At 61.0% G+C, this 115,343-nt stretch carries 98 protein-coding genes, 2 pseudogenes and 1 riboswitch (1 of these 101 running past the window's edge); of the genes and pseudogenes, 43 read left to right on the top strand and 57 right to left on the bottom strand.

Features of this window, described 5'->3' with window-relative positions; genetic code table 11:
* The 4 genes from RCO31_RS08455 to RCO31_RS08440 form a co-directional block, all read right to left on the bottom strand.
* On the bottom strand, positions 1 to 2,317 hold the 5' portion of the coding sequence (locus tag RCO31_RS08455) for a molybdopterin guanine dinucleotide-containing S/N-oxide reductase (protein WP_308967865.1). 47 nt of this gene lie to the left of the window's left edge; 2,317 of the gene's 2,364 nt are visible here — the first part of the coding sequence; its start codon is at positions 2,315 to 2,317; its stop codon lies beyond the left edge, outside the window.
* A 107-nt stretch (positions 2,318 to 2,424) separates the two neighbouring features.
* A complete protein-coding gene (locus tag RCO31_RS08450) occupies positions 2,425 to 3,186 on the bottom strand; it encodes an ABC transporter permease (protein WP_308967864.1) in 762 nt (253 codons plus the stop codon).
* The gene (locus RCO31_RS08445; RefSeq protein WP_308967863.1) at positions 3,183 to 4,109 is read right to left on the bottom strand and encodes an ABC transporter ATP-binding protein; all 927 of its coding nucleotides are present in this window, start codon (positions 4,107 to 4,109) and stop codon (positions 3,183 to 3,185) included. The genes RCO31_RS08450 and RCO31_RS08445 overlap by 4 nt, the downstream gene beginning before the upstream one ends.
* 159 nt (positions 4,110 to 4,268) lie before the next feature.
* A complete protein-coding gene (locus RCO31_RS08440) occupies positions 4,269 to 5,396 on the bottom strand; it encodes a glycosyltransferase family 4 protein (protein WP_308967862.1) in 1,128 nt (375 codons plus the stop codon).
* Between the two features lie 130 nt (positions 5,397 to 5,526).
* Between RCO31_RS08440 and RCO31_RS08435 the strand changes: the two genes are divergently transcribed.
* Complete coding sequence (locus RCO31_RS08435) at positions 5,527 to 6,573, top strand: hypothetical protein (RefSeq protein WP_308967861.1); 1,047 nt, start codon at positions 5,527 to 5,529, stop codon at positions 6,571 to 6,573.
* Between the two features lie 29 nt (positions 6,574 to 6,602).
* On the opposite strand, the gene RCO31_RS08430 is transcribed toward RCO31_RS08435, so the two are convergent.
* The 13 genes from RCO31_RS08430 to RCO31_RS08370 form a co-directional block, all read right to left on the bottom strand.
* Entirely contained in the window at positions 6,603 to 7,427 is an 825-nt protein-coding gene (locus RCO31_RS08430) for an enoyl-CoA hydratase (protein ID WP_308967860.1), read from the bottom strand.
* Complete coding sequence (locus tag RCO31_RS08425; RefSeq protein ID WP_308967859.1) at positions 7,424 to 8,257, bottom strand: ABC transporter ATP-binding protein; 834 nt, start codon at positions 8,255 to 8,257, stop codon at positions 7,424 to 7,426. Before RCO31_RS08425 ends, RCO31_RS08430 begins: the two co-directional genes overlap by 4 nt.
* Entirely contained in the window at positions 8,257 to 9,288 is a 1,032-nt protein-coding gene (locus RCO31_RS08420) for an iron ABC transporter permease (RefSeq protein WP_308967858.1), read from the bottom strand. The genes RCO31_RS08425 and RCO31_RS08420 overlap by 1 nt, the downstream gene beginning before the upstream one ends.
* On the bottom strand, positions 9,285 to 10,133 hold the full coding sequence (locus RCO31_RS08415) for an ABC transporter substrate-binding protein (RefSeq protein WP_308967857.1): 849 nt from the start codon (positions 10,131 to 10,133) through the stop codon (positions 9,285 to 9,287). The genes RCO31_RS08420 and RCO31_RS08415 overlap by 4 nt, the downstream gene beginning before the upstream one ends.
* Before the next feature lie 121 nt (positions 10,134 to 10,254).
* The gene (locus tag RCO31_RS08410) at positions 10,255 to 12,165 is read right to left on the bottom strand and encodes a TonB-dependent receptor domain-containing protein (RefSeq protein WP_308967856.1); all 1,911 of its coding nucleotides are present in this window, start codon (positions 12,163 to 12,165) and stop codon (positions 10,255 to 10,257) included.
* A 168-nt stretch (positions 12,166 to 12,333) separates the two neighbouring features.
* A riboswitch (cobalamin riboswitch) is annotated at positions 12,334 to 12,548 on the bottom strand.
* Between the two features lie 91 nt (positions 12,549 to 12,639).
* A complete protein-coding gene (locus tag RCO31_RS08405) occupies positions 12,640 to 13,083 on the bottom strand; it encodes a PTS sugar transporter subunit IIA (RefSeq protein ID WP_308967855.1) in 444 nt (147 codons plus the stop codon).
* A gap of 18 nt (positions 13,084 to 13,101) precedes the next feature.
* Entirely contained in the window at positions 13,102 to 13,791 is a 690-nt protein-coding gene (locus RCO31_RS08400) for a response regulator transcription factor (protein ID WP_308967854.1), read from the bottom strand.
* A complete protein-coding gene (locus tag RCO31_RS08395) occupies positions 13,788 to 16,508 on the bottom strand; it encodes a sensor histidine kinase KdpD (protein WP_308967853.1) in 2,721 nt (906 codons plus the stop codon). The genes RCO31_RS08400 and RCO31_RS08395 overlap by 4 nt, the downstream gene beginning before the upstream one ends.
* A gap of 194 nt (positions 16,509 to 16,702) precedes the next feature.
* Entirely contained in the window at positions 16,703 to 17,305 is a 603-nt protein-coding gene (locus RCO31_RS08390; RefSeq protein WP_308967852.1) for a K(+)-transporting ATPase subunit C, read from the bottom strand.
* Positions 17,306 to 17,316: 11 nt separating this feature from the next.
* Positions 17,317 to 19,428, bottom strand: a complete 2,112-nt coding sequence (kdpB, locus tag RCO31_RS08385; RefSeq protein WP_308967851.1) for a potassium-transporting ATPase subunit KdpB — start codon at positions 19,426 to 19,428, stop codon at positions 17,317 to 17,319.
* A gap of 23 nt (positions 19,429 to 19,451) precedes the next feature.
* Positions 19,452 to 21,155, bottom strand: a complete 1,704-nt coding sequence (kdpA, locus tag RCO31_RS08380; RefSeq protein ID WP_308967850.1) for a potassium-transporting ATPase subunit KdpA — start codon at positions 21,153 to 21,155, stop codon at positions 19,452 to 19,454.
* Between the two features lie 12 nt (positions 21,156 to 21,167).
* Positions 21,168 to 21,257 (bottom strand): K(+)-transporting ATPase subunit F, encoded by a 90-nt coding sequence (locus tag RCO31_RS08375; protein ID WP_308967849.1) that lies wholly within the window; start codon positions 21,255 to 21,257, stop codon positions 21,168 to 21,170.
* A gap of 11 nt (positions 21,258 to 21,268) precedes the next feature.
* Positions 21,269 to 21,418: a hypothetical protein gene (locus RCO31_RS08370; RefSeq protein WP_308967848.1), complete on the bottom strand. Its 150-nt coding sequence runs from the start codon at positions 21,416 to 21,418 to the stop codon at positions 21,269 to 21,271.
* Between the two features lie 264 nt (positions 21,419 to 21,682).
* On the opposite strand from RCO31_RS08370, the gene RCO31_RS08365 reads away from it, so the two are divergent.
* The 5 genes from RCO31_RS08365 to dapA all read left to right on the top strand — a co-directional run bounded on the left by RCO31_RS08365 (position 21,683) and on the right by dapA (position 24,385).
* On the top strand, positions 21,683 to 22,078 hold the full coding sequence (locus tag RCO31_RS08365) for a hypothetical protein (RefSeq protein WP_308967847.1): 396 nt from the start codon (positions 21,683 to 21,685) through the stop codon (positions 22,076 to 22,078).
* 233 nt (positions 22,079 to 22,311) lie between these two features.
* On the top strand, positions 22,312 to 22,683 hold the full coding sequence (locus RCO31_RS08360; protein WP_308967846.1) for a hypothetical protein: 372 nt from the start codon (positions 22,312 to 22,314) through the stop codon (positions 22,681 to 22,683).
* Between the two features lie 54 nt (positions 22,684 to 22,737).
* Positions 22,738 to 23,004, top strand: a complete 267-nt coding sequence (locus tag RCO31_RS08355; protein WP_308967845.1) for a hypothetical protein — start codon at positions 22,738 to 22,740, stop codon at positions 23,002 to 23,004.
* Between the two features lie 117 nt (positions 23,005 to 23,121).
* Complete coding sequence (locus tag RCO31_RS08350; protein ID WP_308967844.1) at positions 23,122 to 23,406, top strand: hypothetical protein; 285 nt, start codon at positions 23,122 to 23,124, stop codon at positions 23,404 to 23,406.
* Positions 23,407 to 23,419: 13 nt separating this feature from the next.
* A complete protein-coding gene (gene dapA, locus RCO31_RS08345) occupies positions 23,420 to 24,385 on the top strand; it encodes a 4-hydroxy-tetrahydrodipicolinate synthase (RefSeq protein ID WP_308967843.1) in 966 nt (321 codons plus the stop codon).
* 257 nt (positions 24,386 to 24,642) lie between these two features.
* On the opposite strand, the gene RCO31_RS08340 is transcribed toward dapA, so the two are convergent.
* The 5 genes from RCO31_RS08340 to RCO31_RS08320 all read right to left on the bottom strand — a co-directional run bounded on the left by RCO31_RS08340 (position 24,643) and on the right by RCO31_RS08320 (position 26,574).
* Complete coding sequence (locus RCO31_RS08340) at positions 24,643 to 25,074, bottom strand: DUF1801 domain-containing protein (RefSeq protein WP_308967842.1); 432 nt, start codon at positions 25,072 to 25,074, stop codon at positions 24,643 to 24,645.
* Positions 25,075 to 25,081: 7 nt separating this feature from the next.
* Positions 25,082 to 25,549, bottom strand: a complete 468-nt coding sequence (locus RCO31_RS08335; RefSeq protein ID WP_308967841.1) for a DUF1801 domain-containing protein — start codon at positions 25,547 to 25,549, stop codon at positions 25,082 to 25,084.
* Positions 25,550 to 25,553: 4 nt separating this feature from the next.
* On the bottom strand, positions 25,554 to 25,781 hold the full coding sequence (locus RCO31_RS08330; RefSeq protein WP_308967840.1) for a hypothetical protein: 228 nt from the start codon (positions 25,779 to 25,781) through the stop codon (positions 25,554 to 25,556).
* 62 nt (positions 25,782 to 25,843) lie between these two features.
* Complete coding sequence (locus RCO31_RS08325; RefSeq protein WP_308967839.1) at positions 25,844 to 26,254, bottom strand: SRPBCC domain-containing protein; 411 nt, start codon at positions 26,252 to 26,254, stop codon at positions 25,844 to 25,846.
* Positions 26,251 to 26,574 (bottom strand): metalloregulator ArsR/SmtB family transcription factor, encoded by a 324-nt coding sequence (locus tag RCO31_RS08320; RefSeq protein ID WP_308967838.1) that lies wholly within the window; start codon positions 26,572 to 26,574, stop codon positions 26,251 to 26,253. Before RCO31_RS08320 ends, RCO31_RS08325 begins: the two co-directional genes overlap by 4 nt.
* Positions 26,575 to 26,813: 239 nt before the next feature.
* On the opposite strand from RCO31_RS08320, the gene RCO31_RS08315 reads away from it, so the two are divergent.
* Both RCO31_RS08315 and RCO31_RS08310 read left to right on the top strand, forming a co-directional pair.
* Positions 26,814 to 27,200 (top strand): hypothetical protein, encoded by a 387-nt coding sequence (locus RCO31_RS08315; protein WP_308967837.1) that lies wholly within the window; start codon positions 26,814 to 26,816, stop codon positions 27,198 to 27,200.
* 289 nt (positions 27,201 to 27,489) lie between these two features.
* Positions 27,490 to 27,867, top strand: a complete 378-nt coding sequence (locus RCO31_RS08310) for a response regulator (protein WP_308967834.1) — start codon at positions 27,490 to 27,492, stop codon at positions 27,865 to 27,867.
* 291 nt (positions 27,868 to 28,158) lie between these two features.
* Here RCO31_RS08310 and malQ read toward each other — a convergent pair whose 3' ends face one another.
* On the bottom strand, positions 28,159 to 30,099 hold the full coding sequence (gene malQ, locus RCO31_RS08305) for a 4-alpha-glucanotransferase (protein ID WP_308967832.1): 1,941 nt from the start codon (positions 30,097 to 30,099) through the stop codon (positions 28,159 to 28,161).
* A gap of 172 nt (positions 30,100 to 30,271) precedes the next feature.
* On the opposite strand from malQ, the gene RCO31_RS08300 reads away from it, so the two are divergent.
* From RCO31_RS08300 to RCO31_RS08270, 7 genes are all read left to right on the top strand, one after another.
* Positions 30,272 to 32,245 carry an alpha-1,4-glucan--maltose-1-phosphate maltosyltransferase gene (locus RCO31_RS08300; protein WP_308967830.1) on the top strand — a complete coding sequence of 658 codons (1,974 nt, stop codon included), beginning with the start codon at positions 30,272 to 30,274 and terminating at the stop codon, positions 32,243 to 32,245.
* Between the two features lie 9 nt (positions 32,246 to 32,254).
* On the top strand, positions 32,255 to 35,533 hold the full coding sequence (gene treS, locus RCO31_RS08295) for a maltose alpha-D-glucosyltransferase (protein ID WP_308967828.1): 3,279 nt from the start codon (positions 32,255 to 32,257) through the stop codon (positions 35,531 to 35,533).
* Positions 35,530 to 37,677, top strand: a complete 2,148-nt coding sequence (gene glgB / locus RCO31_RS08290; RefSeq protein ID WP_308967826.1) for a 1,4-alpha-glucan branching protein GlgB — start codon at positions 35,530 to 35,532, stop codon at positions 37,675 to 37,677. Before treS ends, glgB begins: the two co-directional genes overlap by 4 nt.
* A gap of 3 nt (positions 37,678 to 37,680) precedes the next feature.
* Complete coding sequence (glgX, locus tag RCO31_RS08285; RefSeq protein WP_308968035.1) at positions 37,681 to 39,753, top strand: glycogen debranching protein GlgX; 2,073 nt, start codon at positions 37,681 to 37,683, stop codon at positions 39,751 to 39,753.
* On the top strand, positions 39,750 to 41,531 hold the full coding sequence (gene treZ, locus RCO31_RS08280) for a malto-oligosyltrehalose trehalohydrolase (RefSeq protein WP_308967824.1): 1,782 nt from the start codon (positions 39,750 to 39,752) through the stop codon (positions 41,529 to 41,531). The genes glgX and treZ overlap by 4 nt, the downstream gene beginning before the upstream one ends.
* 151 nt (positions 41,532 to 41,682) lie before the next feature.
* Positions 41,683 to 44,433: a malto-oligosyltrehalose synthase gene (gene treY / locus RCO31_RS08275; RefSeq protein ID WP_308967822.1), complete on the top strand. Its 2,751-nt coding sequence runs from the start codon at positions 41,683 to 41,685 to the stop codon at positions 44,431 to 44,433.
* A gap of 26 nt (positions 44,434 to 44,459) precedes the next feature.
* Positions 44,460 to 46,943, top strand: coding sequence for a glycogen/starch/alpha-glucan phosphorylase (locus RCO31_RS08270; RefSeq protein WP_308967819.1), 2,484 nt, complete (start codon positions 44,460 to 44,462; stop codon positions 46,941 to 46,943).
* 180 nt (positions 46,944 to 47,123) lie between these two features.
* Here the strand turns inward: RCO31_RS08270 and lpxA are convergent, their stop codons facing one another.
* The 4 genes from lpxA to RCO31_RS08250 all read right to left on the bottom strand — a co-directional run bounded on the left by lpxA (position 47,124) and on the right by RCO31_RS08250 (position 50,232).
* Positions 47,124 to 47,900 (bottom strand): acyl-ACP--UDP-N-acetylglucosamine O-acyltransferase, encoded by a 777-nt coding sequence (gene lpxA, locus RCO31_RS08265; RefSeq protein WP_308967817.1) that lies wholly within the window; start codon positions 47,898 to 47,900, stop codon positions 47,124 to 47,126.
* 290 nt (positions 47,901 to 48,190) lie between these two features.
* A complete protein-coding gene (locus tag RCO31_RS08260; protein ID WP_308967815.1) occupies positions 48,191 to 48,643 on the bottom strand; it encodes a Rieske 2Fe-2S domain-containing protein in 453 nt (150 codons plus the stop codon).
* A 22-nt stretch (positions 48,644 to 48,665) separates the two neighbouring features.
* Positions 48,666 to 48,968, bottom strand: a complete 303-nt coding sequence (locus RCO31_RS08255; protein ID WP_308967813.1) for a hypothetical protein — start codon at positions 48,966 to 48,968, stop codon at positions 48,666 to 48,668.
* 4 nt (positions 48,969 to 48,972) lie between these two features.
* Entirely contained in the window at positions 48,973 to 50,232 is a 1,260-nt protein-coding gene (locus RCO31_RS08250) for an amidohydrolase family protein (protein WP_308967811.1), read from the bottom strand.
* 469 nt (positions 50,233 to 50,701) lie between these two features.
* Here RCO31_RS08250 and RCO31_RS08245 point away from each other — a divergent pair, with 469 nt between their 5' ends.
* Positions 50,702 to 50,992: a hypothetical protein gene (locus RCO31_RS08245; protein ID WP_308967809.1), complete on the top strand. Its 291-nt coding sequence runs from the start codon at positions 50,702 to 50,704 to the stop codon at positions 50,990 to 50,992.
* Positions 50,993 to 51,072: 80 nt separating this feature from the next.
* Here the strand turns inward: RCO31_RS08245 and RCO31_RS08240 are convergent, their stop codons facing one another.
* The 8 genes from RCO31_RS08240 to RCO31_RS08205 form a co-directional block, all read right to left on the bottom strand.
* Positions 51,073 to 52,323, bottom strand: coding sequence for an FAD-dependent oxidoreductase (locus RCO31_RS08240; RefSeq protein ID WP_308967808.1), 1,251 nt, complete (start codon positions 52,321 to 52,323; stop codon positions 51,073 to 51,075).
* A 5-nt stretch (positions 52,324 to 52,328) separates the two neighbouring features.
* The gene (locus tag RCO31_RS08235; protein ID WP_308967806.1) at positions 52,329 to 54,353 is read right to left on the bottom strand and encodes a CocE/NonD family hydrolase; all 2,025 of its coding nucleotides are present in this window, start codon (positions 54,351 to 54,353) and stop codon (positions 52,329 to 52,331) included.
* A 148-nt stretch (positions 54,354 to 54,501) separates the two neighbouring features.
* Positions 54,502 to 54,867, bottom strand: coding sequence for a monovalent cation/H(+) antiporter subunit G (gene mnhG, locus RCO31_RS08230; protein ID WP_308967804.1), 366 nt, complete (start codon positions 54,865 to 54,867; stop codon positions 54,502 to 54,504).
* Positions 54,864 to 55,145, bottom strand: a complete 282-nt coding sequence (locus RCO31_RS08225) for a K+/H+ antiporter subunit F (protein WP_308967802.1) — start codon at positions 55,143 to 55,145, stop codon at positions 54,864 to 54,866. Before RCO31_RS08225 ends, mnhG begins: the two co-directional genes overlap by 4 nt.
* On the bottom strand, positions 55,142 to 55,627 hold the full coding sequence (locus RCO31_RS08220) for a Na+/H+ antiporter subunit E (RefSeq protein WP_308967800.1): 486 nt from the start codon (positions 55,625 to 55,627) through the stop codon (positions 55,142 to 55,144). Before RCO31_RS08220 ends, RCO31_RS08225 begins: the two co-directional genes overlap by 4 nt.
* Positions 55,624 to 57,246: a monovalent cation/H+ antiporter subunit D gene (locus RCO31_RS08215; RefSeq protein WP_308967799.1), complete on the bottom strand. Its 1,623-nt coding sequence runs from the start codon at positions 57,244 to 57,246 to the stop codon at positions 55,624 to 55,626. Before RCO31_RS08215 ends, RCO31_RS08220 begins: the two co-directional genes overlap by 4 nt.
* Positions 57,243 to 57,581, bottom strand: a complete 339-nt coding sequence (locus tag RCO31_RS08210) for a Na+/H+ antiporter subunit C (protein ID WP_308967798.1) — start codon at positions 57,579 to 57,581, stop codon at positions 57,243 to 57,245. Before RCO31_RS08210 ends, RCO31_RS08215 begins: the two co-directional genes overlap by 4 nt.
* Positions 57,581 to 60,499: a monovalent cation/H+ antiporter subunit A gene (locus RCO31_RS08205; protein WP_374991449.1), complete on the bottom strand. Its 2,919-nt coding sequence runs from the start codon at positions 60,497 to 60,499 to the stop codon at positions 57,581 to 57,583. The genes RCO31_RS08210 and RCO31_RS08205 overlap by 1 nt, the downstream gene beginning before the upstream one ends.
* Before the next feature lie 399 nt (positions 60,500 to 60,898).
* On the opposite strand from RCO31_RS08205, the gene RCO31_RS08200 reads away from it, so the two are divergent.
* From RCO31_RS08200 to RCO31_RS08190, 3 genes are all read left to right on the top strand, one after another.
* Positions 60,899 to 61,114 carry a hypothetical protein gene (locus RCO31_RS08200; protein WP_308967795.1) on the top strand — a complete coding sequence of 72 codons (216 nt, stop codon included), beginning with the start codon at positions 60,899 to 60,901 and terminating at the stop codon, positions 61,112 to 61,114.
* 1 nt (position 61,115) lies between these two features.
* Positions 61,116 to 62,528 (top strand): amidase, encoded by a 1,413-nt coding sequence (locus tag RCO31_RS08195; protein WP_308967794.1) that lies wholly within the window; start codon positions 61,116 to 61,118, stop codon positions 62,526 to 62,528.
* Between the two features lie 348 nt (positions 62,529 to 62,876).
* Positions 62,877 to 63,824 carry an acetamidase/formamidase family protein gene (locus RCO31_RS08190; RefSeq protein ID WP_308967793.1) on the top strand — a complete coding sequence of 316 codons (948 nt, stop codon included), beginning with the start codon at positions 62,877 to 62,879 and terminating at the stop codon, positions 63,822 to 63,824.
* 280 nt (positions 63,825 to 64,104) lie between these two features.
* Here the strand turns inward: RCO31_RS08190 and RCO31_RS08185 are convergent.
* Positions 64,105 to 64,463: pseudogene (locus RCO31_RS08185) on the bottom strand (DUF559 domain-containing protein).
* 227 nt (positions 64,464 to 64,690) lie between these two features.
* On the opposite strand from RCO31_RS08185, the gene RCO31_RS08180 reads away from it, so the two are divergent.
* Complete coding sequence (locus tag RCO31_RS08180; RefSeq protein ID WP_374991448.1) at positions 64,691 to 65,494, top strand: MBL fold metallo-hydrolase; 804 nt, start codon at positions 64,691 to 64,693, stop codon at positions 65,492 to 65,494.
* A gap of 39 nt (positions 65,495 to 65,533) precedes the next feature.
* Here RCO31_RS08180 and RCO31_RS08175 read toward each other — a convergent pair whose 3' ends face one another.
* The 6 genes from RCO31_RS08175 to RCO31_RS08150 form a co-directional block, all read right to left on the bottom strand.
* Entirely contained in the window at positions 65,534 to 66,121 is a 588-nt protein-coding gene (locus tag RCO31_RS08175) for an SAM-dependent methyltransferase (protein WP_308967791.1), read from the bottom strand.
* 406 nt (positions 66,122 to 66,527) lie between these two features.
* Complete coding sequence (locus RCO31_RS08170; RefSeq protein ID WP_308967789.1) at positions 66,528 to 68,732, bottom strand: molybdopterin cofactor-binding domain-containing protein; 2,205 nt, start codon at positions 68,730 to 68,732, stop codon at positions 66,528 to 66,530.
* Positions 68,733 to 68,740: 8 nt separating this feature from the next.
* On the bottom strand, positions 68,741 to 69,208 hold the full coding sequence (locus RCO31_RS08165; protein ID WP_308967788.1) for a 2Fe-2S iron-sulfur cluster-binding protein: 468 nt from the start codon (positions 69,206 to 69,208) through the stop codon (positions 68,741 to 68,743).
* Positions 69,209 to 69,262: 54 nt separating this feature from the next.
* Entirely contained in the window at positions 69,263 to 70,105 is an 843-nt protein-coding gene (locus RCO31_RS08160; protein WP_308967787.1) for a TetR/AcrR family transcriptional regulator, read from the bottom strand.
* 660 nt (positions 70,106 to 70,765) lie between these two features.
* Entirely contained in the window at positions 70,766 to 72,262 is a 1,497-nt protein-coding gene (locus RCO31_RS08155; RefSeq protein ID WP_308967786.1) for a M81 family metallopeptidase, read from the bottom strand.
* The gene (locus tag RCO31_RS08150; protein ID WP_308968034.1) at positions 72,259 to 73,152 is read right to left on the bottom strand and encodes a PCC domain-containing protein; all 894 of its coding nucleotides are present in this window, start codon (positions 73,150 to 73,152) and stop codon (positions 72,259 to 72,261) included. Before RCO31_RS08150 ends, RCO31_RS08155 begins: the two co-directional genes overlap by 4 nt.
* A 22-nt stretch (positions 73,153 to 73,174) precedes the next feature.
* Here RCO31_RS08150 and RCO31_RS08145 point away from each other — a divergent pair, with 22 nt between their 5' ends.
* Positions 73,175 to 74,254 carry a 2-hydroxyacid dehydrogenase gene (locus tag RCO31_RS08145; RefSeq protein WP_308967785.1) on the top strand — a complete coding sequence of 360 codons (1,080 nt, stop codon included), beginning with the start codon at positions 73,175 to 73,177 and terminating at the stop codon, positions 74,252 to 74,254.
* Between the two features lie 27 nt (positions 74,255 to 74,281).
* On the opposite strand, the gene otnK is transcribed toward RCO31_RS08145, so the two are convergent.
* The 3 genes from otnK to ltnD are packed head-to-tail and all read right to left on the bottom strand — an operon-like array spanning position 74,282 to position 77,304.
* Positions 74,282 to 75,556, bottom strand: coding sequence for a 3-oxo-tetronate kinase (gene otnK, locus RCO31_RS08140; protein ID WP_308967784.1), 1,275 nt, complete (start codon positions 75,554 to 75,556; stop codon positions 74,282 to 74,284).
* On the bottom strand, positions 75,553 to 76,347 hold the full coding sequence (otnI, locus tag RCO31_RS08135; protein WP_308967783.1) for a 2-oxo-tetronate isomerase: 795 nt from the start codon (positions 76,345 to 76,347) through the stop codon (positions 75,553 to 75,555). Before otnI ends, otnK begins: the two co-directional genes overlap by 4 nt.
* 15 nt (positions 76,348 to 76,362) lie before the next feature.
* On the bottom strand, positions 76,363 to 77,304 hold the full coding sequence (ltnD, locus tag RCO31_RS08130; protein ID WP_374991447.1) for an L-threonate dehydrogenase: 942 nt from the start codon (positions 77,302 to 77,304) through the stop codon (positions 76,363 to 76,365).
* A 243-nt stretch (positions 77,305 to 77,547) separates the two neighbouring features.
* Here ltnD and otnC point away from each other — a divergent pair, with 243 nt between their 5' ends.
* The 3 genes from otnC (at position 77,548) to RCO31_RS08115 (ending at position 79,636) form a co-directional block, all read left to right on the top strand.
* Positions 77,548 to 78,210 carry a 3-oxo-tetronate 4-phosphate decarboxylase gene (gene otnC / locus RCO31_RS08125; protein WP_308967781.1) on the top strand — a complete coding sequence of 221 codons (663 nt, stop codon included), beginning with the start codon at positions 77,548 to 77,550 and terminating at the stop codon, positions 78,208 to 78,210.
* A 252-nt stretch (positions 78,211 to 78,462) separates the two neighbouring features.
* Entirely contained in the window at positions 78,463 to 78,825 is a 363-nt protein-coding gene (locus RCO31_RS08120; RefSeq protein WP_308967779.1) for an H-NS histone family protein, read from the top strand.
* Positions 78,826 to 79,279: 454 nt separating this feature from the next.
* The gene (locus tag RCO31_RS08115; RefSeq protein ID WP_308967777.1) at positions 79,280 to 79,636 is read left to right on the top strand and encodes an H-NS histone family protein; all 357 of its coding nucleotides are present in this window, start codon (positions 79,280 to 79,282) and stop codon (positions 79,634 to 79,636) included.
* An 885-nt stretch (positions 79,637 to 80,521) separates the two neighbouring features.
* Here the strand turns inward: RCO31_RS08115 and RCO31_RS08110 are convergent.
* Positions 80,522 to 80,794, bottom strand: coding sequence for a hypothetical protein (locus RCO31_RS08110; protein WP_308967776.1), 273 nt, complete (start codon positions 80,792 to 80,794; stop codon positions 80,522 to 80,524).
* A gap of 517 nt (positions 80,795 to 81,311) precedes the next feature.
* On the opposite strand from RCO31_RS08110, the gene RCO31_RS08105 reads away from it, so the two are divergent.
* The 4 genes from RCO31_RS08105 (at position 81,312) to RCO31_RS08090 (ending at position 85,986) form a co-directional block, all read left to right on the top strand.
* The gene (locus RCO31_RS08105; RefSeq protein WP_308967774.1) at positions 81,312 to 82,370 is read left to right on the top strand and encodes an SDR family oxidoreductase; all 1,059 of its coding nucleotides are present in this window, start codon (positions 81,312 to 81,314) and stop codon (positions 82,368 to 82,370) included.
* Positions 82,371 to 82,418: 48 nt separating this feature from the next.
* Positions 82,419 to 83,186 (top strand): glucose-1-phosphate cytidylyltransferase, encoded by a 768-nt coding sequence (gene rfbF, locus RCO31_RS08100; protein ID WP_308967773.1) that lies wholly within the window; start codon positions 82,419 to 82,421, stop codon positions 83,184 to 83,186.
* Between the two features lie 113 nt (positions 83,187 to 83,299).
* The gene (locus RCO31_RS08095; RefSeq protein WP_308967772.1) at positions 83,300 to 84,595 is read left to right on the top strand and encodes a DUF4910 domain-containing protein; all 1,296 of its coding nucleotides are present in this window, start codon (positions 83,300 to 83,302) and stop codon (positions 84,593 to 84,595) included.
* Between the two features lie 47 nt (positions 84,596 to 84,642).
* Complete coding sequence (locus RCO31_RS08090; protein ID WP_308967770.1) at positions 84,643 to 85,986, top strand: FAD-dependent oxidoreductase; 1,344 nt, start codon at positions 84,643 to 84,645, stop codon at positions 85,984 to 85,986.
* Positions 85,987 to 86,244: 258 nt separating this feature from the next.
* Here the strand turns inward: RCO31_RS08090 and RCO31_RS08085 are convergent, their stop codons facing one another.
* From RCO31_RS08085 to RCO31_RS08075, 3 genes are all read right to left on the bottom strand, one after another.
* The gene (locus tag RCO31_RS08085) at positions 86,245 to 86,994 is read right to left on the bottom strand and encodes a methyltransferase domain-containing protein (protein ID WP_308967768.1); all 750 of its coding nucleotides are present in this window, start codon (positions 86,992 to 86,994) and stop codon (positions 86,245 to 86,247) included.
* Between the two features lie 190 nt (positions 86,995 to 87,184).
* Positions 87,185 to 87,976 carry a hypothetical protein gene (locus tag RCO31_RS08080; protein WP_308967767.1) on the bottom strand — a complete coding sequence of 264 codons (792 nt, stop codon included), beginning with the start codon at positions 87,974 to 87,976 and terminating at the stop codon, positions 87,185 to 87,187.
* Positions 87,977 to 88,249: 273 nt separating this feature from the next.
* Complete coding sequence (locus RCO31_RS08075; RefSeq protein ID WP_308967766.1) at positions 88,250 to 89,755, bottom strand: lipopolysaccharide biosynthesis protein; 1,506 nt, start codon at positions 89,753 to 89,755, stop codon at positions 88,250 to 88,252.
* Between the two features lie 86 nt (positions 89,756 to 89,841).
* On the opposite strand from RCO31_RS08075, the gene RCO31_RS08070 reads away from it, so the two are divergent.
* Positions 89,842 to 90,069 (top strand): hypothetical protein, encoded by a 228-nt coding sequence (locus RCO31_RS08070; protein WP_308967764.1) that lies wholly within the window; start codon positions 89,842 to 89,844, stop codon positions 90,067 to 90,069.
* Positions 90,070 to 90,203: 134 nt separating this feature from the next.
* On the opposite strand, the gene RCO31_RS08065 is transcribed toward RCO31_RS08070, so the two are convergent.
* Positions 90,204 to 91,151 carry an SDR family oxidoreductase gene (locus tag RCO31_RS08065; protein WP_308967762.1) on the bottom strand — a complete coding sequence of 316 codons (948 nt, stop codon included), beginning with the start codon at positions 91,149 to 91,151 and terminating at the stop codon, positions 90,204 to 90,206.
* A gap of 548 nt (positions 91,152 to 91,699) precedes the next feature.
* Here RCO31_RS08065 and RCO31_RS08060 point away from each other — a divergent pair.
* The 4 genes from RCO31_RS08060 to RCO31_RS08045 all read left to right on the top strand — a co-directional run bounded on the left by RCO31_RS08060 (position 91,700) and on the right by RCO31_RS08045 (position 95,855).
* Positions 91,700 to 92,983 carry a glycosyltransferase family 4 protein gene (locus tag RCO31_RS08060; protein WP_308967761.1) on the top strand — a complete coding sequence of 428 codons (1,284 nt, stop codon included), beginning with the start codon at positions 91,700 to 91,702 and terminating at the stop codon, positions 92,981 to 92,983.
* Positions 92,913 to 93,893 carry an NAD-dependent epimerase/dehydratase family protein gene (locus RCO31_RS08055; protein ID WP_308967760.1) on the top strand — a complete coding sequence of 327 codons (981 nt, stop codon included), beginning with the start codon at positions 92,913 to 92,915 and terminating at the stop codon, positions 93,891 to 93,893. Before RCO31_RS08060 ends, RCO31_RS08055 begins: the two co-directional genes overlap by 71 nt.
* Positions 93,851 to 94,783, top strand: coding sequence for a glycosyltransferase family 25 protein (locus tag RCO31_RS08050; RefSeq protein ID WP_308967759.1), 933 nt, complete (start codon positions 93,851 to 93,853; stop codon positions 94,781 to 94,783). The genes RCO31_RS08055 and RCO31_RS08050 overlap by 43 nt, the downstream gene beginning before the upstream one ends.
* A gap of 73 nt (positions 94,784 to 94,856) precedes the next feature.
* Entirely contained in the window at positions 94,857 to 95,855 is a 999-nt protein-coding gene (locus RCO31_RS08045) for a phosphoribosyltransferase family protein (RefSeq protein WP_308967758.1), read from the top strand.
* Positions 95,856 to 95,876: 21 nt separating this feature from the next.
* Here RCO31_RS08045 and RCO31_RS08040 read toward each other — a convergent pair whose 3' ends face one another.
* Complete coding sequence (locus RCO31_RS08040) at positions 95,877 to 97,319, bottom strand: lipopolysaccharide biosynthesis protein (RefSeq protein ID WP_308967757.1); 1,443 nt, start codon at positions 97,317 to 97,319, stop codon at positions 95,877 to 95,879.
* A 268-nt stretch (positions 97,320 to 97,587) separates the two neighbouring features.
* Between RCO31_RS08040 and RCO31_RS08035 the strand changes: the two genes are divergently transcribed.
* The 4 genes from RCO31_RS08035 to RCO31_RS08020 all read left to right on the top strand — a co-directional run bounded on the left by RCO31_RS08035 (position 97,588) and on the right by RCO31_RS08020 (position 101,385).
* A complete protein-coding gene (locus RCO31_RS08035; protein ID WP_308967755.1) occupies positions 97,588 to 98,328 on the top strand; it encodes a class I SAM-dependent methyltransferase in 741 nt (246 codons plus the stop codon).
* Positions 98,329 to 98,693: 365 nt separating this feature from the next.
* A complete protein-coding gene (locus RCO31_RS08030) occupies positions 98,694 to 100,145 on the top strand; it encodes a GMC family oxidoreductase (RefSeq protein ID WP_308967754.1) in 1,452 nt (483 codons plus the stop codon).
* A 13-nt stretch (positions 100,146 to 100,158) separates the two neighbouring features.
* On the top strand, positions 100,159 to 100,587 hold the full coding sequence (locus tag RCO31_RS08025; RefSeq protein ID WP_308967753.1) for a hypothetical protein: 429 nt from the start codon (positions 100,159 to 100,161) through the stop codon (positions 100,585 to 100,587).
* Between the two features lie 66 nt (positions 100,588 to 100,653).
* Positions 100,654 to 101,385, top strand: a complete 732-nt coding sequence (locus RCO31_RS08020; protein WP_308967752.1) for a methyltransferase domain-containing protein — start codon at positions 100,654 to 100,656, stop codon at positions 101,383 to 101,385.
* Between the two features lie 85 nt (positions 101,386 to 101,470).
* Here the strand turns inward: RCO31_RS08020 and RCO31_RS08015 are convergent, their stop codons facing one another.
* Entirely contained in the window at positions 101,471 to 102,214 is a 744-nt protein-coding gene (locus RCO31_RS08015; protein WP_308967751.1) for a class I SAM-dependent methyltransferase, read from the bottom strand.
* A 376-nt stretch (positions 102,215 to 102,590) separates the two neighbouring features.
* Between RCO31_RS08015 and RCO31_RS08010 the strand changes: the two genes are divergently transcribed.
* A complete protein-coding gene (locus RCO31_RS08010) occupies positions 102,591 to 103,400 on the top strand; it encodes a hypothetical protein (protein ID WP_308967750.1) in 810 nt (269 codons plus the stop codon).
* A gap of 147 nt (positions 103,401 to 103,547) precedes the next feature.
* On the opposite strand, the gene RCO31_RS08005 is transcribed toward RCO31_RS08010, so the two are convergent.
* The gene (locus tag RCO31_RS08005; RefSeq protein WP_308967749.1) at positions 103,548 to 104,531 is read right to left on the bottom strand and encodes an NAD-dependent epimerase/dehydratase family protein; all 984 of its coding nucleotides are present in this window, start codon (positions 104,529 to 104,531) and stop codon (positions 103,548 to 103,550) included.
* A gap of 149 nt (positions 104,532 to 104,680) precedes the next feature.
* Between RCO31_RS08005 and RCO31_RS08000 the strand changes: the two genes are divergently transcribed.
* On the top strand, positions 104,681 to 105,805 hold the full coding sequence (locus RCO31_RS08000; RefSeq protein WP_308967748.1) for a glycosyltransferase: 1,125 nt from the start codon (positions 104,681 to 104,683) through the stop codon (positions 105,803 to 105,805).
* A gap of 10 nt (positions 105,806 to 105,815) precedes the next feature.
* Here RCO31_RS08000 and RCO31_RS07995 read toward each other — a convergent pair whose 3' ends face one another.
* Positions 105,816 to 107,165 (bottom strand): family 16 glycosylhydrolase, encoded by a 1,350-nt coding sequence (locus RCO31_RS07995; RefSeq protein WP_308967747.1) that lies wholly within the window; start codon positions 107,163 to 107,165, stop codon positions 105,816 to 105,818.
* 135 nt (positions 107,166 to 107,300) lie between these two features.
* Between RCO31_RS07995 and RCO31_RS07990 the strand changes: the two genes are divergently transcribed.
* Both RCO31_RS07990 and RCO31_RS07985 read left to right on the top strand, forming a co-directional pair.
* Complete coding sequence (locus tag RCO31_RS07990; RefSeq protein WP_308967746.1) at positions 107,301 to 108,506, top strand: glycosyltransferase; 1,206 nt, start codon at positions 107,301 to 107,303, stop codon at positions 108,504 to 108,506.
* Between the two features lie 18 nt (positions 108,507 to 108,524).
* Entirely contained in the window at positions 108,525 to 109,763 is a 1,239-nt protein-coding gene (locus tag RCO31_RS07985) for a hypothetical protein (RefSeq protein WP_308967745.1), read from the top strand.
* Positions 109,764 to 109,789: 26 nt separating this feature from the next.
* On the opposite strand, the gene RCO31_RS07980 is transcribed toward RCO31_RS07985, so the two are convergent.
* The 3 genes and pseudogenes from RCO31_RS07980 to RCO31_RS34705 form a co-directional block, all read right to left on the bottom strand.
* Entirely contained in the window at positions 109,790 to 111,082 is a 1,293-nt protein-coding gene (locus RCO31_RS07980) for a glycosyltransferase family 2 protein (RefSeq protein ID WP_308968033.1), read from the bottom strand.
* Positions 111,083 to 111,516: 434 nt separating this feature from the next.
* Positions 111,517 to 111,969 (bottom strand): annotated as a pseudogene (locus tag RCO31_RS34710) (glycosyltransferase family 2 protein); the annotation flags it as partial.
* Positions 111,970 to 112,036: 67 nt separating this feature from the next.
* The gene (locus RCO31_RS34705; protein ID WP_374991446.1) at positions 112,037 to 112,219 is read right to left on the bottom strand and encodes a hypothetical protein; all 183 of its coding nucleotides are present in this window, start codon (positions 112,217 to 112,219) and stop codon (positions 112,037 to 112,039) included.
* A 206-nt stretch (positions 112,220 to 112,425) separates the two neighbouring features.
* On the opposite strand from RCO31_RS34705, the gene RCO31_RS07970 reads away from it, so the two are divergent.
* Complete coding sequence (locus RCO31_RS07970) at positions 112,426 to 114,801, top strand: GNVR domain-containing protein (RefSeq protein WP_308967743.1); 2,376 nt, start codon at positions 112,426 to 112,428, stop codon at positions 114,799 to 114,801.
* Complete coding sequence (locus tag RCO31_RS07965; RefSeq protein ID WP_308967742.1) at positions 114,798 to 115,244, top strand: hypothetical protein; 447 nt, start codon at positions 114,798 to 114,800, stop codon at positions 115,242 to 115,244. Before RCO31_RS07970 ends, RCO31_RS07965 begins: the two co-directional genes overlap by 4 nt.
* Positions 115,245 to 115,343 lie beyond the last annotated feature (99 nt).

The raw sequence follows: 115,343 nt of genomic DNA, 5'->3' as shown, positions 1-115,343 counted from the left end.
GCGGATCGAATGTCCTGATCGGCGGAAGATTGCCGGTGAACCGTTCGACCTGCACGGTCGTGAGCTGTCCGCAACAGCCTTGCGCGAGCGACGACGTGCCGATATCGCGTGTCAACACGTTCGGATTGCCGTGCACGCAAAGCGGGTTGTCCTCTTCAGCGTCTTCCGGATCGTACCAGGCTCCGGTCGGCAACCGCACCACACCGACGCGAATGTCGTCGGTCACGCTCGCCGCAGCCAGGCAGGCTCCGCGAGCGTTGAAAAGACGGACAATATCACCGTCCTTGATGCCGCGTGCTGCAGCATCCAGGGAGTGAATGCTCATCACCTCGCGACCACGCAGCTTCTCCGCGTCGCTATGTCCGCCGAAATCGAACTGGCTGTGCAGCCGCGTCGCGGGCTGATTGGCGACGAGATGCAGCGGCGCTTTCTCGTCGGGTACGTCCGACGGTGCCAACCAGGCAGGGTGGCCGGGACAGTCGGCGTAGCCGAAGCCGGCAATGGTCTTTGAGAAGATCTCGATCTTGCCGCTCGGGGTCGGCAGTGGCTTGCCTTGCGGATCATCACGGAACGCACGCAGGATGCCGCCGTCGGCAGGCAAAGCAGGCAGCTCGAGTTCGCCCTCGCCCCAGAAATGATCGAAATCGGGCGCCGGCAAATCCTTGGTGGCCAGCGCCTTCTGGGTCGTCGCATAGATGTGGCGCAGCCAGTCGCGGGTGCTGCGACCTTCGGTGAAGGCCTCTCGCTGGCCCAGCCGCTCGGCGAGCGCGGCGAAAATATCGTAGTCATCACGCGCCTGGGCAAACGGCTTCGCGAGCCGGTGCATGGCGATCATCAGCTGATCTGTCGGCGTTGCGCCGATGTCTTCGCGCTCCAGTGTCATCGTGCACGGAAGGACGATGTCGGCATGTCGCGCCGTGGCGGTCCAGGCGATTTCGTGCACCACCAGCGTCTCGAGGCCGAAGAATGCGCGACGGAGGCGATTGATGTCCTGGTGATGATGGAACGGATTGCCGCCGGCCCAGTAGACCAGCTTGATATCCGGATAGGTCAGCCGCTGGCCGTTATAGTCGAACGGCTTTCCTGGATTGAGAAGCATGTCGGAGATGCGCGCGACGGGTATGAAATCCCGCACCGCGTTCTGTCCTTGCGGCAGGGCCGCGACCGGGACAGCATTCATCCGCTTGCCGTAGTTTGCGACGGCGCCGAGCGCATAGTTGTAGCCGCCGCCGGGCAAGCCCATCTGTCCCAGCATCGCCGCCAGCACCGCGCCCATCCACACCGGCTGCTCGCCGTGCTCGGAACGCTGCATCGAATGCGACACGACGATCAGCACGCGCTTGCCGGCGAGACGCCGTGCCAATGCCTCGATCTCGGACGCAGCGATACCGCAGATCGGCGCCGCCCAGGCGGCGGTCTTCGGCTCACCGTCGCTACGGCCCATCAGGTAATCCTCGAACACGCTCCAGCCGACGCAGTGACTGTCGAGAAAGGCCCGATCGTGCAGACCGGCTGCCACCAGCGTATGCGCGATGCCGAGCATCAGCGCGACGTCGGTTCCCGGAGCGGGCGCGATCCATTCTGCCTCCGCCTCACGCGGCAGGTCCGAGCGCTGGGGGCTGACGAGGACGAACTCTGTTCCGCGAGCGCGCGCCTGCCCCATCGCCTTGCGTTCGGTGTGCTCACTGATGCCGCCGGACGCCACGCGGGAGTTCTTTGCGGCCATGCCGCCGAAAGCCAGAACGATGTCGGTGTACTGCACGATATCGTCCCACGATACGTTGCGGCGCGTGACATCGTCATAACCGCCGAGAATATGCGGCAGCAGAACATTGGAGGCCCCGGCGCTGTAGCTGTTGACCGAACGGACATAGCCGCCGAGTGCCGTGTTCAGGAACCGATGGATCTGGCTCTGAGCGTGATGGAAGCGGCCGGCACTGGACCAGCCGTAGGAACCGCCGAAGATCGCGCCAGGACCGTGGGCATCGCGCACGCGCGCAAGCTCACTGGCAAGGAGATCGAGCACCTCGTCCCATTCCATGGCGACGAACTCGTCGCGGCCGCGGCGGTCGTCCTTGCCGGGTCCGCCTTCCAGCCAGCCGCGCCGCACGTAAGGCCGGTCGATGCGTGCCCGGTGCCGCAGCGCCGACGGGAAATTCTGAATAATCGGGTTCGGATCGGGATCGCGCGGATGCGGCGTGACGACCAGCGTATCGCCCTGCCACACACCCTTGAACGCCCCCCAATGCGAGCTGTGGGAGCCGCCAAGCGTACCATTTAGAGAGCCGTCAAGAGCCTCGTCGACCACGTCCGTCATCGTTTCCCGCCACTTTCACCTGCCGCGATGCGGGCGAAATCTATGCGGGAATGCGGCGCATGTCATGGGACAATCGGCGACGCAAGGCAACCATGCCGAACGGCAGATTACCGCTTGAGGCGATAGCCGGTGTGGAAAATCCACCATACGACGCCAAGGCAGGTGAACAGGAACAACAGCGTCATGCCGAGGCTGACGCCCACGCCGACATCCGCGATGCCGTAGAAACTCCAGCGAAAACCGCTGACGAGGTACACGATAGGGTTGAATAGCGCGATCGTCTGCCAGACCGGCGACAGCACGTTGACCGAGTAGAAGGTGCCACCGAGGAACGTCAGCGGGGTAATGATCAATAGCGGAATGAACTGCAACTGCTCGAACCCGTCCGCCCAGATGCCGATGATGAAGCCGAGCAGGCTGAAGGTTACCGCGGTCAGCACCAGGAATGCGATCATCCAGAACGGATGCAGAATCTGCAGCGGCACGAAGAATCCGGCGGTGGCGAGAATGATCAGGCCGAGGATGATCGATTTGCTCGCTGCGGCGCCCACGTAGCCCACCACGATTTCCATCGGCGAGATCGGCGCCGACAGGATTTCGTAGATGGTGCCGACAAATTTGGGGAAATAGATGCCGAACGACGCATTTGCGGTGCTCTGGGTGAGCAGCGTCAGCATGATCAATCCCGGCACGATGAACGCGCCGTAGTTGACGCCCTCGATTTCGGTGATGCGCGAGCCGATTGCGGCCCCGAACACGACGAAATAGAGCGAGGTGGAGATGACCGGAGAGACGATACTTTGCAGCAGCGTCCGCCCGGTGCGCGCCATCTCGAACTTGTAGATCGCTGCCGCTGCCCGCCAGTTCATGATCGCTGTCTCACCAGATCGACGAAGATGTCCTCGAGCGAGGATTGCGTCGTATGCAGGTCGTTGAAGCTGATGCCCGCGGCACCGAGATCATCGAGCAGAGCCGTGATGCCGGTGCGACCACTTTGAGTGTCGTAGGTGTAAATCAGCTCCCTGCCCTGATCAGCCAGCGTCAGATTGTGCGCAGCCAGTGCGGCGGGTATCATATCCAGCTTGGTCTTCAGATGCAGCGTCATCTGCTTCCTGCCAAGCTTGCGCATCAGCTCGGCCTTCTGTTCGACCAGTACGATCTCGCCCTTGTTGATGACGCCGATGCGGTCTGCCATCTCCTCGGCTTCTTCGATGTAGTGGGTGGTCAGCACGATCGTCACCCCGGATGCCCGCAATGCGCGCACCATCTCCCACATGTCCTTACGCAACTCGACATCGACCCCGGCGGTCGGCTCGTCGAGAAACAGCACGCTCGGCTCATGCGCCAGCGCCTTGGCGATCATCACCCGCCGCTTCATACCACCGGAAAGCGTTAGGATCTTGGAATCCTTCTTGTCCCACAGCGACAGATCCTTGAGCACCTTTTCGAGATGCGCGGGATCGGCCTTCTTGCCGAACAGGCCGCGGCTGAAGCTGACCGTCGCCCACACTGTTTCGAACGAATCGGTCGCAAGCTCCTGCGGCACGAGACCGATCAGCGATCGCGCCGCGCGGTAGTCGCGAATGATGTCGTGTCCGCCGACCGTGATCTTGCCCTGGCTTGGATTGACAATGCCGCAGATGATGCCGATCAGCGTCGTCTTGCCGGCGCCGTTCGGCCCCAGCAGCGCGAAAATCTCGCCGCGGTTGATCTCGAGGTTGATCGTGCGAAGCGCGTGGAAGTCAGAGCCGTAGGTCTTTGTGAGACCCGAGACGGAAATGATCGGGGACATGAGGAGGTCAGTAAGCTGGACGCGGGATCGGCCGGGCCTTGCGAATTGGTGACAGCATCCGGGCGGACACCGCGAAGAGATGTCCGTTACTTAGTCGATACAAACAAATGAGCAAGGGCGGCCAACGTTTATTGTCGAGACGATTGCTCTTCGCCACAATTATGCGGAGCCTGCCATGATGGATGCGGCCCGAGCAAGGCCGTGATAAAGGTCGACTGTTTCCCCGTAGCGGACGCCGTTCGCGCTCCATTGTTTGCGCAAGCTCGAGGGCTTCGCCTCGCGGAGGCCGGAGATATAGGCGGCCTGCGAGAACGGCTCGGGCAACACCAGCCCGGCATTCGCCCGCACGATATGCTCGGCATAGCCACAAGCAGCACTCGCGGCAACCGGCAAACCGTTGACGATGGCTTCGAGGATGACGGTCCCGGTCGTTTCCGTGCGCGCAGGGTGGACCAAGAGATCAGCCGCCGCCATCAGCTCCGGTATATCCTCGCGAATGCCGGCCGGCCGAACGCGATCGCGCACGCCATGCCTGCCGGCCAGCCGCAATAGCCTGCGGCCGGCTTTCGAGTCTGCGGTCACGCCCGCAATGACGAGCCGTGCATCAGGGAATGCTCCAAGAGCCTCGAGTGTGCGATCGATCCCTTTCACGCGAAGTTGGTGACCGATCGCAAGCCATACCGTGTCATTCGCGGCAACGGACATTTCCTCGCGCAGCCGCTTGCGCGTTCCGTCGGTGCGCAGCTCAGGGTTTCGCCGCTCCGCCTTGACCGTCGGCGGCAGCAGCGTGATACGTTCGGCCTGCGTCTGCCAGGCGCTGCGGTACGCATCGGCCTGCGGCTCGCTCAACAGCAGCAGCCTCGTCGTCGCCTCCCGCGAGAAGCAGGCGCGCTCGAGCAGCGTCAATGTTCGCTCGCGCGGCAGCACGCGCGACAAGCGCCGCCTGTAGCGCAGGGCGACGGGTGGATCGGCGCAGTAGAGAAGATCGAGGCCCTCGAGCTTGTCGAAACCGATGATCCGATCGAATTTTCCGGTGCAGCGCCGCGCAAGCGCTTTCGAGAAAGCAGCATTTCGTCCATGGTTGGTCCATGCCCGCACCGGCAGCGTTTCCACATCCAGATCGCCGCCGACATCACCTTCCAGCCGCGAGGTGAGGATCGTCACCTGATGCCCTTGCGCGCCGAGCAGCCGGGCAATGGCCATGCAATCGCGCTGCAGGCCGCCATGGGGAAACAGCCTCACGATGGCGAGCGCCAACTTCATCGCCAGCTGCATCCTCCTGTCCATCTCGGATTCCTCTATAGAATCGAGTTGCGCCCTGGAATCAAGGCGCCGGAGGCCGGCGATTGACGCGTGCGGCGTTTTCGGCCTTTGATCCTGCCCGCCGCAACCCACCGGTGAACTGCCAAAGAGCCGAATGTTCTTCAGGAAAAGCCCATACCTGCATCGCAGCGATGTCAGGCCTGCGAAAGTCCTCGCGCTCTATTCGAGCACGTTCATCGGTGAAATCCGCATCAAGCCCTACCTGAACGCGCTGCTCGGCCGGGGCGTGATCGCCGATTATCAGGTCGCCGACCGGGCGATGACGATGGAGGGACTTAAGACTTATTCGTTCACGCATATCTGGTGTCAGCGGAACGTCTCGACGGCGCAATTTGCCTTTCTCAAGGCAAACAGTCACGTGCCGATCATCTATGACATGGATGACCTTCTGACATCGATGCCGGATTTCGTGGCGTCCTCCAAGCGGACCATGCTCAACCGTGTGGCCTGGTGTCTGAAACACGCCGCTGCGATCACCGTCGCCAGCGACAGACTGAAGGCCTCCCTGCAGGAAGATGCGCCCGTTTCAGCCGACAGGATCATGGTTCTCAAGAACGGCTGTTCGCAATGTGCGCCCCCCGAGCGAGCCGACGGCCGGCGGCAACTGGTCTGGACCTCGAGTGACGTGCCGTTCTTCCTGCGCGAAAATCCGCAGTTCGCGACCAACCTCGCAACCTTGCTCAACCGTGAAGGCTATGAGGCCATTCTGATCGGGCAATTTGATCAGGATCTTCGCGGGCTGTTCGAACGGTCGCGACATATCGGCCATCTCGACTTCACGTCCTACCGCGGCTACCTGCGCACCCTTGCAGGCGGCGTCGCCATCGCGCCAATGCCCACACGCCTGCCGCAACAGGCGCAACGCTATTTCGACGCGAAGTCGGACGTGAAACTCGTGGACTATCTGTCGAGCGGATTGATCCCGATCGTCAGCGACGCCGCATCATACGCGACATCGGAGCTGTTCATGCCGCAGTTGGCGGCGTCGGACGCAGACGCGCTGCTGCAACGGCTGGCGACGTGCATCGCCAACCGAAAGGCCGCAACGCAGGCCGTCGACGCCGTGATCCATCAGCCGGGATTACTGAAGCACAGGGAATTCAGCGAGTTGTCGAAGTCGCTGGATTCGCTGTTCGTCTGAGCGGGCCGAGCCCGCAATAGTATCGCGCATTACGCTTTGTTGAACACCGGCTTACGCTTCTCCACGAAGGCGCGCACGGCCTCCTTGTGATTTTCGGACGCCGAGAGCTGGACGATCCGCTCGGCCTCGTGATCGATCGCGGTGAAGTAATCGAGCGAGACCACTTCGTTCAGGTTCTGCTTCATCATCCGGATCGCGTCAGCCGGACCGTCGGCGATCTGCTGGGCGAGCGCGCGCGATGCGGATGCAAGCTCAGCGTCGGGCACCACACGGTTGACGAGGCCCAGCTTCTCGGCGCGCGCCGCATCGATGCGGTCGGACGTGAACATCATCTCGCGCGCCATCGAGGTGCCGATCGTGCGCGTCAGCAGCCAGGCGATGCCATAGTCGCCGCTCAGGCCGATCTTGGCGTAACCGCCTGACAGGAACGCGGATTGCCCGGCAACACGGATGTCACAGGCGAGCGCGATGGCAAGGCCCGCGCCGACTGCCGCGCCCGGCAAGGCAGCAATCGTCGGTTTCGATGCCGAGGCGATGCCACCGCCGACACCGCGATGCCGCTGCTTCATCTCCTTGACGCGCTCTTCCGGCGTCAGCGTCTTCGGCCTGCGATCACCCATGTTCTTGACGTCGCCGCCGGCGCAGAAGGCATTGCCCGCCCCCGTCAGCAGGATGACACGGACCGCATGATCGCTCTCGCAGTTGGCGAGCGCCGCCTGCAGCCCTTGCGACATCGCCGGCGAGAGCGCGTTCTTCGCCTCGGGTCGGTTCAGCGTGATAGTGGCAACGCCGGACGAGATACTGCAAAGCAGGTCGCTGGTGCCGGTATCGATCGTGGTTTCACTGGCGCTCATGGGCGAGGCTCCTTGTTGTTGTCGTTGGTTGCTTGCTCATCCGCGAAGCCCGCCAACTTTTCTGACGGCGCCCAGGGTACCACGAAGGCTGCACCTTGGTGCTCACCCCGCACGACCTCGACACCGAATGCCGTGGCAAGATGGTCATCTGTCAGGACCGCCGCAGGGTCGCCCGCGGCGAGAACCCTGCCGCCGTCGAGCAAAACTAGCCGATCGCAGAATCGCGCTGCAAGTGCCAAATCATGCAACACTACGACCACCCCGCCCCCTGCCGCCGCTTTCTTCCGCAACAGGTCCATCACCTGCAACTGGTGCAGCGGATCGAGCGCCGCAACCGGCTCGTCGGCGAGCAGCATCGGCGCCTCCACCGCCAGCGCCCGCGCCAGCAGCACGCGCATCCGCTCGCCGCCCGAGATCTGGGTCATCGTCCGTTCGCGCAAGGAAACGATATCCGTCGCAAGCATGGCACGCTCGATCGCCGCGCGATCGGCGGCCGCTGACCGCTGAAACCGGCGGCGATGCGGCAGCCGGCCGAGCGCGACCAGCGCCTCGACCCGCATCGGCCAGTGCGCTTCGCCGCTTTGTGCAAGGTAGGCGATCTGCCGCGACAGCTCAGCGGCGCCGACCTCGGCAGCACTCCTGCCTTCGTAACGCACCCGGCCGCGGTCGGAGGGACGCAAGTTCGCGAGCGTCCGCAGCAGGGTCGTCTTGCCCGATCCGTTCGGTCCGATCAGCCCGACGATCTCACCGGCCTCCGCCACGAAATCGACCCCCTGCAGCGCATCGACGCTGCCGAGCCGGACGGAAATTCCTTGCGCCTCGATCCGCATCAGGCTTCGCTGCGCAGGCGCCAGATCAGGCTGAACAGAAATGGCGCGCCGATGATTGCCATCACCACGCCGAGCTTAAGCTCCGGCCTGATCGGCAGCGATCGCACCGCAACGTCTGCCATCAGCGTCAGCACCGCGCCGCCGAGGCCGCTGACCAGCAGCAGCTTGCCTGGCTGCTGCCGGACCCAGGGGCGCAACAGATGCGGCACCACGAGGCCGACGAACGCAATCGCACCGGTGACTGCGACCGCACTGCCGACGCATAGAGCGGTGCCTGCGATCAACTGCATGCGCAGCCGCGGGAGGTTGAAACCCATACTCGCGGCCGTATCCTCGCCGAGCGTCAGGCTGTCGAGCGCGGGGCCCGTCATGATCAGCATGATCCAGCCGATCACCATCAGCGGCAGGACGAGATAGACATACTGCAGGCTGCGATCAGCCAGCGAGCCCAGCAGCCAGTAGACGATCTCCGTTACTGCGTACGGATTTGGCGCCAGGTTGAGCGCGAGCGACGTCAGCGCGCCCGCGAAGCTGTTGATCGCAACGCCCGCCAGAATCAGCGTCATCGTGCCGGCGCCCTGGCCGGCAATGCCATAGAGCATGAAGGTCGCGACGGCTGCTCCGGCTATGCCGCCAAGCGGCAGCACCAGCGGCGCTGTCTCCGCGAAGCCGAAATAGAATACGATCACTGCGCCGAGCGCCGCCATCCCCGACACGCCGGTGATGCCCGGCTCCGCCAGCGGATTTCGCAGCAGCCCCTGCATGGCAGCGCCGGCCACGCCGAGGCTGAAACCGACCAGCGCGCCGAGGACCATTCGCGGAATGCGCAGCTCGACCAGCACCAGCGCGCCAAGGCTCGATTCTCCGTGCAGCACGTCGGACGCAGCCTGATGCAAATCGAGCGGCGCGTAGCCGACCGACAATGATCCCGCCGCCAACACGGCGAGCAGCAGCGCCAGATAAGTGACCAGCACGCCGTAGGAGACGCGCTCATGCAACGGAAGACGCGTGATGATTTCGCCGGCCATCATGATCGGCCGCGGACGACATCGGTGGCGACAGCATCCAGCCGCTCGACCGCCTCGGCCACCCCCGGGCCGCCGCAATTCCACAACCGCCCCGGCAGCACGACGATCCGCGTCCGCGCAAGCTTCGATAAAATCGGGTGGCGCAGCATCTCCGTCGCCTGCGAGGGCGGGCCGTCGCGGCTCGCGCTGACGATCAGCACATCCACCTGGTGCAGCGCGACCATCTCCAGTGGAATTTCGCCGTAGTTGTCGATGTTCAGCCTCGCAGCAATATTTTCCAGTCCCGCAGCCGTCATCACCTGATCCGCGAGCGTGCCCCGCGCGACCGTCGCGCCATTGGGATTCAGCACGACGGCGGTCGGCCGTACTGCGCGTGCTTTGCTCGCGACGGCATCGATGCGCCGGTTGATCTCGTCGATCAGCTGCTTGCCCTTGTCTTCAGCCTGAACGAGCGCCGCGACGTCTCGGATCTGCTGCCGGACCTCATCCAGACTGCGCGGCACGCCGAATTCGACGACCGGCACCGCTGTGCGCTTGAGCATGCTGACCGTGACCCGGGTTGTGAAGGTGCCGGCCAACACAAGATCAGGATTGGACACGACGACCTGCTCAGCGGAGCCGTAGTTGACGGGGACCCGCTCTGCAAGCGCTGCCACGTTCGAGGTGGCCGGATCGCGCGACAGCCAGGTCACCGAGGCGATCCGCGGCCGGTCGGCGAGCCGTAGCAGCAGTTCGTCGGTGCACAGATTGAGCGAGACGATCTTTTGCGCTGCGCCGGCCGATGTCGGCAGCAGCAGCGCAAGAACCGCTGCGCCGGCAATCCATGTTGCGAATGGCAGAAGCCGCATTCACTCCGTCTCGTGTGTTTGCCCCAGAGCATTTTCCGGAAAGATGGATACCGGCTTTCCGCAAGAAGATGCGACCACAAACAGGGAATCTAGAGCGTACTCAACGTGAACCGAATACGCTCTAGTTGGTCAGGCGCACCCCGCCGTAGACCGCAAATCCCGGACGCAGGAAGCCCGTCGGCTCTTCGTAGCGCTCATCGAACAGATTGTCGATCCGGGCAAACACCTTCGCGTAGTCGTTGATTTTGTAGTCCGCGGCGATGTTGACCACGGTGAAACCGGGTGCGACCAGCCGCGGGATCGAGAAATCGCGGTTGCCGTCGATGAACTCTCCGACGTACAGCAGCGTCGCCGACAGTGTCAGCGGATCGATCGGATTCCATCCCGCTGCAAGGCTTGCCTTGTGGCGCGGCCTGCGCAGCAGCCGCTCGTGCGTGATGGCGTCGAACGCGTCGGTGTAGGTGTAGTCCGCGCGGAACCAGAGCCGGTCGGTCGGATTGACCGCGATGAACGCCTCGACGCCCGAGGTCTCCGCCTTGCCGACATTGACGTTGGTGCGCACGGTGAACGGGACCGTCTGCACGATGCCGGTGCCGGAAATCAGGTTGGTGATGTCATTATGAAACCAGGTCGCGCCGAAACGAACACGATTGTTGAACAGCGGCTGTTCGAAGCCGACGTCGTAGCCGACGCTCTCCTCCGGCAACAGGTTGGGGTTGGCGACGAAGGTCGGCAGGAAATCGACGAACAGCTGGTTGAGGGTCGGCGCCTTGAACCCCGAGCCGACGCTCGCCTTCAGCTTGGTCTCGGTCACCGGCAATAGCAGCGCCGGCGCGACACGATACGTGGTCGCCTCGCCAAAGCGCTCGTTGGCGTCGTGGCGAACATTGCTGACGATGAAGAGGCGCTGCGCGAACTCCGACTGCAGTTCGATATAGCCGCCGCTGTTGGCATTGTCGGCATTGACGAACGCCGTGCCCATGCTTTCGATCTCGTGCTCAAGGCCGGTGACGAGGGTTTGCCCGGGCATCAGCAGCGAGACGCCGCGCCAGTCCACTTTCGTACGCTGACCCGTGTTGATCGTCGGGATCGAGGTCGGAGTCAGCAGATTCTCGGTGCGATGATCCGTGTAGTTCACGCCGAAATAGTTGGTGAAGCGACCATCGAAGCCCGTCCACACCGCCTCAGCGCGGGTGAAGAACTGCTTGAGATTCTGGGTGCTCTGCTCCGCGCGCGGCACGCCCGCGAATGTCGGTGGCAGAAACTCGTCCTGGGTGAACCTTAACTCGCTCTCGGTGTAGCGGCCGACATAGTTCAGGCGAAAGCTTTCACTGATGTCGAGGCCGAGCTTGGTGGACACCGTGGTGTTGTCGTAAAAATCGCCGATCGCTGCGCGCCCCGGCGGCAGCAGGTTCGGCGGCGTGACCGGCGTATCCGCGGCGCGGAAATGGATCACGTTGAATGCGTAGTCGAAGTTCTCCTTCGAGCCGCTCAGACTCGCCGCCTGATTGAACGTGCCGAAACTTCCGCCTTCCACCAGGCCCGTGACCTTCGCCGGGCCCTTGCCGCGCTTTGTGACGATGGAGATGACGCCGCCGATCGCGTCCGACCCATAAAGGCCGCTCTGCGGGCCGCGCAGCACCTCGATACGCTCGATATCGTTGGCGAGAAGATGCCCGAATTCGAATGTGCGCGCCGGATTGCTCGGGTCGCTGACGTCGATTCCGTCGATCAGAACCTTGACGTGGTTAGCGTTGGTGCCGCGCACAAACACGGATGTCTGCGATCCCGGCCCGCCGGCCTGCACGACATTGAGGCCCGGAACGTTCGCCAGGATGTCCGGAACGGTTCGCCGCTGCTCGCGCTCGATGTCTTCCGCGGTGACGACGGTGACGGAGTTGGCGATCTGAGCTTCCGGTGTCGGCAGGCTGGTCGGGCTGATGACGATGGTCGGCAGCACATCCGGCGGGGACGCCGATTGCTGGGCGCTGGCGATGGATGGCAGTCCCGCAGCGGCAAGGGCGGCAAGCAAAACAGACTGCAGCAGTGGCCGCAAACGGGTGCTGGTTGTAAAGGGCAATTTCCCCATAGCGAGAGGCCTCGGGTGACAGCATGTGGCACGTCACCGCGAACGAAGCCCCTCGCCGCTGCAACCGCAGCAGGTCAGGCACCTACCGATACACCCCGATCGATATGCTCGCGTGTGACCACGGCTGACGGCAGGTCTCCTGGCTCGCGGATCATCATCGGTCGTCGCCTTCCCGGAGCCGAGGACCCCAGTGGCATTTTTGACGACAGATTCACCGCTCACAGTTGCGGGGGCAGCCGCAGCTTGATCGGGCAAAACCAATTGGCGAAGCCGACATCTGCGTTCCCGTTTAATCCCCGAAGGGAACCGTCGATTCACTTTAAGAACGCGAAATCAATCCTGTCAATTGCTTGGCAACATCGGGGCGAGCGCCCACACGCCGTCGCCCTCATGTTGCCGCAGGGACAGCCACGCGCTTCAAGCGCGTAAGCTTGCATATAGCCTGGCCTGGGTGTCCGCGCTTCGAAGTCTTGCTTGCGTGTCAGCATTCCGTAGCTTGCGCGCAACTGCCGCGAGCACGCTGAGATATCGTCCCTCATTGCTCGCGGGCAGTAGCAGAAGGAAGAAGAGGTCGACGGGCTCGCCATCGATGGCTTGAAAGTCGATGGGCCTCTTGCTGCGGGCGAAAACCCCGATCGGTCGCGTGACCTTTCGCAAGCGTGCGTGAGGAATTGCGATTCCATCGCCCGTCCCGGTCGAGCCGAGCTTTTCCCGCTCTTGAAGTGCGGTTTCGACCTCCGCGGCCTTCAATTCCAACGCATCCGCCGCCTGCTTCGCAAGCCGGTTCAGAATCGCGGTCTTGTCCGTCACGTCGACGTCCATGAGCACGTCACGCTCGGCCAGAACCTCGGATATTTCCATTGCACTCACCTTCCGCGCTTAATCAGGCGATCGCAGACGGTAGCCGATACCGGTCTCGGTCTGGATATATTGCGGCCGCTCGGGATCGGTCTCGACCTTCTGCCTGAGCTGACGCACGTACACCCGCAGATACTGCGCATCCGTCAGGTCGTCCCAAAGCTCGCTGAGCAGAAATCTGTGTGTCAGCACCTTGCCGGCATGCTGTACCAGCAGCCGCAGCAGGTCATACTCCTTCGGCGAAAGCTTCACCTCCTTCTCGCCGACCTTGACGATACGGCGGACCAGATCGACGGAGAGATCGCCGACGCGAAAGATCGGTCGCTCGCCATGGACCTGGAGTTGGTGTCGCAGCGCTGCACGCAGGCGGGCGAGAAGCTCATCCATGCCGAACGGCTTCGTGACATAGTCGTCGGCTCCATAGTCAAGCGCGCGGACCTTCCCGGCTTCGTCACCGCGACTGGAGAGAACGACGATCGGCACGCTCTCGTTCCGTGACCTGATCGTTCGCAACAACTCGTGACCATCAATATCCGGCAGGCCCAGGTCGAGGATAACGAGATCGGGCTTTTCGGACAGCAACGTCAACGCCGTTTTGCCGTTCGGCGCTTCGAGGATCTGATAGTTTGCGGTTGCAAGCCCCATGCGCAACAGCTTGCGGATCGGCGGTTCGTCATCGACGACGAGCACCTTGAGCTGTGGTCCTGTCATGCGGCGGTTTCCAACGATCCAACATGGGCGCGAATCGGAAAGGTGATGATGAACGCGGCACCCGATCTGTCATAGCGATTGGCCGCCGTGATCGTCCCTTTCATCGCCTCGATGAAGCCTCGCGCAATGGCGAGTCCCAGGCCGGTTCCTGGCCGGACTTGATCACCCTTTCTTGCGCGATAGAACTTGTCGAAGATCTGGTCGACGTCGGCCGGCGGAATGCCTTCGCCTTCGTCAAGCACGCGCAGAGCAACAACCGGACCATCCTGTTCACCCTCGATCCGAATGGTGGAGCCCAGAGGTGCATACTTTGCTGCATTGTCCAGAACATTGAACAGCGCCTGCTCGAACAGGACCGCGTCGATCTCCACCATGGGAAGAACGGAAGCCAGTTTGAGCTCGACGTTGTGGTGCGAGAGGATCTTGCTCGCGCGCCGCAAGGCGGTGTCGACGATCTCACGCAAGTCGTACGGCGCGACGTTCGGCGTGATCGCTCCAGACTCCAGTTTCGTCATGTCGAGAAGATTGGCAATGAATCGATTGAGCCGCTCGGACTCCTCGATGACCGTCGTCAAGAGGTCGGTCTTCTCCGCCTCGCTGAGTTTGCTCGACAGGTCGCGCAGCGTGGTGGCGGAGCCCAGGACCGCCGCCAACGGCGTCTTCAGATCGTGCGAAATCGAGGTGAGCAGCGCGGATCTAAGCCGGTCCGTCTCGGCGTTTCGCTTCACCCGATCCATGTCCTCGACCAGAAAAACCCGTTCGATGGCGAGGGCGCTCTGATCGATCAGCGCATCGAGCAGCCGCCGATCATCGGGCGACAACAGCAGCCCCGGCTTATCGCTGTCGATCCCGACGATGCCGATCGGCCCGCGGCCGGTCTGCATCGGCAGAAACAAACGCTTTGCGCCCGGAAGCGTATCGGAGCCGCGACCAGCCGGGCGGTTGTTCTCCCACGCCCATTTCGCGGCCGCCAGGTCGGCATCATCGAGAATGTCTTCAGGCGGATAGGCGCCGCGAACGGCGATCGTTCCGTCCTCCGGCAACAGCAGCACGACGCGCACCTTGAGCATCAGTGCGGTCTGGTAGGCGGTGGCCCAAAGGACATCGTCCAGGCTGCCGACGCCGGCGAGCTTCCGGCTGAAGGAATAGAGCGATTCGGTGGTCCGCGCGCGAAGCGCTGCCGTCATGGCCTGGGTCCGCACACGCGCGGCGACGTTCGAGACCACGACCGCCACGATGATGAAGAAAAGAAAGGCGACGACGTTGGTCGGATCGGCGATCGTAAATGTGTAGGTCGGCGCCATGAAAAAGAAGTTGTAGCAAAGCGAGGCAGCGACGCTCGCAGCCAGCGAGGGCGCAAGGCCGAAGCGGACCGCAACCCCGAGCACAGCTGTCAGAAATACGAGATCAACGTTCTCGACGCCGAGAAGAGGATGAATGAGCAGGCTGATCGCGAGCGCGCTCGCCACCGCCAGCAACGCGAAGCCGTAGGGCACGGGCTGCAAGGCCGCATTGTCCGATGCGGTTCGGACGACCTTCTTCGGCATCGGTTCACCGGTGATGTCGGCACCGGCGATGACATGAACGCTGATATGTCCCGCCTTGCGAACAAGATCGTGGACCACGGATCCGTGCAGCAACTCGAACCAGCGCGAGCGGGACGATTTGCCGATGACGATCTGTGTGACATTGTTCGACTGCGCGTAGTCGATGAGATCGTCGGCGATGGTTCGGCCGGCGCCCGGGATCGTCACTGCTTCTCCGCCAAGCGCCTCCGCCAGGCGGAGCGTATCGGCTATTCGATCGCGCTCCTGCTCGGAAAGCTGCAGTGTCCGGCGGGTCTCGATGCTCAAGGCGACGAACGGCGCGTGCAGCCGGTCGGACAGGCGCTTGGTGTAGCGGACCAGACCGGCAGCCCGGACATCCTCGTTGATGCAGACAAGGATGCGCTCGCCCGCTGCCCATGGCCCCGCAATGGCGCCGGCCTGCATCTCCACGAGAAGCTGCTCGTCGACCCGATCTGCCGTCCGGCGCAGAGCCAGTTCACGCAGCGCCGTCAGGTTGGCCGGTGAGAAGAAGTGCTGGAGGGCGCGCTCCGCCTGCCTTGGAACATAGACCTTGCCATCCTTCAGCCGCTGGATGAGGTCGTCCGGCGTGAGATCGACCAGTTCGACCGCATCCGCGCGATTGAAGATCCTGTCCGGCAAGGTTTCGCGAACCCGCACATGTGTGATCTGCGCGACGACATCGTTCAAACTTTCGATGTGCTGGATATTGACGGTCGTGTAGACGTCGATGCCGCAGCTCAGGATCTCCTCGACATCGAGATATCGCTTCGGATGGCGGCTACCGGCTGCGTTCGTGTGTGCAAGCTCATCGACGAGAACGATCTGCGGCCGGCGCGCAATGATCGCGTCCAGATCCATTTCGTCGAGCGCTTGTCCGCGATAGGAAACACTGCGACGCGGGATCACGTCCAGCCCTTCGAGCAGGGCCTCGGTTTCCTTCCGTCCGTGGGTCTCTACGACCCCGACGACGACGTCATAACCGTCCTTCCGGCGCGCACGGGCCTGCTGAAGCATTTCGTAGGTCTTGCCTACGCCGGGCGCCGCACCGACAAAGATCTTGAGCTTGCCGACGCGCCCCTCCTCGCGCCGCGCCGCCTCGAGCAAGGCGTCGGGCGAAGGTCGGGAAGTGTCGCGTCGCTGATCGGCCATCCCTTACGATGTCCTTCGTTCGACCGTGGGAGCGACTAGTGTCCCGGTTCTAACGTTCGCATCACTTTGCGGCAATCTCGTCTGCGAACGTTAGAACCAAGAGCAGCCACTTTGTAAAGTTAGTGCGTTTTTGGATTTTGACGTTCGTACACAGGAGCCGCGGCAAGGATGGTACGAACGTCAAATCCAGCGCACTAGCGCGCTCCCTGATCCAGTGCAAGATTGAGCGCCAGCACATTAACCCGCGGCTCGCCCAGTATGCCCGCCAGGCGGCTCTCCATATGCTCTTGGACAAGCACGCGGAGGCGCTCTTCGGGAATGTTACGCGCCTTGGCGACGCGCGGCACCTGGAACATCGCACTTTCTGGTGAGATATGCGGGTCGAGACCGCTGCCCGACGTCGTCACGAGGTCGACTGGTACGGGCGCGGCGGAATTCTCCGCCTGTGCCTTTTCGACGTCGCCTTTGACCCGTTCGATCAAGCTCTTGTTGGTCGGTCCCAGATTCGAGCCCATCGAGTTCGAAGCATTGTAGGGCGCCGCCGTCGTCTTGGTCGAATCCTGCGGGTCCGGACCGGTCGTTGCCGACGGTCGTCCGTGGAAGTACTTGTCCTCGGTAAACGCCTGACCGATCAGCTCAGAACCGATGACCTTGCCGTCCCGTTCGATCAGGCTTCCTTGCGCCTGACGCGGGAAGATCACGCCCGCGATGCCGGTGATCGCCAGGGGATAGAGCAGTCCGGTGATCACCGTCAGCGCGACAAACAGGACCAGCGCCGGGCGGATTTGTCTCAACATGGTGAACCTCCTCAGGCGAGATGCAATGCGGTGATCAGGAGATCGATAGCCTTGATGCCGATGAACGGCACGATGATTCCACCGAGCCCGTAAATCAGCACGTTCCTTCGCAGCAAAGCAGCCGCGCCGATCGGACGGTAGCGAACGCCTTTCAGCGCGAGCGGAATCAGTGCGATGATGACGAGGGCATTAAAGATGATCGCCGAAAGAATGGCGCTCTGCGGCGTCGCGAGATGCATGATGTTCAAGACCTGCAACTGCGGATAGAATGCCACGAACATTGCAGGGATGATGGCGAAGTATTTCGCGACATCGTTGGCGATCGAAAACGTCGTGAGCGAGCCACGCGTCATCAGCAGCTGCTTGCCGATCTCCACGATCTCGATGAGCTTGGTCGGATTGGAATCCAGATCGACCATGTTACCGGCTTCACGTGCAGCTTGCGTGCCGGTGTTCATCGCCACGCCGACGTCGGCCTGTGCCAGCGCTGGCGCATCATTGGTGCCGTCGCCGCACATGGCGACCAGCTTGCCCTTCGCCTGCTCGTCGCGAATGAGCTTCAGCTTGTCTTCAGGTGTCGCCTGCGCCAGAAAATCGTCGACGCCTGCTTCCGCAGCAATCGCTGCGGCGGTCATCGGATTGTCGCCGGTGATCATGATGGTCCTGATACCCATCCGGCGCAGTTCGGCGAAGCGCTCACGGATGCCGCCCTTGACGACGTCTTTCAGATGGATGACGCCCAGCAGCCTTCCATCCCTGGCAACCGCCAGCGGCGTGCCGCCTGCCTTTGCGACCGCCTCGGCAATCGCCCGGACTTCGCGGGTCGTTTCACTGATCGCGCCGGGCTGCACTGCTCGCAAGGCTCCCGACTGGCCGACCGCCGTCGGCGCCCCGCCGAGCGAACCGAGAACCGCGTCGACCGCGCCTTTGCGGATCCAGCTCTGCCCGATCTCGACACCGCTCATCCGGCTTTGCGCCGTGAACGGCACGAACTTTGCGTTGACGTCGGCAAGCTCGCGTCCACGAATTCCGTACTTCTCCTTCGCGAGCACGACGATTGAGCGGCCTTCAGGGGTTTCGTCCGCAAGCGATGCAAGCTGCGCCGCGTCGGCGAGCTCCTGCTCCGTCACCCCGCGCAAGGGCGTGAACTCCGTCGCCTGACGGTTGCCAAGCGTGATCGTCCCGGTCTTGTCGAGCAGCAGCGTGTCGACGTCGCCTGCCGCCTCAACCGCGCGGCCGGACATCGCCAGAACATTGAAGCGGACCAGCCGATCCATGCCGGCGATGCCGATCGCCGACAGGAGCGCGCCGATCGTCGTCGGGATCAGCGTGACAAACAGTGCCACGAGGATGACGACCGAGACGGCGCCGCCCGCATAGACGACGTAGCTCGGGATCGTCACGGTGGCGAACACGAAGATGATCGTAAGCCCGACCAGCAGGATGTTCAGGGCGATCTCGTTCGGCGTTTTCTGCCGCTCCGCGCCTTCGACAAGCCCGATCATACGGTCGAGGAAGGTCGATCCTGGCGCGGCGGTGATGCGGACCCGGATCCAGTCCGAAAGGACCTGCGTTCCGCCGGTGACCGCCGATCGATCGCCGCCGGACTCGCGAATGACGGGCGCGGATTCGCCGGTGATGGCGGCCTCGTTGACGGACGCCACCCCTTCGATCACCTCTCCATCCGACGGAATGGTATCGCCCGCCTCGACCAGCACCACGTCGCCGACCTTCAGGCTGGTGCTCGGAACGAGCTTGTACGGATCAGCGCCCGAGCCGATCAGCTTGGCTTTCGTTTCGGTCCGCGTCTTGCGCAGCGATTCCGCCTGCGCCTTGCCGCGCCCCTCGGCGATCGCCTCGGCGAAGTTTGCAAACAGAATGGTAAACCACAGCCAGAGCACGATCTGGATTTCGAACGCGATCTGATCGCTGCCAGCGACGATGTCGCGAACGAGGATGACCGTCGTCAGTACCGTCACGACCTCGAGAACGAACATGACAGGGTTCTTCATCATGTTCCGCGGATCGAGCTTGACGAACGACGCGCCGATGGCAGGCAAGACGATCTTCGGATCGAGCAGCGTGGATACCGGCGTGCGCTTGCGATTTTGCAGGGCGTCCATGGGTGACAGCTCCAGTCGTCAAATCAGTACAGGGTGCCTGACGTCATCGCGAAGTGCTCGACGATCGGCCCCAGTGCGAGTGCGGGAAAGAATGTGAGTCCGCCGATGATCAGGATCACGCCGACGACGAGACCGATGAACAGACCACCGTCGGTCGGGAATGTCCCTGCCGAAGCCGGCACCGACTTCTTCGCGGCAAGAGAGCCTGCGATCGCCATCGCGGGCACGATCATCCAGAACCTGCCGACCAGCATCGAAATTGCGCCCGTCAGGTTGTAGAACAGGATGTTTCCGGTGAGGCCTCCGAACGCAGACCCGTTATTTGCAGTCTGCGAAGTGAAGGCATAAAGCACCTCGGAGAAGCCGTGCGGGCCGGCATTGGCCATGGAAGCGGTCGCGGTCGGGTAGACGACCGCGACGGCGGTCCAGCCGAGAATCATCAGCGGCAGCACCAGGATCGCCAGCATGGCGAGCTTCACCTCGCGGGCCTCGATCTTCTTGCCGATGTATTCCGGCGTGCGGCCGACCATCAGACCAGCCACGAACATGGCCAGCACCACGAACAGCAGCATGCCGTAGAGACCCGCACCGACGCCGCCGACGATGATTTCGCCGAGCTGCATGTTGATCATCGGAATCATACCGCCGAGCGCCGTAAAAGAGTCATGCATGGCGTTCACCGCGCCGCACGACGCCGCAGTCGTCACGACGGCGAAAAGCGCAGAGGCGACGATGCCGAAGCGAACCTCCTTGCCCTCCATATTGCCGCCCGCAAGGCCGAGCGCCGTGAAGGCATCGTTGCCGCGCGCTTCCGCCCAGTAGGTCACCGCCACACCGGCGACGAACAGGACGCCCATTACCGCCAGTATCGCCCATCCCTGCCGTTGATCACCGACCATTCGGCCGAACACGTTGGTCATCGCGGCGCCGATCGCGAAGATCGATATGATCTGCATGAAATTCGACAGAGCCGTCGGATTCTCGAACGGATGCGCTGCATTCGCATTGAAGAAGCCGCCACCATTGGTGCCGAGCATCTTGATGGCGACCTGCGAGGCCACCGGACCGACCGCGATCGTCTGTTTCGCGCCCTCAAGCGTGGTGGCTTCAACCGAGGGACCAAGCGTCTGCGGCATGCCCTGCGACACGAGGAAAAGCGCGTAGATGATGCAGATCGGCAGCAGGATGTAGAGGGTGCAACGTGTGAGGTCGACCCAGAAATTTCCGACCGTCTGCGCGGACGCGCGGGCAAAGCCGCGGATCAGCGCGACCGCCAACACGATGCCGGTGGCCGCAGACAGGAAGTTCTGGTGCGTGAGGCCGAGCATCTGCACGAGATAGGACATCGTGCTTTCTCCGCCGTAGTTCTGCCAGTTCGTGTTGGTGATGAAGCTGACGGCTGTATTGAACGAGAGATCCGGCGCGACCGCTGACATCTCCATCGGATTGAGGGGGAGCGCGGCCTGCAGTCGCATCAGTGCGTAGAGGAAGAGGAAGCCCGCGACATGGAACACGAGCATCGCGGTCGCATAGGTCAACCAGTGCTGCTCGCGTGTTTCGTCGATGCCGGCCAGCCGATAGAGCGAGGTCTCGACCGGGCGCAAAACGGGGGTGAGAAAAGTCCGCTCGCCATTGAAAACGCGAGTGATGAACCAGCCGAGCGGCTTTGCAAGCGCGACGAGAATTGCGCAGTACAGCGCGATTTGCACCCAACCTATGACAGTCATGAGGATTGCCCTTTAGAAGCGTTCAGGCCGCAACAAGGCGTATGTGAGGTAGACGAGCAGGCCAACGGTGACGATGGCCGCGAGCGCATAATCGAAGCCCATGGCGGTTTCCTTCAAAGGCGCTCGCACGCATAGGCGTAGGCGATGGTCGCGGCGAAGAAGACAAGCCCGACCGCCAGCACGATCACGTCCATCATGGGAACGCTCCTGTCATGAATGCCGGCCGGCGAGGCCGGCCAAACGGCATGCCAGACCAAGGCCACCAACGCGGGTCGATGGAACCTTGTTCCGTTCGATCCTACGTGGCACCTCGCGGCGTATATTTTCGAGATCGATCGACGCGAAACGTTATAGGAATCTCATAAAGATGCCGCTCGGCAGGTCACGTTTCATACATCAAGCCTCGCACGCGCGAACAAATCGGACAGCGGCCTCCCTCAGATCGCGCCGTCCCCCTATGGAATTCCTATGCCATGGCCCGCTGACCACGCTGGCTTTCCTACGGCGCCCCCACGCAAATCGAGCGGATGGGCGAGCATCCAGGCCGGGACGATCGGCACCAGCAGCGTATTAGGGAATGGCAGCTGCTCCTGCTGCGCTTTGCGATCACGCGCGATGTCCTGGACCGGGACGTTGCTGCAAGTCAGGCAAGGGAGCTGGATGCGATGCGTGCATCGGGCCGATCCGCGTTCGCCTTCTTCACGCGAACCACCGCCGAGATTTGCCAGGCAGTTGCCCAGCTCCCCGACGAGCGCGCAAGATCGATGCTGCGCACCTTCACAGCACGCATCGACGACACGCGGCTGAAGGACGCGTTCTCCGCGGCTGTCGGTCTGCAGGACTGCGCCACCTCGACAAGGCGCAAACCACGAGCGGCGTGGCGGGACCGGCAAGATCTCTGGAGGGGATTGCCGAAACGATAGGAGACGGCCCGATGCCGAACCGGCGCGCACTTATGACGCGACTATAACGTAACGGCCGCTCACAGCTCGCATCTTTATGCTCGCCGCGCCACCTTCACCGCTGCGGTCGATTGAGGCCGCTCACTGAGTATTCGCCCATGCTGCTTGTTCCAAGAACTGACGATTCGCTGGAGCGCCTGGCAAGTCGCCTCGGTCGCGCTTCCAAGCCGAATTGCGAACTGATCGACGATATCATGACAACTGCGTGTACCCGCCTCCCAGCGCTGCGGGTCGCAGGCAAGACCCGCAAGCTCGAAGAGTGGTGCAGGTCCGGAGCCTTCCTCGATGCTGCGCTGGAGCTCGTCGCGCTCGAGCTGCCGGGCTGGTCGGTCCGCCGCATCATCCGTGATGAAGCGCTATGGTTCTGTTCGCTTTCGCGCTCGCCAAATCTTCCCGCTGAACTCGACGATGCCGTCGAGACAAGCCATGAGACGGTGGCGCTGGCCATACTTGCGGCTCTCGTGCAAGTAAAACGCGTGGCGCCCGCCGCAGCGCGCACCGCAGTGACGTCCTCGTGGCGCGCGCCGATCGACCGTCATCGAATCTGCTGTGAGAATTTTTCGTGACAGTCCGATCGTCGACGACGACGTCAGGCTGAAGGCGGGGCGCTGGGTATCGCCATGCAACCGCTGCCAAGCCCGGATCAACTGGGCTCCGCCAGGGTTCTTGTCAGGTTCATGCTTCGCCTCGGCATGATTCTGCTTTGTGGCACCCTTGCCCGAACGAGCTATGCGTACGCCGTCGCTGTCCTGCTGACGCTGTCCATCCTCTTATGCTTCTTCTGGGGCACGGTCCGGCGCGAACGGATGCTCGGTCGCTCGCTGACCAACTGGGACGAGGCGATGGCCTACGGCTGTCTCGCATCGCTCGCGCTCAAGTTCACATGATGATGATTGTGCGGCTATGCGGCGGCTATGAAGATCCGATTCTCCTTATCTCGATTTCAAACGTCGGCGGGATCACCTTGCGTGCATCAACTCAGGTCGAGACCTGCGGAGAATTGGATGAGCAACATGCACAAGGAAGACCCTTCCCCTGGAAGTTTCGAGAACAGGTCGGCGATCTTCTATCTCGGCCGCGATCGCCACGGCCGTTGGATCGTCCAGGATGCCGACCATCTTCGCGGCGGCATGTTCATCAACGAGGCCGCGGCGCGGAAGTTCGCACTCGGCGAAAACGGCAATCGGCACGAAGCAATTGTCTCGCTGGCCGGCATTGTCGAGCTGGACTTCAGCTCTACGCCGCTCCGCCATGAGTCAGCCGGAGCGCAGCTCCCAAAAGCAGCGTGAGCGCCGGTCGCACATGGCATCAACCACGTCGTCAATTCGCGAGCTGTCGGGATACATGCCGGCGGTCCCAACGCCCTTCACCACGGGCGACACGGTCGACTTTGCGGCGTTCGCGCGCTTCTGCGACCTGCAGATCGAGGCCGGCGCCACAGCACTGGTCGTCTTAGGAACGACCGGTGAAGCGCCGACCCTCGGCATCGACGAGCAACGCCAGTTGATCTTGGCCGCCCGCCGGATCGCATCCCGCCGCGTGCCGGTCGTTGCAGGCGCCGGGTCGAACTCGACTGCGCACGCGATCGAGCTTTCACGGATGGCCACGGCTGCGGGAGCCGACGCGTTGCTGTCGGTCGTCCCGTACTACAACAAGCCACCACAAGCGGGAATTCACGCGCATTTTCTCGCGATCGCGAAGGCTACCGATCTGCCGATCATCCTTTATGACGTACCGTCGCGAACCGTGTCCGCGCTTGCTGACGACACCGTTGCCAGGCTCGCGGAGAATCCGCGCTTCGCCGGTCTGAAGGACGCAACCGGCGACGTGTCCCGCCCGCTACGGCTGAGGCGCCTTGTCGGATCGGATTTTCGATTGCTCTCCGGGGACGACGCAACGGCGCCGGCGTTCCTTGCACAGGGTGGCGACGGCTGCATTTCGGTGACCTCCAATGTCGCCCCGCAACTGTGCCGGGACATGTACCTCGCGCTGGTACGGGGCGATCTGGCCGAAGCGCATCGGCTCTCGATCCCGCTTTCGATTCTGACCGCTGCGCTTTTCCGTAAAACCAGCCCCATCCCGTTGAAGCAGGCCCTGAGCCTGCTCGGACTGATGTCCGCCGCCGTGCGGCTGCCCTTGGTGCAGCTAAGTGAGCAAGGCCGGGATGAACTCGTCGCCGTCATCCAACAGGTTTCAGTAAACCGCCAGCTGATCGGCGAGGTCGCCGCTCGTTTCAGTGTCGCAGATAGCCGCAGGCTGACCGCCTGATGCCGTCCTCGCCTCACCGCCCCACGCGCGGGATCGTCGATTGCACGATCGGCGCGTCGAGCACCTCGAAGTCCTTAACTCCGAGGGTGGGCATCCAGTACTCCGCAGCGTTGGCGATCTGAACTCTGACGCTCTGGGATACTGGATCCCCGCTTTCCATAGGCGAGCGAAGCGACGCCGTTCCTCGAACGGCTATGGGGATGACGCCGAATTTGTGTCGTCGACCTTACAAACCTGATTTCATCGTGCACTACTAGTCAGGCGCGCTTCGGTCTCTTCTGGGACGTGTTCAGTGCCACCGCGTCTCGAATGAGCGCCTTCAATGCCTTTTCATCAATCTTGTCGCCCTCATGGAGATCGATGGCGCGCCTGGTGTTGCCCTCGAGGCTGGAGTTGAAGAGGCCTGCGGGATCCTCCAGCGACGCGCCCTTGGCGAAGGTCATCTTCACAGCACTCTTGTACGTCTCACCGGTGCAGATTATCCCGGCGTGTGACCACACCGGAACGCCTCTCCACTTCCACTCCTCGACCACGTCAGGATCGGCCTGCTTGATGAGAGTTCGGATCCGAGCGAGCGTCTCGCCGCGCCAATCGCCGAGCTCGTTGATTCTCGCGTCTATCAGCCGAGAAGGAGAGTCTCCCCCACCTGCTGGGGAGTCGCTCTTTCTGACGGTCGTCGCTTTCTTCATCGGCTCCTCACAACCGTTCGCCGGGCAGACGGCTGGCCTGCTTCACCCAGTCGGCAAACTGCGTTTCATCGAGCTTGCCCTCGTAGATGTCGACGTAGCGCACGTCCTTGTGCTTGGACTCGCCGGGAGGACGAGGGTCGAGCGACGCTCCGCGAAAGAAAGTCACTTTCACGTATTTCGTGAAGCAGTGAAAGCTGAGGAACCAGACGTCGTCCTCGATGCCATAGAAGGGCGAATTCCATTTGACGGCCTTGCGCACGCCGGGGACCGTGCGTCCGATAAGCATATCGAGCCGCCGCCCGACATCGCTTTTCCAGCCCGGCATGGCTGCGATATAGGCCTGCACGGGTGCGTCGCCGTAGCCCTTGGCGATTTGAGGGTTGCCGCCCGAGAGCAGCACGACCTCGCCGGCGTCGTTGCGCGGCGCAGGCTTTTTCTTGGCGGTGGCAGACTTCTTGGACGCCTTGGCGGCCATCTATTCACTCCTGCCCAACGGCGCGTCCCGCACCGCGCCACCTGGTGGCGTACGGTAGCACGAACATGTACAGGCCGCTGAACAACAGCAGGAAGAGCGGAAGCAGTGGCGAATAAACCACCCAGGCGGGAGGCTCGCCCAGTCCCAGGGCTACGAAGTTGGCGATGACGGTCACCGTAAAGATGATCGAGAGCCAGCGATGGATCTGGCGAACCCAAGCGTTCCAGTTCAATTGAACCTCCTTCCCTGAAGACGAGCCGATCGCGACCCGCCTGACGTTGAATGATGAAGACCTCAGTCGGTGCGCTTCAAGACTTGCTCCAGGGCCCCGAAGAAGCGTTGCCATCCGGCCTGGGCGCCCCGGTAGTATGGCTCCTGGTCCGCACGGAAGCCCGACTGCTCCATGCGTAGAAGAGTCCCCGTGCCCGTCGGTGTGAGCGTCCACGTGATAACGCTCCTGAGATCCTTGGTGTCCCACGTGTAGGCCAGCGTTCGGTTCGGATCGACCGTCTCGACCCGACCTTCGACGCCGCCCCAGTCGGCACTGAAATTGAAGCGGTGCCCTTCGTCGGGCTTGAAATCGTTCTTCATCAGCCACTCCTCGATCAGGTGTGATTGGGTGAGCGCGCGCCAGATCTTTTCCGGCGGATAAGGCATCTCACGTTCGACAACAACGGAGCGCACTTCGGTCGCGGGATTGCTCATTGATCCATCCTTTTCAGCAAGTCTTCGAGATCGTCGAACCGGCTCTGCCAGAAGCCGGTCATTTGGCTTGTCCAGTCGATCAGCGGAGCCAAGGCGCCAGGGTGCGCGCTGTAATATGCATGGCGCCCCTCATGCCGGTCACGCACCAGTCCGGCGTGCTTCAGGACCCCGAGATGCTTTGAGACGACCGGTTGCGAGACGCCGGCGCGCTCCGTCAGGGCCCCGACCGTCTTCTCTCCTTCGCGGCACAGTCGTTCGAACAACGTCCGCCGCGTCGGATCGGCAAGCGTTTTGAAGAGAGTATCCTGAGCCTTCGACATCTTCTGGGATCTATACCTCGCTGGCTATCGATCAACGCATAGCCATCCGGCTATGGATGAGTCAAGTGGAGAACAGCCTTCGGGCCTTATGATGGTCAGGGCCAAAGCCATCGGCGAATGAGGAAGCCTGAGCCGACGAAATGCGAGGGCCGGTTAGCGAATGGCCACATCGATCGAGTGGGAACTTTTGGTTCCGCCCATACTTAGGTTCTGGGACGCAAAAGAATGGGATTTTTGTGATGAAACCCATAGCAAACCTGCCCGCCATCGTGGTCGCGCTTCTGCTGGCCCAAGCGACCGTCACCATGGCTCAATTGGCTCCGAGCGGACCGAGCGGCGTTGCTGCCAGCGCTATCGGCGCCGTGCCTGGTGTAGCCACTCCCCTTGGCGCTGTGCCGGGCACGACCACCGGCGTGGCGCCCAATACGGGCGGTATTCTTCGCTCCACAACGCCGCCGCCCAGTAATCTGGGACCGGGGATCACCAGCAGCAGCGGCGGCCCGGGTAGCGCCACAGTTGGACGATCCGCACGCCCGACCAAGGACGAGCGGAAGGAAGAAGCGCTCATCGAAGCAGGCGAGCGCGAAGTCGACCGACGCATCCAGAATATTTGCCGGGGCTGCTGATCGGTCGGCGAAGCGCTGATTGCGTGCCGCGGATGTCACCACGGCTCTGCAGCTCAATGCGGATTCAGCTTCTGTTCACCATATCGATCTTCCGATGCCATCAACGTGACGCCAATTCGGGACGCGGGGCGGCCGATCGCAAAGCGCCGATGGTCACGCTCCCCCCACATAATGTTATCCTGGCGCCAGCACTGCGGATCCGGTCATTTACTTGAGCACAAGAGCGCTTCTGGTGCCGCGGTGACGGCCGGATATCAAGGCGCGATATCGAAAATGGAGTGTCGTCGACATGCCTGCACGATCCGGAAGGATTCTTCTGGTCGAAGATGAAGTACTGATCCAGATGCTGGCGGCGGAGCAACTGGAGTCGCTCGGCTTCCAGGTCGAAACCGCCGCCTCGGCCACGGAGGCGATGAACAAGATCAGGCTCGGTGATGATTTCGAGGCAGCGATCGTTGACATCGGGCTCCCTGACCGGAAGGGCGACGTCTTGATCGGAGAAGTGCGAGCGATCCGTCCATCGATGCCGATCGTCATCGCCAGCGGCCACGGCGAAACAGCGCTGCATAAGCGCTTCAAAAACGATAGCAGCATCACTTTCCTGGCCAAGCCTTACGCTACCGAGCAACTGAAGGCGGCGCTGGCCGCATTGAAAGTCGAGCGCTAGCCAGTGTCGTGGTTCAGAAGTTCGCTCCATCATTTGCCGCGAATCCGAGGAGCGAATTTCTGAACCATGAACGACACTAGAATTATGACTTTGCTAGTGTCCTTATCGAATCCGAAGTTCGCTCTGAGCGTGCCGCGAAGTATGGCGAACTTCGGATTCGGGACACTAGCGGCGCCAATGCGCCGGATTTGACGCTCGGTCCCGATCGCCGCCGTACGAACGGCAGATCGGCACCTCACTCATAGACCTGTCGGCAGGAGAGATCGCGGCGCGGGATACCGGGGTACAATGTCAGAGCCGCGACTCCAGCGCGGCTTTCATGTTCACCGCCCGGTAGCGCGCAGAAAGATCCTCAAGCGAAATCGGAAGACGACGCCGCCAGTTGGGATGCTCGTCAACGGTGCCCGGCACGTTGATCTGCTCGATCAGCCCGACGATATCGTCGAGCGACACCGCGAGTATCCGCGATGGTGTCCACGATAAGAACTTGATGACCGCTGCAAAATCTGAATCCTGAATCCCGTTTTCTGCGAGCGTTCGATCGAGCGCGGAGATCGCGTGACTCCGCTCCTCAGCGCTTTCGCCGGGATCAATGCCGATGCTGGTCTTGACACGAAGATCATGGCCGGAGCGCCATCCCGCATAGGACGGCAGATCGTGCGTGTTGAATGTTACGAGTGCGCTGGATGAGAACTGGCCGGGGGACTTGAAGCGGCCATCATATTCACGCTCAAACAGCATGACCTGATAGGACCACACGCCCCATTCCTTCAGCCTGTCGCGGAAGCCCTCCGGTACGGTGCCGAGATCCTCGCCGATGACAATGCAGCGCCACAACTGGCTCTCCAGGGCGGTCGCGCCGAGCAGCGCTTCAAGCGGCATCGTGACATACGCCCCTTCCCGAGGCGAGAATCCCGAAGGCACGAGAAACAACCGCGCAAGTCCCATCACGTGGTCGAGGCGGATCGCACCGGCATACCGAGCCGATGCTTCGATCATTGCGCGAAACGGTTCGAAGCCGCGCGCGGTAAGGCCGATGCCGTTGAAACCGGACAAACCCCAGTCCTGCCCGGCGACGTTAAGCAAGTCAGGCGGCGCGCCTACCGACAGTTCGCGCGAAATCGCTTCCTGCTCCAGCCACGCATCGAAGCCGTCGGCGCGAACGCCGACCGCGACGTCAAGATAGAGCCCGACCTTGAGCCCTTTCAGCTTCGCAAAGTCGGTGCATGCCTGCAGTTGCGTATGCGCAATCCATTGCAGATACATCACGAATTCCGTGTCGCTCCCCGATTGAGCCTCGAATTTGCGGAGACAATCATCGGTCGGCTTTCGGAACTCTTCAGGCCATTCCCACCAGGGCCGCTGGAATTGCTTTCGCAACGTCTCAAAGCAGGCGAAGCGTTGCAACAGAATGCCCCTCTCCTGCCGAAACCGGGCGAACTGCGCCGCGTCGTCAGGCATCAGCTTCACCTTGAAGGCCTCGAATGCGTGCCGCAACGCCTGCAGCTTCCAGCGCGACACAGCCGGATAGTCGATGAGAGGCTGCTGCTTCTCGCGTGCGATAGCCTCGCGGAGGTCCGCATCCAGGCTGGAGCTTGCCGTGACCGCCTCGACATCGATGTAGATCGGATTGAGAAACAGGCGGCTGTTCGGCGCGTAAGGACTGCAACTCGCAGGTTGATCATCAAACAGCGCGTGCAGCGGGTTCAGGCCGATGCCTGCGCAGCCTAGCTCAGAAGCGATGCTGATGAGGTGCTTGAGATCGGTGAAATCGCCGATACCCCAGTTCCGATCCGAACGAAGAGCATAGAGCTGCACGGCCAGCACCCATACGCGATCGAAATCACCCTGAAATGCCGCCGGGGGCACCACAAGAACCTGTCGCGATGAGTGGATCGAGCGATCTTCATCGAGCAAGTCCAATCGGTAGGCACCGATTGCAAGGCTGTCCGGCAGACGAACCGCATCGTCAGCCAGATACCCTTCGCTCACACATCGGGCGCCGTCTAGCAGCACCCATCGCGTCGTGCTGTCACGTTTCGACGCCGCCACGTGAATAGGTCCCGAACCAAGGCGATGGACGATCGGTTGGGCCGACGAATCGGAGCAGGGCTTTGGCAGCGCATCAAGCACGCGCTTGAGCGCTTCGAGCGGCACATGCTGGTGATGGCCGCGCGCATCGTAATAATCAGGAAGCACACCGGCTTCACGCGCTTCGGCCAAAATATCCAAACGCTTATCCCTGCACGCGATGACAGCAGCCGAAGCGAGCATGCAACCTTCGGCGATGTGATGACAGTGGAAGACGAAAACTAACACCGACACGTTCGCGCGGTTCCTGTGGAACCTTTGACTTCCTGCCGCCTTATGCTCGCTGGGGAAGCCCACTGCAGGTAGGCGTTGGATGTCTGTGTCAGCACAGAAGAATTTGGCTTTGCGACCAGGCGAGCGCGGCGCGACCGCGGGCGCATTTCACATTGAAGACATCTATCCGTCGATCGAATGCGGGCGCTATCCCGTCAAGCGCCTTGCAGGCGAGATGATCGACGTCTGGGCGGACATCTATCGGAGCGGTCACGATGTGGTCGTTGCCGAACTGATCTGGCGGCGGGAAGGCACGTCGTCATGGCAACGCGCACCAATGGTACGGCATGACAACGACCGCTGGGACGGGCGCTTCAGCCCGACCCAGCCCGGCCGCTACGAATACGCAATCGAAGCCTGGACCGACACTTTCGCCACTTGGAGGCATGGCTTCGAGCTGAAGGCGAAAGCCGGGCAGGACGTCCACCTCGACGCCCTGGAGGGCGCCGCACTGCTGGCGCTGCCGATCAACGCCGACGAAAAAACCTCCGCCTTCATTCGGCGGCAACTGGATGCATACCTGCAGAGCGGAAAAGTCGAAGCGCTGCTGACCGACGATCTCGCTGCCGCCCTCACGTCCACCCAGGAACGTCCCGATCTCACACGATCGCGCCTGTTTCCGCTCGTGGCCGACCGCGAGCGGGCGGTCGCCGGCGCCTGGTACGAGATGGTACCGCGCAGCCAGAGCGCAGTTCCAGGCCAGCACGGCACGTTCCGGGATTGCATCGCGCGATTGCCCGATGTCGCCGCCATGGGCTTCGACGTGCTCTATTTCACGCCAATCCATCCGATCGGGACCACCAACCGCAAGGGTAGCAACAACGCCTTGAAGGCAGCGCCCGGCGACCCCGGTAGCTTTTACGCTATCGGTTCGCAGGACGGCGGGCACACCGCGGTCCACCCCGAACTCGGCACGTTGGACGACTTCCGCGCGCTGGTCGACGCCTGCAAGGCGCATGATCTGGAAATCGCACTCGACATCGCTGTGCAATGTTCACCGGATCATCCCTGGCTGCGCGAACACGAGGAATGGTTCAGGAAGCGGCCGGATGGCTCGATGCGTTACGCTGAAAACCCGCCCAAGAAATACGAGGACATCGTCAATCCTGACTTCGGTTGCGACGATGCCGGCTCGCTCTGGAACGCCCTGCGCGATGTCATCCTGTTCTGGGTCGATCACGGCGTTCGCATCTTTCGCGTCGACAACCCCCACACCAAGCCGTTCAATTTCTGGGAATGGCTCATTCGCGAAGTTCAGACGCGTGATCCTGGCGTGATCTTTCTCGCAGAGGCCTTTACCCGCCCGAAAGTGATGAAGGGGCTGGCGAAGCTCGGTTTCACCCAGTCCTACACCTACTTCACGTGGCGAACCCAGAAATGGGAAATCGAAGCGTATCTGAACGAGCTGACGAACTATCCGGAGCGCGACTACTATCGGCCGAACTTCTTCGTCAACACGCCAGATATTCTTCCCTACCATTTGCAAGGCGGCGAGCCTTGGATGTTCAAATCGCGCGTTGCGCTCGCCGCGACTCTTTCGGGCAACTACGGCATCTACAACGGCTTCGAACTGCTGGAACACGAGCCGCTCCCCGGGCGCGAAGAGTACCTCGATTCCGAAAAATACGAGATCAAGACCCGCAACTGGAACAAGCCGGGCAATATCAAGCGTTACATTACCGCCATCAATGAGGCACGGCGTGCCAATCCGGCTTTGAGGCAGACGCGCAACCTGCGGTTCCTGCCGGTTGAAAACGCCAACATCATCGCCTTCGTCAAATATGACGATGGCGCGCAGAACGTGGTTGTCGGAGCGATCTCGCTCGTGCGCGACGCGCAGGAATTCTGGTTGCCGCTCGCTGATATCGAGCTTCACGCCGACGGCGGCCCGAAGCCGCCGCTGGCCCTGGAGAATCTTTTCACCGGCGAACGCCGCGCGGTCGAGTGGGGAGGCACTCACCTCCGGATCGATCCGATGCTCGACCCCGCGCTGCTTTTCCGCTGCATCATATGAGCGTCGATCATGAACAGGCTCGAGACGATCGATACCGCTCAGTTCGCCGACACCGACGAGCTGTGGTACAAGGATGCAATCATCTATCAATTGCACGTCAAGGCCTTCGCCGACAGCAATAATGACGGGATCGGCGACTTCGCTGGCCTGACGGAAAAACTCGATTACCTGCACGAGCTTGGCGTCACCGCCATCTGGCTGCTTCCGTTCTATCCCTCCCCGGGCCGCGACGACGGCTATGACATTGCCGACTACGGATCGATCAATCCTGACTTCGGGACAATGAAGGAGTTTCGTCGCTTCATTACGGAAGCCAAGCGGCGCAACCTGCGCGTCATCACCGAACTTGTCGTCAATCACACCTCCGACCAGCACCCGTGGTTTCGTCGTGCACGCCGCAGTCCGCCGGGCTCAAGCGCACGCGACTGGTACGTCTGGAGCGATACGGACAAGCGCTACACCGGAACCCGCATCATCTTCACGGACACGGAGAAATCGAACTGGACCTGGGATGCTGAAGCGAAGGCCTATTACTGGCATCGGTTCTTCGCACACCAGCCGGATCTGAATTTCGACAATCCGCGCGTCGTCAGCGCCGTGGTGCAGGTGATGAAGCGCTGGCTCGACTCAGGCGTCGACGGCTTCCGGCTCGACGCCATTCCATACCTCTGCGAGCGCGAGGGCACCTCGAACGAGAACCTCCCCGAAACCCACGCGGTGATCAAGCAGCTGCGCGCCGAACTGGACGCCTATGCGAAAGGAAAAGTTCTGCTTGCCGAGGCGAACCAGTGGCCGGAAGACGTCCAGTATTATTTCGGTGACGGCGACGAATGCCATATGGCATATCATTTTCCGCTGATGCCGCGCATCTACATGGCGATCGCGCAGGAAGATCGCTTTCCGATTGTCGATATCCTGCGGCAAACACCAGACATTCCCGGCAATTGCCAGTGGGCGATGTTCCTGCGCAACCACGACGAACTGACACTCGAGATGGTGACCGACATCGAGCGCGACTACCTGTGGTCGACCTACGCGGCCGATCCCCGCGCGCGCATCAACCTCGGGATCCGGCGCCGCCTGGCGCCCCTGATGGACAATGACCGTCGCAAGATGGAGCTGATGAACTCGCTGCTGATGTCGTTCCCCGGCACACCGATCATCTACTATGGCGACGAGATCGGCATGGGCGACAACATCTATCTCGGCGATCGCAACGGCGTGCGTACGCCGATGCAATGGTCGCCCGACCGCAACGGCGGCTTCTCGCGCTGCGATCCGGCCCGCCTGTACGCGCCGCCGGTGATGGACGCGGTATATGGCTATGAGTCCATCAACGTCGAATCGCAGTCGCGCAGCCTGTCCTCGCTGCTGAACTGGACCAAGAAGCTCATCGCGGTGCGGAAATCTTCGCGAGCGTTCGGGCGCGGGACGATGACGTTCGTGCGATCGTCCAATCATGCGGTGCTCGCGTATTTGCGGATCGACGAGAACGAGGTAATTCTCTGCGTCGCCAACCTTTCGCGTGCGTCGCAGGCTTCGGAGCTCGATCTGACGCAATGGAAGGGCCGTTCTCCCTTCGAGATGCTCGGCCGCACGACCTTCCCGGACATCGGCGACCTTCCCTACCTCGTCACGCTGGGCCCATATGGCTTCTACTGGTTCGAGCTCAAGGAAAAGCCGGTTTCGCCCAACGTCGCGCCTGTCATCGTTCCGGATTTTCAAACGCTCGTCATTCCGGCCGGCGCGACCTTTACGACTCTGTCGCGGACGAAAGCAGTGTTCGAACGGGACGTGCTGCCGTCCTTCCTCTCCCACGCGCGCTGGTTTCCGGAACGCTCCGCCCGCGCGATCTCAACTCATGTAGCAACGGTCGTACCGCTCTCGTCCGAACCGCAATCGCGGCCCTGGCTGGTGCTGTTCGACGCCAAACTGCATGGCGAGAGCGAGCGATTTGCGATGCCGGTGCGCATCGTATGGGACCGGCTGGATCGCCGTCACTTCAACCCGAAAGCGCTCGCCGCCGTCCGACAAGGCGCAAAGGAAGGGACGCTGATCGATGTCGCGACCGACACGCGGTTTATCGCGACCCTTCTTTCCGATCTCCGCAAGTCGGCGGTTCTGCAGGAAGGCGACTACCGGATTCATTTCAAGCCGACCGAGCGATTGCAGACGATCGAGGAAGCCCAGATCGAGAACGTTCGCGCCGTCGAGGCCGAGCAATCCAACTCGACAGCCCTGGTGGACGACCGGTACGTCGTCAAGATCTATCGGAAACTCGAGGATGGACTCAATCCGGAAGCCGACGTTGGTCGTTTCCTGACCGACGTCGCCGGTTTCTCGAATACCCCCGCGCTGCTCGGGAGCATCGAACTGAAAGGTCCCGACATCGAATGCGCAGTGGCCATCGTCCACGCCTTCGTCGAGAACCAGGGCGATGCGTGGACGCTCACCGGCACGGCGCTCGACCGGTTCGTCGAAGGAGAAAGCTTCGTTGGCACGGCCGACACCACGCCTGCGAGCGATGAGAAGGCTGCATATCAACGCTACATGACCCACACCGGCAGGCGCGTCGCCGAGATGCAGATTGCCCTGGCGAGCCGTGACGACATCGAGGATTTCCGGCCACGCGCTGCGACGCAGGAGGAGATCAGCAGGTGGATCGAAGGCATCCTGTCGCGCGCATCGCGCGCCTTTGCGCGGCTTGAAAATACGCGGGTCAGCCAGGCGGATGCGCTGTTGGTCGAGGAGCTGTTGAAGCATCGGCAGACGTTGCGAGACCGCCTCGCCGCCCTGCTGCCGCAGCCGGAGCAGATTCTCAACATCCGTCACCATGGCGATTTCCATCTCGGCCAGATGCTGATCGTCAAGGACGACATTTTCATCATCGACTTCGAAGGTGAACCGCGCCGCACGCTCGCCGAGCGGCGAATGAAGGCCCCCGCTGCGCGTGACGTCGCGGGCCTGATCCGCTCGATCGACTATTCCGTGAGTGCCGCGCTCGAGCGCTCGCTGAAGGTGAAGGCCGACGAACACGGTCAGCTTCAGGCCGCACTCGCCGATTGGCGCGAGGCGAGCGTGCAGTCGTTCCTCACCGCCTATCGCGCGACGCTGACGGACGCGCGGCTGTGGCCTCAGGATCCAGCCACCGCGGACAACGTGCTGCAGTTCTTCCTGCTGGAAAAAGCCTTTTATGAGATCGAGTACGAGCTGGCACATCGGCCCGACTGGCTGAAAGTCGCTTTGAGCGGCGCGCTGCGTGTGCTCGGGGAAGGAAGACTGGCATGACCGAGCTCCCGGGCGATGCCTATGCGATCCTGCGCGGTCATCACTCCGACCCGTTCCGCTATCTCGGCCGCCATCAGGAGAACGGACACAGCGTCGTCCGCGCATTTTTGCCCGACGCGTCGGATGTCGAGGTCGTCGAAGAATGTGGAACCGCCGTTCCGCTCGCCCGAATCCATGAGGGCGGGTTGTTCTCGGGCGAACTTCCCAACGGTTCGCAGCATTACCGGCTGCGGGCCCGCTTTGGCGACGACACCGTCGAGATCGAAGACCCCTACCGCTTCCCGCCGATCCTGAGCGACTTCGACCTCTACCTGCTCGGCGAAGGCACGCACCAGCATCTCTACGACAAGCTTGGCGCGCATCCGATGGTCAGCGACGGCGTGGAGGGCACAGGCTTTGTCGTGCTGGCGCCCAACGCGCAGGCCGTCGCCGTCGTCGGCGACTTCAACTTCTGGCACTCGAAGCGCCATCCAATGCGCGTGCGCGGCAATGGATACTGGGAGCTGTTCGTCCCCGGGGCCCAACCCGGCGATCATTACAAGTTTGCGATCACTGCGCGTGACGGGCGGCTGCTGCCGTTCAAGTCCGATCCGCTCGCGTTCGCATGCGAGCTCCGGCCCGATACGGCGTCGATCGTGTTCGACGAACGATCACTGCCTCGGCCGACACGCAGCCCGGCGAACATCAATGCGGTGTCGTCGCCGATGTCTATCTACGAGGTTCATCTCGGCTCCTGGCGCCGCAAGGACGACAACGCCTGGCTCAGCTATCGCGAGCTGGCCGAGACGCTGCCCCAATACGCGCGCGAGATGGGCTTCACCCACATCGAGCTATTGCCTGTGAACGAGCATCCGTTCGATGGCTCATGGGGCTATCAGCCGACAGGACTGTTTGCGCCGACCAGCCGGTTTGGCTCTCCGACGGAGTTTTCATATCTCGTCGATGCCTGCCATCGCGCAGGCGTCGGCCTCCTGCTCGACTGGGTGCCGGGACACTTTCCCGATGACCCGCATGGGCTCGGAGTGTTCGACGGTACCGCGCTCTATGAGCACTCGAACCCGCTGCAGGGCCGCCATCAGGATTGGGATACGCTGATCTACAATTACGGGCGGACAGAGATCGTCAACTTCCTGGTCTCGAATGCCCTGTTCTGGCTCGAACGTTACGGCGTCGACGGCCTGCGAGTCGATGCTGTGGCCTCGATGCTCTACCTCGATTACAGCCGTCCTGAGGGCGGATGGATTCCCAACAAGCATGGCGGGCGCGAGAACCTGGAAGCGATCGAGTTCCTGCGCCGTTTCAACCGCGAAGTCTTCGGCAAGTTTCCGCATGCGACGACTGCGGCGGAGGAGTCGACGGCGTGGCCGCAAGTCTCACGGCCGACCGAATATGGCGGCCTCGGCTTCGGCTACAAATGGAACATGGGGTGGATGCACGATACGCTGGATTACGTCAGCAAGGATCCGATTTATCGCAAGCATCATCACGGCCAGATCCTGTTCGGTCTCCACTATGCGTTTTCGGAGAACTTCATTCTGCCGCTGTCCCACGACGAGGTCGTGCACGGCAAGCGATCGATCCTTGGACGCATGCCTGGCGACGACTGGCAACGCTTCGCCAATCTGCGCGCCTACTATGGTTTCATGTTCGCACATCCCGGCAAGAAGCTGTTGTTCATGGGAAGCGAGTTCGGCCAGGAACGCGAATGGAACCACGATCAGTCACTCGATTGGCATCTGCTTGACCAGGCTCGGCATCGTGGCGTTCAGGCGCTGGTCCGCGACCTCAATGCGCTCTATCGCAAGCTGCCTGCACTGCACGAGCTCGACTGCAATGCGTCCGGCTTTGAATGGGTTATCACCGATGACAGCGACCGCGGCGTGTTCGCGTGGATGCGCAAGGGGCGTGACGGACGTGCGCAGTGCCTCGTGGTCGCGAACTTCACGCCGAACGTCTACCACGACTATCAGGTCCGCGTGCCGTTCACCGGTCTCTGGCGGGAGGTATTGAATACTGACTCCGTCTATTACGGCGGCAGCGATATCGGCAATCGCGGCGCCGTGCGAACCTCAAGCGGTGCAGTTCCCACGCTCAGCCTGACGATACCGCCGCTCGCGGTCATCTTCCTTGTGCCGGACGCTTGAATGATGCGGCTCACGGAAGGATCATCTGTTCGCCTTGGAGCCACTTGGGACGGCAGAGGCACAAATTTCGCGCTGTTTTCCGCGCATGCGGAGAAGATCGAACTCTGCCTCTTCGACAGCCAGGGCCGGCGCGAGATCGATCGGGTCGTACTGCCCGAACGCACGGAGGACGTCTGGCATGGCTATCTCGCAGACGCGACGCCGGGCCAACTTTACGGATATCGGGTGCATGGACCGTACGAGCCCGAGAAAGGTCATCGCTTCAACGCCAACAAGCTGCTCATCGACCCTTACGCAAAGCGTCTTGCCGGCCGGCTCGTCTGGAGCGATGCGCATTTCGGCTACCGCACCGGCAGCCCGCGACAGGACCTTTCGTTCGACCGGCGCGACAACGCCCGCGGCATGCCGAAGTCAGTTGTTGTCGATGAGACTTCAAATGCGGCCAAGCGCGAGCCGCGGCCAAGCATTCCATGGGAAGAGACGATCATCTACGAGGCGCACGTCAAGGGGCTGACCAAAACGCGCGACGACGTGCCGCCGGCGATGCGCGGCGGCTACCGCGCGCTGGCCGCGCCCGCGATGATCGATCATTTCAAGCGCCTGGGGATCACGACGATCGAGCTGTTGCCCGTCCACGCTTTCATTGATGATCGCCAGTTGGTCGAACGCAAGCTGTCGAACTACTGGGGCTACAATTCGATCGCCTATTTCGCGCCGGAGCCGCGTTATGCGCAGGACGGGACTCTGGACGAGCTTCGCACGGCCGTCGCGCGACTGCACGACGCCGGCATCGAGGTGATGCTTGACGTCGTCTACAACCACACGGCGGAAGGAAATCATCTCGGCCCCACCCTGTCGTTCCGCGGCATCGACAACGCGTCCTATTACTGGCTGAAGCCGGAGAGCGGCCGCTACTATGACGACTTCACCGGCTGCGGAAATTCGCTGAACCTCACCAACATGCGCGTCCTGCAGATGGTGATGGATTCGCTGCGCTACTGGGTCGAGGTGTGCCACATCGACGGCTTCCGCTTTGATCTTGCCCCCACCCTCGCGCGCGGGCCGAACGGCTTTGACCAGCACAGCTCGTTCCTCACCGCAGTGCGTCAGGATCCGGTGCTTGCAGGCGTGAAGCTCGTTGCCGAACCATGGGACGTCGGCCTCGGCGGCTATCAGGTCGGCGCCTTTCCGTCGCAATGGTCGGAATGGAACGACCTCTATCGGCAGACGATGCGCCGCTACTGGGGCGGCGAAGGCAATCTGATCGGCGACGTCGGCCGCCGCATGACGGGCTCGGCCGACCTGTTCGACCACGATGCCCGCTCGCCGCGGGCAAGCGTCAACCACGTTACCGTTCATGACGGTTTTACGCTGGCCGACCTCTATTCCTACAACGCAAAGCACAACGAGGCGAACGGCGAGGGTAACCGCGATGGCTCCAACGACAATGTGAGCAACAATTGCGGGCACGAAGGGCCGACCGACGACCCCTCGATCATTCGGCTGCGCCGGCAACTGCGAAAAAACCAGCTCGCTTGCCTCATGCTTGCGCAAGGCGTCCCGCTGCTGCTCGCTGGCGACGAGGTGGCAAACAGCCAGGGCGGCAACAACAACGCGTACTGCCAGGACAATGAGATCGGCTGGATCGACTGGTCCAATCTCGGCACACCGTACGAAGATCTGACGGATTTCATCGGCCATCTCAGCGCATTGCGACGGCGCTTTCCGCAGCTCACGCCGCGTCATTGGGTCCAGGGAAAGAAGGACGGCGGCTCGTTTGGCGTGCTCTGGCTCACGCCTCAATCCACCGAGATGACCGAGACTGACTGGAATTTTCCCGAAGGCCGGTTCCTGTCTTATGCCCTCGGCGCCGTCGGCGAGGCGCCAGCACTCTTTGTCACGTTGAATGCCGCACCCGAGCGGATCGAGTTCAGCCTGCCGAAATTGCCTGGCTATGCGTCGTGGAAGCTTTTGCTCAACACGGCGGAAGACAGGACAGCAGCCCATTCGTTCAGGTCGGGAACGGTGGCGAAGGCCGCTCCGCGCAGTGTAATGGTGCTGGAGGGCGTGCCATGACGGTCCGGCGCTTCGGGCCTGAGATCACCGCGTCTGGTACGACGCTTCGGCTCTGGGCGCCTGCCGCAAAAACGGTCGATGCGATGGTGGAGGGACAGCGGCACAGTATGACGCGGTCCGAAGATGGCTGGTTCGCGGTGGGTGTTGACGGTGCCGCCGCCGGCAGTCGCTATCGCTTCAGGATCGACGACGAGTTGGACGTGCCCGATCCGGCGTCGAACTTTCAGCCTGAAGATGTTGCCGGTCCGAGCCAGATCATCGACCATGACGCCTTCACGTGGCAGGCCGAGAGCTGGCGCGGCCGGCCCTGGCACGAGACCGTTCTGCTCGAATGTCACGTCGGAGCGTTTTCACCGGAAGGCACATACCGCGGCTTGATCGACAAGCTCGATCATGTCGTCGAAACCGGCATCACCGCGATCGAGCTGATGCCGCTCGCTGATTTTCCGGGCCGCTGGAACTGGGGCTACGACGGCGTACTCTGGTTTGCGCCGGACCACACGTATGGTTCGCCGGACGAGCTCAAGCAGCTCATCGATTCCGCGCACCTGCGCAACATCATGGTGTTTCTGGACGTCGTCTACAATCACTTCGGGCCGGAGGGGAATTACCTTGGCCGGTACGCGCCGCAATTCTTCAAGGCCGCGGCGACCCCGTGGGGCGCGGCGATCGATTATTCGATTCCGGAGGTGCGGGCGTTCGCCATCGAGAATGCCGTGCATTGGTTGCGCGACTACCGCTTCGACGGGCTGCGCCTGGATGCCGTCCACGCGCTCGCCGAACCGGGCGGGCTTGCGATGCTTCAAGAGCTCAGCGAGGCGGTCGGAGTGGTCGCAAGCGAAAGCGGCCGGCATATTCATCTCGTTCTGGAGAACGACGACAACCGCGCATCGCTTCTTGATCCCGACACGGAGATACCTTCCGGACGATACCGGGCGCAGTGGAACGACGACTACCACCACGCCTGGCATGTCCTGCTGACCGGTGAAACCCACGGCTACTATTCCGACTATGCGTCTGGCCCGCAGCAGATGATCGCACAGATGCTGGCGCAGGGCTTCGCTTACCAGGGCGAACCCTCGCGCCACCGCGGCGGCAAGCCTCGTGGCGAAAAGGTCGGCGGTCTGTCGCCGGCCGCCTTCGTCAACTTTCTGCAAAATCACGACCAGATCGGCAATCGTGCGTTTGGGGATCGGCTGGGCCTTTCTGCCAGCCCGATCGCAATCGAAGCCGCCTTGGCGATCACCCTGCTTGCGCCGATGCCACCACTGCTGTTCATGGGCGAAGACTGGGGAGCGCGCACGCCGTTTCCGTTCTTCTGCGATTTCGACGGCGCGCTGGCTGAGGCCGTTCGCCAGGGCCGGCGCAGGGAGTTTGCGCAAAGCTACGCAACATCCGCCCAGGATGTCCCCGATCCACTGGCGCCATCGACATTTCAGGCCGCCAAGCTCGACTGGGCGGCCCGCGACGGCGAGGGCCTTGCACGGCACCAGCTCGTCAAGGCGCTGCTCGATGTGCGAAGGACCGAGATCGTCCCCCGCCTTCGCGGCGCCTCGTTTGCCCATTCGGAATTTCTACAGAGCAACATCCTCACCGCTCAATGGACGCTTGGCGACGACCAGACGTTGGCGCTGATCGCAAATCTGTCCGGTGAGATCACGACGCGCGGTCACGCGGCATTTCATGGACGGTCGATCTGGGGCGGCGAGGCGCCGGAGCGGTTGCCACCCTGGTCGGTCTTCTGGTCGATCGGGGCCGGCCCAGCGCCGCCGATTTGAAATTCCTGCACCACCTGCGGCGAGCTCATACAAGGAATTTCAAATCGATAAGCGGCACTGGCATCATAAACTTGCTATTGCTCCTTATGTTTCCGAAGTTCGCATGTAGAGTGTGCCGCGACGTGATGCGAACTTCGGAAACGGAGCAATAGTGACGACCGCGCTTGCCACCTACCGTCTGCAGCTCACGAAGGACTTCGGATTCGAGCCGGCCGCAGCCGTCGTGCCTTATCTGAAAGCGCTTGGCATCACGCACGTTTACGCCTCGCCATTCACGCGGGCGCGCAGCGGCAGCACCCACGGCTACGACGTGGTCGATCATACCGCCTTTAATCCCGAGCTCGGCGGCGAAGCCGGCTTCGAAAAGCTCAGCGCCGCGCTCAAAGCCAACAGCCTCGGCCTGATCCTGGATTTCGTTCCGAACCACATGGGCGTGCATTACTCGGACAATGACTGGTGGCTGGATATTCTCGAATGGGGACCGAAATCGCGCTACGCTAAGTCGTTCGATATCGATTGGGACATGCTGCCGCATCGGCGAAAACCGGGCTTGCTGCTGCCGATCCTCGGCGTGTCCTATGGCGAAGCCCTGAACAAGGGTCAGATCGAACTACGCTACGCTGCCGGCAAGTTCAGCGCGTATTATTATGAGCACAAGCTTCCGATCGCGCCGCAGAGATACAGCGAGATCCTGCGCGTCATCGTCGCGGCCGCGCAAGCCTCACACACGGCCGCGGGCGCGGCTCTGCTCGAAGTCGCGGAGCGTTACAGCGGCCCGAACAATCCCGACCAGCGCGCCGCGCCAAGGCTCGAACAGGAGCTTGCGCAAATCGCCGGCGGTGACGCTGTCATCGCAGAAGGACTGGAGGCGTTCCGCGCGCCAAACGGCCCCGCGCAAGTCACTGCGCTTCATCATCTTCTGGAGCGCCAGCACTATCGTCTGTCGCATTGGCGACTGGCGAGCAGCGACATCAACTATCGGCGCTTCTTCGACATCAACTCGCTTGCAGGACTGCGCATCGAGGATGGCGAAACGTTCGAACGCGTGCATGCGCTGGTGCATCGCCTCATTGCCGAAGACAAGCTCCAGGGCCTGCGCATCGACCACATCGACGGCCTGCATGACCCGGTGCAATACCTGCAGCGGCTGCGACGGCTGATTCGCAAGGCGCAAGGTGCCTCCCCTCGCCCCTTCATCCTGCTGATCGAGAAGATCCTCGGCGAGGATGAGACGTTGCAGGGATTTGAAGCCTGCGACGGCACGACCGGATATGAGTGGCTGAACCAGTTCAGCCAGGTCCTGATGTTTCCGCAAGGTCAGGACGAGCTCAAGGAAATCTGGCGGCAGGCGAGCAATCTCGCGCCGGCATTCGAACCGGTCTTGATCGAGGCCAAGCGCCGCGTGCTCGAGACGCTGCTCGTCAGTGAATTCACGGTCCTGACGCGATTGCTGGCACGCATCGCCGCCGGACACCACTCGACCCGCGACTATTCCGAAGACAGCCTGCGACAGGCGCTGACGCTGTTTGTGCTGCATTTCCCGGTCTACCGGACCTATATCAGAGGCCGCAGCGTCAGCAGCAGCGATCGCGAGACGATCGAACAGGCGATCAGAAAGGCGCAGGCCGAATGGTTTGCCGCGGACGACGGCATTTTCGATTTCCTGCGCGATGCGCTCACCCTCGACCTGCTTCTTCCCGGTCGCGCGCTGCACAGCCGTGCGCGGGTGCGCCGCTTCGCCTCCAAGGTCCAGCAGTTCACTGGGCCCTTGATGGCGAAGTCGCTGGAGGATACCGCCTTCTACCGCTACCCGCTGCTCCTGGCGCTGAACGAGGTTGGCGGCAATCCCGCCGCACCGGCAATGCCGCTTGCAACCTTCCATGCGAATATGGCGGAGCGGGCGCGACAATGGCCCAAGGGACTCACCGCCACGGCGACCCATGACACCAAGCGTGGCGAAGACGCACGGATGCGCATTCTCGCCGTCGCCGAGCTCGCGGGCGACTGGGGCGGCGCTATCGGCCAGTGGAAGACGCAGAACGCGCGCTTCGTGACGCAGGCGCGCGGCCAGCGGTGTCCGTCGCTTGTCGATGAGTACATGATTTACCAGGCGTTGATCGGCGCCTGGCCGCTCGACGGCATCACGTCCGACTTCGTCGCGCGGTTCCAGCAATACGTGCAAAAGGCCATCCGCGAGGAGAAGCTGCAGTCCAGCTGGCTCAATCCGAACTCTGACTATGAAGAAGGCATCAGGGCGTTCGTCGCACGCATCCTCGATGCCAGCGCTGCACCGGGCTTCCTGGACTCGTTTGCCTTGTTTGCGCGCCGCGCAGCATTGCTTGGAGCGCTCAACAGTCTCAGCCAGCTGACGCTGAAAGCGACCGTTCCCGGAGTTCCCGATTTCTATCAGGGAACCGAGCTGTGGGATCTGTCATTGGTCGATCCAGACAACCGCCGGCCGGTGGATTTTCCGGCGCGCGCCGGGCGCTTAAGTGCGATCCGCCAAAAACCCCTGATGTTCGCGGACACGTGGGAAGATGGAACCATCAAGCTGGCGTGGACGCGCCATTTGCTCGAGCTTCGACAGCGCTATTCGAACGTTTTCGCGCTCGGCGGCTATATTCCTCTGGCCGTGCAGGGACCCCATGCGGAACACGTGATCGCCTTCACCCGTCACTACCGCGATCAGGCCTGTTCTGTTGTTGCATTGCGCCATTTCGCCCCGTTTACCCGTGACGGCGGCGCCTCCCCGGATTTCAGCATGCTGAATGCGCGGATTAGCATCGACGCAATGGAACTCGATGTCGGCCAATTGTTGGGGGATATACCGGCAGTAGTATATCCGCACCACGCAGGGCTGACTAAAACCGTGCGTAATGATCGCGCGCTGTCGCGTGCCTGACCGCGCATTTTCCGGTTCCAGTGACCATGAAGCAGTTTCCGTTTCGATCGAGAGCGACTCCTGATCCCGTGCATGACGACATCGCCGAGATCCGGGGTGCCATGCTGTCGAAAATCGCATTGATGGTCGGAAAGGAACCGGAGCGGGCAACGAAGCACGATTGGTACGTGGCTGCGGCGCTGACGCTGCGGGACAGGATCGTCCACCGCTGGCTGGAGTCCGAACGCGAGACGCGCCGCGCCGGAAAGAAACGCGTTTATTACCTCTCGCTCGAATTCCTGATCGGCCGGCTGTTCTGTGATGCGCTCGGCAACATGGAACTGATGAGCAAGTTCGCGGCCGCGCTGCGAGATTTCGGCATCAATCTGCGCGACGTCGCCGAGGTCGAGCCGGACGCCGCGCTCGGCAATGGCGGCCTCGGCCGGCTGGCAGCCTGCTTCATGGACAGCATGGCGAGCCTTGCCATTCCTGCGCAGGGTTATGGCATCCGCTATGAGCACGGCCTGTTCCGCCAATTGATCTCGAACGGCTGGCAGGAGGAGTTTCCGGAACAATGGCTGGCGTCCGGCAACCCGTGGGAGTTCGAGCGCTCCGACGTTGTCTACAACGTTCATTACGGCGGCCATATCCGCCGGACCGATCGTCGCGACGGCAGTCAGAAGATCGAATGGGTGCCCGACGAGACGATCAAAGCGGTCGCCTTCGACACGCCGATCGTCGGCTGGCGTGAACGTCACGTCAACGCGCTGCGGCTCTGGTCGGCGCGCGCGGTCGATCCCATGCAGCTCGAGACGTTCAATCGGGGCGACCATCTCGGCGCCATGTCGGAGATGGCGCGCGCAGAGGCGATTTCCAAGTTTCTTTACCCGAGCGACGAACAGCCTGCGGGCAAGGAGCTGCGGCTCCGGCAGGAATATTTCTTCGTCTCTGCGTCCCTGCAGGACATCATCGAGGCCCATCTTCGCTCCGAAGGCAGCGTTCGAACGCTCGCGACACGCGCCGCCATTCAGCTGAACGATACGCATCCGAGCCTGGCGGTCCCTGAGCTGATCCGTCTGCTGGTCGACAAATACGCGCTGTCCTGGCGCGAGGCGCGCGAGATTACCCAGCAGACGATCTCCTACACCAATCACACCCTGCTGCCGGAGGCGCTGGAATCGTGGCCGGTCGAGCTGTTCGAACGCATGCTGCCGCGTCACCTTGAAATCATCTATCGCATCAATGTCGAGAATCTTGCCGCCGCCGAGGCACACGCGCCTTCGGATGCGCGATACATCGCCTCGGTTTCGCTGATCGACGAGGCCGGCGGCCGCCGCGTGCGCATGGGTCACCTCGCCTTCGTGGGATCGCATCGGATCAACGGCGTTTCGGAGATGCATTCCGAACTGATGAAGGAGACCGTGTTCGCCGATCTCAACGCGCTGTATCCCGGCCGGATAACCAACAAGACCAACGGCATCACGTTCCGGCGGTGGCTGCATGGCTGCAATCCCGGCCTTACCGAGCTCTTGAAGGACGTGTGCGGCGACGTCGTGCTCGACGATCCGCTCGCTGCGCGGCGGCTGGAAGTGTGCAGCGAAGACCACGCCGTGATGGAGCGGTTTATGCAGGTGAAGCGCCGCAACAAAGCGGCCCTGTCGTCGCTGATCGCGAGCAGCCTCGGCACCAAGATCGATCCGACATCACTGTTCGACATCCAGATCAAGCGGATCCACGAGTATAAGCGTCAGCTTCTGAACGCGCTGGAGACAATCGGCCTTTATCTCGCCATCCGCGACGAGCCAAATCGAAACTGGACGCCGCGCGTGAAAATCTTCGCCGGCAAGGCCGCCGCCAGCTATCAACAGGCCAAGCTGATCATCAAGCTGATCAACGACGTCGCGTCGGTGGTGAACAACGACCCTTCGATCCGCAATCTGCTCAAGGTCGTGTTCCTGCCGAACTACAATGTGAGTGCCGCCGAGGTCCTGGTGCCGGCCTGTGATCTGTCGGAGCAGATTTCGACGGCGGGCATGGAAGCGTCCGGCACCGGCAACATGAAGCTTGCGCTCAACGGCGCGCGGACGATCGGAACGCTGGATGGCGCCAATATCGAGATTCGCGACCATGTCGGCGAAGAGAACATCTTCATCTTCGGCATGAAGGCGGATGAAGTCTTGCGACGGCGCAAGCTCGGCCTTGATGCGACCGAGAGCATCGAACGATCAGCCATGCTCGGTCGCGTCATCGACGCGCTGGATCGGGGCGACTTTTCGCCCGACGACCCTTCCCGCTTTGCGCCGATCACCCACAGCCTCAGATATCTCGACTACTACATGGTGTCGGTCGATTTCGACGATTACTATCGCACGCAGCGCAAGATCGACAGTCAATGGGCCACGCCCGGATGGGCGTCGTCGAGCATGCTGAACGTCGCGCGGATGGGCTGGTTCTCCTCCGATCGCACCGTGCGGGAATACGCCGAGGACATCTGGGGGCTTCCGGCGCTGAATTTCGAAGCGCCGAGTTGAGTCTCGTCACTGCGAGGAGCGCCGCGAGACGCGTGTAGCCCGCATGAGCGGAGCGACATGCGGGACAGCATCAGTCGCCTGCGAGGCCGCTCCCGCATATCGCTGTGCTCATGCGGGCTACGGCGCTTATCGCAATATTGCCGTTCGACGAACGGCGTCGCTTCGCTCGCCTGTGGCGAATTATGCCGGACAGATTGACCTGTTTCCCTTGGCGCGAATGAACGCAACGATTTGCGCCACCGCGGCGTCGGCGCCGAATTTTGATTCCGCCTCCTCAAGACGCCGGACCATCGTGTCCTTGCCCAGAAAGATCAGGCGATAGGCCGCTCGAGCCGCACGAATGGACTGGCTGGAGAATTTTTTTCGTTTCATTCCCAGGACATTGACTCCGCTCAATCGAGCAAACGCCCCGGCAGCAAGGCCGAATGGAATGATGTCCCCGCGTACCCCGGAAACGCCGCCGATCATCGCATACGACCCGACGCGCGTGCGCTGATGCACGCCTGACATTGCACCGATAAACACATGGTCTCCGACAGTGCAGTGCCCGCCAAGGCCCGCGCAATTGGCCAACACGACGTCGTCGCCGACAGCGCAATCATGTCCCACATGACTATTCGCCATGAAAAACGCACGTGTGCCAACGCGCGTGACGCCGCCGCCGTCTTCCGTGCCCGCGTCGATCGTCACGCCCTGGCGAATGTCGCAGTCGGCACCAATGATGAGCCGGGTCTGACCTCCGCGATAGCTCGATGACTGCGGCGCGGATCCCAAGGAGGCAAAAGGACTGATGACAGCGCGAGCTCCGATCGTTGTCACACCAGTGACATGCACGTGGGCCACCAGCCTGCAGCCGTCGCCGATTTGGACGTCTTTGCCGATAATGCAGTAGGGCCCAATGACCGCGCCTTCGCCGATGACCGCCCCGTCTTCGATTTGTGCCGTCGAGTGGATCATCATGAACTCTTGACTGTATGATTGCACGCAAAGAGATCTTCGCGTTTGACGTTAACGCGCAGCGAGACGGCCTGCGTCGCAGCTTTTGGGAATGACAAGCCCGCACTGCCCCTGTACAGCGCGCGCGGTCACGCGGACGGTGCAAGGGGGCGCCGCCATTCAGTCGAAAGTAGGGCGCCATCGACCCGGGCGGCGGCTTTTGGCGTTGTAATTGGCTCAGATCTCGAAATCGACGCTCGATTATCGGCAACGCGCGGCCAGGATGCCCGCAGGCACGCCGGCGCATCGGATCAGGTTCGATCGCTCGTTCCGCGTTCACGCGGCGGCCGCTGGCGCTCGCCGGTGAACCATGCATGGACATGCTGATGCTTGCGATCGGGCACCGTGACGAAGACCTCGCCATCCTCGACCCGCACCGGCACCTTCCTCAAGCGCAGCGTCTTGGTCGTGACGTGCTCGCCGGTCGAGATATCGAACTCCATGCCGTGCCAGGGACAAATCACGTTGTGATGCGTCTTGGAGAAGCTGCGCGCCAGATTGACGTTGTCCTGAGTGACGTCGTCGACCGTGCGTGGCAGCATCAGCCCCTGGCAGACCGGACCGCCCAGATGCGGGCAGATGTTCTCGAATGCCGTGAATGCGCCCTTGAACTGGAAAATGCCGATCTCGATACCACCGACCTCGATCACCTTGCGGCCGGGATCGGCAAACGCGTCAACGCGCCCTGCACTCACTTCGGTCATCATTGTCCTCCCAGAGCCGCGCTCAACGGGCGCGCCGATACCACATGGACAGGTCGAACGGATTGAGGTCGACCACCCGGATCATTTCGCTGGCCGCGACGACCACCTCGGTAGGCGACACATCGCTTTCGGTCAGCGGCGGCGGCAACTCCTGGCGCCACTCGGCCCGGGCGGCATAGAGTTTCACCGCTGCCGTCAGCACCGCCTCGAGTTCGGCGTCGGAGACGGATGCATGGTCGCCCTCCGCAAGGGCGCGCCGGGCAATCGCCACGAAAGACATCGCCGCCGATGGCGTCTCAGCGCCTGCCGCATCGGAAACCGTCATAGCCTCAGCTCACGAGATTGCCACGCGAGGCAAGCACGTCCTCGGCGCGGGGCCGAACGCGCTTGACCGGCAGATTGAACAGCTTCGCGGCGTTCAGGCCGAGAATATTGCGCTTGGCTGTGTCGCTCAAGAACGGCAGCGTGGTGATCGCGCTCGGTGGATCGAAATCCCAATGCGGCCAATCCGATGCGAACAGGAGCTGGGTTTCGGCATTGATGGTCTCCATCGTCGCCTGCAGCATCCTGATGTTGGAGCGCTCCAGCGGCTGGCTGGTGAAGTACATTTCGCGGATGTATTCACTCGGCAGCCGCTTCAGGCCCGGCGCCTCGCTGGGACGCATCAGGATCTCGTGGTCGAGCCGTTGCATCAGGTACGGAATCCAGGCGAGGCCGCCTTCGATCCACACCACCTTCAACTTCGGAAAACGATCCGGCAGGCCGTTGAACAGCCAGTTGGTGAGATGGATCAGGTTATAGTGAGAGAATGAGAGCGCATGCATCGCCCCGAACCGATTCAATTGCGCGAACGACGGATCGGTCCAGTTATAGGCGGTGTGGAACACCAGCGGCTTTCCCGTCGCTTCGACCGCGCGGTAGAGCTTCATGTAGGAAGGATGATAGACGGGATTGTTGCGCACGCAGCTGACCGAGAAGCCGATCACGCCCGGAATATGCGCATACTTCTCGACCAGCTGGACGCACAGATCGGGTGAGTGGAACGGCAGGTAGAGCAGGCACAACAGCCGCGGCTCGTCGGGGATGATCCGCTCGATGATCCAGCGGTTGAAGGCATTGCTGACGTGCAGCTCCACATCGTGCATGGGATGCATGCCGAGCAGCAGCATGCCGCTTGGGAACACCACTTGGTAGTCGATACCCATGGCGTCCATGGAACGGCGCATGTTCTGCGCAAAGCCGTGCCCCGCGCCGGGCTCGACCTCCTCCAGGTTGTTCTGCTGATGCGGAATCCGGCCGCTCACCGCCTGGAACGAGATGCCGGAAGCGGAGTTGAGCAGCGCATTGCCACTCTTGGCGCCCTGCATCATCCCTTCGGCCATCTGTTTCAGCACGTCATTCTCGATGTACGTGCAAATCTCGGCCCAGAACCGGCTTTCGCTGACATGCGCATCGATGTCGACGATGACCTCGTAGTCATCGTAGGAGCGCGCCTGCTTGGTGGCGTGGGCAAGGTAGTCGCGGGTATCGGTGCGCGTCGTTATTTCAGCGAGCTCGCGCGTCGGCGGCTGTGCGACACGTTCCAGCATCCTCGATCCTCCCCGGAATATTTTGCTTCTTGGTCGAGACATCCCGCAGTCTGACCGCGCACCGCGACAGCAGCGAACCGCCAGCTGGAGAAACTGCAGAATGAGAGCGAACGAGTGGCATGTCCAATACCGATTCGGCGGCACGCCCGTATGAAACGGAATATCGAAGGACGCTGCAGCGCGGCAAATCGACGTGAGCACTCAGCGATCCCCTTCGCAGTCGCGATAGGGATGCTCGCGATCATCCCGACCATGGCGCGCGCATTCGCAGTCTGCACGTCGATGCGCATCGTCGATCGAAAGCTGATTGAACTGGAGTCATTGATGACAACACGCTTTTAATTCGCGAGTTGATCCAGAAGATTTCTTAAGCCTCCGACGCGGCGGCGATGCGGGCGCGGCCTCGACTCGATTGCATGCGAAGGATAGGCTTCCCATCTCCTTCCACGACACCACCTGGATGGACCACATGGAAAACATTTTAATCAATCTCATCACCGGAGCTCTCGGCGGCGCGGGCGCAGGAAAGGCGTCTCCGTCGTTCGACCTCGGCACGATCGGCAACCTTATCGCCGGCGCGGTTGGCGGCGGCGTGTTGGGTCAGATCGTGACGGCTCTCATGCCTGCGGTCACTGCCGCTGCACAGTCCGGCAATCTGAGCATCGGCAACATCATCACGCACGTGATTGCGGGTGGTGCGGGCGGCGCGATCCTCACCGCGATCGCCGGCGCAATCAAGAACAAGACTGCGCAGACGTAAGTCGTCGGCCGTCGTCGGATCGAACCAGATCCCTCATCCGGGGCGTGCTGCCAAAGCCCCGGAGGCTTTAGTCGCGACCGTCAGAACCGGTCGGCGGAAAACGGCGCCAGATCCACGTTCGACGGCTCGCCGCATACGGCGCGCGCAAGCATTTCGCTCGTGGTCGCGGACATGGTCAGTCCCAGATGGCCGTGGCCGAAATTGAACCAGAGCCCTTGATGCCGGCTCGGGCCCAGCACCGGCAGGGAGTCCGGCAAGCACGGCCGGTGTCCCATCCAGAATGACCAGTCGTTCGGCAGCTGCGCGCGGGGAAAGACCCGGGCGACGTCCTGCATCAGAAATTCCGCTCGCCGCCGGCTCGGCTTCCGTTCGAGGCCGCCGAACTCCACCGTTCCCGCCACGCGCAGCCCCTCTTCCATCGGTGACAGAAAGACCTTCCGGTCGGCGGCAATCACCGGACGCGAGATCTGGACACCCGGCGACGCAATCATCACGTGATATCCCCGCTGGCTTTCCAGCGGAATGTCGTAGCCGAGCGGAGCCAGCAGTTGCGCCGACCAGGCGCCCGCGCAGACGACCGCATGATCGCAATCATACGAGGCGATTTCGCCGCGCACCGCGCGGACGCGCTGGTCCGCGACCTCGATCGCTGCGACGCGGTCGCGGACAATGCGTCCACCCCGACGGGCGAAATCCGCGACGATCGCCGCGACCTGGCGGTAGGGATTGATCGACATTCCCTGATCCGGGGTGAAAATGCCGACCGAATAGTCGGCGCCGATCTCTGGTTCGAGCGCAAGGATGTCGCCTCGCTTAAGCCGTTCGATGCGCAGACCGTGTTCGGCGCGCAGAGCCCAGGACATCTTGTCTTTGCCGAGCGATGCTTCGTCCGGGTAGAGGTGGAGCTGGCCCCTGCGCTGAATCAATTCCGGCGCTCCGACCTGTCCCATCAGGTCGACATGCCGCTCCATGGCATGGCCAAGCACGCTCGAGAGCGCGCCCGCGAGACGCTTCACCTCCTCCGGGCGGGATGCTCGCACGAAACGACGCAACCAGGGCGCCGCTTTCGGCAGGTAATGCAGCGGAATTCGCAACGGCGCGGCCGGATCGAACAGCATGCGCAGGCCATCGCGCAGCACGCCTGGCATCGCCAGCGGCGTCACGCTGCCGAAGCTCACGGCTCCGGCATTGCCAAACGAGCAGCCGCGCCCCGGCTCGTCGCGATCGATCAGGGTGACGTCGGCACCGCGACGCAACAGATGCCACGCGGTGCTGACGCCCACGATCCCGCCGCCGATGACGACAGCCTTTTCTCTTCCCTCACTTTTCATCGTGTTCAATTGCCCCGGCGCAGAATTGTGTAGTCGTAGTTCCGCGAGAACACGCGTCGTTCACCTTCGAACGCATCCATGGTCGCGTGGAGGACGAAGTCGCTCTTTGTCGATGTCAGCCGAATCCGGCTGTCGGTGCGGACCTTCCAGTCGTCGCGTTCGAAGATCCATGTCCAGGTGAAATCGCCCACAGCCGACAACGGATCGCCTTCCACGACCTCGTAGCTCTCGGTCGACCAGGACTCGACCTCGAGGTTGATATCATCGAGCCGATAGCGGCCCGGCGTATCGGCAACATCGACGGTAACCGCGCCGCTGAGCGGATCGGTGCGGAACGTGCGCTTGCGACTACCCGGCTTCAGCACCGTCCGGCGCACGGCCGTCGCGACTTCAGGCTCCGCAAATGCCGGAATCTCGGCTGCCTCCTGTGCCGCGTCGCGAAGCGGAAGATCGAGCGTGCTGGTGCCGGTGTGCAGGGTCAGGCTGACCGGCTTCGGCGACGGCCAGATCAGCGGCCAGTATGTCGTCGAAATGGCGAGACGAATGCGGTGGCCGGCCTTGAAGCGATAGCCGGCTTCCACCAGCGGCACATCGACGGTGAAGCGTTCGCCCGGCTGCAGCGGCGCCGGCCGTTCCGCGCCACGGCGATGAGTCAGGTTCAGGATGCCGTACGTCACGCGCTTCGATGCGCCGTCCGGAGCGACATCGCACAGGCGCACGGCCACGAATGCAGCGGGCCTGTCGACCGCAATGTCGAGCTTGACGGCCGGAGCACCGAGAATCTCGACGTCGGCGCCGAGCGGGGCGCTGTCGAACACCACCGATTTCCCGTCATCGGCGCGCTGATCGCCGGGCATGTCCGGAGATGGGCCATTGAGGAACCACGGCATCAGCTCGCCACCGTCCAGGCCCAATGTCTGCGGCGTGCAGAACGTAATGGCCTGGGCCGCTTCAGCCGTGCTCGCGAGCTTTCCCGGATTCAGCACCAGCCGCTTGGCCGATATCGCCGCACTCGGCCAGGTCGGCTCGGTGACCCATCGCCCGGGCGATTCGTCGTAGTAGGTCCTGGCCGGAACATCTTCGGCGATCCAGGCGCGCAGCTGCGGCTCCTTCATGATGCCGGTATCCCGCCCGCGCATCCAATGATCGAACCAGCGCAGGGCCTCCTGCAGGAAGCCGATCGCCGGGCCCGGCAGCCCGATATGCGAGTAGCGGTGTCCCCATGGACCGACCAGCGCCTTCCAGGGCGCATCGATCTTGCTGATCGTCTCGAACACCGAGCCGACATAGGAGCCATCGGCCCAGCCGCTGATCGCGTAGACTGGACATTTGATGCGCTTGAAGTCGGTGATCGCGCGCGCCTTCCAGAACTCATTGTGGGACTGGTTTTGCAGGATGTTCGCGATCATCGGCTCGACATGCTCGAGCCGCTCCATCCACATCTCGCGCCAGCCATCGCCGACAAGCGCCGGATCCGGGGGACGGGATTTGTAGCCGAAGATCTGCGACGACCAGCGGATTGCGCGCTGCAGCAGCGCGCCGCCGCGATAGACCTGACCGTATGTATAGCGGTCCGTCGCAAAGGAGATCGGGATGACGGCTTTCAATTCGGGTGGCGCGCGGAACGCGACCTGGATCGCCTGATAGCCGCCCCAGGAAATTCCGAACATGCCCACCTGACCGTCGCTCCAGGGCTGCCTGGCGATCCAGCGCAGAACCTCGATGGTGTCGTCCTGCTCCTGCACCGCGCCGAAATTCTCCTGCACGCCGCCGGAGTCGCCGGATCCGCGCAGGTCCAGTCGCATGGTGGCGTAGCCATGGCCGGCGAAATACCGATGAATCTGCGAATCCCGCATCGCATAGGCGTCGCGCTTGCGATACGGCAGCGCCTCGAGCAGCGTTGGCACCGGGCGCTTGTCGCTGCCGGCAGGAAGCCAGAGCTTCGCCGCAAGACGCGTGCCGTCGGCAAGCGGAATCCAGCAATCCTCGGTCTCGCTGAAGCTGTTGGGGAAATCCTTGACGGTCTTCATGCGCGGCCCCTGTTCGCGAATGGATCACAAAAGCGAGCATTGCCCGCCGGCTTCTTCGTCAAATCGTGTCCGGTTCTGGCGTTGGCATCAACTTGGCGAAGCCGCGCCCTGCGAACATTAGGGTCGTACGGACGTCAAATCCAGCGCGTCAGGCGTCCGTCTCCTGCGATGCATCGTCCGGCGGCACGAGCGGATTTCGTTCGGCACGGTCGCGGTACAACGCCGCCCGCGCGATCAGCATGAGGCTGACCGGCGTCGTCACCGTCAGAAAGGCGGCGATCAGCACTTCGTGCACAACGGGCCGCGACTGTGCGACCGTGAAATAGACGATCGACCCGAGCAGGATGCCGCCGGCCCCCCATGTGGTGCCAAGCGTCGGTGCATGAAGCCGCTCATAGAATGTCTGCAGGCGCGCAAGCCCGATCGCGCCGATGACCGTGAAGCCCGCGCCCAGCAGAACCAGCGCGCTGGCGAGCAGCGCCGCCCAGACCGGCAGTTGGTCCGCTTGCATCATTCGATCACCTCGCCGCGCATGAGAAATTTCGCCAGCGCCACCGTCGAGACGAAGCCGAGCAGCGAAATGACCAGTGCGCCTTCGAAGTAGAGCGTGCTGCCGGTTCTGATCCCGAACAGCAACAGCAGCAGCATGGCATTGACGTACAGGGCATCAAAGGCGACGATCCGGTCCTGGGCCCGCGGCCCGCGGATCATGCGGAAGGCCGCGATCGCCAGCGCGACGCCGAGCAGAAGGCTGGCAATCAACAGCGACCACGACAGGATCGATGCGCTCATTCCAGGATCTCCAACAGCAGATGCTCATAGCGATTCTTGATCAGATCGATCCAGTAGGTTTCATCGACGAGATCGAAAATGTGGAGCAGAACCGTGCTGCGGGTCGAGTCATACTCGACCCATGCCGTTCCGGGCGTGCTGGTCAGAATGACCGCAAGGATTACCAGCCCCGTTCGATTCCGAAGCTCGAGCGGAACAACGATGAAGCCGGACGGTCGTTTGCTCTGGTCCCGGCGCAGGATCAGTCGCGCCACTGCAATGTTCGAACGCCAAATGTCGGCCAGCACGATCGCCACGAGCTTCGGGAGGAGATACCAGCGTCGGATCCGCGGCTTCGCGGGCTCCAGCGCCAGCATCACATGTGACGCTGCGACCGCGATCGCCGTTCCCAGCACGACATGCCCTGCCGACAGTCCGTTCAGCAGGACCCACATCGCCAGCAGTGACGCTGCCAGCAGCGGATAGGGAAGCATGCGGCTCATCGGTGCACCTGCGCGGCGGGGGCTGGCACGGGCGGAGCCGTCAGCACACTGTCGATGTAGCGCTCCGGTGCATGCACGGCGCTGGCGGTATCCTCCATGTATCGCATCACCGGTCCTCCCCGGACCGTGAGCGCGAGGGTAAGGAGCAGCAGGAAGATGATGGGAACGAGCTCAACGACCAGAACGCGCGGCACCGTCGCGTCGACCGGCGCCCAGAACACGCGGATGCCGACACGCAGCATGGCCAGCAGCGCCGCCAGTCCGGAGAGAATGAGCAACCCCGTGAAAATCCAGCCGGCAAGCGCGATACCACCCTCGGTACCAGTCGCGGGCGGCGCGAACACGGCCGCAAGCATGGCGAATTTGGCAATAAAGCCCGATAGCGGAGGCAGGCCGGCGAGCAGCATCCCGCAGCCGGCAAAGCAGACGCCAAGGATCGCAAGCGTGCCGGGCAACGCAACGCCCACCTCGTCCTCGGGCTCGTCCTCGTCCTCATCGCCAAAGGCCTCCGCCGTGACGGCGAGCAGGTCGGCAGCCGGGCTCTGTCCGCGCTCGATCAACTCGATCAGGAGGAAGAAGGCGGCAATCGTCAGGGTCGAGCTGACCAGGTAGAACAGCGCGCTCCCGGTCAGGTTGGCGTCGGACAGGCCGATCGCCGCAAGCAGCGTTCCGGAGGATACGAGGATGCTGTAGCTCGCCAGCCGAGCCATCGCCTGGGACGCCAGCACGCCGATCATGCCGTAGGCGATGGTGGCCAGCCCTCCGATCAGCAGCACCTGGCTGCCGAAACCGGCCGAGGCGCCGGCCTGTGCACCGAACAGCAGCGGCGACAAGCGCAACAGAACGTAGATGCCGACCTTGCTCAGGATGGCGAAGATCGCGGCGACCGGCGCCGCCGCAGCCGGGTAAGCGCCGAGCAGCCAGAAGCTGAGCGGCCACATTCCGGCCTTGACAAGAAAGGCGACGCCAAGAAGCGCCGCTCCCGCCTCAACGAGCCCGCGATCGCTTTCGGTAACCGCCGGCAGCCGCACGGCAAGATCGGCCATGTTCAGCGTTCCGGTCACGCTGTAAATCAGGCTGACGCCGATCAGAAACAGGAACGACGCCGTCAGGTTGACGGCGATGTAATGCAGCCCTGCCCTGATGCGTTGCGGGCCCGAGCCGTGCAGCACAAGCCCGTACGACGCCGCGAGCATCACCTCGAAGAAGACGAACAGATTGAACATGTCGCCGGTCAGATAGACGCCGTTGACGCCCATCAGCAGGAACTGGAACAGCGAGTGAAAATGCGCGCCGGCCGTGTGCCATCGCGCGAACGCAAAGGTCAGTGACGCCGCAGCGAGAACGCCTGTCAGCACCAGCATCAACGCCGACAAGCGATCGAGAACCAGAACGATGCCGAATGGCGCAGGCCAGTTGCCGAGCAGATAGACTCCGGTCGAAGACGTGTCGGCAAGTCGCAGCAGCATCACTGCCACGTACAGCGTCGCCAGCGTCGAGATCAGGTTGATCACGCCTTTCAGGAACGGCCGCCGCTCGTTGTACATCAAGAGCAGCGCGCCCGATGCGAGCGGAAGCACGACGGGCAAAACAAGCAGATGATGCATCCAGCCGCTCATCGCCGCTCCTGTCCGTCGACATGGTCGCTGCCGGTGAGGCCGCGAGATGCAAGCAACATGACCAGGAACAGGGCCGTCGTTGCGAAGCTGATGACGATCGCGGTGAGGACCAGCGCCTGGGGCAACGGGTCGGCGTAGTCCGCCAGGCTACCCGGCTGCGACGTCAATACAGGCGGCGCGTCCGAGCGCAGCCGACCCGTACTGAAGATGAACAGGTTGACGGCGTATGAAATGAGCGACAGGCCCATGATGACCTGATACGTGCGCGGCCTCAGGAGAAGCCACACGCCCGATCCGGAAAGAATACCGATGCCGATGGCCAGGATTGCTTCCATCAGGGGCTCTCCTCGCCGGCCGCAGCGCTCAGTCGAGCCGCGCGGAGCTTGCGTACCGACTGGTGCGCAAGAGCGACCAGCATCAACACCGTGGCGCCGATGACCAGACCGAGCACGCCGAGATCGAAGAGAAGCGCGGTCGCCGCCGGCACCGATCCGATCAGAGGCAGTTGCAGATATTGCGAGTGGGACGTGAGGAACGGGTAGTCGAACAGCCAGGAGCCGGCACCGGTCGCAAGGGCCACGAGAAGGCCCATGCCGATCCAGTTGACCGGCAGGATCCGCAATCGATCCTCGACCCATGTCGTGCCCGCCGCCATGTATTGCAGGATGAAGGCGGCCGCCATGGCGATGCCGGCGGCAAAGCCGCCACCCGGCAGATCGTGTCCGCGCAGAAACAGATAGATCGCCAGAACGATGATCACCGGAAACAGCCACTGCATGGTTGCAGCGGGCACCAGCAGATAGTCGCCGACAGTATCGCCCTGCTTGCGGTCGGGCTGCGCCTCGTCGAACGCATTCTGAACGCGCTGCTGCTCGGGAGCGCCGAGACTATCCGACGCCGGACGGAAACGTCTGAGCAGCGCGAAAACGGTCAACGCGACAATACCCAGCACCGTTATCTCGCCCAAAGTGTCGAAGGCGCGGAAATCGACAAGAATGACGTTCACGACATTGCGTCCGCCACCCATCAAGTAGGCATTCTCGAGAAAGTAGCTGGCGATCGTGTCGGGCAGCGGACGCACCATGACGGCGAATGCAAGCGCCGCGAAGCCGACGCCTGCGGCGACCGCAATGGCGAGATCGCGCTGGCGCCGCAGACGCGACGCGAACGTCACCGGCTCGTCGACCGCCTCGGAGCGCTTCGGCAGCCAGCGAAGTCCCAACAGAATCAGGACCGTCGTGACGATTTCGACCAGGAGCTGGGTCAGCGCCAGATCGGGAGCGGAAAACCAGACGAATGTGATGCAGGTGGCGAGCCCGGCGCCGCCCAACAGCATGAGTGCAACCAGTCTGTGATATTTCGCCTGGTACGCAGCGCCGATCGCGCAAGCGCAACCCGTCAGCCAGACCAAGGCGAGCACCGGGTCTATCCGGCTCGGAATCGCCGCCAGAGGTCCCAATCCCCGGGCGTAGAGCGGCACCAGGGCCGCGAGCAGCGCGGCAAGCACAAGCAGTCGCAACTGGGGCTGCAGGCGGCGTGTCGTGAGGCTTGTTTCGAGAAACCGGGCCCACCTCCACGACAGGATCACCAGTGCGTCGTCAAAAATGCGGCGAGCGTCGAGAAGGCGGAACAACGGCGGCCCGTCCGCACACTGTTGCAGATAACCTTTCAGCGCCACGTAGATCAACGCGCCTCCGATCAGAGCAACAAGGCTCATGATCAGCGGCAGGTTGAAGCCGTGCCATATCGCAAGACTGTACTCGGGCGTGCGCGAGCCAAGCACCGCGACAACTGCCGTTTGCAGAAAGGGGCCGACCGTCACTGACGGCAGGATGCCGACGATGAGACAGGCGATCACGAGGAACGAGATCGGGAAGCGCATCCAGAACGGAGGTTCGTGCGGCGTCCGAGGCAGGTCGGCGGGCTTCTGTCCAAAGAACACCGAGTGGATGAAGCGGATCGAGTAGGTGACGGCAAAGGCGCTGGCGACAACCGCAGCATAGGGCTCCGCCGTATCGAGGACCGAATGCAGGTGCGTTTCGATCGCCTCGGCGAAGAACATCTCCTTCGAAAGAAAGCCGTTCAGGAGCGGCACACCGGCCATGGCGGCGCCCGCCACCATCGCAAGCGTCGCCGTGATTGGCATGAAGCGGAACAGCCCTCCGAGCTTCTGCATGTCCCGGGTCCCGGTTTCGTGATCGACGATGCCGGCCGCCATGAACAGCGACGCCTTGAAGGTCGCGTGGTTCATCATGTGGAAGATGGCCGCGACGGCCCCCAGGGGGCTTCCGAGGCTGAGCAGCATCGTGATCAGCCCGAGGTGGCTGATGGTCGAGTAGGCCAGCAGGCCCTTCAGGTCTCGCTGGAACACTGCAAAAAATGCCCCGAGCAACAGCGATGCCGTCCCGGCAAGGCCGACCAGCCAGAACCATTCCGTGGTCCCTGCGAACACCGGCCACAAGCGCGCCAGCAGGAACACCCCCGCCTTCACGAGTGTCGCCGAATGCAAGTATGCGGAAACGGGCGTCGGCGCCGCCATCGCGTTCGGCAGCCAGAAATGAAACGGAAACTGCGCACTTTTTGTCAGCGCGCCGAGCAGGATGAGGACCAGCGTCGGCACGTAAAGCGCGTGCGATCGGATCGCATCCCCGGACGCCAGCACGCGGTCGAGATCGTAGCTTCCGACGATATGGCCGATCAGCAGAACACCGGTCAGCAGAGCAAGGCCCCCTGCTCCGGTCACGATCAGCGCCATGCGCGCACCGTCACGCGCAGCCGCGTTGTGGTGCCAGTAGCCGATCAACAGGAAGGAAAAGAGGCTCGTCAGCTCCCAGAACAGAACCAGAAGGATCAGGTTTCCTGAAAGAACCACGCCCAGCATGGCGCCCATGAAGGCCAGAAAGAACGAAAAAAAGCGCGGGACCGGATCCTTGGGCGACATGTAGTAGCGGGCATAGAGCACGACCAGAAAGCCGATGCCGCTCACCAGGACGGCGAACATCCAGGCGAATCCGTCCATCCGCAACGAAAAGCTGAGGCCGAGCGCCGGAATCCAGTCGAACTCGCTGCGGATCGCGCCGTTCGCGACGATCGCCGGGTAGGCCGCGATGATCAGGATCAGGCAAGACAGCGCCACGGCGCCGGCAAGCCATGCTTCCGAATTCCGGGCATTTGAGCTGACGGTCGCGGCAAATACGCTGCCGATAAACGGAAGAAGGACAAGGAGCGTCAGCAACAGGTCGTCGTGCATCAAACCACAGGATTCGGAGATTCGGCGAAGGTGATCGGGCCGACATTGTGGTGAAATGACGGGCACCGCAAGGGGCGGCCCCTTGACGCAGGCCACGAGCGTCGGCCCGGGCCGGCGACGATTCAAGATCACGCTCGATCTGACGCAGAATTGATTGCCACAAACGCGCGCCCAACGGGCAAGGCGTGCCCTTTGGTTACACGGTCCTAATTCACCCCTCGACAGTGACCTGTGTCAGCTCGTGAGATCAGCTCCGCGACCCGCAAGGCACCACCACCCGTGACGCTGGCGCAGGCAATTTTCCGCGCGTACGTGCCTATTATTTGTGAGACCGGATTTATTGTCCGTTCCGGCGATTTGGATACAATCAGCGCATTCCCCGAGATCAGGAGCGCGTGACCAATGCCGGACGACGCAAGCGACGAGCAAACCCTTAATGCTGAGTTCGACGCACTGGCCGGGCGGGCCGGCATCGAGATTCCAGAAAGCCGAAGGCCGGCGATGCTGGAGGGCCTCAAGGACCTCAAACGCATGACGCAACTGATGCGCCAGCCGCGTACGGCCGCGAACGAGCCAGCAGGTGCCTACGCTATTCTCAGCATCACGAGGAGCGTCTGAGATGACAAAGCCCCTGCATGACTGCTCCATCGCCGAGGCTGGCGCGCTGCTTCGCAACGGCACGATCACCTCGACCGCGCTGACCGAGCATGCGCTGGACCGCATCAAGACCATCGATCCTCTGATATCCAGCTTCATCACCCTGACCGCTGAGCAGGCGCTGGCCGATGCGGCGACCGCCGACGCCGACTTCGCCAAAGGCGTCGACAGGGGCCCGATGCAGGGCATCCCCCACGCCCTCAAGGACATTTATGCGACTGCGGGCATTCGAACGACCTGCCACTCGAAGCTGCTGGTCGACAACGTGCCGACGGAAGACTCGGTCGTCGCGGCGAAATTCAAGGCGCAGGGAGCGGTGTTGCTCGGCAAGCTTGCGACGCACGAGTTCGCGCTTGGCGGACCGTCGTTCGACCTGCCGTTTCCGCCTGCGCGCAATCCCTGGAATCCGGATCACATTCCCGGCGGCTCTTCGTCCGGGTCCGGCGCCGCCGTCGCCGCAGGCCTCGTGCGCATGGCTATGGGATCCGACACCGGAGGTTCGATCCGCGGACCTGCCGGATATTGCGGAACGATCGGCCTGAAGCCGACCTATGGCCTCGTGTCGCGCCGGGGCGTGTTTCCCTTGTCCTATACGCTCGATCACTGCGGCCCCCTGTCGTGGACAGTCGAGGACAGTGCCATCGCCATGGAGGTGATCGCAGGTTTCGACCCCAAGGATCCCGGCAGCGCCGACGTGCCCGTTCCTGATTTTCGCAGCAAGCTCGGCGCAGGCGTGCAGGGATTGCGGATCGGCGTGCCGCGCCAGTGGTTCGTCAAAACTGACGGCGTGTCGGCCGAGACCATTGCCGCAATCGACGACGCGGCGCAGACGCTCGCCAAACTTGGTGCGACGATCGAGGAAATCGAGCTTCCGGACTTCGAGCTGTTCAACGCGTGCGGACGCGTGATCATGTTCTCGGAGGCATTCGCGATCCACGAGAAGGACTTTCAGAGCCGGCCGCTCGACTACGGCCTGTTCACCTATCTTCGGATGAGCATGGGCGCGTTTACGACGGCCACTGACCTCACCCAGGCGATGCGTCTGCGCCGGGAACTAGCGCTCGCGGTCAACGCCAAGCTGAAGGACTGCGACGCGCTCATCACCGCTTCGACGCTTGGGCCAGCGACAGCGTTTGCGGAGATCGATCCAAACCGCCCGCCGAACCTGTTAGTCCAGACAATGCCGTTCGATGTCACCGGCAACCCGGCGATGTCGATCCCGACCGGATTTTCCAAGAGCGGTCTGCCGCTTTCGATGCAGATCGTCGGCCGCGCGTTCGACGAGCCGACGGTGCTCGGTATCGGCGCCGCGTACGAAGCCGCAACCAATCTTCACCTGCGGCGCCCGTCCTTTGCCGTCGCCAAAGCTGCCTGATTGAGCAAGAGGCAGCAATGAAATCGCCTGTCGTCCCGGCCAAGCGTAGCGCCGAGCCGGGACCCATAACCCCTGTCTCTATAAGATGGCGTGCGCTTTTGACTTTCTTGCGCATCGTTTGCGTGCCGCGCCGAAACCCGCAAAGCGAAAGCGGGCGAACACGATCGGCATCGGTGGATATGGGTCCCGGATCTGCGCTCCGCTTGTCCGGGACGACGTGCGATGAGTGGGCGGAGCAAGCAATCGAGCTTGTAGCCCGAACTCGCAATTGTCTTGCGCTCCATCCGGGCTACAGTTCTGCGTTCCTACTGTGCGCTAAAGTTTGACCACGTTCGCAAGGAGCCGATCATGCAGCATCACCATCTGCGCGCGAGCCCCGAGACGTGTCATTGGGGCTTCTTCGACGCATCGCTGAAGCCTGCGATGGTCGTCGCAAGCGGCGACGAGGTGACGATCGATTCAATCAGCGGCGGGCCGGATGTGCTGCCGCGCGAAGCGCAGTTCTACATTCCGCCGGAGCTGAAAGAGGTGCATGCGAGGTGCGAGCGCATGGTGCCGGGGCATATCCTCACGGGTCCCGTCGCCGTCGAAGGCGCCGAGCCTGGTGACGTTCTCGAGATCGAGATTCTCGACATCCGCCTTCGCCAGAACTGGGGCTACAACATGATCCGCCCGCTGGCAGGTACGCTGCCTGATGATTTCCATGAAGTCCGGTTGCTCAACATCCCGCTCGACAAGGAGCGGATGGTCGGCAAGCTGCCATGGGGGCTCGATCTGCCGCTCGCACCCTTTTTCGGCGTGATGGGTACAGCGCCGCCGCCGGCCTGGGGGCGCATCACCTCGATCGTCCCGCGTGCCATGGGCGGCAATCTCGACAACAAGGAGCTGACGCCGGGCGCAAAGCTCTTTCTGCCGGTGTTCGTTCCGGGTGCTCTCTTTTCCTGTGGCGACGGCCATGCAGCGCAAGGCGACGGCGAAGTCTGCATCACAGCGATCGAGACGGCGCTACGGGGAAAATTCATTCTACGGCTGCGCAAGGATCTTCGCTTCACCTATCCCCGCGCGGAGACCGCGACACATTACATGACAATGGCGATGGACCCGGACCTGGACCAGTGCGTCGTCAAAGCGCTCCGCGACATGATCGTCCTTCTCGGTGAGAAGCGAAATCTGTCGCGCGAGGACGCCTACACCCTCTGCAGCCTCGCCGCCGATTTGCGCGTGACGCAGACCGTGAACGGATCCAAGGGCATTCACTGCATGATCGCCAAATCGATCGTTCATGCCGGAATGTAGCGCTCGGCCTGTTCCCACTCCCGGCGGAGAGGGAGTTTCGCCGAGTTCGGTGTGAGCGCCGAGACCCGCTGTTTCATGTAAGCAGGAGAAGCAGCCACGACCTCAGCTTATTCCCTCTCCCGGGGGAGAGGGTTAGGGTGAGGGCGTTCAGCGCTCATTGTGATGTGGGGACCGCGATATGAATGGCGGAAGCAAGGTGTGTTCGACGATCGGCTGCGCGTTGCCATCAACGGAGAGGGACCGCGCCGCGGTCGCAGCATCCTGAACAAGCCATATGCGACTACAGTGGAGAGGCTCGCGCCAACCGAAGCGTTGCGATGATCTCTTCCAGCACGCCATCGATGTTTCCGAGCACATCGTTGTTCCAGAAACGAAGAACCAGATATCCGCCGCTTCGAGAACTTCTGTGCGCCTTGCGTCAGCCTCAGCGCGAACGGCATGCTGTCCGCCATCAAGCTCAATGATCAAACGTGCGTCAGCGCAGAGGAAGTCGACCGTATAGCCTGCGATCGGCACTTAGCGTCTGAATTTCCAGCCGTCGAGGCGGCGGTCGCGAACATGAAACCACAAAGCACGTTCTGCGTCCGTCAAATCGCGGCGTAGTCGTCTAGCCGTTTTTGTGGCGCGGCTTGTTTCCACCCTTGGCGCCCTTCCCCCAGATCGGCCCTCGCTTCACAATCAGCGCCGAACGCCCTCACCCTAACCCTCTCCCCCGGGAGAGGGAATAGGCCGAGTTCGTGGTTGCTTCTTGTGCTTACAATCCGCGAATTCCGAAGACGGGCGTTGTGTGCCATCCCGAATGCATCTTTCGTCCGGCGAGCGAGCTGACTACGATCGACGGGGTCGGTTTCACCGAGGGCCATCGCATGCCTTGCTTCATCTGCGTCCAGTGCGGAATGCAGTTTGCTCCCAGCATCGATCCGCCGGAGAGCTGCCCGATCTGCGAGGACGTTCGTCAGTTTGTCCGGTGGGATGGCCAGGCGTGGACGACGCTGGATGAAATGCGCCGGACGCATGCAGCGCGGCTGGAAAACGACCACGGCCTGCTTGGGATCAGTTCCAAGCCCGGCTTTGCAATCGGCCAGCGCGCGCTGCTCGTGCCCACCGCGGATGGAAATATTCTCTGGGACTGCAGCGCGCTGATCGACGACGAGATCGTCGGCCGGATCAGCGAGATGGGCGGCCTCAGCGCCATCTGCATATCCCACTGCCATTACTACACGACCATGATCGAATGGTCCGACGCGTTCGGCGGCGTTCCTATCTACCTGCATGAAGACAACAGGAAGTGGGTCCAGCGCGACAGCAAGGCAGTCGTCTATTGGTCGGGCGAGGAGTTCGAGATTTCAGGGTCGGCGACGCTTCTGCGGGTTCCGGGTCATTTTGCTGGCGGGACGATCCTGCACTGGCCGCAAGGCGCAGGCGGCGCCGGGGCGTTGTTGAGCGGAGACATCCTGCAGGTCACCCAGGACCGGCTGTTCGTGAGCTTCATGTACAGCTATCCGAATTACATTCCCGTCAACGCGAAAACCGTAACCAGAATCGGTGAGATCATTGAGCCGCTGGCATTCGATCGCATCTATGGCGCATTCTGGCAGCGGGTCATCGACAGCGACGCGAAAGCTGCGTCCCGCGCTTCGGTGGAGAGATATCTCCGGGCGATCTCCTGAGGGCTACAGCATGACCCTCCGGCTCATGACGGCAATTTCTCAAGGACGTCGCGGGCGCGACCGGCGGCTTATCCGGTAGACCGCTGCAGGCGGCACGTTCGCAAATGTATGGCCGATGCGTGTGGCCTTGAGGCCGAGCCGGTCGAGTAGCGGCCGCGGAACGGGACAAGTCGGTCCGTAGGTGAATTGATAGAAGGAGCCGCCCGGCCGCATGTAACCAAAGGCGCCGGTGAGAATCGTCATGACCTTTCGCGGCGCCATCGAGAGCAGTGGAAGGCCGCTGACCACCGCCCCGATTGGAGCGCCCTCGAATATCTTCTCGCGACCGAGTCCTGACGCGTCCATCCACAGGATGCGAACGTTCGGGAAGCGTGCGCCGAGCAGGCGAACGAAATCAGAGCCGTATTCCACCAGCGTCAAGTCGGCCTCGGCAACGCCGCGCGTGAGAATCGCCCGCGTGAAAACACCCATCCCTGGTCCGAGCTCGAGCACCGGGCCGGTGTCGGAGGATATTTCGCTGGTGATCAGGCCAGCCAGCGCGGCGCTGGATGGCGCAATGGCCGCCACACGCATCGGATTGGATATCCATGCCATGAAGAAGGGGATCAGATCGCGATGTGCTGTCATGACGTCTACCGCAGAGCTATCGCATTTGAGCAAGGAGCGGCCACCCGCCCGGCCTGAGTCTCCTCTCCCCAGTCGAAGTCGGATGTTTCCGACTTCGACCACTTAATAATGCCGAACTCGGGTAAACCCGAGTTCGGGCGGGGAGAGGGTTAGGGTGAGGGGCCGTGGCACCCGCGGTCGTGATGGTGCGAAGGCCGAGCTTCGACAGCGAAGAGCGTTTGGCGATCAACTGTGCATCACCATCAGTTACTGCCCCTCACCCCGACCCTCTCCCCAACGGGGAGAGGGAGCGCGCCGAGTTCGCTGCAATGTCTGAGACAACCATGTGTGACAAGATCGAGCGCGTAGCTGTCTCTTGTGCATATGCGATAGCTCACCGTCCTGACGTGCATCGTCCGCACTGCCGCTACGCTGCCGCCGTGAGCGGCAATATCCGCTGGCGTTTGCCCGAGATCGCGAACATCGCGTTGGCAAGCGCAGGCGCAACCGGAGGCAGTCCCGGCTCGCCTAATCCGCCCCACGGTCCATCGCTGGCAAGAAAATGCACATCGATGCGCGGCGGTGCGTTGGCGAAAGTCAAAAGCGGGTAATCCGGGAAGTTCTTCTGCACGACCTCCCCCTGCTCGATGGTGATCTGTTCGCCGATCGCAGCGCTAAGGCCCATGATGATGGCGCCCTCGACCTGGGCAGTGGCGTTGTCCGGATGACAGACATCGCCGCAGTCCACCGCTGCGGTGACCCGATGAACCTGCGGGCTTCCATCGGCACCAAGCGATGCTTCGATTACATGCGCGACGATCGTGCCAAAGCTCTCCACCAGCGCCAATCCGCGCGCGGCTCCCGGAGCGAGCGGCTTGGCCCACTCGGCCTTCTCGGCGGCAAGCTCCAGCACTTTGCGCAGGCGCGAGCCTGTCGGCAGCAGGTCGCGCCGGTATTCGAACGGATCGCGCCCAGCGGCCGCAGCAAGTTCGTCCATGAAGCACTCGGTGTAGAACGCATGTTGCGAATGGGCGACGCTCCGCCATGTCCCGGTGCGAACATGGGTCTTGCCTGCGACCACGTTGAGTGACTGTGCGGGGATATCGTATGGAATCTGGTAGCCTTCACGGCGTCCGGGCCCGGCGAGATCGACATAGACCTGCGACCACGCGGTGGGCCTGCCGTCGGCACCGAGAGCCGCGCGTATGTACGTGGAGACGGCGGGACGATAGGCGCCTTGGGCAAAATCCTCTTCGCGGGTCCAGATCATCTTCACCGGCCGTGGGGACACCACCTTTGCGATCTCGGCGACAAGTGCGAGATGTTGAGAGGTCTGCGCAATGCGGCGCCCGAACGCGCCGCCGATCGGCAGCGCGTGGAGTGTTACCTTGTCGGCGGCGAGCCCCAACGAGGCAGCCAGCGCAGCCTTCGATCCGAGCGCGTCCTGTTCGCCGGCCCAGACAATGAGCTCACCTTTCTTGAACTGAGCTGTCGCGTTGATCGGCTCCATCGCCGCATGGTGAAGGAACGGCACGCGATAGGTTGCTTCGACGATCCGGTCCGCCGGCGCAGCCTTCAACATCGCCTCCGCATCGCCCGACCTGTGGACCGAGGACGCCTTCCCGTCCGCGAGCATTCGCGCCTGCTGATCGAAGTGGGTCCTGGTGCTCGCGCCGCCGTTGCCGCCGTCGTCGAAGACCGGATGCAGCGCGTCGAGGGCGCGCCGTGCTTGCCAGAAGCTCTTCGCGACCACGGCGACCGAGCTCTCGAGCTTCACCACGCGCTCCACACCGTCGAACTTCAGCGCCGGTGCAACATCGATCGCGACGAGCTTCCCGCCGTGCACCGGTGCGGATCGCACCGCCGCGTGCAGCATGTCGGGAAGAGAGAGATCAATGCCGTATTGCATCTCACCCGTCACCTTGGCCGGAACGTCGAGACGTGGCAGCGAGCGGCCGATCAGCTTGTGGTCGCGCCGCGCCTTGAGCTGCGGATCGGATGGAGCCGTCAACGTCGCAGCGTCGGCGGCCAGTTCGCCAAACCGCGCCGAGCGGCCGCTTGGCGGATGGCTGACGACGCTCGATGCGACGCTCAATGTCTTTGCGTCGACCTGCCAGCGCCGGGCTGCCGCCTCCGCGAGCATCGACCGGGCGGCGGCGCCGACGACGCGCAGTCCCTGACCCGTGAACCGCACCGCGGTCGATCCTCCGGTGATCTGCAGGTTGATAAAGCGCGCGGCTTCAGCGAATCCCGCACCGACGGTGCTGGTGAGGAATGACGGCAGTTGCCAGCCCTGCAGCACCCATCCCTGCGCAAGGAAACGGTTGGCAAAGGCTTTGTCGGCCGGCGCCCGCTCGGTTCGCACGCGCGCCCAGTCCGCGTCGAGCTCATCGGCAAGCATCATCGCCAGCGCAGTATGCGTGCCCTGCCCCATATCAGCGTGCGGCACATAGACTGTCACAACATCATCCGCGCCGATCTTCACCCAGCCGGCGAGCAGCGCACCGGCGCCTGTGCCTGTGCCTGCGAGCGCGGCTGCCTGCGCGTCGAAGCCGGCCGACCAGACCCGGTAGCCGAGAGCAAGGCCGCCCGCGACAGCCGCTGTTCCAAGAAGAAAAGTCCTGCGCTTCATGACTCGCCTCAGGCTTTCGCAACCAGCGACTGGATTGCCTTGCGAACCCGGGCATAGGTCCCGCACCGACACAGATTGCCGAGAGCGCTATCGATCTCGCCAGGTGTTGGGCTGGCATTCTTGTCGAGCAGCGCGGCCACGGTCATGATCATCCCGGACTGACAGTAGCCGCATTGCGGAACCTGGCCTCTGATCCAGGCATCCTGAACGGGATGCAGTTGACCGGCCGGCAAGGCCGTCGACGCCGCGAGACCTTCGATTGTGACGATCGCTGCTTTGGCCACGCTGCGAAGCGGAAGCGAACAGGAGCGGGCGGCTTCTCCGTCCACATGCACCGTGCACGCGCCGCAGGCGGCGACGCCGCAACCGTATTTCGTGCCGGTGAGGCCCAGGTCCTCGCGCAGAACCCACAGCAACGGCTTGTCCGGATCGGCGTCGACCGCGTGCTGTTGCCCATTGACGGTCAGGTTGATCATCGTCGCTCCGGCCGAAACAAGTGTTCATCGAACATGTTCGATGAACACTTAACGTCAGTCCGGACCAACGCGCAATCCCCGAACGAGCGTGCCGACCAGCGTGTCGATCAACTGCGCGTGAGCCACCCAGGGAAATTCGGGATGAGTGATGATCAACGTCGCAAGACCGTGCAGCGCGCCCCAAAGCGACTGAGTCACGACATTTGCGTCGGGGCAGACGATGACGCCTTCAGCAGCGAGCGCCGAGATCTCGTCGCGAAACAAGAGAAACGCTGCGAGTCCGGCGGACTGTTCGGACGCAGGCCGATTGAGGTCCTTCGGCGGATGTTTCTTCGACGCGGCATGCGGGACGAGCATCGTCAGCTGATATTCGTCGCGGTTGTCGAGAGCGAACCGCAGGTATCCCTTGAGAAGGCGCTCCAGGTACTTGGGATCGGCAGACCGCTTCGACGTGATCCGCTTGAGCTTGAGGATCAGGCTTCGAAACGTCGCCTCGCGCAGCTCGTCGAGAATCTCCTGCTTGTCGCGGAAGTGAACGTAGAGGCCGGTCTGTGACAGGCCTGCCCGCTCGGCGACCTGGCGCGTGGTGACGGCCGCATAGCCTTCCTGGACAAACAGGTGTTTCGCGGCATTGAGAATCTCGCCTCGCCGCTCGTGGCCGAAGCCGCGCAGCTTGCGCGTCCTCTGAACTTTCGGCCCTGTTCGTGCCTTCTTGCTGTGCATCGCGGATCGATAGCACAGAACGGCGAATGGCGAATAGTGGCGAATGGTGAGCCGTGAGTAGTACTCCGTCATTGCGAGGAGCGAAGCGACGAAGCAATCCAGTACAGCGGTTGCGTCAGGCTCAGCGCTGGATTGCTTCGCTGCGCTCGCAATGACGAGTGAGACGATCTGCACAGGATGTTCACAGCGAGTTCGTTTTTTCCGAAATTGTTCTTGCCTTCATTCCTATCCGCAATACGATGTCTCCGTCCCGCTCCAACGGAAGGGCGCGTCGCGGTCGTCTTATCGATGCGGAGCGGGATGCGATGGCCGTTACGATGCCGGGCCATAGGCGAGCGAAGCGACGCCGTTCTTCGAACGGCTATGGAAAGCGCCGGAGAAATCCGTGTGATGCCCGAAGGCAATCAAGACGCCGGTACGACGGACGGACGGTCCAAGTGCATGTCCGGGCGACAGTTCGCACGAACCGGGCGAAGCCAGCGAAAGTGGCGAGGCCTGGGGACATGCAGCAAGCCGTGAAAAGAACCTTCGCGTGCGGAGCGCAGGCGTTGAGCCTCCTCCGTGGCAGTTTGCCGTGTGCCTTCCAAAGCACACGGCTGCCGTATGCCCCAAAGGCATGCGGCGCCGCGGGCGCGGTCAAACGTCCAGCGTTCCGCACAGCCCTTTCGGGCCAAAGGAAAGCGCAAGAAGACCGGCAAGCCTCAGGCCGGACAAAGAACGGGGGCGACGATGCACGTCTGTAGCCCGCATGAGCGAAGCGATATGCGGGGCCAACTCTGCGACACGATCACCCGGAAGTCGCTTTCGCTCATCCGGGCTACAGGCCACGACAGGTTACAGACGAGCGAACGGATACACGCGATCGACGGGAACATGTCTGTAAGGCAAGGACGTCAAATCCGCCGGGCCCCAATCCGGAGTATCGATGATGAGAATTGCAGCCGCGACCTGTTCGAAGAAGGCGCGAAAATGCGTCTTGGAGCGAAGAACGACATAGTCGTACTCGTCCAGCGTCTGACCGAACTGCGTCAGGCAATCGTCGTCGACCGCGGTGCTGGGGACGGAGGTGAGCGAGACGACGACGGATCCCGTATCGATCACGGCCGTTTCACCGAGCTCGACGGTGCGCCCGGTAAAATATGGGCCGGTGGCCCGATAGGTGACGCGTCCTGCGTGAATCACCCTACCCTCCAGCTGAACGGGACCGCCCGCGCGATCAGAGCTGTGACCGCCCACCGACAGCTTGACGGTGGCGCCCCTGCCGGCCGCGACCGCCGCAGCCGCGGCCTGTGCATCCCAGACGTATGGAACGACCGTTCGCGGCAACTGCTGGCGGAGCACCTCCCGCAGCACATAAGTCGAGTCGTGCATGCGGTCGGCATGTTCGAGAAGGACCACGGGCCGCTGACCTGCCGCGACGAGGTGCTTCGCGCGGTCGATGCCTTCATCGACCGAGGTGACGAGCTCCTTGTGATTCAGCGCTTCGCGCATCGCGAAGATCTCATCGGAAAACCGTTCGGCGATCTCGCGCGCGAGGCTCCGCTTGCCGTCCGCAACAACGACGACCGAGAAGCCGCAATTCGGCACGTCGGCGTAGGAGAAGCCGGCGAAGACCGAGATATCAAGATAATCTGTCGCTTGCTTGCTCTCTTCGATCGACCGCGCGACGACCGATTTCAACGGCTCCATTCCCGTCGCGCTGAAAATGCTCGGTACCATCACCCCAGGCTTGACCAGGACGCAGACCGGGGTGATCTCGCCGCGCAGCTTGCGGAAGAGGCAACCGGCAGCGCGCTCGCCGGTCGGCCCCATGTCGGTGTGCGGCGAAAAGTGATAGCCGAACACGGCGTCGGCTGCCGCAATCGAGTCCTGATCAAGGTTGGCGTGGTAGTCGAGGGCGACCATCACCGGCACATCCGGTCCGACCAGGGCGCGAACACGCTCCAGGGTCTCACGATCTGCATCGAGGCGCTTGGGCGTCGCCATGGCGCCGTGAAGATCCAGCAGGACGCCATCAAGACGGCCGGCGGCCTTCAACCCCTCGAGCAGGCGCGCAATGTAGTGATCATAAGCTTCGTCGCTGGTCGGCCCGGCCGCGCCACCGAACGTGTAGAACAACGGAATGATGTCGGCATTCTCGCGCTCGCAAGCGTCGATCATCCCGCCGATGCCCGTATTCGTCCCGCGATACCCGTCGATCAGCGCAGGACCCGCGGCCTCCACCAGTTGAAATTGCTCCAGCGTCGTCATCTCACCGATGAACGTCACCGACTCCTGCAGGAAACCGGCGATCGCGATCCGAAACCGCGGCTTCGACCCCGAAGAATTCATGAGCTGTCCTCCTCGCCGACGAGGCCAGCCCCGTCATGTGCATCTTCAAGAACCAGTTCCATCGTCATCAGCACCGGATTGTCGCCGCGCTTCAGCCGACCTTCGGCGGTCGCTCCCAGATGATCGACAAGGAAGACATCCAGCGCGGCCGCGACGCCATGCTGCGAATGTGGCATGACCGCGCCGGATACGACCGCCATTTCGGTTGCAAACGGCTCGACGATCCGTCCGTCTTCAAAGCGCGCGCCGATGATGCTGCCGACACCGCCTCGCACCACGGCCTGCCTGATTTTGCGCGCGCGGCAAAAGTCCTCGATCGCAAAGGCAAGATCCTGGTTGGGGCGAAGCCGGAGCGCGAAGACCCGCCGGTCGGCGACGGCGGCACGCGGTGCCGCCAGCGGAACGAACAGCCTGAAATTCGTCTCGCGATCCTGCTCGGCGACGAAGGCTGCGCCGGACACGCCGAAGGCGTTTGCACGACAAGGGCGGGCAACGACGGTCTCTTCAGGCAGGACATGTCCGCCGCTCACACGTTTGTCCGCCTCGGTCCAGATCCCGTGGCAATGAAAGAACGGCGCCCCGTCCCGCTCGCCGAAGGTCATCGTCGCGGCCTTGAGCCGGGTCAACCCGGCGGGACGAAACGTGTCGCTGTAGAATGCGGCATGCTCCGGCGTTTTCGGCAAGGCCGGCATGACATAGGCGAAAGGCTCGAGCGCGCCATCTTCGATTGTCAGCACGCCGCTTGCAAAGCCCTCCGCAGCAAATCCGCGCCGCACCGCCTCCAGCAACGACACGCCAGCATCGAGCCCAAAGGAGAAGGCGCGTCCACGCGCTTCGACCCATTGAACGCGTTCGGCCGGCGGCTGTCCCGGCTGAACGACGTGGCGGATCGCCGGTCGCGGACCTTGCGGCATGACACGTCCCCTCTTGCCTATCGCCCCGACCGGGGCCACGGTCGCTGGCAGCGCCAGCTACCCGACTTCGTCTACTGCCTGCCACAACAAGGACATCAAGGAAACGTTCATGCCGCGCATCGTCTATGTCCCGTTCGGAGAATTCGACCGCAAGTTTGCCACGAACCTCGCGCCCAACGGATTCGAGTTGGTCGAGGCGAGCGCCGGCAGCCCTGAACTGCACGCCGCGATGCCGGAGGCAGACTACCTGATCGGTCTCGGCGATCCGTCGATGAACGACGCCTTCTACGCGCGGGCAAAGAAGCTCAAGCTGGTGCAGCTGTTGAGTGCCGGCTACGACCGGTGCGACATCGAGGCGGCCCGAAGAGCCGGCGTGCCGATCTGCAACAACGGCGGCGCCAACTCGGTCGCCGTCGCCGAACACACGCTGATGCTGATGCTCGCGGTCTGCCGCCGGCTGATCTGGCAGCACCAGAACGTTGCCGGCGGGCGCTGGCGTGGCAACAACTGGCAGGAGAAGCACGTCTACGAGCTGGAAGGAAAGACACTCGGCATCATCGGCCTTGGCACCATCGGCAGGAAGGTCGCCCGCCTGGCGCGCGCGTTCGACATGAAGGTGATCTATTTCGACATACTGCGGCTGAACGAGGCGCAGGAGGATGCGGTCGGCGCCCGCTTCCGTCTGTTCGACGAAGTTCTGTCGCAATCGGACATCGTCAGCCTGCACGTACCGCTGTTGCCGGACACGCGGCACATGATCTCGACGCGCGAGCTCGGGCTGATGCAGAGACACGCCTATCTTATCAACACATGCCGCGGCCCGGTGGTTGACGAGCAGGCGCTGATCACCGCCCTGTCGGACGGAAAGATCGCCGGAGCCGGGTTGGACGTGTTCGACACCGAACCACCGCCGCCAAACAATCCGCTGTTCGCCCTGGAGAACGTGGTGCTGACGGCGCATATGGCAGGGCCGACCTGGGAGAACCGCGCCAAGCGCTTCCGCAATGCCTTCGACAACGTCTTGCGCGTCCATCGCGGCCAGGCGCCGAACTGGGTGATACCCGAACTGCAGACGTGACCTCGATCGTGTCACGACGGCTCCGGCTCACGTCATGAGCCGGAGCGCGTCTGCAAAAAAATCCTCGCCGCCGAAATTGCCGGACTTCAGCGCCAGCACCATCTCGCCGCCGCGCCAGCCGGCGGCACGGAGGACCGGCACGCCTGCGGCGATCTCAGGGCCGATCAGGAAGGCTGGAATCTGCAGATGATCCACCACCGCGCCGGACGTCTCGCCGCCGGCCACCACCAGCCGCCGCACACCGCGCGCGGCGAGACCTGCCCCGATTGTCGCCATTGCCTGCTCGATCGCGTGCCCCGCCGCGTCGCGGCCGTGCCGAGCCTGCACCGCAGCCACGGCCTCGGCAGTTGCACTGCTGGCGATCAACACGGGACCTGCACCGAGCCGCTCCGCGGCCCAGTCGAGGGCGCGGGTGGCCGCCGTCTTATCCGTGATCAGCGCTTCCGGATCGAGGCGCAGCACCGGCATGGCTTTTTCAGCCTTGGCGATCTGCCTCAACGTCGCCTGCGAGCAACTACCGGCGAGGCAGGCGGCTGGGCCGCCGACGGCATGATCGAGCGTCGCGCCCGCAGGTTTTGCGCGCACCTTGCCCGTCGTCACCAGCCCGCGGGCCAGGCCGAGCCCGAGGCCGGACGCGCCGACGGAGAGGTGATGATCCAGCGCGACGCGCCCGATCGTCTCGAGATCGGGATCGAACACCGCATCGATGATCGCCATGCGCACGCCCGCGCCCGAAAGCTCGGAAAGCTTCGCACGGATAGCATCCGCGCCGGCGGCCACCGCCGCGAGATCGACGAGGCCGACCTTCGAGCGGCTCTGGGCAGCCAGCACCCGCACCAGGTTTGCATCGTGCATCGGATTGAGCGGGTGGTCCTTCAGCGGGCTTTCGTTCAAAGGCACGGCGCCGACGAACAGGTTGCCCTGGTAGACGGTCCGACCGGTCTCCGGAAACGCCGGGGTGACCAGCACGATCGCATCGCCGGTCTCCGCCTGCAACGCCTCGGCAACGGGACCGATGTTGCCTTCCGTGGTCGAATCGAAGGTCGAGCAGACCTTGAACAGCGTATGTGTTGCCCCTCGCGCGCGAAGCCACTGGTGCGCGGCGCGCGACCAGGCGATCGCGTCGTCCTTTGCACAGGACCGGCTCTTCAGCGCCACCACCACCGCGTCGACCTCAGGCAGTGCAAGATCCTTGGCGGGAACGCCGATCGTTTGCACGGTGCGCAGCCCGCATTTGGTCAGCGTGTTGGCGAGATCGGACGCGCCGGTGTAGTCGTCGGCAACGCAGCCCAAGGTGATCATGCTGCGCCCTCCGCAACATTCCGGGCATATGGCGCGAACCAGCCAAGCCCCTCACGCGTGGTCGCGCGCGGATTGTACTCGCAGCCGACGAAGCCTTGATAACCCAGCCGGTCCAGCTCCTCGAAAAGGAAAGGATAGTTGACCTCTTCCCCCGAAGGTTCGTGCCGCGAGGGCACGCTGGCAATCTGGATATGTCCGATCATCGGCATCATCCTGCGCAGCGCCATCGTCACGTCGCCGTGCAGGATCTGGCGATGGTAGATGTCGAACTGCAGCTTCAGGTTCGGCAGCTTGAGCTCGTCGATCAGCTGTTCTGCATAGGCAAAATCGTTGAGGAAATAGCCCGACATGTTGCGGCCGTTGATCGGTTCGAGCAGCACCTCGACCCCGGCCTCGCTCAAAGTTTCCGCGGTCCAACGCACCGCCTTGCGATAGGCAGCCACGGCGTCCGCGTCGCTCCGGTCGGCGAGGCCCGCCATCAGGTGCACCCGTCTAACGCCGGTGGCCGCGATATAAGGCAGCGCGATCTTCAGCTTCTCGCGCAGCTCATCGAACCGGCCCGGCAGTGCGGCGATCCCGCGCTCGCCCGCGTCCCAGTTTCCCGGCGGCAGGTTGAACAGCGCCTGCGTCAGACGATTGCGCGTGAGCCGGTCGCCGATTGCTTCCGCGGGGAATTCGTACGGAAAAAGGTACTCGACGGCCGCGAACCCCGCCTCCGCCGCCGCATCGAAGCGATCCAGGAACGGCAACTCGGTGAACATCATCGTCAAATTCGCAGCGAACTGCGGCATGCTAGAAGTCTCCGTTCAGCGTCCACCCGGCAACGTCGTGCCGGTCACTTGCGCATACATCCGCGCCACCGAGGCATCGTCGTCGCGTCCCATGCCGGCGCCGGACGTCATCAGGAACATCTGCAGGGCGGCGGCCGCCACCGGCACCGGAAATTTCATGCCGCGCGCCATATCCTGGATGATCCCGAGATCCTTGACAAAAATGTCGACCGCACTGCGCGGGGCATAATCGTTGTCGAGCACATGCGGCATCCGGTTCTCGAACATCCACGAGTTGCCCGCAGAAGCCGTGATCACCTCGTAGACCTTCTTCAAATCCAGGCCTTGCTTGGCGGCGAACGCCATCGCTTCGCTGGCCGCCGCGATATGCACGCCGGCGAGCAGCTGGTTGATCATCTTGAACGCCGCGCCTTGGCCGGGTGCGTCACCGAGCTCATAGACTTTTGCCGCCAGCGCGTTCAGCGCCGGCCGCGCGTTCGCGAACGCGTCGGCACTGCCGGAGGCGAGAATGGTCAGCGCGCCTTCCGCCGCGCGCTGCGCGCCACCGCTGATCGGCGCGTCGAGATAGTGCCTGCCCATGGCCTCGAGCCGCTTGGCCAGGCTCCGCGCGGCCTCCGGGTCCATGGTGGCCGACGAGATGAAGACCGCGCCTTCCGGCATCGCCTGCGCGACACCGTTGTCACCGAACAACACCGCTTCGGTCTGCGCTGCGTTCACGACCACCGAGACGACGATGTCGGCGTCCGTCGCCGCTTCCACTGCACTTGCGACACCCTGCCCGCCCTGGCTGGCAAGCCGCGCGACCGCCTCCTTGCCGATGTCGAAACCCCTGAGATCAAATCCCGCGCGGAGCAGCGACAAGGCCATGCCGAACCCCATCGAGCCGAGCCCGATCACTGCAGCGCGTTGCCCCTTAGTCTTGGAACCGCTCGCCTGAGCGGACGTCTGGTCCGTCACCATGTGCTCCTTGTGCGTCGCGCGGGCTCAGATCACTCGCCGGCGTCAGCCAACACCAGCTTGGCAGCGCAAGGCCGATCACTTCAAGCCGAATCTCCGCGTCTTTTCAGCCCGCGCGAAGCTCCCTTGCACGGCGGACGCGGCGGCAAAAGTCGCGGATCGAACGACGAAGGGTCGCCGCGCCCGTTTCGCTCGATCCACAACGTGCGTACACTCCGTCACCTTAAAGCAAGGGACGGATCCATGATCGAATCGAAACTGCGCGAGGAGATCTGCCGCTTCGGCCGCTCGCTGTTCGAGCGCGGCCTGACGCCGGGCTCTTCGGGAAACATCAGCGTGCGGCTCGACGACGGTGGCTGGCTGGTGACGCCGACCAACGCCTCGCTCGGCTTTCTCGATCCCGCGCGCATGTCGCGGCTGGACGCAAAGGGCGCGCTTGTCGCAGGCGACGCACCGACCAAGGAGATTCCGCTCCACACCGCGCTGTATGAAACGCGCGAGCGCGCGCGAGCCATCGTTCATCTGCATTCGACACATTCGGTTGCCGTGTCGATGCTGCCGGACATCGATCCGCAGGCAATGCTGCCGCCGATGACCGCCTATTATCTGATGCGCGTCGGCGCCACCGCACTCGTGCCTTACTATCGGCCGGGCGACCCTGCAGTCGGCGACGCCATCCGCGGCCTCGCCGGCAAATATTCATCTGTCGTGCTCGCCAATCACGGCCCCGTCGTCGCCGGCGAAAGCCTGGAGGCGGCTGTCTTTGCCACCGAGGAGCTTGAAGAAACCGCCAAGCTTTATCTCCTGCTGCGCAACCTGAATCCGCGCTACCTGACGAAGCAACAGGTCAAGGACCTCGAAGTGAGTTTCGGGCTGGCGCTACCTGAGACGCATACGCACGAGTGATGCGAATATCCGCGCGCTATAGTGGTGTTAATCTTTCGGCTTCGAACTCACCGTCGATCACGCATTAAACAAAAAACATCAATTCAACGAGAGCGCACTTTCACCATACCGCCAACATCCTGCAGCTCTCGGCTCCTTGCTGAGGTTTTGATTCTAGTTGCGCCGGAGCACGACTTGCGCAAACCGGAAAAAGGTATATTTGGAGGCCTGCTTGAATCCCTTGAAGGGAAAGGAAAATAGGAAAGCGTGCGGATGAACCGGCAAGACCTGACTCGTTTGTCGACCGACGAACTCTGGAAGATTCACGAGGTCGTCGCGGAGATTTTGGCGAGCCGCATTCTGATTGAAAAGCAGGCATTGGATTCCAAGCTTTCCCTCCTGCAGCAGAAGGGTTTCTCTCACAACGAGAGCTCGGCCCCGAAGTCTGCGGGCAAGCGCGAGAAGCGAAAATACGCCAAGGTTCTACAGAAATACCGAAACCCACAGGACCACAGCCAAACCTGGTCCGGCCGTGGCAAGCAGCCTCACTGGGTCGCAAAGCTGCTTAAGTCGGGACTGAAACTCGACGATCTGATCATCCCCCAGTATCGCAAGATGATGAAGAAGGCGGCGTAAGCTTCGCCTTGAACTGCTAGCAGGCGAAGCGCCAGAGCGGCTTGTAGCTGCACGTTGCGCCTGCCAGTACGAAGCCGCGAATAATCAAATCTCCAAGTTCGACAATCATCAGAGTCGCCGGATCCAGCGCGCCACGCGGTGCGGTTCGTTTGATAACGCGACTGAGCGCGAAGGCTCGAGGTCAACTCAGTGAACGCAGGCCATCTTTGTTTCATTCAAACGCGCTGCCGTTAAAACAGTTAATGCAACGAGAATAAATTCCTCCCCATATTTTCTCCGTCAACTGAGCACTCGCACGCTCAGGTTGAAAATCTGTGGTTTTTTTATGGAAGCCACTTGCAAAGAGCGCAGAGCCCGTGGCATTTTTATGAATGGCGGCAAAATACAGGAATTAGGGGTTTCTGTGCCGCCGAAACGGGCGAATAGCGCTAGGGGGAGCGCGTAGGAGGCAGCTTTGAGCAAGCTCGATATTGCTAAATTATCAACCGATGAACTCTGGAAAATTCATGAAACCGTAACCGAGGTACTCGCGGACAGAATCATCGCCGAGAGAGAAATCCTCAATACGAGGCTCGCCCTGCTTAAGCAGCCACGCTCGTCTAGGCAGCAGAGCAGCGAAGCCGACAAAGAAGCGGTCAGGCCCAAGCGAAAATATCCGAAGGTTTTGCAAAAATATTGGAATCCGCAAGACCATAGCCAAACCTGGTCCGGCCGAGGCAAGCAGCCCTACTGGGTCGCAAAACTGTTGAAGTCCGGCGTCAAACTGGACGAGTTAATCATGCCGCAGTACAGAAAGAAAAACGCTGCGTGATTACGCGGGCAGGTTAAACTTCGCTGCGCACACCACCTGGGTTCGGCTTAACGCCGACCCAGATTTGCCGATGCCAAGCGAAGTTCCCGGCAACCAAAGTCCCGAGCAACCAAGATTTTTCCAGTCATTGAGCTGTGCGGTCGTCTTGCCTTAGTGCACGGCAAGAGAGCTCTTTGAGGACTACAGCGGCCACAGACTCCCATGGACAACTGCCCGCGGCATCACACAGTACTGCAACTGAATCAGATCTAACTCAACTCCAGCTTGGCGATCGTCCTCTGCAAGGTCTGCAGCCGTCGTCGCATCGAACGCGCAGCAACAGAATTGCAGAGTCCTTTTGGATGACGCGCGTAGAACAGCCGTTCCTCCGACAGAAGGCAGCTTTCCAGCATCGCCGCCGTGTTGCGAAGCGAGGACGCAAAGGCGTCCGCGATCTCGTTTGTAGCTGAAACGCGAACGTCAAAAACAGCGTTCTGGAGCGCAAGGTCGCTTGTTGCTTGTTCGTGAGGCGGTCGAGGTTTCGCTCGCTCGAATGCCAGGACAATGCCGGACTTCCGTTCTGGCGGCCCTTCTCGCCGCGATCGCAACTCGCGCGGTACGGTAGCCTTTATCAGCATGCCGGCTCCTCCTGGTCGAATGGTATTTAGAAACTAATTGTCGATCTCCATCGCGATGAACAAATTGCTGATCCAATCGTCCACCCCGCTATACTTTCTCTCAATTCGCCCGATATGGCTACACAAAATACTGCCCAGTTCATGGCTAAAATGAGCTAAAATTGCGCGTTTGAAACTTCAACACCGTACGAATTGCGTCACGACGACACTCGACCCGCAAACCATTTAAATCCGCGACAGTCGTAGAGCGTCACCCGCGAGGCGCCGTTCAAACCGGATGCTTGGGAAACTGGATCGCGCTCACACCAACGAACACATTGGAGATGACCATCCGCGCTGCGCGCCGAATCTCCTCCGGCTCTAGGTCATCAGATACCGACGGCAACGAGACCGCCTCGGTGATCTCCAGCAGTCTGTCGCGGACTTCAGTCTGAACAGCATCAGAGTCCTCGGCAAGACGCGAGACACAGGCGAAAAGCATCATCAGCATGAGCTGCACGGCCACGTCCGCACCCACCTGGTTGACCGTCGTTTCCTCCATGGCAGGACCTGCCCCTTGGTTCTTCATATTGTGCCCCATACGTTGGCTTATCATTGCGCCTCCTCCAACAGATAACTTGCCTTATAAGGTCGGCGATCTTTTATGCGCGCTCCGAAATAAGCTGACCGCAACCGCGTCATCGACGCCGGCAGATCCTCTCAAACCGGACCTGACCTCGCTGAATACGGCCGCTCGCTCTACCTGTTAGAGAGAGCCTTAGCCTTGCGCAGCTTAGCGCCCCGGTCACAGACGGTCGAAGCTCCGTCGACTTCGCTCTTCCGCGCGCCGATTGAATACTTTTAATTCGCGCGCACGAGAGAGGTATTATACCACATTTAATTGGCAATTTCGACGAGCATCCACGGTAACTTACTACTGTAGCGAGGTCTTGTTCTCGATGGTATGTAAATTTAATAATCCCGATAATTAATCTGGCTTGAACCAGAACGTTCCCTGCCCCGCAACGCATCTATCGGGCGTAGGTTGCGTCGGTTCGCGGCGGCGAGAAAGTCGGAACGTGAGAGTACTGATCACCGGCAATATGGGCTACGTCGGAACCGAGGCCGCGAAATACTTGAGGCGTTCACGACCAAGCGCCATTTTGCATGGTCTCGATAACGCGTACTTCGCTCACTGCCTCACGGGCGCCACCACTCTGCCAGAGGCGACTCTCGACGCGCAATTCTACGGCGATCTCCGATCGGCTCAGTTCGATCTGACGGGCTATGATGCCGTCGTTCAACTTGCAGCGATTTCGAACGATCCGATGGGAAGCCGGTTCGAAAACGCCACCTTCGAGATCAATCAGGCAACGACCGCTTCAATAGCGAGAGCGGCTGCCGCTGCGGGGGTCAAGAATTTCGTGTTCGCGTCGAGCTGCAGCGTCTACGGCGTCGCGCCGGGCGGGCCGCGAAGAGAGGCCGACCAGCTCAATCCGATCACGGCTTATGCGAAATCGAAAATCGGGGCAGAACAGGAGTTGCTTAAGCTTGATACCAGCATGGTCAGGACCAGCCTGCGGTTTGCCACCGCTTGCGGCATGTCAGATCGGCTCAGGCTGGACTTGGTCCTCAACGACTTTGTCGCCTGCGCTTTGAGCCAGGGAATCATCAGTGTGCTTTCCGACGGTTCGGCATGGCGCCCACTGATCGATGTCACCGATATGGCGCGCGCGATCGACTGGGCCCTTGGCCGCTCGGCCGAAAACGGTGGTCGGTACGCGGTGGTCAATGTCAGTTCGGATGATCGCAATTATCAGATACGCGACTTAGCCAACGCAGTGGCAACTGCAATTCCCGGAACGAAGGTGATGATCGACACCTCCGCACCAACCGATAGCCGCTCCTATCGAGTGGATTTCGGACTGTACCGTTCGCTCGCACCGAATCATCAGCCTCAGGTCGATCTAAATGAATCGATCCGACACCTGATTGCAGGGATGAGGAGGATGAACTTCCAAGACTGCGATTTTCGCTCGTCCGAGCTCATGCGGCTGAAGGTCCTGGAACGGCACATCGCAAATGAGCGGCTGACGCCGCAGCTGGAATGGAGATCGCACCTACGTGCAATAGCGTGAATCCGGGATGTTGCGACGGCGCATCAACCGGCTGTCGGAGTGCGTAGAATGAAGGTCGTACTTTTCGCGGGCGGAATGGGAACGCGACTCAGCGAGGAAACGACAGTCCGGCCGAAACCAATGGTGGAGATCGGCGGGCGCCCGATCATCTGGCACATCATGAAGTGCTATGCACACTACGGCCTGACCGACTTCATTGTGCTCGGCGGCTACCGCATCGAGCTCATTCGCCAATACTTCCTGAACTACAGAATGCATTCCTCTGATTTCACCATCGATCTGTCGAATGGCGAAATAACTTGGGGCGCAATTCAGAGCGAACCTTGGCGTGTGACAATCGTCGATACCGGACTGGAGACAATGACCGGCGGTCGCTTGAAGCGCGCCCAGAAGGTCATCGGAGATGAGACTTTTTGTCTGACTTATGGCGACGGCGTCAGCGACGTCGACATCGCAAAGCTTGTGGCCTTTCATCGCGAGGGCGGCGCCTGGGCGACCGTGACGGCCGTCGAGCCGCCAGGCCGCTTCGGCGTTCTGAATTTTGGTCGAGACGGCCACACAGTCAAAGCATTCCGCGAAAAGGACGGCCGCGACGTCGGTCTAATCAATGCGGGCTTCTTTGTGTGCGAACCGCAAGTCTTCGATCTGATCGATGACGACGCGACGGTGTGGGAGCAGATGCCGTTGCGGAGGCTCGTCGAAAAGGAGCAACTGCGAGCGTTCCGGCACAGCGGCTTCTGGCAAAGTATGGATACCCTGCGCGACAAGGCCGTTCTCGAAGACGCCTGGCGAAAAGGCGCCCCCTGGATCAAATGATCGACCGAACCTCGATATCCTGGGAGTCCCCCGCCGACGCGCACCGGCTTCCACTCGCAGACCGAACGCCACGTCTGGCCGAAGCGAGACGTCCAACGGTGATCGGCGAAGACATGCGTCTTGGCCGAGAGTCGCCGCCGATAGACCTTCACAATCTGGTACGGACACTATTTCCAATCCCACGCAGTATTACCGGCGCAGGCGTTCGTACGACGCTCGACATTCTGAGAGAATACGTCCCCGTTTCGATCGAGAATGTCCCAAGCGGGACCTGCGTGCTGGACTGGGACGTTCCGCCCGAATGGAACGTTCGAGGCGCCACCATCTGCACGCTTGATGGCCGCGTTCTCGTTGATTTCAAGACGAACAACCTTCATCTCGTTGGCTACAGTCGCCCAGTGCACGACGTGGTCAGCCGCGACGAGCTTGCCCGGCATGTGCATACTCTGCCGGATCAACCCGATCTCATACCGTACCGTACAGGATACTTCTCCCGCGACTGGGGCTTCTGTCTAACGCACAATCTTTGGCTAACGATGAACGACGATTCCTATCGCGTCGACATCGACAGCGATTTGCAGTCCGGATCCCTCACCTATGGCGAGCTGTTTCTCCCCGGACAAGTTGATGAAGAGGTGCTGATTTCGGCTCACATATGCCATCCGAGCCTCGCAAACGACAATCTATCTGGAATCGCGGTCGCAACCGCACTGGCGATCCGTCAGTCCAAGCAGCAACGGAGGCTGGGCTATCGATTCCTGTTCATCCCCGCAACGATCGGTGCGATTACGTGGCTCGCGCGCAATGAGATGTTGCTGCCTCGGATCAAGCACGGACTGGTTCTGACCTGCATTGGTGACCCGGGCCCGTTTCACTATAAGCAAAGCCGCAAAGGCGCAGAAATCGATCGTGCTGTCGCACATGTTCTACGCCATTCGGACCATGAGCACGCAATCCTCGCGTTTAATCCTTACGGTTACGACGAGCGTCAGTTCTGTTCACCGTCTTTCGATCTTCCGGTCGGGTGTCTGATGCGTGCGGTTCATGGCACCTTTCCGGAGTATCACACGTCCGCAGACGATCTCAGTTTCGTCGAGCCGGAGGCGCTGAATCAGTCGTTCGCATTGCTGGCCGCCGTGCTCGACCTTCTCGAAAACAATGTCACTTACGCCAGAACCGACGGCCGCGGTGAGCCGCAACTCGGCCGTCGCGGTCTCTACCGCTCCATTGCCGGACAGAAGGACGCCGGCGGGCCCAGTGAGCTGGACCTGCTTTGGTTGCTCAATCTTGCCGACGGCAAGCACGATCTGCTCGAGATGGCAGATCGTGCGAATGTACCTGTCTCCCGGCTCCATGCCGCTGCCACGCTGGCGCTGCGTGCAGATCTTGTTCGACCCGTAACAACCTAGATTGAAACCCGCCGTGGTCTCGGCGCAAGATTGGAAAGTATTCGCTCATGGAAGACAGAGGCTTTGCAATTCTAGGAAGCGGGATGGCCGGCTTCGGTGCAGCCAACCTTTTGTATAGCCAGGGCATCCGCCCCAAGCTCTATGAGCTACGCGCACGACCCGGCGGACTGACGTCCAGCTTCAACTTTGGTAATGGCTTCGTCTTCGATGAAGGAATTCATATCTCCTTTTCAAAGCACGACGATGTAAAGAGGCTATTCGCCGAATCGACGCAACACAAATATGAAACTGGACAGGTCTACTGCAATAACTATTGGAAGGGGCATTGGATCAAGCATCCCGCCCAGGTCAATTTGCACGGATTGCCGACTGATCTTGTCATCGCTTGCATCGGCGACTTCATTGAAGCGAGCAAGATCGAGAATCCCATCATCAAGAATTACCAGGACTGGTTGCTAGCGGCGTTCGGAAGGACTTTCGCCGAGACCTTTCCGATGGTCTACACGCGGAAGTATCACACTACGGACGCAGCCAATATGAGCACAGATTGGCTCGGTCCCAGGCTCTATCGCCCCAAGCTGGAAGAGATGTTACGTGGAGCGCTCGAGCACGAGCCTCTCGACGTTTTTTATGTCAACGAGTTCCGCTACCCCACTGAAGGTGGATTCGAATCGTTCATAAAAGGCTTCTACGCCAAGGCGGAGGTTCATTGCGATCACGAGGTTACGCGCATCGACATGCGTGACAAGGCGCTCTACTTCAAGAACGGAACGCGTGCGTCGTTCGAGAATCTGATCTCATCGATTCCGCTTCCGAAACTGGTTCCCCTGATCGTCGATGCGCCAACCGACGTCCGTGAGGCCGCCAGCAGATTGGCGTGTACTCAGTTTGTCGTCGTCAATATCGGCCTCAGTCGGCCGCTCGATATGAAGCCGCAATGGTCATACTTCTACGACGAGGATATCCCCTTTGCGCGCGTAAGCTATCGAGGCAATCTCTCTTCCCGCAACGTTCCTCCCGGTTGCGATGCCCTGCAGGCGGAAATCTATTTCAGTGAAAAGTATCGTCCGCTGCAAGGTCCTCCCGACGATTGGATCGAGCCGACGATCGATGCGCTTATCAAGTGCGGCATCGTCGCGAACAGAGACGAGGTCATCCACAAGAGCACGATCTGGAGTCCGTTTGGCAACGTCATATTCGATCTTGATCGCGCCGCGGCGGTGAATACCGTCCATGGTTTCTTGCGGGATATTGGAATAAACTATTGCGGCCGCTTCGGTGAGTGGGGCTATATCTGGACCGATCATGCGTTCATGAGCGGCGAGAACGCAGCCAAGGCCGCTTTGCGCGCCCACGATCGAGAAACTGCAACGCTTGAGACGCTGTCGTGAGGTGATCCTCTATTTTTCATCTCGCCGCACTGCGTGCCCGGTTAAAGCATGATGAGTTTCAGTTGGTTCTGCCGTCATGCCCCCCGGGCCCGCGCGAAGCGCGGCCCGAGGACAGGCTGCGGCGGGCATCCGGTACTGGGCAGTATTTGCGATAAGAACGCTACGGCTCGGGGATACTGGATCCCGCTTTCCATAGGCGAGCGAAGCGACGCCGTTCTTCGAACGGCTATCGCCCTTGGGTCAGCAAGCCATACCCGCTCAGCGTCCGACGCCGGAAATCCGACGCGCGACGGAGTCATAGGCGGCACTCGGTATGCGCCTCAGTAGCGGCTTGAGTCCCTTGGTTACAAGGCGAGCCCTCTGCACAAATAGCTCCGGGTGTATCCGATCGAGAAAATCGAGATTCTGAACCCGATGCCTTGCGATGGCGTCCGAGACCGGAATGCTTCGATGCAAATAGACGATCGTGTTCTGCCGATACCAGGACGGGATCGAGGTGTCGGTCCAGATAACCGGGCGAACAGCATCGAATGCGGAGTATCCACGCTGCTCGAACTTGCGCGCCCACCAGGATTGCCACTGCTCATTGACGTGGTGCACTCCTCCCTGCTGCTCGACGGCGGCAGAAAAGACAACCTGCTTCGAAAGCTTACAAAGGCTGTCAAGGAAGGTGTCGGCATGCTGCGGGTCGAGATGCTCCGCGACCTCAAACGACATTCCTAGATCAAAGGTACGATCCGTCGTGAAGGGCTTGGTGAGGTCCGCGCGTTGGAACTGATCAGGTGCGATCAGCAAATGCTTCTCGTCCACCCACTCCCCCTCGACGCCAAGGATGGTGGAACATCCCCTGGCGTGGAGTTGATTCAACACCGAGCCCACGCCGCAACCGAGGTCCACGGCTGATGTGGGCCGCAGAAGGTCCATTAGGAGGCCGGCGATCCGATCGGCAAAGTGCGCCGTTCGCGAGGACCTATTATTATAGAAATCCTCGGAATAGATCTGTTTCATGGCGAAGTCCTCACTGTTGCCCCTAGGCACCGGATGGTGACGCGCCGAAGGACATCGTAGCGAAAAGTCGCCACAGATAAAGGAGAGTTTTTTCATGGGGCTTGCCTATTTAATAGCAGCCGCCAAAGTTCCAATAATATGACGTCTCAGTCGCAATTTCGCCGCCTCGGAACGTCCGGGCTGGCGCCAGTCACTGCTTGACGATTCCAACTCGCGCATTGCGCTGACGGAGTGACAGGACTTTGGCTCGGCAATTGCGCAACGCATTCACACCGCGAAAGATGACGAGTTCGCGACGAGCGATGGTTACGGTGCCGCGGAGTCGCCGAAATCGCTGAAGCAGCCTTGGAAAGTACAGTTTCTTCGAGATTGACTGCGGATCGGCGACGGTCTGGCCGTGAGCGTCGACTGCACCGACAACTACGCGTTTATGACGTTTGATCCCGTGGCGCTGCATGAACTCCGCCTGGACTTGCGCCGGCGTCTTGCCGTCTTCCCAGAGCGGACTGTACAACGCGCTGCTCATGACTTCGCGCGTATGCACCACACTGGCGGCATCGAGTATGGCAAGTGAGCTCCGATCGTCGACAACCAGATCGGAAATCGCATCGTCGATTGCCCACATGTTGTTTGGGAGTGCAAAGATCGGCATCAGACTCTGCAGGATGTCAGCCCGGATGATCGGCGCTATCGGCTCGACCATCGTCACCCAGCGCAACCGAAGGCTTTTCCGCCGCAGAGTGATACTATGCGAGTAGAAGGATCGCGTGTTGAGGCTGAGCTGACATGCCGCCACCTTGTACTCTCGAGCGAGAGCGAAAGCCGTGTTCCAATCATCCTTTGTGCAGATGAGGTCATCGTCGGGGATGGCGATGTAGTCATAGTCCTGAAGGAATGACGGCGTCTTTTGAAAGCACGTAAAGAGCCCACGAAATTTCGACTCCCCGCCATCCGCGCTCCAGGTGAAGTCTTCTCCGTCCACCGGCGGCGGCGCCCCAGCCGATCCAAAGTAGCTTACATGCAGGTCCCAAGTTCGAGGCGATTGCGAACCGGCAAAGAACGTTGTGTGCAATGAGTTATCACCCGCGCGCACAACGATCAGATTCTTCCGTTTGGTTCGGCTGAGTTCTGCCATTCGACGCAATCTAACAGGTGAAACTGCGAACGGCGCAATTTAAATCGCCAGCCGCAGCCCGACACAATACTGCGGCAGCATACTACCGGATTCTTGAGAACGATATCGCGTTATATTTCGTTATATTTCATCCCGCGGCACCAGTTTCCAGATCCGCCGATCGGTGACGATTGCGCGCCAGTAGTGAGCAAGGGCCCCGACGATCTTGGATTCAAAACCCTCCGGACAACCCGCCAGGCGCCAGAGGATGAAGATCGTGCCTGCGTAGACGACAACGGCGACGAAGATAACACCGCTCATTCCCAGCGCGAGCGGCAACCCGCGCACGTTCGCAAGCCACGCCTCCATCGGTATTATCACCAACGCCATGGCAAGGGTGCTCACGACGGGTCGCCATGCGCTGAAGACTTGCGCGCGCAGCGACAACCCGAGCAATTCGCGGACGGCAACCGCCGAAGATGCGGCCATGACGAAGGCGGTCGCCAAGCGCGCCACGACGATACCTGTCACTCCGTAGCTGATGGCGCCCACCAGAACAATGGGAAGCCTGAAGAAGAGCTCCAGAAGGGCGAGACGAAGAAATATTTCGGTCCTGTTCAGTGCCATCGACAGCGGTGCCAGCGGCGCGAAGAAGAACGCAGGCACGACAGCGAGCGACAGCCAACGCAGGACGTCGGCAGCTTCCATCCATTGCGCTCCCAAGACGAGCCGGAGGAGCGGTTCCGACATGACGCTTATCCCGACCATCATGGGAAGTCCCGCGGCTAGTATGGTAATCGCGCTGTTCTGATAGGCCAGCGTCAACCTCCGATGATCTTTCTTGATGAAAGAGAACGTCACCATCAGCGGGCTCAGCACCCGAGCGATGAAGACTTGCGCGGGAAGAGCTGCCAGGTTCGCGGCCATCGCAAATCGGCCGAGCTCGATCGGGTTCACGAAGCGGCCGAGCACCAACTGGTCCATCTGCCAGTTGAGAGCATTGACCACCTGTGCAGCGGTCGACCAGCCGAGGAAGCCGGCAAACGATCGCCATTTCCGGAGCGTCAGCCTGGGCCGATAAGGAGCAAGCACGTAGGATGCGATCACAGTTGTTATCGGTGCTGCGATCGTGCCGGCCGCGAGCGCCCAATAGCTTCCCGTATACCATGCCAGACTGACCGACACGATAAAGGCGGCGACCTTTCCTGCAAACTCCAGCACGAACTCGCGGCGATAATCGAGCTTCTTCACATACTCGATCATCCGCGCACTGCCGAGACCTCGGACCGCCGGCGCAAGGGCGAGCGCATAGATGAGAGGGATCAGTCGATCGTCACCATACAATCGTGCTAGGGGCCATGCGGCCACAAACAGAATAAGCACGACGACCAGAGCGCGCAGCAGGGCGAGCGTGAATGCGGTATCGAAATGCGCCCTCGTCAGCGGCAGCCGTACCAGCGCCTGCCAGAGCGACAGCTCGAGAGCGGCTTCCGTGACCATGATGACGGCCATGGCGATGGCCACAAGGCCAAAATCCGCCGGTGACAGAAGTCGCGCCAGAACAAGCAGCGCGGCGAAATCGATGCACCGCGCAATCAAACGCGACGCGATGAGAACCGCTGCTCCAGCACTTGTGCGACGGCTCATCGCGTCTGGTGAGTCGCTGCTCAATGAGAGGGGTCCCACGCTGCCACGGACTAGATCGATCGCACTCCTTGAAGTCCGACCATATCATGGCAACGTGGCCGAAAGGCGCCAGTTACTTTGTGGTCACCCCCGGGATCGGCGCTCCGAATTCAGAGATCGAGGGGCTGACGGTCGTCCGCGCACCAACCGGCTGGCTGGCCGGTTTGGCCGGAGCTGCGCTCGGGCGCGGGTCAGGCGACAGCGGTGGCGCCGGAGCCGTCGGACTTCTGCCTGCGGGGGCCGCATATGAAGGCCCGCCCACGCCGGCATTTTGAGCATTGGCGAGAGATGACAGGCATATGGCACCTACGCAGAGTGCTGCAGCTCCCAGTTGCCTCATGTTCACTCCTCACAACTGACGTCGCCGGTCTGCAAGCGCAAGTAGACGCGCCCACCGGCGCACCATGCCTTATTCCGCGAGCAGACGCCGGAAGTAGGCGATCGTCTCCTTCAAACCGTCCTCAACAGTGACCTTCGGCTCCCAGTCGAGCTTGGCGCGAGCCAGCCGTATGTCCGGTTGGCGTTGACGCGGATCATCGGATGGCAACGGCAGGAATATCAACTTCGATTTGGACCCCGTGAGCCGAAGGATCATTTCGGCCAACTCGCGGATCGTCGACTCACGCGGATTGCCAATATTGACCGGACCGATGAAATCCTCCGGCGCATTCATGAGCCGCTGAACGCCGTCCAAAAGATCCGAGACGTAGCAGAAGGAGCGCGTCTGGTTGCCGTCGCCAAAAAGCGTAATGTCGTTGTTCGACAGCGCCTGGACGATAAAATTCGAGACCACGCGGCCGTCGTTCGGATGCATGCGCGGCCCGTAGGTGTTGAAAATGCGGGCGACCTTGATCCGCACCTTGTGCTGGCGGTGATAGTCGAAAAACAACGTTTCCGCCGCGCGCTTGCCCTCGTCGTAGCAGGCGCGCACGCCGATCGGATTGACGTGCCCCCAATAGCTCTCGGGCTGCGGATGCACGGACGGGTCGCCATAGACTTCACTGGTCGACGCCTGGAAGATCCTGGCGCGCGTGCGCTTGGCAAGCCCGAGCATATTGATCGCGCCATGCACGCTGGTTTTCAGCGTCTGCACAGGATCGTACTGGTAGTGAATCGGCGACGCCGGACAGGCAAGATTATAGATGTCGTCGACTTCGACATATAGCGGAAACGTCACGTCATGCCGCATCACCTCGAAGCGCGGCTTGCTCAACAGATGCTCAATGTTGCGGCGACGGCCAGTGAAGTAGTTGTCGATGCACAGCACTTCGTGGCCGCCTGCGATCAGCAGATCGCACAGGTGCGAACCGATGAACCCCGCGCCACCGCTGACAAGTATTCGGTTTGAAGGTTGCATGCGAGGTCCGTGCGGGATGTGAGAGCAGCGCTAGATGGCAGGAAACCGGAGCGTCTGCAAGGTATCGGACTCCGAACCACGTCGACGCCGATAGCCTTCGCCAAAGAGCTGCATTCTGTTCATGATCACATTCGAAGGTGCTCGAGCGAGACACTCGCAGTAGAGCCTGCTGCTGCATCTGCCGCAATGTCGCACGCGAGCCGAGCCAGACCATCGTGCTACGTCGGCTGAGCTGATCTTAAGACCACGCACGCGCGAGTTCCCACACCCGGCACGCAGTCCACGGTGTGTTTTTAATGCCATTATCCGACCAAAATATCCAATATAAAGAAACCAGCATTGCGCCACATGGATCGTCATATTAAAATATTAAATATCGGACCAAGGCAAGCTACTTCACCTGCGAACGAACCAACGGCGCCAATTGCACTGGCCATGTCCACCGATCGGCTAAATATTCAGGCAAGCAAAGCGCCATATTCAATGATAATAATCAGAATCGCGACTTTGGCGCAGCGATCGATCGGATGTTAATTCAGGTGGGATCCTTGAAAATAATCATCCACGACTACGCGGGCCATCCTTTCCAGGCGGATCTCAGCCGCGAGCTTGCGAAGCGCGGGCATATCGTCACGCATCTCTATTTTCGTGGCGATCCCGGCCCTAAAGGACAGTTGGAAAGAACCTCTTCCGATCCAGCCGGGCTGGCCTTTGCCGGCATCAAGTTGCCCCGTCCCTACGACAAGTCCTCCTTCGTAAAACGACGGTTCGATGATGTCGCTTACGGCAAGGCGGTCGCGAAAGTCATACGAGCAGAGCAGCCGGACGTGGTTATCTCCGGTAACACACCTACGGAAGCACAAACTTCGATTGTCAAGGCATGCGCCAAGGGCCGGGTACGCCTCGTGCTTTGGGTTCAAGATTTCTACAGCATCGCGGTATCAAAGCTGCTGACCAAGAAGCTCGGCTTTCCTGGAGCGGCGATCGGCGCCTATTACCGGTTTCTGGAACGCAATCAGTTTCGCGCGTCCGACGCTATCGTCGTCATTACAAAAAGCTTCGAGGACCTGGCCAAGCGATGGATCGGCCGCAGCCGCAGCGTCTTTACGATCGAAAACTGGGGCGCGCCCGATCACATCCGGCCTCTCAGCAAGGACAACGATTGGTCGAGGAAGCACGATCTACACGGTTCATTCAACTTCCTTTACTCCGGCACGCTGGCGCTCAAGCATAATCCCAACCTGCTCGTCGACTTGGCGAAGTTCGCGCGTGACAAGGCGAAGATCGTCGTCGTCGGCCAGGGAGTTGGTATCGACTATCTCAAGACAGAAAAGAACAAGCAGTCGCTCGACAATCTCATTCTGCTGCCGCTGCAGCCATTCAAGGATCTGCCGGAAGTTCTCGCGAGCGCTGACGTTGCCGTCGCGACGATCGAGCCCGACGCCGGAATGTTCTCGGTTCCTTCAAAGGTCCAATCCTATCTCTGCGCCGGTCGGCCGATACTGCTCGCAGCTCCGCGCGAAAACCTTTCAGCGGACGTGATTTTCAGGAGCGAGGCAGGCCATGTTGTCGAGCCCACCGACAGCGCAGGCTTTCTGAAGGCGGCGGAGCGACTGCTCATGGATGAGCCGCTGAGAACGAGGCTTTCCGCGAACGGGCGCCGATTCGCCGTCGACAACTACGACATCGGAGCCGTCGCGGACAAGTTTGAGAGCGTACTCACCTACGCCGTCGGAGAGAAGCAGAGCGAAAGGGAGCAAGATGGCTACGAAATCCGTCCTCGTATGTGGCGCCGGAGGCTTTATCGGAAGCCACCTGGTCAAACGACTTAAGAGGGAGGGCTTCTGGGTTCGCGGCGTCGACTTGAAGTTTCCCGGCTTTTCGGAGACCGAGGCCGACGACTTCATGATCGGAGATCTGCGCGATCAGGCCTTCTGTAGGCAGGTCGTGGATCGCCGGTTCGATGAAGTCTATCAGCTCGCGGCGGATATGGGTGGCGCCGGCTACATCTTTACCGGCGAGCACGATGCCGACGTGATGCACAACTCAGCAACGATCAATCTCAATATCCTGGACGTCTGTCAGAAGCGAAACGTGCGGGGGCTGTTTTATTCCTCCTCTGCCTGCATGTATCCGGCTCACAATCAGGAGGATCCCGACAATCCCAACTGTTCTGAGGGCTCGGCCTATCCTGCGGCGCCCGATAGCGAGTACGGCTGGGAGAAGCTGTTCTCCGAGCGTTTGTACCTGGCCTACAACCGCAATTACGGGATGCGGAATCGCATCGCGCGGTACCACAATATATTTGGCCCGGAAGGAACGTGGGTCGGCGGCAAGGAAAAGGCTCCAGCGGCGATCTGCCGAAAAGTCGCCGAGGCACGGTTCAACGGCGAGATCGAGATCTGGGGCGATGGAAGGCAGACCCGTTCGTTTCTATACATCGATGAATGTCTCGAGGGGACAACGCGATTGACGCGTTCAGACTTCGAAGGGCCTGTGAACATCGGATCCGAAGAGATGGTCACGATCAATCAGCTCGTCGACCTTGTCGCCGACATTGCAGGCAAGAAAATCATCAAGAAGCACATACCCGGCCCGTTGGGCGTGCGCGGACGCAATTCGGACAACCGGTTGATCGAGAAACAGCTCGGCTGGAAGCCTTCATCCTCGCTGCGGTCGGGCCTCGAAAAGAGCTATGAATGGATCGAGCGGCAGGTGCACAGCAATCGGCGAGCGGCGTAGTGCCGCTTTCTGCGCCCATCGCGGACGCGCCACCCCCCATGCGGGACGGACCGGAGCACCGCGACGATCCTCGTTTGCGGCAGACGAACGAGGCTTGTGCGGAGGGGGTCGAACGCGTTCGCGTTGTCGTTATCAGTCTTTCGGGCTCCCCCCGCCGCAGGCGAGTTGCCGAGCAGATGGCGGACACGCAACTGCAATGGACCTTTTTCGATGCGTTGCGGGATCTGCAAAGTGGCCAACCAGTCTATGACGAAAGCCGGGCTCTGAGATACTGGGGACGGCCGCTTACGCCTTCGGAGATCGGCTGCGCAGCGAGCCATATTGCTGTGCTGACCGCCGTCTCCCAGCAAGCCGAGGGAGAATGGACAGTGGTCATCGAGGACGACGTCTTCCTCGATCCCGCATTCGACGTAACGAAGGCCATCAGGATGTGTGAACTTGCGGGCCTGGGATACTTGCGTCTTTATGGGCGACACCTTGCGAGCCCCGTCCATGTGGTCTGGCTGGGCCAACGCGAACTTGTCCGGTTCAAGCGCGCCCCGATGGGCACTCAGGCGTATCTGATCTCTCCGATGGCCGCGCGAAACTTCCTAGGATCATTTCGGCACCTCGACCGTCCGATCGACTGGGAGATGGACCGTTTCTGGGCAAACGGCCTGACAACCTACGCCCTTTTTCCCTTTCCCTGCATTGAACTCAGTCTGACTTCATCGGTCACAAAATATGCAGCCCGCTCAAGACGCCCCTCCAAGGCGGATCGAGGCTTTTGGTGCCTGTGGAAGTCGTGGCAATGGCTGAAACGCGGCAGCGCAAATATCGCCCTTCACTTCAAGGATCGCCAGTTGAAAGCCATCTTGTCTCCGGCGCCTGACAAATGCCGCTTCGGCTGAACAAGCAGGTTTTAGCCTCTTGGTAGACGTTCAATGATGCATCACCGGCTGTGAAAACAAGATCGAGACCAGAATGAACTATCGTTCGATCGCAGATCTCAACGCCACAATTGAACGAAATCTCCACCGCTTTCCGTCGGACATCGACCTCGTGATCGGCATCCCACGAAGCGGTTTGCTCGCAGCATCCATGCTCGCGCTAGCGATAAATGTACCCTTTACGGACGTCGAAGGATTCATTGCAGGAAGGGTCTTGGCCACCGGCCGCACGCGACGTCGCGACACGTTCGACAAGCCAGTCTCGGAGATCCAGACAATTGTCGTTCTGGACGACAGCATTTCCAGCGGCAACTCAATGGCGAATGTACGAGCTTCGCTGGTGTCTGCGTATCCTGACAAGAACTTCGTATTTACAGCGGCGTACGGAACGCGCCCAAGTCATACGGAAGCGGATCTGATCCTGGATGTCGTCAAGCACCCTCGCATTTTTCAATGGAATCTCTTTCATCATGATTTGTTGGACCAATGTTGCGTCGATATTGATGGCGTCCTCTGTCTCGATCCCACGACTCAGGAGAATGATGACGGGTCCGCCTACCTGCGATTTCTGCTCGAGGCGCAACGCAAGTTCATCCCTACCAAACGGGTCGGCTATCTCGTGACAAGCCGCCTTGAGAAATATCGGGCCAACACTGAAGAATGGCTTGCTCGTCAGAATATAACCTACCGCGAACTGATCATGCTTGACCTTCCCAGCAAGTCCGAACGGATTCGGCTGGCTCCCCACGGTCGGTTCAAGGGCGAGTTCTACCGGGCCAGCGATGCCCTGCTTTTCATCGAAAGCGAGATTGGGCAGGCTCGACAGATTGCTCAGGTCAGCGGAAAGCCCGTCCTCTGCATCGAAAATCAGCAGATGTTCCTGCCTGACCGCATCTCTGTCGAAGCGCTCGAGCGGAGAGCCTCAGCTCTCACGCACTTTGTGCGGGGCGGCCTTCCGTTGAAGCGATTTGCGCGCCAAATGCTTGGCCAGACCATGTACAACAAGCTCAAAGACTACGCAGGCAAACAATAGCGCCTACGTTGGCCGGCCAGCCTATCTCTTTATAAGACGCACGCTGCGCGCCAACAGCTCGCGCTTTGTTCGAAACAGTAGAATAACGCAAAGATATACAAAATACGTCAGTACGACGAGAGCCGCCATTCGCGCGAGGTCCACGCCCTGCCAATTGTATTGGGCTGCCTTTAGGGCGGCAGCCGCAACAACGATGGCCGCGGCGTGAGGGATTGCGAGCTTGACCAGGTCTCTGCAAGTGATCGGACCACGACGTCCGACACTAACCCATACCAACGGAAGAAGAACGACGTAGTTCATCACTGCGTACGAAGCCGCGACGCCGACGGCGCCCCATGGGAGCCCGATTATGAACGACGCGACGGTGGCAACGGCCGAGTATGCTCCCAGCTTGAAAAAATCGCTGCCGCGCCCCTGACTCAGAAAAAGCCAGCCTGCGGTTGAGGTCATGACCTGATGCAGGGCCGCGACACCAAGCCACTGAAAAATTGGAGCGGCCGGAATCCATCGCGTACCGAACAACAACTCGAACAGTTGCGCCGCGCATACAATTGCGAACAAGATGCCAGGCTGCGTGGCAATCATAATCAGAGAGACGGCCTCCATGTAGGTGCTGCGATAACTAGTTTGCTGGGCCTGGATGCGCGAAAGCAAGGGCACAAGGACCTTCCCAATCGGCCCATGTACCTGTGTGATTGGAAAAAGGAGTAAGCGATAGGCGCGATCGTAGAGCCCGAGTTGATCCCCGCCCTGGAAGCGTCCGATCAGAATGTTATCGCAGTTGCGGGAGAGATAATTGACTATGTTGAACCCGGATACGTGCGAACCAAAACTCAGCATCTGTGCTGTATTGGTATCGAAATGCGGCACGCCAGGCCTGTATCTTGTCGACAACCACATGCCGACTCCTGTGACGATAGTGGCGCTTACCGCAGAGGCGTACAGAGCCCAATAACTTCGCCAAAGCAGTGCGCCGACGACGCCGACCACGAGTGCAATTGTCGCACTGGCGACATCGATAATTGCGAGCTTGTCGAAGTGCGACTCCCGGTTAAGGATAGCTGCGGGAACCGCCTGCGGACCGCTGATCAGGACCAGCGCCGAGAAGGCAACTGCGAGCAGTTCAACTTTCGGCTCCGCATAAAAGCGTGCGATCAACGGAGCACCGGCTCCAAGTAGCAATGCGAATACCACCGAAGCTGCGATAGATATCCAGAAGAGAGAGTTGACTTGGCCTGGACTGATCGTATCGCGCTGTATGATCGCCTGGCTGATCCCCAGGTCCTTTACCAGGGCTATGAGCGCCGTGGCCGTGCCGACCATCGCGAGGATTCCAAAATCGGACGGCGTTAGAAGCCGAGTCGTGACGACCGTTAGAATAAGTCCCGTGATGACACGCCACGCCTGTGCGGTGCCAGTGATGGCAATGTTTTTGGCCGCGCGACTTTTACTGTTCCTATCCACCTCTTCGAGCCATTTCCAGTTACGCGTGCAGATGCCATTGCTACGAGATGCCTATCCTCCGAGCACCGTCACCAGTTTTTCACATGAATTCCGGCGTCTGAGTGCCTACAGAATGACAACTCACTTCTACCTTTTCCTCGCTACGAAGAACATACGCATCCCTGCTAGGCGCGAAATTTGATCTGGCTCGCACTGCGCCTTGACTGCGCAGTTGCAAGTGTTAATTGTCAATATTAAATTATTCCATTAAATAAAGGATGCAAAAGCCATGCTCCGCCGGCTAGTGCAGATGGAGAAAAATAGAAGAGGATATCAGACGCTGAGCTTCACTCTGCCTCCGAAAGGCATCCGCTTCTGTACGGAGGAATGGCAGGATGATGGGTTCTACTTCGCGTCCGCAGTGCAGGAGGTGTTTCGGCTTAGGGAGCTTTGTGGACTAAGCGAAAACACCCGATTCCTTGATATCGGCTCGGGGCAAGGTCGTCTGGCGATTGGACTACAGGCTGCATACCCCAAGCTGAAGTCCTACGACGGAATTGATGTTCACCAGCCATCGGTCAATTGGTGCAAACGACATCTCGAAAGACAGAACTTTCGGTTTATGCATGTCGATACTGCCAATGAACGTTATAATCCATCCGGCAAGCATCGGTCAGCCATCCCGCTCGACGACAACAGTTGTGACATTACGTTCCTGTACTCCGTCTTCACACATATGCGCTTGAACGACGTGCAACTGCATCTCGGCGAAATCCATCGCACCCTCGCTCCGAGTGGAAAATGCCTGCTTACGATCTACGTCGAGGACTGGCCAAGGCCGGAAGAGGAAAACCCGACCGGCTACCTGTCGGAATTAGGAGCGTCGGTTGGCGCGTTGCACCGGGTGGTATTTGACAGAAAGGCTTTCGAAGGGGCCTGCAGCGATGCTTCGCTCTCAGTCGAGCGATTCTTGTATCGATCAGAAGGCGTCACGAAGCAATCGGTCTATATACTCTCAAAGAGCAACTAATCTGCCGGCTGACGATCGTCATTGTGAGCGATGTCCGACTTTGGCAGCTAAGCATCGCGGATAGTACGGCTAGCTGCTTTGATCATCAGGTTGATGCCGCACCGGCTTTATCGTGCTGTCGCGGCAGGGCAATCAGATCCACGACGCTTCGGGATAATTCCAACGACAATCGGCGTTCAACATAAGTTCGAATCGGTTCCGCAGCTGTGTTTCTAGTCGTCGGCCTGATTGTTTTAATGGCCACCTGTTTGATTTTCGATTATTTAAATGCGACAAATTCAATCTCTGGTCGCGATACGACTCTTTGCGCTTTTCTAGAATATTACCTTGAGCGGCTGCGATGACTGGAGTTGGAGGAATGCGGGATGAACCTTGTGCCGGTGAACAGTGTAAGTGGCCAGCATTTCGAGACGATCATCATCGGCACCGGATTCGGATCATCTTTCTATCTCCACGAGGCGCGGCGCTACGGGCTTCAACCGACGTTGGTCGTCGATTGGGGCCAATTCCATCCACACGACTGGCAGGTCGAACAAAAGCGCAATTCAGCGACCGCCGTTTCTGACACTTTCAATTCAGAGTCATCAAAAGTCTGGAACTATACGATCGGCTTCGGCGGCGGCATGAACTGCTGGTTCGCCCAGACGCCCCGGTTTCATCCAACCGACTTCCAACTCGCCAGCCGATACGGCATCGGGCAGGACTGGCCTATCACCTATGATGAACTTGAGCCGTACTACGCAGAGGCTGAAGAAATCATGTCGATTTCCGGTGACCCCGACATGGCAAGGATCATGCCGCGCTCACGCGATTTTCCGCAGCCGCCGCATAACCTGACGACGGCTGACCAGCTCATGAAGCGAGCCCAGCCTGACCGGCACTTTGCGATGCCAACGGCGCGCGCGCGAGTTGCCACCAGCACGCGTTCTGCCTGCTGCGCTTCGCTGCGCTGCCAGCTCTGCCCGGTCGACGCCAAGTTCACGGCGCAGAATGGCTTCCCGGGCCTCTATGACGATCCGGCCGTCAAGCTTTGCCTGGGTACACGGGCACTGCATTTCGTGACTGCCGGCGATCGCGTGACCGAACTCGTGGTCGAGCACGAGGGGCGCGAGTATCGCCTGCACGCAGATCGCTTCATCCTCGGCGCCAACGCCATTCAGAGTCCTGCGATCCTTCTGAATTCCGGCATGGAGTCCCCGCTGACCGGCGCTGGCTTGCACGAAAGCTATGGCTTCAGTGTCGAAGTCTTTCTGGACGGACTGGATCATTTCAACGGCAGCACGATCACCACAGGTATCAACTATTCGCTCTACGATGGCGACCATCGCCGCGATACCGCCGCGGCCCTTGTTTATTTCGAGAACCGCTGGACCTATGGGCTGCGCCGTGAGCCGGGGAAACATCGCTGGTCTCTGCCCGTGACGATCGTCACAGAGGACCTGCTGCAGCCGGAGAACCGGGTGCTGTCCAAGGCCGCGACCCCGCAACCTGTGCCCACCATCGCCTATGGTGACGCCTCAGACTATGCGCGTCGCGGCGCGGATCGGGCCCTCCGCCTGCTGCCGGAAGTCCTGAAGCCATTGCCAGTGGAAGCGATTCACTTCCGTGGTTACAGACCAACGGAATCGCACCTGCAGGGGACACTTCGCATGGGACGCACGCCCGACGACTCCGTTGTTGACGCCGACCAGATCCACCATCGCTGGCGCAATCTGACCGTTGTCGGCACGTCGGTCTTCCCCAGTTGCTCCTGCGCCAACCCCAGCCTTACGGTCGCGGCCCTTTCCTTGCGCGCGGCGCGTCTTGCCGTGGCCTGACAGGAATCGCAGCATGCCCCTCTCTCGCCGGAAATTCATCCTTGCCGCCACTGGCGGCGTCGTCGCCCTCGGCGCCGGCGCGATCGTGTCGTGGCCCGATCGACTGGACTCCATCCGCGCCAGGCTTGAACACATGCTCGGCAAGGTGCCGATCACGACGACCGAGCTCGGCCTGTTCGCTGAGGCTTTCGAGCGCTCTTGGCAGCCCTATGGGTCCAAGATCATGTTAGTCGACACAATCGACCTTGCCGGCCTCACGAACAGTGCGATCTCGATAGGACCCGCGCCTCTTGCCACCTACATCGAGCGATATGAGCGCAAGCTTCTGGCGGAGTTCGTGACAAGGACGGACTATTACGATGCCGTCGCCGCCGGCCGCGAAGTCACTTTCGTCCCCGGAGACGCCTGCCAGAACCCCTTTGCCAAATTCGATTCCGGATGATGGCGACGTCCTACCTTCTCGACCTGCTTCCAGCATCGCGCCGCCACGCGAAAGAGAGCATTGCTAATGAGCATAGCCACCCCGCTTATCGACAGAGTGCGTGGAACCAAGCACCTCGTCAACAGTGTGCGTAGAGCCAAGTACCTGATCAACAGTTCAATCGCTGCCCCGATTCATCGCGCGGTGCTCAATCCGATCGCGAAGCATAGAAATCGCAACAAGCCTCGCCGCAATCTGGAAATCGGTCCCGGCGGGAAACGCATACCGGGGTTTGAGACGCTGAATATCGTCAGTGGTCGCAAGGTCGATTATATCGGCAACGCTTCCGTCAGACTGCCGTTTGCCGATGGTACATTCGATATCATCTACGCCAGCCACATCATCGAGCACATCCCCTGGTATCAAGTCCAGAGCGCGGTCAACGAATGGGCTCGTGCGCTCAAGCCGGGCGGCGCGCTGGAAGTATGGACTCCTAATGGCCTCGCGATTTCCAAGGCATTCGTCGAGGCGGAGGAGAATGGCACTCAGCAGTTTCACAACGACGGCTGGTGGCGCTTCAACGAAGGCAAGGATCCGTGCCTGTGGATGTCAGGCCGCTGCTTTTCCTACGGAGATGGTACTGGCGGCAATCATCCAAACTGGCACCGCGCGCTGTTCTCACCGCGTCATCTTCGCAACCTGTTTGCAAACGCTGGACTTGAAGATATTGAGGAGATGGATCGCAGCCGGGTCCGGGGCTATGACCACGGCTGGATCAACTTGGGTGTAAGAGGCACAAAGTCCCCGCGCATGCCCTAGCCATGCTGTGGTAGCGGACTCAGTTTTCGTTTCGCGTTATGTGCCGATCTTTCGCGCGATAATGACGTCAGCCCATTCCCCGCGATCAGCGTCTGGCAGCAATGAAGAGCTTTTCGCCACGAAGTAACCCGTGCTTTACGACGATAGCTCCCTCCGCCGTAAACTCTTCGAGATCGAAGCCCGCGCGCCGAATGCGATCGCGAAAGTCCGAACCGAAGTATCGCACATGATCCTCCTGGCCAAAGTGGATCTCGCGTTCATTTGGTTCGGTTATCGCGAGATTCTCGTAAGTATTTGCCCAGCCCTCGACGACAGGAATCATGAGGAGCGCAACGCCGCCACCAACCAGAACTCGATGTATTTCTGCCAGAGCCGCGCGATCATCAACATGCTCGAGAATGTGCGAGCATAGAATCACGTCGTAGCTTTCATCCGGCAGATCGATTTTCTCTATGTTGAGTTGAAGGTCGCGGCCCCGCGCAATATCGGCAGTAACGTACTCTTTCGCGAGGGGGCGTACGAGTTTTGAGATTGCGGCCTCGGGAGCGAAATGCAGAATGCGCTTTCCGGCAATGCATTCGCGATTTTCGTCAAGCCATAACTTGAGAAGACGATGACGCTCAAGCGAACCACATTGCGGACACATGGCCTCAGGCCGCAACGGCCAGCCTATAGGCCTGAACAGATCATTCAGACCGCAAATATTGCAATTTCGTTCTACAGGGTTCGCACGTTGGTGCAGGGACCGGATGGTGGAAAGGAGCACCTGTGCCCGCCATCGCGGCAATGGCGGAAGCGTCTGGGCAAGAATGCGTGAAAGTGAGATCATGGCGCGGCTCTCATACATTAAACACAGTCATCAATAACGCATGTGCCAGTAAAGCACATCGGCCATTATTAGCGCAGGTTTCTGATTTAATACTCGAGAACTACCCGAAGTTGAGCTATTTTTCCGGCTCTCGGACTTGTCGCGAACCGATAATATAATCATGATGTAAGGATAATGCATATTCGCTTTCGTGAGTGAAATGCATGCAGCTGCCGGATCGAGCCTCAATCTGCGCGGATATCAGCCGATGACAGCTTCTTCTGATGCTCCCTATGCGGTCTGTGTGCCTGTCGGGCCTCACCCGCTGGAGCTCGATCGCCTGCGAGACCTCGTCAAGTCGATCGCAGCGTTCGAGCCGCAAGGCGCGACGATCATCATGATCGACGATCATGTGCAGCCCCGCGAACTCGACAAGGCTGTCTCGGCGCCCGCCTCGATGCGGCTGGTGAGCATTCATCTTGAGCGAGAGCTCCGACCCAAATTCAAGAGCAAGGGAATAAGCGCCGCGGTTCTGACCGGCCTTGCCTGGATTCAGAAACACACTGATGCAAAGTTTGCGATCAGGCTCGACACCGACTCGCTCGTGATCGGGCCGTTTCGACAACGAATCTTCGAAAAGCTGAACGGAGATTGCTCGCTGGCAATGATCGGTGCCTATTCGCGAACCCCCAATGGCGCCGCGCGCGACTGGTCGGTTCATCGAAAGCCGATCCGGGAATTGACCCGGCTCCTCTCGATCAGGCAGCCTTGGCGCGTCGCCGCCAATTACGCGGATCCGGTACGCAAGCACATACGCAGGCTTTACGCTCGCGCGCGAGTGCATGAATATCAGGACGGCGAGCACTGTCTTGGCGGTGGTTACGCGCTATCTCGCGAGTTCCTCGATCGAGTGGCGGCAGGCGGATATCTCGACGATCCACAGCTTTGGATCTGTGTCGACATCCCGGAGGATGTGGCTGTAGGCATGCACGTTCGCGCCGTGGGGATGCGGTTCGAGGACCAAGTCGCTCGCGGCGATGTATTTGGTGTTCGCTATAAGGGCCTTCCCTACCCTCCCGAGGAGTTATTGGACCGGCGGTACGCGATCATCCATGCTGTCAAAAACGACGACACGCACAGCGAAGCTGAGATACGTGCATACTTCAGCAAAAAACGAGGTGCTGCTGATCCGGCGCGCGCCTCCTGATGCGAATGGTGCGGTATCTGATTGCGGCCGCCCTGGACGATCAGCACACAGGTGCAGGCATAATGTGCGCTAGTGGCACCGCACGGTTGCAACAGCCGTTAGCGCGCATCGCTCAGCGCGATAACAACTACGCTGCCAGGCCTGACATTAGACGAACGAGTTGTTGGACGCGTGTCTCCACCTTGACAACGCTTCGCGTAAATCCGTCTCGTATGCGTATCCGGCCTCGATCAACGCCTTCGGCAACACGTTCGTCGAAAGCACAAGCTTGCGGAGACGCGCTCGGTTGATCGACGTTCTTATTCCGAACGATCCCAGCATCTCGAAGGCCATCCCTCCTATCGACATCAGCTTGAAGGGGATCGTGATGCGAGGCTGATTGAAGCCAGCGACCTGAGAGAAGGTCGTGCAGATTTCCTCGATGGTAATGCGAGGCTCGTAACACAGGTTGTAGGTGAACTCCTGCCGACCAAGCTTCCGCGCAAACTCCATCGAACGAATGAGCTCACCCACGTAGCCACACGACTTTATGGTGTCGCGCCGGCCCGGATACACGAAGCGGTTCCTGGAGAGAAGGTTGGCCAGCCTCACAAAGTTCCCACCCTCGCCAGGTCCAAAGATTACGGCCGGGCGCACCACCACAAGGCGACGGTCCGCGTTGCTTCTGACCCAAACGCGATGGATTTCTTCGGCTTGCAGTTTTGAACGACCGTAGGACGAATCCGGGGTCAGTTTCGAGTTCTCTTCAACCGGCGCCTCCGTGGCACCGTAAACCGAGATGGATGAGGTGAAGAGCAGGAAACGGCAGCCTACGGCGGCCGCAAAATCGCACACGTGGGTAGCGCCATGCACGTTCGTCCAGAAGTACTCCCAGTCCTCGTGGCCCGGCGTCGTATGCACGGCCGCCAAGTTGTAAATCTCGGCGTCCTCCACGACACCACCGATTTCTATCGGCTCACACACGTCACCCCTGATGTACTCAACGCCCGATACCGGGATCGAGGGCTCGCCTATGTCATAGGAAACGATTCGCTGATGCCTTCCGCTCTCGACCAGAGAGCGAAGCAGGTGAGTGCCAATAAAGCCGGCGCCGCCGAATACAATGACAGGACTAAGGTTGGAGCGAGACATAGGTCAAGGCTTGGATTTTCTGCAGGAATAGGGGTTCAGAAACCCGGCAACATCGCTTTGGTCGGTGTATTTAAATCGTATATAATATTATTTAAATATGGTTGCAAGCGCTCATTGCCTGCAATTAAACCAAGGCGAGCGCACAACGAATGCCTCTGGGCGTACAGATCCGCGACGACGCGATAATGAACAGCAGTCAACGCAACGAAACGGCTTGTGATCAACACATAAAGCCGCGATCTACGACGCGCATGCCGCACGTCGCTGCAACGTGTGCTCAAGACATGAGCTGCGCAGATGCGACGTTAAGGCGCAAGCCGTCAGACGATTCAACAGGCAATGATAGTATGGCGATCAGCACGACGGCGTCGGCACGCCACGCAGAGGCATGCAGGAAATCGGACCAGATGACTGACTTAAGCCTCGTGGTTTGCACCAGGAACAGAGCGCGATCTTTGGCGAATTGTCTCGATCACATGCTCGACCTCCGAAGCAGATTCAAGATCGAGGCTCTGGTTATCGACAACGGATCCAGCGACAACACAAGGGACGTTGCGCTCGCTAAGGCAAAGACTGCCACATTTCCCATGCGCTACATTTTCGAGGATCGGCCGGGCGTCGGGCGGGCGATGAATACAGGCTACGTCAGTTCGCAAGGTTCGATCGTCGCTTTCACCGATGACGACTGTTACGTCGACTCGAATCTGTGCGACGCGATCATGCAGGGTTTCGAAGACCCGGCCATTGGTTATATGGGCGGGCGTATCGAGCTGTTCGACCCGACCGACGCGCGAATAACAATCGACGAGCGGACGGAGATCATCGCGTACCCTCCGAATCGACCGATCTTTGCCGGCATGTTTCACGGTGCAAATTTGGCCTTCCGAAGAGCTGCACTGGATATGATCAATGGAATCGATCCATGGTTCGGCCCTGGTTCTCTGGTCGGATCCGGCGCGGACATCGATGCTGTGGCGCGAGTAAGCCGAGCGGGTTGGGCCGGTCTCTACCAGCCCACCGCAGTCGTCCGGCATCATCACGGGAGAAAGCTGGACCACCTGCCCTCCCTCAGACGCCAATATGCGATCGGACGCGGCGCCTTCAATGCCAAATCCTTTCATGAATCCTTCGACATCATCGGATTGGCTCGAGCGCTGAGGATCAGCTTTCTCGTCGGCCGAGAGGATCCCCGAGCCTACTACTACGAGCTCGTCGGCGTGGCACGTTATCTGAAAGTTCTGCAGCAGAAGAGGCGCCTGGCGCGTATGAGCTGACGAAGGTCTCTCACCGCGCCTTCACTTCCAGTCTGATAAGGCGACAGGAACGCGCCTTGACCGGCTGAACAATGTCGGTACCGCACGCAACAGGACTCGGCCGGACCTCAGAAGCTCCATTTTCTTTCGTAAGTTGGCTCGACAGCTTGGCAACTACATCATATTCGCCCGGTTTCTTGAGCGGCGGCATTGTGACCCGAACGACGTTCTGGCCGTCATTCTGCGTCTCGAGACCATCGAACTCCAGCTTGCGCCTTATCGAACTCGCAACTGCACGGGTCACCGGATCATATATTGAGATCTCCAAGGTCCTGTTGGATGGATAATCATCCGGCAACTTTATGGGGACATCCAAGTTCACAGGCTCACCATCATGGATGGACCAGACCCCTGGATTTGGATTCACCGCCTGAGCCATCCTGGCGTTGCCAAATACTGGTTTCGGCATATCGTTCAGCGAACTCACATATCCAAATTCTTTCGGATCCGGCGTGAACTCGCTGCCTCCGCATCGCTGCATGCCGTCGGCCTCGGCCGTGAACTGGCATGCCCGAACATAGTCGATCTTGAACTCTTGCGGAAACGCAGCCTCGTCGACGCCGTGACGGCCTGCCCACCGCTTTCCACCGACGGCGAAGTTCAGATCGATATGCGCCGGAGGCCCAAGTTGTCTATCCTTGCGAAGCCATTGGTAGGCGCGCGTGTAAATGTGGCGCCCGTCCCAAAAGAACGAGACGCGGTCAGGCGACCAGACAAAACCCGCCACATGCCAATCCTTGTTCAGGTCCTCCTTCCCGAACATGGTTTGGTGCTTCGGGACAAAGGACTGATCCATGTAGTGGAAGAGATTGGTCGGCTGCAGCTTCATTATCGGGCCAGAATGAAGCATGTTCGCCTTATCCTCGACGCCATTTATCACATACTCGAAGATATCGATCTCCGGCGGATGCCATGTCCTTCCGTCAATGTCGTAATCCGCTTCCAGCCAGAACGCCGGCCAAACGCCCCTGCCTGCAGGCAGGAACACACGTGCTTCGAAGTATCCATAGTAGAAGGTCTGATGCGAACGGATCAGGCCCGACTCGAATAACTCTCCCTCGCCTTTCCGCGCGACGAGGCTCAGGACGCCATTGTTAAAAACGTGATTGTCGCGGTCGCGATAGCGCTGCCTTTCGTCGTTGAATTTGTCTTGCGTCTCGTTGTTATAAATGTACCGCGTCGCCCACTTGTTTCGATCCAAGGTGGGCCCGTCAAACTCATCGGAGAAGACGAGCTTCCAGCCGCTTGCGTGGCACGGCGACGCCCACGCAAGCATCGCGAGCACGGCAACCCGAAAAAATGGAACGAAACGAGGCGACATGGCGGCATCCAAGTACGTAGACCCGTGGTCTGGCGTAAATACATTTAATACGCTATTTTAATGGCATAATCGCCTATGCAGACGTATCCTTGCCAATAACGTTTCCGGCCCAGCGGGCGGTTCTCCGGGAGTTCAATGCAAAGCATTCTTTGGATCTCGGCGCGCCTTCCGGCTCCCCTGCTTCAGGGAGATGCGATCTACTCCGCCGGACTGATCAAGGCGCTCGGCCTCTCCGGCAGCACGCGAATCCATATCGTCGGATGCCGGCGGGCCGAAGGCCTGATCGACTACTCGGGCTTGTCGCCGGCCGAAGTGACAGAAGCTCCGCTCCCGAGCCGCAGGCGAATGATGAGCCTGATCACGCAGCTTCCTCAGGACGCCTGTACGCTCGCCAGCCAGCCCCTCCAACAGGAGGTCAGGCGCCTCTTGCAGGCCGAGAGCTGGAGCTGGATTGTGATCGACCACGCAAATTCGGGCGGCCTGCTGCCTCTCGTCGAGGCGCATCGCGGCAACGCGTCCGTTTGCTACATCGCGCACAATGCGGAGGGCATGATCAGACCAGAGATTGCGCGCGGTTTCGGCATAACGCCGCGCGGCGCGGTCATGCGATGGGATGCGGTCAAGTACAAGCAACTGGAGCAACGTCTCCTTAAGGCGGCGAACCTCGTCATCTGCATCAGCGATGCCGATGCAAAATATTTCTCACGCTTTAATGAGAACGTCCGGGTGTCGCCGCCGGTCTATCTCGGCACGCCAGCCGAGATCCGAAAGATCGAGAGCACGCGGCCGCGGTCACTGCTCCTGGTCGGTTCGTTCAACTGGATCGCCAAGCAAAAAAACCTCGAAAGGATCATCCAGGTTCTTTGCCCCGTCTTGCAGCGGAACGGCATCATGCTCGAGGTGATCGGCGCAGTGCCTGCTCATATCAGGAACAAGTTCGACGGCAAGTTCACAAATCTGACGTTCCATGGACAGGTCGGCGACCTCAAGCCGCTGCTTGAACGGTGCCGGGGCGGTCTGGTTGCGGAGGAACTTGGCGGAGGCTTCAAGCTGAAGGTGCTCGACTATGCCTTTTCCGGGCTCCCGGTCTTCGGATTGGAGGCGGCCCTCGAAGGCTCCACAATCGACGAGCACGCCGCTATGTTTATCGCCAGATCCATCGAGGAACTGGCGACTTGCATCGTTGCGAACGTCGACGACATCGACGCCCTGAACGGCCGTCAGCTCGCGCTCTTCAATCTTGCTTCGAAGCGATTTGGCATCGAGCCTGCGATACGCCGTTTGAGCGCGGCATTTCATGAACCGATTTCGCCCCCGGCGAGAGTGGTTCACAATGCATGATACGCGTTGGACCTTGTCATGACCGCGATCCATGATCTGGCCTCACCGCATCCATGGTCGATGCCGGATGATGCCACGCTCACAAGAACGGCCAGACTTGCCGTCTGGACCGCCGTTCTTTCGATCATGTTCTTCTCGCAGATCGCTCTTAACATCGGCGACTTTCCATTTTCTACGGACTTCTTCTTCTACGCCGTAGTCACCGCCTATCTGATATCTTCGGGTTATGCTGCCCTTCAGCTGTATCCCTTCGCCATCCTGATCGTGGCGGCGGCCACTGCTGTATTTGTCGTACGATTCTCCCCCTCATCAACATCGCCGACATCGATGTTGCTGCTTTTCGTCGTGTACGCACCTTTCCTTTTTCGTCTCCGGCGCGGCTACGAGCTGTCGAAAGTACAGGATTACATCCAAGCAACTTTTGTCCAGGTCGCTTGCGCGCTGTCGATCATAGCCGTCGTGCAGCTGGTCGCAGTCAACCTGCTCGGCCTGAAAGCGCTCATCAATGTCAACTTCGTGCTTCCCGAACAGATTCGCGGCGCCGGCACGTACGCGTTTTTTCGCGAAACCGGGGGAATCGTGAAGGCCAATGGTTTCTTCCTCCGGGAGTCCTCGACGCTCTCGATCGTAACCGCACTCGCCGCTGTCATTGAGTTCTCGGGCAGAGCACGCTGGCTGGTTCTGGCTACGCTCGCATCAGGGCTTCTGGCCTCGCTTTCCGGCTCTGGCATCCTGTTGATTCTCGCTGCGCTCATACTGCCCACATCCATACTCAGGCTTCCCCTTGTCGTTCTTGCAGTCGTGGCCCTCACCGGCGGGCTCGTTCTCACCTACCAGCTCCAGGTACCAGGATTTGAGTTCTGGTTCGGCAGACTTGCGGAGTTTCAGACGCCCGGGACGAGCGGATACGCCCGCTTCGTCGCACCGTTTGAAATGGTGGAACGCAGTTTCGAAAGAGGCATCTTGCAGGCGATATTCGGGAACGGCGCGGGGAGCTATCTGCGCGAGGTCGGCGCTTTGAGACTTGAGTACGAGATCAACGATCCGACCTGGGCAAAGCTGACCTTCGAGTATGGGCTTTTCGGGTTCATGCTCATATCGGCGTTGTTCGCCTGGCGCCTCTACACGAGCGAATTGCGACGGCCGATATGCAACGGCGCCCTGTTCATCTGGCTGAGCTCCGGAATGGTTCTGAAACAGGATTTTGCGTTCATCGTCTGGCTACTGACGCTCGTCCCGCGCTCCCCACATAAATAAGGCCTGCTCATCCAGCTCCGCGGTGATTATCTGGTGATGCGCAAGGCCCTTGTGAGGCGTCTGATCCAGTCGGGACGTTGCGAGGGGGCGTAGCGCCAAGTGACAAGCGATCGCTGCAAGGCTCGGGGACCAAGCGCCACGAACACTATCCAGACCACCAATGCCCACGATTGAGATGGTGAGAATCCCTGCGGGCAGCGGCCTGCCTTCAGCGCGGATCGCAAAATCTTGGCCGCGGAGTCAGCTTGGATGGGGTGGAGGTCAGGCCTGAGCGCGTATGAGGAGGCCCGCAAGCAAGTAAAGATGAGGTTTCGTTCCAACGCTTCCGGGTTCGCGTCTATTCCAACGGCGCGCGCGACCTCAAGAAAATACGCGCGCCGCCTCTGCGCGAGACTGAGTTCCCGCCCCGGACGCGTCTCGTCCAGGCGCAGGTTTGCGGCATAATTTTCGCCGTGCACCCGATAGTCCACGATCGGCTTGGGAATCGTGATGATATCGCCGAACGCTGGCGCAGCCGCCAAGAGGTAGCTGTCTGGCGCACGATCAACAAAGCCGGTCTTGAATCCGAAGACGTACTCGACAAACGATCGCGTATAGGCATTTCCCGAGCCAGGCGGCGTGGGATAACTCGCGGCCCCCTTCACCCACGCTCGGATGTCTTCGGGCTTCGGGCATTTATAGTATTGGGGAAGCACGCCCCCGGTCGGATTTCCTGCTGCGTCAATAACGCGCATTTGAAACTGGTACTTGCACGCGTTCGGCGACCAGACGGCTGCGATCTCTGTCATGACGTCCGGATGAAGGCGATCGTCCGAATCGAGAAATATGACGAAATCGCCGGACGATCTGCGGAAACCATTGATACAGGAAGCTACCTGACCGGCATTCGGCTGCCGGACGATCGTTGCTTCGTTGGCGAAGGATTGGATGATGGCCCAGGAGTCATCGGTCGAACCGTCATCGACGACGATCACCTCCACCTTGGGCCACCGCACCTCCAAAGCGCTGCGAATGGCAGTTCCCACATATCGCGCATAGTTGTAGTTCGGGATGACGATCGAGAGCGTCGCTTCGGAGATTTCGCGCAATCCCGCTGGCACAGACGAAAGGGCCGGGCTCTCACAGATGGCCTCGGACTTGACAGGCAGACTCATGCCGGCGCTCCACCAAATATTCGTTGCTTCAGGCTCGAACGCCATCCTCCTCGCTGGAATCTCAGCCTTATGAGAGTTACAGCAAGAGTTCGTGGCGTCAGCGCCAAACAGCAAAGCCAGGCTATGTGCTTGAGCGCCACAGATCGTGTCGTAGGCGCACTCCACGCCGCCCAAACACCTTTTGACAGGAGCGGAAGAAGCGGCCTGTTTGCGTCATCACCGTCTTCGCGCTGCATCTTGCGCGCCATGATCCGATAATTCGCGAAGACCTGCTCGTAGTCCAGAAAGTCGACAGCCGGAAGCGGCCTGTTCAGCCGGGCGGCGTGCTGCCGGAGGATGTCGAACTCGAGCTTGCGTATGCGAATTCGTGATCGAAAGTCAGGCAGGACGTTTATCTGCCCGGCCTCATCAACGCGGCTGTTATTGCGCGTGTGCAACCGGTACTGACCTTGTGGCTCAACGATCGTAACGACCTTGCCGTAGAGCGGAGCGATCGTGTTGAGGATGCCGTCGTGGGGGACGTGCGTCGCGAGAGGCAAGACGCGCATCAGAAAATCGCGAGCGTAAGCGTTTCCGGACGTAACCGGCCACAGATATGTTCCCGTCCGTTGAAACCGCCTTTCGACGTCGACCGTCCGAAGATTCCCCGAAAAGCTGCAGAATCGCCGCCCGAGAAGCGCTCCCTCTGCGTCAATGACATCAAGGTCATACTGCACCTTTGCCACGCCCGGAGAAAACGCGCCGCGCACGCTCTCAACCGCCGTAGCGTAGAGAACGTCATCTGCGTCGAGGTAGATTACAAGCTCTCCGTGACAGTAGGAGAATGCCGTGTTCTTGACCGCCCTTCCGCCTTCGTTTTTCTGAAATACGGCGTGAACACGATCCTGATAATCCCGTATGACCCTGGCCGAATGGTCGGTCGAACCGTCATCGACAACGATGATCTCATCCGGCGGACACGTCTGGTTGAGCGCACTTTCGATGGCCGCCGCAACGTAGGTTGCGTAATTGTAGTTGGTGATAATGACGCTGACAGTTGGCCCTTTGGTCATTCCGGCCTTCGCAAACGTTCGCTGGGCATCGGCACGTCAACTTCTTTTAATATCGCGAGAGCCGATATTAATCTAAATCAAAATCATGAAGAACGTCCAGATTTGAATATTCCTGAGCAAGGTTCTTCCGACCCACAGCGACCGGTTTCGGCGGCCAAGCTTTTTTGCCGAGCCAAACAGCATCGACCGCCGCGTTTTTGGCCATTTGTGGCATGCGCCTTGCTGGAAGCTGATGAGAAACCATCGGCATCGAAGGTTGTCGTAGAATCCGGATTAAAAAAGCCGTAAATTGATGTATAGCTTTTAAATGGTCTGGGGGCGGACGATGCGACCTGCGATCTTGGATTGCAAAAGGCCTGCACGGCACCCGGCATTACGTCGGGCAGCAGCCCATGCGGGATAGCCTCGGGAGGCCGTGCCCGCGGCCTTTGGGGCCGGGACAAAGTCGGACGACTTATGCTTCAGACAAGATTTAATCCTCCCCTCGATCGAGGACTCCGCGGCGGGGAGATTCTGTCGATCAATGCCGGGCTCGACGCGGCTCGGACCCTTATTGCCCGGCAATACCCGTTGATGATTTTGGTGGTGTTTGTCTGCTTATCGCTGGCTGCGATCTATGTGCTGACGGCACCCAAGCTCTATACCGCCACGGCCGGCCTGGTGATCGACAGCCGCAAGGTCCAGACACTGCAACAGCAAGGCAGCATGGGTGCCGGCGGTCCGATCGATTCTGCCATGGTCGACAGTCAGGTCGAGATTCTCAAGTCAGAGACGATCGCGCGTGCGGTCGTGAAAGACCTACGCCTTGCTGATCTTCCGGAGTTCACGGGAGGTTCGCCCGGCTTGCTGGCGTCGGTCAGCAACCTATTGAGCTTCTCTCCGCGAGCCCAACGCTCCGAGTATGAACGCCTCCGCGCAGCATTGGGCTATTTTCAACGTCAGCTTGCGATCAGGCGCGTGGGGCTCAGTTACGTTATTGAAATTTCGTTCCAATCCGAATCGCCAAATGATGCAGCTCGCATCGCGAATGCCGTCGCTGAAGCCTACATCGTCGATTCGCTCGAGGCGAAGTACCAGGCATCTCGTCGTGCCGCCGCCTGGCTCCAGGATCGAATGAAGGAGCTTCGCGAGCAGGCGTCGACGGCCGAACGCGCCGTGGCGGATTTCCGAGCGAAGAACAATATCGTCGATGCCGGAGGACGTCTGCTCACCGATCAGCAGCTGGCCGAGGTCAACAGTGCTGCGACCATCGCCCGAACGCAGCGAGCTGAAGCGGAGGCACGCCTTGCGAGGATCAGCAGCATCCTTGAAGTCGATGACAGGACCGAGCCGACTGTCAGCAGCCCGCTCATCGAAAGCCTCGCGACGGTCACGGATACCTTGAGCAATCCCGTGATCGTGAAGCTTCGGCAGCAGTATCTGGAGCTGGCGGGCCGCGCCTCCGATTGGTCGACCCGATTCGGGCCGACGCACCTCGCCGTCGTCAATCTGCGCAATCAGATGCGGGAAATACGCCGATCCATTGCCGACGAGTTGCGTCGTATCGCTGAAACCTACAAGAGCGACCTTGCCATCGCCAAGGCGCGAGAGGAGGCTGCTCAGAAAAGCCTGACCGACACCATCGCGATTTCGAACGACACGAGCCAGGCCCAGATCGTGCTGCGCGACCTGGAAAGCAACGCGCAAAGCGCGCGCGCTTTGGCTGACAACTTCCTGCAGCTGTACATGGTCTCCGTCCAGCAGCAATCGTTCCCCATCACCGAGGCGCGCGTGATTACCGAGGCCTCCCAGCCGCTCGGGCCATCCGCACCGAAGAAATCGCTTATTCTCGCGGCGGCTCTTGTCGGCGGCGCGATCCTGGCCGGCCTTCTCGGTTTCCTGCGAAACAGCCTGGATCGGATCTTCCGAACCGCTTCACAAGTCGAGAGCGTTCTGCAGACGACTTGCCTGGCGACGATACCGCTGATCGACAAGAGCGGGTCTGCCGTCAAGAGGGCAGGAAACGCTCTGTTCGGGCTGGTAGGCTTGAAGGGCCGCGCAAGCGCCGGCACGGCACCTTCAAAGCCTCCCCAAGGCCGCGTGTTTCGCACGGTCGGAGAACGACAGCTGTCGGTGCCGGTCGGCATTGCTGGAGCTGTCGTCAATTCACCGCTTTCGCGTTTCTCCGAAGCGATCCGTTCGATCAAGATGGCGGCCGATCTTGGTGGATTCGATTCGACCAAGAAGGTCCTGGCATTGACGTCGTCCTTGCCCAACGAAGGCAAATCGACGATTTCCGAAGCGCTGGCGCGAACATCGGCTCAAGCGGGCCTGCGAACCTTGCTGGTCGACGGCGACTTGCGCAATCCATCGCTCAGCAGAACACTGACCCCGTCTGCGACAGAGGGTTTGATCGAATTCGTACTCGGCAAGAAGACGCTCGCCGATCTTGTCTGGATTGATCCGGACACCAAACTGCATTTCCTGCCGTGCCTGGTGCCGTCTCAGTTTGCCAACTCGAGCGACGTTCTCGCGTCGGCGCAGATGGAAAAGGCATTCCAGCTGTTCCGTGAGCGGTACGATCGAATTTTCCTGGATCTGTCGCCTTTGGCTCCCGTCGTCGACGTGCGCGCTACCGGCCGGTTGGCCGATTCGTACCTACTGGTGATCGAGTGGTCGCGAGCCAAGATCGACGTCGTCGATCGCGTACTGAACGAAACTCCCTTGTTGCGACAGCGGCTGCTGGGCGCGGTTCTGAACAAGGTCGATATCGCAGCGATCAGCCGACACGACACCTATCAGGGCGACTACTACAACAACAAATACTATCAACGGTATGGATACGTCGAATGAGATCGCTGATCGACGGCGCGCTCGTTGCGGCCGTGGCAATCATCGTTCCCACGGTTGCTCCTGCACAGACGACCTCCACCGGACTGTTTGCCGGTCAAAGGCTTTCCGTCGAGGTGACTGGCGGAACGACAGAGGTTGCTCGTGACCGGTTCGCCGCAGCCGCCGGAACCGCTCTGACAGCATCGCTCCACTCCGGTCCGACCGGCAAGAAGTGCCTGACGGTCGCGCCGCAAGCCAAGAGCCAGAAGATCAACCCCGCCATCTACGATCACATTCTGTCGCTCGAAAACACATGCGCCCAGACGATCCGGATTCGCGCCTGCTATTTCAATACGACGCGTTGCACGATCATGTCGGTCGGAGGCTATCGTCGCGAGCTGCACAATCTCGGAATATTTCCGTCCAAAGATTTTCGCTACGCGTATCGCGAGTTTGTGGACTAGTGTCCCGAATCCGAAGTTCGCCGTACTTTGCAGCGAGCTCAGAGCGAACTTCGGATTCGATCAGGACACTAGCAAGTTTATGATTCTAGTGTCGTTTAT

The organism is Bradyrhizobium sp. LHD-71 (assembly GCF_031157255.1).
Taxonomy (GTDB): domain Bacteria; phylum Pseudomonadota; class Alphaproteobacteria; order Rhizobiales; family Xanthobacteraceae; genus P52-10.
This window is presented reverse-complemented; position numbering and strand designations above follow the sequence as displayed.

Excerpts from the sequence above, each read along its gene's own strand:
- RCO31_RS08300 (WP_308967830.1), top strand. The coding sequence starts at position 30,272 with ATGTCTGTGTCAGCACAGAAGAATTTGGCTTTGCGACCAGGCGAGCGC.
- RCO31_RS34705 (WP_374991446.1), bottom strand. The coding sequence starts at position 112,219 with ATGCCGATGGTTTCTCATCAGCTTCCAGCAAGGCGCATGCCACAAATG.
- RCO31_RS08270 (WP_308967819.1), top strand. The coding sequence starts at position 44,460 with ATGAAGCAGTTTCCGTTTCGATCGAGAGCGACTCCTGATCCCGTGCAT.
- RCO31_RS07990 (WP_308967746.1), top strand. The coding sequence starts at position 107,301 with ATGCAAAGCATTCTTTGGATCTCGGCGCGCCTTCCGGCTCCCCTGCTT.
- RCO31_RS08430 (WP_308967860.1), bottom strand. The coding sequence starts at position 7,427 with ATGAGCGCCAGTGAAACCACGATCGATACCGGCACCAGCGACCTGCTT.
- RCO31_RS08415 (WP_308967857.1), bottom strand. The coding sequence starts at position 10,133 with ATGCGGCTTCTGCCATTCGCAACATGGATTGCCGGCGCAGCGGTTCTT.
- RCO31_RS08210 (WP_308967798.1), bottom strand. The coding sequence starts at position 57,581 with ATGGAAGCAATCCTGGCCATCGGCATCGGTATTCTTTCCGGATCGGGC.
- RCO31_RS07985 (WP_308967745.1), top strand. The coding sequence starts at position 108,525 with ATGACCGCGATCCATGATCTGGCCTCACCGCATCCATGGTCGATGCCG.
- RCO31_RS08450 (WP_308967864.1), bottom strand. The coding sequence starts at position 3,186 with ATGAACTGGCGGGCAGCGGCAGCGATCTACAAGTTCGAGATGGCGCGC.
- RCO31_RS08095 (WP_308967772.1), top strand. The coding sequence starts at position 83,300 with ATGCGTCTTGGCCGAGAGTCGCCGCCGATAGACCTTCACAATCTGGTA.
- RCO31_RS08220 (WP_308967800.1), bottom strand. The coding sequence starts at position 55,627 with ATGAGCCGCATGCTTCCCTATCCGCTGCTGGCAGCGTCACTGCTGGCG.
- RCO31_RS08190 (WP_308967793.1), top strand. The coding sequence starts at position 62,877 with ATGCAGCATCACCATCTGCGCGCGAGCCCCGAGACGTGTCATTGGGGC.
- RCO31_RS08400 (WP_308967854.1), bottom strand. The coding sequence starts at position 13,791 with ATGACAGGACCACAGCTCAAGGTGCTCGTCGTCGATGACGAACCGCCG.
- RCO31_RS08180 (WP_374991448.1), top strand. The coding sequence starts at position 64,691 with ATGCCTTGCTTCATCTGCGTCCAGTGCGGAATGCAGTTTGCTCCCAGC.
- mnhG (WP_308967804.1), bottom strand. The coding sequence starts at position 54,867 with ATGATGCAAGCGGACCAACTGCCGGTCTGGGCGGCGCTGCTCGCCAGC.
- RCO31_RS08110 (WP_308967776.1), bottom strand. The coding sequence starts at position 80,794 with ATGGAGGAAACGACGGTCAACCAGGTGGGTGCGGACGTGGCCGTGCAG.
- RCO31_RS07965 (WP_308967742.1), top strand. The coding sequence starts at position 114,798 with ATGAGATCGCTGATCGACGGCGCGCTCGTTGCGGCCGTGGCAATCATC.
- lpxA (WP_308967817.1), bottom strand. The coding sequence starts at position 47,900 with ATGATCCACTCGACGGCACAAATCGAAGACGGGGCGGTCATCGGCGAA.
- RCO31_RS08010 (WP_308967750.1), top strand. The coding sequence starts at position 102,591 with ATGATCGACGATCATGTGCAGCCCCGCGAACTCGACAAGGCTGTCTCG.
- rfbF (WP_308967773.1), top strand. The coding sequence starts at position 82,419 with ATGAAGGTCGTACTTTTCGCGGGCGGAATGGGAACGCGACTCAGCGAG.
- RCO31_RS08320 (WP_308967838.1), bottom strand. The coding sequence starts at position 26,574 with ATGTCGAAGGCTCAGGATACTCTCTTCAAAACGCTTGCCGATCCGACG.
- RCO31_RS08215 (WP_308967799.1), bottom strand. The coding sequence starts at position 57,246 with ATGAGCGGCTGGATGCATCATCTGCTTGTTTTGCCCGTCGTGCTTCCG.
- RCO31_RS07995 (WP_308967747.1), bottom strand. The coding sequence starts at position 107,165 with ATGTCGCCTCGTTTCGTTCCATTTTTTCGGGTTGCCGTGCTCGCGATG.
- otnC (WP_308967781.1), top strand. The coding sequence starts at position 77,548 with ATGATCGAATCGAAACTGCGCGAGGAGATCTGCCGCTTCGGCCGCTCG.
- RCO31_RS07970 (WP_308967743.1), top strand. The coding sequence starts at position 112,426 with ATGCTTCAGACAAGATTTAATCCTCCCCTCGATCGAGGACTCCGCGGC.
- RCO31_RS08420 (WP_308967858.1), bottom strand. The coding sequence starts at position 9,288 with ATGATGGCCGGCGAAATCATCACGCGTCTTCCGTTGCATGAGCGCGTC.
- treS (WP_308967828.1), top strand. The coding sequence starts at position 32,255 with ATGAACAGGCTCGAGACGATCGATACCGCTCAGTTCGCCGACACCGAC.
- RCO31_RS08255 (WP_308967813.1), bottom strand. The coding sequence starts at position 48,968 with ATGACGGTTTCCGATGCGGCAGGCGCTGAGACGCCATCGGCGGCGATG.
- RCO31_RS08365 (WP_308967847.1), top strand. The coding sequence starts at position 21,683 with ATGGGCGAGCATCCAGGCCGGGACGATCGGCACCAGCAGCGTATTAGG.
- RCO31_RS08155 (WP_308967786.1), bottom strand. The coding sequence starts at position 72,262 with ATGAATTCTTCGGGGTCGAAGCCGCGGTTTCGGATCGCGATCGCCGGT.
- RCO31_RS08235 (WP_308967806.1), bottom strand. The coding sequence starts at position 54,353 with ATGAAGACCGTCAAGGATTTCCCCAACAGCTTCAGCGAGACCGAGGAT.
- RCO31_RS08225 (WP_308967802.1), bottom strand. The coding sequence starts at position 55,145 with ATGAGCGCATCGATCCTGTCGTGGTCGCTGTTGATTGCCAGCCTTCTG.
- RCO31_RS08200 (WP_308967795.1), top strand. The coding sequence starts at position 60,899 with ATGCCGGACGACGCAAGCGACGAGCAAACCCTTAATGCTGAGTTCGAC.
- RCO31_RS08055 (WP_308967760.1), top strand. The coding sequence starts at position 92,913 with ATGGCTACGAAATCCGTCCTCGTATGTGGCGCCGGAGGCTTTATCGGA.
- RCO31_RS08260 (WP_308967815.1), bottom strand. The coding sequence starts at position 48,643 with ATGACCGAAGTGAGTGCAGGGCGCGTTGACGCGTTTGCCGATCCCGGC.
- RCO31_RS08120 (WP_308967779.1), top strand. The coding sequence starts at position 78,463 with ATGAACCGGCAAGACCTGACTCGTTTGTCGACCGACGAACTCTGGAAG.
- RCO31_RS08245 (WP_308967809.1), top strand. The coding sequence starts at position 50,702 with ATGGAAAACATTTTAATCAATCTCATCACCGGAGCTCTCGGCGGCGCG.
- RCO31_RS08395 (WP_308967853.1), bottom strand. The coding sequence starts at position 16,508 with ATGGCCGATCAGCGACGCGACACTTCCCGACCTTCGCCCGACGCCTTG.
- RCO31_RS08445 (WP_308967863.1), bottom strand. The coding sequence starts at position 4,109 with ATGTCCCCGATCATTTCCGTCTCGGGTCTCACAAAGACCTACGGCTCT.
- treZ (WP_308967824.1), top strand. The coding sequence starts at position 39,750 with ATGACGGTCCGGCGCTTCGGGCCTGAGATCACCGCGTCTGGTACGACG.
- RCO31_RS08440 (WP_308967862.1), bottom strand. The coding sequence starts at position 5,396 with ATGGACAGGAGGATGCAGCTGGCGATGAAGTTGGCGCTCGCCATCGTG.
- RCO31_RS08065 (WP_308967762.1), bottom strand. The coding sequence starts at position 91,151 with ATGCAACCTTCAAACCGAATACTTGTCAGCGGTGGCGCGGGGTTCATC.
- kdpA (WP_308967850.1), bottom strand. The coding sequence starts at position 21,155 with ATGACTGTCATAGGTTGGGTGCAAATCGCGCTGTACTGCGCAATTCTC.
- RCO31_RS08005 (WP_308967749.1), bottom strand. The coding sequence starts at position 104,531 with ATGTCTCGCTCCAACCTTAGTCCTGTCATTGTATTCGGCGGCGCCGGC.
- RCO31_RS08340 (WP_308967842.1), bottom strand. The coding sequence starts at position 25,074 with ATGAAGAAAGCGACGACCGTCAGAAAGAGCGACTCCCCAGCAGGTGGG.
- RCO31_RS08030 (WP_308967754.1), top strand. The coding sequence starts at position 98,694 with ATGAACCTTGTGCCGGTGAACAGTGTAAGTGGCCAGCATTTCGAGACG.
- RCO31_RS08355 (WP_308967845.1), top strand. The coding sequence starts at position 22,738 with ATGCAACCGCTGCCAAGCCCGGATCAACTGGGCTCCGCCAGGGTTCTT.
- RCO31_RS08035 (WP_308967755.1), top strand. The coding sequence starts at position 97,588 with ATGCTCCGCCGGCTAGTGCAGATGGAGAAAAATAGAAGAGGATATCAG.
- RCO31_RS08070 (WP_308967764.1), top strand. The coding sequence starts at position 89,842 with ATGGCAACGTGGCCGAAAGGCGCCAGTTACTTTGTGGTCACCCCCGGG.
- RCO31_RS08025 (WP_308967753.1), top strand. The coding sequence starts at position 100,159 with ATGCCCCTCTCTCGCCGGAAATTCATCCTTGCCGCCACTGGCGGCGTC.
- otnI (WP_308967783.1), bottom strand. The coding sequence starts at position 76,347 with ATGCCGCAGTTCGCTGCGAATTTGACGATGATGTTCACCGAGTTGCCG.
- glgX (WP_308968035.1), top strand. The coding sequence starts at position 37,681 with ATGCGGCTCACGGAAGGATCATCTGTTCGCCTTGGAGCCACTTGGGAC.
- RCO31_RS08175 (WP_308967791.1), bottom strand. The coding sequence starts at position 66,121 with ATGACAGCACATCGCGATCTGATCCCCTTCTTCATGGCATGGATATCC.
- RCO31_RS08315 (WP_308967837.1), top strand. The coding sequence starts at position 26,814 with ATGAAACCCATAGCAAACCTGCCCGCCATCGTGGTCGCGCTTCTGCTG.
- RCO31_RS08075 (WP_308967766.1), bottom strand. The coding sequence starts at position 89,755 with ATGAGCCGTCGCACAAGTGCTGGAGCAGCGGTTCTCATCGCGTCGCGT.
- RCO31_RS08090 (WP_308967770.1), top strand. The coding sequence starts at position 84,643 with ATGGAAGACAGAGGCTTTGCAATTCTAGGAAGCGGGATGGCCGGCTTC.
- RCO31_RS08050 (WP_308967759.1), top strand. The coding sequence starts at position 93,851 with ATGGATCGAGCGGCAGGTGCACAGCAATCGGCGAGCGGCGTAGTGCCG.
- RCO31_RS08170 (WP_308967789.1), bottom strand. The coding sequence starts at position 68,732 with ATGAAGCGCAGGACTTTTCTTCTTGGAACAGCGGCTGTCGCGGGCGGC.
- otnK (WP_308967784.1), bottom strand. The coding sequence starts at position 75,556 with ATGATCACCTTGGGCTGCGTTGCCGACGACTACACCGGCGCGTCCGAT.
- RCO31_RS08360 (WP_308967846.1), top strand. The coding sequence starts at position 22,312 with ATGACAACTGCGTGTACCCGCCTCCCAGCGCTGCGGGTCGCAGGCAAG.
- RCO31_RS08000 (WP_308967748.1), top strand. The coding sequence starts at position 104,681 with ATGCCTCTGGGCGTACAGATCCGCGACGACGCGATAATGAACAGCAGT.
- dapA (WP_308967843.1), top strand. The coding sequence starts at position 23,420 with ATGGCATCAACCACGTCGTCAATTCGCGAGCTGTCGGGATACATGCCG.
- RCO31_RS08435 (WP_308967861.1), top strand. The coding sequence starts at position 5,527 with ATGTTCTTCAGGAAAAGCCCATACCTGCATCGCAGCGATGTCAGGCCT.
- RCO31_RS08425 (WP_308967859.1), bottom strand. The coding sequence starts at position 8,257 with ATGCGGATCGAGGCGCAAGGAATTTCCGTCCGGCTCGGCAGCGTCGAT.
- RCO31_RS08390 (WP_308967852.1), bottom strand. The coding sequence starts at position 17,305 with ATGTTGAGACAAATCCGCCCGGCGCTGGTCCTGTTTGTCGCGCTGACG.
- RCO31_RS08145 (WP_308967785.1), top strand. The coding sequence starts at position 73,175 with ATGACACGTCCCCTCTTGCCTATCGCCCCGACCGGGGCCACGGTCGCT.
- RCO31_RS08020 (WP_308967752.1), top strand. The coding sequence starts at position 100,654 with ATGAGCATAGCCACCCCGCTTATCGACAGAGTGCGTGGAACCAAGCAC.
- kdpB (WP_308967851.1), bottom strand. The coding sequence starts at position 19,428 with ATGGACGCCCTGCAAAATCGCAAGCGCACGCCGGTATCCACGCTGCTC.
- RCO31_RS08165 (WP_308967788.1), bottom strand. The coding sequence starts at position 69,208 with ATGATCAACCTGACCGTCAATGGGCAACAGCACGCGGTCGACGCCGAT.
- glgB (WP_308967826.1), top strand. The coding sequence starts at position 35,530 with ATGACCGAGCTCCCGGGCGATGCCTATGCGATCCTGCGCGGTCATCAC.
- RCO31_RS08045 (WP_308967758.1), top strand. The coding sequence starts at position 94,857 with ATGAACTATCGTTCGATCGCAGATCTCAACGCCACAATTGAACGAAAT.
- RCO31_RS08085 (WP_308967768.1), bottom strand. The coding sequence starts at position 86,994 with ATGAAACAGATCTATTCCGAGGATTTCTATAATAATAGGTCCTCGCGA.
- RCO31_RS08405 (WP_308967855.1), bottom strand. The coding sequence starts at position 13,083 with ATGGAAATATCCGAGGTTCTGGCCGAGCGTGACGTGCTCATGGACGTC.
- RCO31_RS08195 (WP_308967794.1), top strand. The coding sequence starts at position 61,116 with ATGACAAAGCCCCTGCATGACTGCTCCATCGCCGAGGCTGGCGCGCTG.
- RCO31_RS08240 (WP_308967808.1), bottom strand. The coding sequence starts at position 52,323 with ATGAAAAGTGAGGGAAGAGAAAAGGCTGTCGTCATCGGCGGCGGGATC.
- RCO31_RS08310 (WP_308967834.1), top strand. The coding sequence starts at position 27,490 with ATGCCTGCACGATCCGGAAGGATTCTTCTGGTCGAAGATGAAGTACTG.
- RCO31_RS08325 (WP_308967839.1), bottom strand. The coding sequence starts at position 26,254 with ATGAGCAATCCCGCGACCGAAGTGCGCTCCGTTGTTGTCGAACGTGAG.
- RCO31_RS08375 (WP_308967849.1), bottom strand. The coding sequence starts at position 21,257 with ATGGGCTTCGATTATGCGCTCGCGGCCATCGTCACCGTTGGCCTGCTC.
- RCO31_RS08015 (WP_308967751.1), bottom strand. The coding sequence starts at position 102,214 with ATGATCTCACTTTCACGCATTCTTGCCCAGACGCTTCCGCCATTGCCG.
- RCO31_RS08335 (WP_308967841.1), bottom strand. The coding sequence starts at position 25,549 with ATGGCCGCCAAGGCGTCCAAGAAGTCTGCCACCGCCAAGAAAAAGCCT.
- RCO31_RS08250 (WP_308967811.1), bottom strand. The coding sequence starts at position 50,232 with ATGCTGGAACGTGTCGCACAGCCGCCGACGCGCGAGCTCGCTGAAATA.
- RCO31_RS08350 (WP_308967844.1), top strand. The coding sequence starts at position 23,122 with ATGAGCAACATGCACAAGGAAGACCCTTCCCCTGGAAGTTTCGAGAAC.